Source organism: Paraburkholderia sp. 40, from assembly GCF_050434105.1.
GTDB classification, from domain to species: domain Bacteria; phylum Pseudomonadota; class Gammaproteobacteria; order Burkholderiales; family Burkholderiaceae; genus Paraburkholderia; species Paraburkholderia tuberum.
Map to the genome: position 1 here is coordinate 3892715 of NZ_JBNPVY010000004.1, position 115343 is coordinate 4008057.

Genomic DNA, 115343 nt, shown 5'->3' on the forward strand with positions numbered 1-115343 from the left:
CCGTGCAGGGCGTATTGCGTGAAGCGCTGATCGCCGCGTGCCTGACGGGCCTGATGATTCTGCTGTTCCTCGGCAACTGGCGCGCGACGCTGATCATCGCGGTATCGATTCCGTTGTCGATGATCACATCGATCATCGCGTTGTCCGCGCTCGGTCAGACGATCAACATCATGACGCTCGGCGGGCTCGCGCTCGCGGTCGGGATTCTCGTCGACGATGCGACCGTCGCGATCGAAAACATCAGCCATCAGCTCGAACAGGGCAAGACGCTAGAACAGGCGATTCTCGACGGCGCGCATCAGATCGCGATTCCGACGCTGGTGTCGACGCTGGCGATCTGTATCGTGTTCGTGCCGATGTTTCTGCTCACCGGTGTCGCGCACTATCTGTTCATTCCGCTTGCCGAAGCAGTGGTTTTCGCGATGCTCGCGTCGTACTTCTTCTCGCGTACGCTCGTGCCGACGCTCGCGAAGTATCTGCTGCGCTATCACCACAAGCCCGCGGATTTACATCACACACCGGTGCAAACGCGCAATCCGTTCATGCGCATGCACTACGCGTTCGAGCGCGGCTTCTCGCGTTTGCGCGAGCGCTACCGCGTATTTCTCGAAGCGCGAGTCGCGCGACCGGGACTGTTCGTCACGCTGTTTCTCGCGTGCTGTTGCGCGTCGCTGCTGTTGCTGCCGTTTATCGGCCGCGACTTTTTCCCCGCCGTCGATGCCGGCACGATCGCGCTGCATATGCGCGCGAAAACCGGCATGCGCGTCGAGGAAACCGCGGTGCTGACCGATCGTGTCGATGCGCGCATCCGTCAGCTGATTCCGGCCGGCGAACTGCATTCGATCATAGACAACATCGGTCTGCCGGTGTCGGGCATCAACCTTTCGTACAGCAACACGGGCACGATCGGCACATCCGACTCGGACATCCTGATCACGCTGAGCCCCGATCATCATTCGAGTGCCGGCTATGTGCGCAAATTGCGGCGCACGCTCAGCGACGAATTCCCCGGCGTGCAGTTCGCGTTTCTGCCTGCCGATATCGTCAGTCAGACGCTCAATTTCGGCATGCCGTCGCCGATCGATATCCAGATCGTCGGCCGTGAGGTTGCAGCCAATCGTGCGTTCGCCGCGAACCTGCTGAACCGTCTGCGCACGGTGCCGGGTCTCGCCGATGCGCGCATCCAGCAGCCCGCCGATCTGCCGCGGATCTTCATCGACGTCGATCGCACGCGCGCGCAGCAAGCGGGTTTTTCGCAGCGCGATATCGCGAGCAATCTGTTGATCACGCTGTCGGGCAGCCAACAGACCACGCCGACGTTCTGGCTCAATCCGCGCAATGGCGTCAGCTACAACGTGATCACGGAAGCGCCGCAATACACGATCGATTCGCTGCAATCGCTCGCGAACATTCCGCTCAGCGCCAACGGCCGCAGCAACATTCTCGGCTCGCTCGCGACGATGCGCCGCGAAGCCGGCAACGCGGTGCTGACGCACTACAACGCGCAGACCACGATCGACATCTACGGCACCGCCGACGGCCGCGATCTCGGCGGTGTGTCCGACGACATCCGCAAGATCATCGACGCATCGAAAACCGAGCTGCCGAAGAGCTCGACGATCGAACTGCGCGGCCAGGTGCAAACGATGAACGCGTCATTCTCGGGCCTGCTCGCCGGTCTGCTGTTCGCGGTGCTGCTCGTGTATCTGCTGATCGTCGTCAATTTCCAGTCGTGGCTCGATCCGTTCATCATCATCACGGCGCTGCCGGGTGCGCTCGCGGGCATCGCGTGGATGCTGTTCCTCACGCACACCACGCTGTCGATCCCTGCCCTCACCGGCGCGATCATGTGTATCGGCATCGCGACCGCGAACTCGATTCTGGTGATCAGCTTCGCGCGCGAACAGTTGCTGCTGCACGGCGATGCGACGCGCGCGGCGATCGAAGCGGGCTTCACACGTTTGCGCCCGGTGCTGATGACCGCGCTCGCAATGGTGATCGGCATGGTGCCGATGGCGATCGGGCTCGGCGAAGGCGGCGAGCAGAACGCGCCGCTCGGACGCGCGGTGATCGGCGGGCTCGCGCTCGGCACGCTGGCCACGTTGATCTTCGTACCGGTCGTGTTCTCGATGATCTATCGACGGCTTGCGGCACGGCATCAGCGCGCCGCGGAACATGTGGTGCAGAAACCATGAACCTCCAGCACGCGATGACCGCACAAGCCGGCACGCGCACCGTGCGATGCCACGGCATCAGAGGCAGCATCGACTGCCCATGCAATTTCGAAGGGGAAGTTTGATGGAAGCACAACGTCCCGGCGACTCAGGTTCAGGCTCTGGTTCCGGTGGCCACACCGCGCATGACCCGGCGAAAGCGCGCCGCGCGCGCCTGATCGTGATCGCCGCCGCCGTCGCCGTGCTCGCGCTCGCCGCGCAAGGCATCTGGTCGCGCCACGATGCGCATGCGGCGCTCGAACGCGATGCCGAGCACGCGAGCCAGATGAGCGTCGAAGTCGTGCAGCCGCAGAAGTCGTCGGCCGGACTCGATCTCGTGTTGCCCGGCAATGTGCAGGCCTTTCTCGACACGCCGATCTATGCGCGCACCAACGGCTATCTGAAGAAGTGGTACGCCGACATCGGCGCCCGCGTGAAGAGCGGCCAGCTTCTCGCGGAAATCGACACCCCCGAAGTCGACGACCAGTTGCGCGCCGCCCGCGCCGACCTCGCGAACGCCGAAGCGAACTACGCGCTCGCGAAGAGCACCGCCGATCGCTGGACAGATATGCTCAGCAGCAAGTCGGTGTCGAAGCAGGAGACCGACGAAAAGGTCGGCGACATGCTGGCGAAAAAAGCCACGCTCGACGCCGCGCGTTTCAACGTCGCGCGACTCGAGAAGACGCAGTCGTTCCAGAAGGTCTACGCGCCGTTCGACGGCACCGTGACCGCGCGCAACGTCGACGTCGGCGCGCTGATCGACGCGGGCAGCTCGGGCGGTCCCGCGAAGGAGCTGTTTCATGTCGCCCAGGCGGACCGGCTGCGCGTCTACGTGAACGTGCCGCAGGCATACGCGCAGCAGGTTCGCGCGCAGCAGAGCGCGTTTCTGACGCTGACCGAGACGCCGTCGCGGCACTACCCGGGCACGGTCGCGCGCACCGCCGGCGCGGTCGATCCGCAGCAGCGCACGATGCTCGTCGAAGTCGACGTCGACAATCGCAGCGGCGAGCTGTTGCCGGGCGCGTACGCGCAGGTGCATTTCGCGCTCGGCGCGGGCACGGCGCCGTTCACGCTGCCGGGCAACGCATTGCTGTTCCGCCCCGACGGCGTCAAGGTCGCGACCGTCGATCCGCAGCACAAGGTGAAGCTGCTGCCGGTATCGCTCGGCACGGACTTCGGCACGCGCGTCGCGATCGTGTCGGGTTTGCAGGGCAATGAGCAGGTGATTCTGAATCCGCAGGATTCGATCGTCGATGGCGCGCCGGTGCGGATCGTGCCGCGCAAGGCGGAAAGCGGTGCGGCTTCGGAGGGCGCGGCTGGGGCGGCGGGTGCGACCGGCGCGGCGGCCAGCTCGCCGGCGGCGCAAGGCGGCGCGCGGCCGGCCGCGAGGACGTGATCATGAAGAGGTCGGTTTGGCGGCGCGTGGTTGCGTCATTGGCTGGGTTCGCGGCTGGGTCGGCGAGCGTTTCCGTTCGCGCCTCGGCAGTTGCGCTGAGCCTCGCCGGCGCGCTCGGCGCCTGCACCGTCGGCCCCGACTACGTGAAGCCCGCCGCCGTCACGCCCGCGACCTGGCGCGAACTCGAGGGCACCGGCTGGAAGCCAGCGCAACCGGCCGACACGCTCACGCGCGGCGCGTGGTGGCGCATCTACGGCGACGCATCGCTCGATGCGCTCGAACCGCAGGTCGCGAGCGCGAACCAGGACGTGCAGGCCGCCGAAGCGCGCTTTCGCGCGGCGCGCGCAACCGTCGCGCAATATCGCTCGCAATTCTTCCCGGCGGTCACCGCGGGCGTCCAGTATTCGCGCACGCGGACCTCGGAGAACGTGCTGCATAAATCGACCGCCGGTCTCACGCTGAACGACTATCTGGTGCAGGCCGACGCGTCGTGGGAGCCGGATCTGTGGGGCCGCGTGTCGCGCAGCGCCGAAGGCGCCAAGGCCGGCGCGCAGGCGAGCGCCGCCGACGTCGACGCCGCGCTGCTGTCGATGCAGGCCGAGCTCGCCACCGATTATTTCGAGCTGCGCGGACTCGATCAGGAGCGTCAACTGCTCGACGACACGATCAAGGCCTACCAGCAGGCGCTCGAACTGACGCAGCATCGGTACGCCGGCGGCATCGCGACCGATGCCGATGTCGCGCAGGCACAAGCACAGCTAAAGACGACCCAGGCGCAAGCGCTCGACCTCGGCGTGCAGCGCGCGCAGCTCGAACATGCGATCGCGATCCTGATCGGCCAGCCGCCTTCGACTTTCACTTTGCCGGTCGCGCCGCTCGTCGCGATGCCGGTGGTCGCGGCGACCGGCGTGCCGTCCGGATTGCTCGAACGGCGTCCCGATATCGCGGCGGCGGAGCGGCACGTCGCCGCAATGAACGCGCAGATCGGCGTGGCCACCGCGGCGTTTTTCCCCAACCTCGTGCTGGCCGTGACGGGCGGGCTCGAAGCGACCAATTACAGCCAGTGGCTGCTCGCGCCGAGCCGGCTGTGGTCGCTCGGGCCGACGCTCGCGGGAACGCTGCTCGACTTCGGCGGCCGCGCGGCGGTCAAGGAGCAGGCGCGCGCGCATTACGACGAAAGCGTCGCGCAATATCGGCAGACGGTGCTGAGCGCGTTCGGCCAGGTCGAGGACAATCTCGCCGCGCTGCGCGTGCTCGAACAGGAAGCCGCCGTGCAGGACGACGCGGTCGCAGCCGCGCGGCGCGCGCTCGCGGTCGTGTCTGACCGCTACCGGAACGGCGCGATCACCTATCTCGACGTGGTCGTCGCGCAGACGACCGCGCTGACCAACGAGCGCAACGCGGTCGCGATCGCGCGCCGCCGGATGGCCGCGAGCGTCGCGCTGGTGAAGGCGCTCGGCGGCGGCTGGGATACGTCGATACTGCCGGGCGACGACGCGCTCGTGCATCCGTCGACGGCGACTTCGGGGGCGACGCGGGCGCCGGCGCCGGGCAGTGAAGCCGGGGCGCATGGCTAGCGCCGGGAGATAGGTGGGCGACGTGCTGCGGATGGAGCGCTGCGGGCGCACCATTGGCGCGCCGCGTTGCCCGCGACGCCGGCTTGAAACGCTTTTTCAGCGTATCCTTAACACTTTTGCGCGTTTCCGTGTGACCCAAGGAGTTTTGTTGTGACCCTGCCGCCGCAATCCCAGCGGACTGCATCTGCCGTTCCCTCCCGCGGCGCAGCTTCAGCTGCTTGCGCAAGCACCACCACCGTGTCGGACATCCCTTATCTCGAACGCGGCTCGCGCGCGTACTGGCGTGCCAGCCTCGCGCTGCTGTTCGCCGGCTACGCGACGTTCTCGTTGCTCTACTGCGTGCAGCCGCTGCTGCCGTCGTTCTCCGCAGCGTTCAACGTGACGCCAGCGCAAAGCAGTCTGTCGTTGTCACTATCCACTGCTGCGCTCGCGCTCGCGATCTTCGTCGCCGGTTTCGTCTCCGAGGGCTGGAGCCGGCACAAGCTGATGACGCTGTCGCTGACGGTGTCGTCGGTGCTGACGATTGGCGTATCGGTCGCGCCGCACTGGCAGCAGCTGCTCGTGCTGCGGACGCTCGAAGGGCTCGCGCTCGGCGGCGTGCCGGCGGTCGCGATGGCTTATCTCGCCGAGGAAGTGCATCCCGACGGCCTCGGCCTCGCGATGGGCCTGTACGTCGGCGGCACGGCGATCGGCGGCATGGCCGGGCGGGTCATCACCGGCGTGGTCGCGGATCTGTTTTCGTGGCGCATCGCGATCGGCACGATCGGCGTGCTCGGCCTGCTGTCGATGCTCGCGTTCCGCGCGCTGCTGCCACCGTCGCGCCATTTCGTGCCGCGCCGCGGGCTCGGCTTCGCGCATCACCGCACGCTGCTGTTGCGCCAGTTCACGCGACCGGGTCTGCCGCTGCTGTTCCTGCTCGGCTTCGTGCTGATGGGCAGCTTCGTCACGCTGTACAACTACATCGGCTACCGGCTGCTCGCGCCGCCGTATCGGTTGAATCAGACGGAGATCGGCGCGATTTTCATCGTCTATCTGGTTGGCGTGGTCGCGTCGCCATGGTCCGGGCGCATGGCCGACACGTTCGGCCGCGCGCGCGTGCTGACCGGGAGCCTGCTGCTGATGGTGCTCGGCCTCGCGCTGACGATGCTGCATCCGCTCGCGGCGATCGCGACCGGTATCGCCTGCGTGACGTTCGGGTTCTTTGCCGGGCATTCGGTCGCGAGCGGTTGGGTCGGGCGTCTGGCGAAAGACGCGAAAGGCCAGGCCGCTGCGCTGTATCTGCTCGCGTACTACATCGGCTCGAGCCTGGTCGGTTCGTATGGCGGCCATGTGTGGGCCGGTCATGGCTGGAACGGTGTCGTCGGGCTAGTCGGTGCGCTGCTCGTGATCGGCTTGATCGCGGCGAGCCGCCTGCGCGGGCGCGAATAGCCCGGCGCATCGGTCGCGTTGCGCGGTGCAGGCACCGCGAGCCGGCCGCAATCAGCCAACCCGCATGGATCGGCGGCAAAACGAAAGGCTTGCGTAAGCGAACGTTTGCTATTTTGCGCCGCGTTTTGTTGCGGCGCGCCAATCGCCGCAGGCCGCGCCGCGCCTGGGTTCAGCAGCTTACGAATAAGCGCCGACGCGCCAGCCTGCGCCGTCGCGCCGCTCCATCGGTCTCCTATACTCGATTCGTGCAATGGCGCTGCATGATTTCGAAGCCGCGGCCTCTGCTGGAACGACACAGCAACCATCCCGCATGGGAGGAGACGAAGATGACCTACTTTACGATCGCCGATTTCATCCTGGTCATTCCGATGGCATTGGCGGGCGCGCTATTCGTCGGCGCGCTGCCCTGCAAGACCGAATTGCGACACAACGGGCTGCGTGTGCTGGGCGCGCTGATCGGTGTGATGTGCGCGGTGGCGCTGGTCGAGGGTCTGCCGGCGCTCGTGTAGCAGCGCGGCGAAGTATCTGCAGAAAAGCCGCACGCTGAGCGTGCGGCTTTGTTTTGCCCTTGCGTCCGTCCGCCTGTTGCGCGGACGGCTCCTCACGCGATCAGATCGCCTGATCCGTCGACGGCTTTTCCCACAGATTGATCCCGCCTTCGGTCGCATAGCGATCGATTGCGGCGAGTTCGTCGGCCGAGAAGGCGAGGTTCTTCAGCGCGCCGACGTTCTCGCGCACCTGCTCCGCGCGGCTCGCGCCGATCAGCACCGAGGTCACGCGTGGATCGCGCAACGCCCACGCGAGCGCCATCTGCGCGAGGCTCTGACCACGGCGCTGCGCGATGTCGTTGAGCTTCCGCACGTGCTCGATGTTCTGCGGACTCAGATGCTCGTCTTTCAGCGAACCGCCGCCCGGCTTGTTGACGCGCGCATCGGCCGGCACGCCGTTCAGGTACTTGCCGGTCAACAATCCCTGCGCGAGCGGCGTGAACGCGATCGTGCCCGCGCCGACTTCATCGAGCGTATCGAGCAGGTCGTGTTCGATCCAGCGGTTCAGCATGTTGTACGACGGCTGATGGATCAGCAGCGGCACCTTGTATTCGGCGAGCAGCTTCGCCATTTCGCGCGTCTTCGCCGACGAGTACGACGAGATGCCGATGTACAGCGCCTTGCCCTGCTGCACCGCGCTCGCGAGCGCGCCCGCGGTTTCCTCGAGCGGCGTATGCGCGTCGAAGCGATGCGAATAGAAGATGTCGACGTAATCGAGACCCATGCGCCTCAGGCTCTGATCGAGACTCGCGAGCACATATTTGCGCGAGCCGCCGCCCTGGCCGTACGGACCGGGCCACATATCCCAACCGGCCTTCGACGAAATCAGCAACTCGTCGCGATACGGTTTGAAATCGTCCTTGAACAGACGGCCGAAGTTGGTTTCCGCGCTGCCGTACGGCGGCCCGTAGTTGTTCGCCAGATCGAAGTGCGTGATGCCGAGGTCGAAGGCCGTGCGCAGGATGTCACGCTGCGTCGAGATCGGCGTGGTGTCGCCGAAGTTGTGCCACAGGCCGAGCGACAGCGCCGGCAGTTTGAGACCCGACTTGCCGCAGACGCGGTATTGCATGTCCGAATAGCGTTCTGAAGCTGCTTCGTAAGCCATTGCTAGTGTCCTTGTCGATGAGATCGCCCGAGGATGGCGGGCGTGAGGATTCGCGCGTTGCGGGAGGCGTGCTGCTGGCGAGATTTGTTGTTGTGGTGTCGCCGCGGTGCGGCGAGACCGCTATGTTAGCCAATCGACGCGGCGCTTGCAGCGCAACCAGTATGCGGGATGGACGAGCACGCACGGCTCACCTACACTCTGGCCGGTTCAGGTTGATGGGAGGTGCAGATGACGAAAGCGATTTCGATCGCGCTGATTGTCGGCGGTATCGTGCTGCTGTATTTCGGCGGGCAGGCATTCAATTCGGTGAGCAGCGACATGTCGCGCTTCTTTACCGGCTCGCCGAGCAACAAGGCGATCGTGCTGATCGTCGCGGGCGTGGTGGCGACGCTCGCCGGGCTGACGGGAATCGCGATGTCGGGGCGCAAGCGCTGAGCGTCGGCGCGAGGCCCGCGACCAAAATAATCTAGAACGCGATCTCGGGCTTCGCGGCCGAGCGCGTGCCGGGCAGCGGCACATTGCTTGCGCCGTGATAGGTGAACACCAGCGAGAACTTCACCTCATCGCTGAGATTCTTGCCGGCCGAGTGCAGCGTGTTGCAGTGAAAGAACACCACGTCGCCAGTCTTCAACTCGGGCGACACCGCCGTGCGGATCGCGGCCTCGTTCTCGGCGAGATCCGTGCGGAAAAACTTCGCTTCGTCGAAACGGTCCGATGTGAACGCGGCGCCGTGCGATTGCGGCACGAACCACAGCGCGCCGTTATCGACGGTTTCCGGGCCGACCGCGAGCCACACCGACATCAGATCGTCGCGCTCGAACGACCAGTAGCGCGCGTCGCGATGCCAGCCGGTCAGGCTGCCGTACGCGGGGTGCTTGGTCATCATGCAGTTGTGATGCGCGCGCGACAGACGCGGTTCCTCGCCAAAATACAGCTCCATCCAGCCACGGATTTCGGGCGCGGTCGCCCATTGCGCGAACGCGGGGTGACGACCGTACGCGTCGAGCAGGCGCCGCACCGTATGTCCGCCTGGAGCATCCTTCGATGACGGCGCGCCCGGATACTGCAAATCCGCTTCGAATTCGATCGGCGCCGCCGCTTCCTGCAGTTGCCGCTGCGCGATCCGCTTCAGCTCGTCGCAACGCTCGGGCGACACGAGTCCTGGCACGACGACAAAACCCTGCTCCCGCAACGTTTGAATCTGTTCTTTCTTCGAATGGAGTGACATGGCGTTCCGTTACTGTCGACTAGCTGATGTTCGATTGTAAAACGGGCGCGATCGGGGTGCGTTGGTTCACCGCGAGAGGCTCCTGCGTCCTGCTGATCTTTTGCGCCGGTCGCCTTCGCTTTTCGCGGCGCGCCAATGCACCGGTTTCAGGCGCGCGGCGCCCGCACCGCACATTAGCTGGGCAAACGCGCACGCAAATCGCCCGTAAGCGGTGACAGCAGACTGGCATCCGCGACGATTCGATCCGCGGAGAAATCCGGTCTCGCAGGGTAATAACCGACTTTCTGACGTCATGATTCCCGTGTAGCCTGCTCGCATGTCGCTCGTCGCTCACGCAGTTTTCTGTTGTGCGCAGGCCGTCAGGGCCCGTGCCGTTGGTTTCTCCGCGTTGTACCATCGCTGCGCTGTGCGCCCTGTTTCGCGTCGCAATCTCCCGCGCCACGACCCGCACCGAATCTCCGGCTTTCAGGCCGTTCATCGCTACCCCGTCATTGGCACATATGGTGCTGTTTGTCCGTGCACATCCGGTGCACGCGCCGACGTGCGGTTCATTGCCTAAATGTGAAGCCATGCATACTCTTTTGAGCACCCGTCTTACCCGCGCCGCGCTGAAAGCGGCGCGTCCCGCGCGCCGCCATATGATGCGGGCGCTGCGCCATCATGCCGCGCGCACCCGCGCGCTCGGCGAGCAGTGGCGCGACGCGAAGGCCGTCGACGGCTTTCGGACCTGGTTCCATACGTTCTTCTCGGCGCTACGCCAGCAGAGCGGCACGCGCCGTCTGTCGCTGCGCACGCTGCTGCGCAAACCGACACCGTTGCGCCTCGCGGTCGCGAAACGCGCGCCGGCGGTGCGCACGCCTGCGAGCCGCCGACCGCGTCGCCTGTCGACGAGCAGCGGCGGGTGGTTCGCGTTTGCGTTTGCGTTTGCGAGCCGGTGAGATTGCTGGGCCGGTGAGTTGCAGTTGCGCGTTGAGTGGCTAGACCGCTGATCTGCCGACCGGCTGGCCGTTCACCGCCGGGCTGACTTCGAGCACCGCAAGACTTCGAGCCGAGCGCGCCGCCTCGACGACGTGCTTCGCGCGGCGGCATCGCTACGCCATCGATAGACAAAGAAAAACCCCGCCGGCTCACGCCGGCGGGGTTTGTTTGCTTTCAAGCGGCGATCGGCTCGCCCTTATTCGGCAAGCGCCGCGACCGGCTCAGTGCCTGCCGCTTCAGCGAGTGCGAGCGCCTTGTCGGTGGCTTCCCACGTGAATTCCGGCTCTTCGCGGCCGAAATGACCATACGCCGCGCTCTTCTCGTAGACCGGGCGCAGCAGGTCGAGCATCTGGATGATGCCCTTCGGACGCAGGTCGAAATGCTGACACACGAGTTCCGTGATCGTCGCATCCGACACGCGGCCGGTGCCGAACGTGTTGACCATCACCGAGGTCGGTTGGGCGACGCCGATCGCGTACGACACCTGGATCAGGCAGCGCGACGCGAGGCCCGCGGCCACGATGTTCTTGGCGACGTAACGACCGGCGTACGCTGCCGAGCGGTCCACCTTCGACGGATCCTTGCCCGAGAATGCGCCGCCGCCGTGCGGCGCCGCGCCGCCGTACGTATCGACGATGATCTTGCGGCCCGTCAGACCGCAATCGCCCTGCGGACCGCCGATCACGAAACGACCGGTCGGGTTCACGAGGAACTTGATGTCACCCTTGATCAGCTCGGCCGGCAGCGTCGGCTTGATCACTTCCTCGATCACCGCTTCGCGCAGCGTGTCGAGCTCGATGTCCGGCGAATGCTGGGTGGACAGTACGACGGTGTCGATCGAATGCGGCTTGCCGTCTGCGTAGCGCACGGTGACCTGCGACTTCGCATCCGGACGCAGCCAGGGCAGACGGCCGTCGCGGCGCAGATTCGCCTGACGCTCGACGAGGCGGTGCGACAGGTGGATCGGCAGTGGCATCAGTTCCGGCGTTTCCTCGCACGCGTAACCGAACATCAGGCCCTGGTCGCCCGCGCCTTGATCGAGGTTGTTGTCGTGCGCGCGGTCCACGCCCTGGGCGATGTCCGGCGACTGCTTGTCGTAGGCGACGAGCACCGCGCAGCCGCGGTAGTCGATGCCGTAGTCGGTGTTGTCGTAGCCGATGCGCTTGATCGTGTTGCGCGCGATCTGGATGTAGTCGACGTTCGCGGTGGTGGTGATTTCACCGGCCAGCACGACGAGACCCGTGTTGCACAGCGTTTCGGCCGCGACACGCGAGTACTTGTCTTGAGCGAGGATGGCGTCGAGGATCGCGTCCGAGATCTGGTCCGCGACTTTGTCGGGATGGCCTTCGGAAACGGATTCGGAAGTGAAGAGATAGTCGTTTGCCACGTTGCAGACTCCTGTTAGTGGTTACAGTTGCGTTCCACGTAGCCGACTTCGGGAGTCTGAAGCGGCGACGCTTTAGCGGATTACCTGACCGATGGACGCAAAACCCATGGAAACCCATGGACCGCACCCGCCGGCTTCGCCCCGCAAGTTGTCTATTAACTCGGCGAAGCCCTTATTATAGCGACTTCCTTTGAATGTCACAGAGTCGAAACGAGTGCGGTATCACGTTAATTTTTCCGCTTTCCACAATTTCGCCCCCTGCGGCGCCGCGCGCCTGGAGGCTGCATGCTGAGCCGCTACGGCGCGAAGCTCGCGATCGGGCTGCTCAAACTCTTTGCGCTGTTGCCTTACGGATTCGTCGCCCGTCTCGGTGACGGGATCGGCTGGCTGCTCTACCAGATCCCGAGCCGTCGCAAGCGCATCGTTCATACCAATCTGAAGCTGTGCTTCCCCGACTGGAGCGACGAGCGCCGCGAGGACGTCGCGCAAAAGCACTTCCGCCATGCGATCCGCAGCTATCTCGAGCGCAGCGTGCAGTGGTTCGGCTCGGCGAAGAAGCTCGAAAAGCTGATCCAGCTCGACAGCGCGATCGACCTGACGGACCCGAACCTGCCGCCCACATTGTTTCTCGGCTTTCATTTTGTCGGCATCGAGGCCGGTTCGATCTTTCTGAACTACTCGCTGAAGCGCCAGTGCGGCTCCCTCTATCAGCCAATGTCGAATCAGGAGTTCGAGGAAGCCGCGAAAGCAGCGCGCGCGCGTTTCGGCGCGGACATGGCGAGCCGCGCGGACAGCGCGCGCGTCGTGCTGCGCTGGCTGCGCGAACGCAAACCAGTGATGCTCGGCGCGGACATGGACTACGGCGCGCGCAATTCGACGTTCGTGTCGTTCTTCGGCGTGCCGACCTGCACGCTGACCGCAGTCGGCCGTCTCGCCAAGGTCGGGCACGCGCAGGTCGTACCGTTCATCGGCGAGGTGCTGCCGAACTACAAGGGCTACCGGCTCAAGGTCTTCAAACCTTGGGACGACTATCCGACCGGCGACGATGACGCTGATGCGCGACGCATGAACGAGTTTCTCGAAGAGCAGATTCCGCTGATGCCCGAGCAGTATTACTGGGTGCACAAGCGGTTCAAGACACGCCCGCCGGGAGTGCCGGGGGTGTATTGAAGGTGGGCTGGGCTCCTTGCCTGTCGTACCGTTTCCGATGTGCCAACGTGTATCATCTGCTATTGGCCGAGCATGGCTCCAATGGGTGATTCACCCAACGGCCGGTGAGGCCGGGATTTTCGGCTCCGCCCGCACGCGCGAAGCCCTACGCAGCAACGGATACACGGAAAACGTGAAGCTCAAATTCACCAAAATGCACGGCGCGGGCAACGACTTCGTCGTACTCGACGGCTATACCCAACCGGTTGATCTAACCACGGCGCAGGTGCGCGCGTTGGCGAACCGCCATTTCGGCGTCGGCGCCGACCAGTTGCTGCTGGTCGAAAAGCCGACCGTCGAAGGCGTCGATTTCAGATATCGCATCTTCAATTGCGACGGCGGCGAGGTCGAACACTGCGGCAACGGCGCGCGCTGCTTCGTCAAGTTCGTGCGCGAGCGCGGCCTCACCGACCAGCGCAGCGTGCGCGTGCAGGTCCAGAAAGGCACAATCACGCTGACGATGCAGGACAACGGCGAAGTGATCGTCGACATGGGCACGCCCGTGTTCGATCCCGAACTCGTGCCGTTCGCGACCAAGGGTCTGCAAGGCCGCCGCGAAGGCGAGGATACGCTCTGGCCGCTCGACGTGAACGGCACGACGCGCTGGATGTCGGTCGTGTCGATGGGCAATCCGCACGCCGTGCAGGTCGTCGACGATGCCGAGGTGTTCCCGGTGCTCGTCGAAGGTCCGGCCATCGAGCGGCACACGCGCTTCCCGCAGCGGGTCAACGCGGGCTTCATGCAGATCGTCGACCGCAACGAGATCAGGCTGCGCGTCTACGAACGCGGCGCGGGCGAAACGCTGGCGTGCGGCACCGGCGCGTGCGCGGCGGTCGCGGCCGGCATCCGGCGCGGGCTGCTGGATTCGCCGGTGCTCGTACATACGCACGGCGGCGATCTGACCATCACGTGGGACAGCGCGCACCCAGGCGCGCCGCTGCTGATGGCCGGCCCCGCAGCCACCGTCTTCGAAGGGGAGATCGAGTTGGCCGAAGAGGCGTCGAGCGCCTCGTCGGACTCGACGCAGCACAATCCGTCCAGCCCGGCCGACATGGCGCCCTCCGTCTAACTCATTGACCGACGCGCCGCCGTCAGGCGGCCGTCCCGTAGTCCTCTAGCCGAAACCATGAACGATCGCGAAGTCGCCGAATACCTGCTCGCCAATCCCGAATTCTTCGTCGAACACGCGGAAACGCTCGCGACGATCCGGCTCGCGAACCCGCACGGCAAAGCCGCGGTGTCGCTGCAGGAGCGGCAGATGGAGATGCTGCGCGACAAGAACAAGCATCTGGAGCGGCGTCTTGCCGAACTGCTGCGCTACGGTCACGAGAACGACAGCATCGCGTCGAAATTCAACCGCTGGACCATCCGTGTGATGGCCGAGCGCGATCCATACGCGCTGCCGCGCACGATCGCCGGCGGACTGCGCGACATCTTCGACGTGCCGCAAGCGGCTCTGCGCGTGTGGGACGTCGCCGAGCCGTATGCGCAAGCGGACTTCGCGCGCCACGTCAGCGAGGAAGTGCGCATTTTCGCGGGCAGCCTGAGTACGCCGTATTGCGGCGCGAACACCGGCTTCGAGGCCGCGCAATGGCTCGCGCAAGCTGCGGTCGCGTCCCACGGGACGACCAACCTGGCGGCAAGCGCGACAACGAGCGCGACCGACGACCTCGGCGTCGCGTCGAACGGGACGGCGCAGAGCACCGAATCGATCGCGCTGCTCGCGCTGCGCGACCCCGAAGGCGCCGAAGACGCGCCGACGTTCGGCCTGCTCGTGATGGGCTCATCCGACCCGCGGCGCTTCCACGAAGGCATGGCCACCGATTTCCTCACGCAGATCGGCGCGCTCGCGAGCGCCGCGCTGAGCCGGCTGCTGCCGCGCTGAGCCGCGCCACGCAACGTCACCGCGTACCGTGACCGCCGCCGACCCGATCGCCGCCTACCTGTCGCATCTCGAGCACGAGCGGCGGCTGTCGGCGCACACGCTGCGCGGCTACACGCATGAACTCGCGGAACTGAAGCAGCTCGCCAAAGGCCGAGCGCTCGAAAGCCTCACCGCCGTCGACATCCGCGGCGCCGTCGCGCGCGCGCACGCGGGCGGTCTCACCGCGCGGTCGATCGGCCATCGGCTGTCGGCATGGCGTGCGTTTTATCGCTGGCTCGCGGGCCACGTCGAGTTGCCGGCCAATCCGGTCGCCGCGGTGCGCGCGCCGAAGCAGGCGAAAACGCTGCCGAAGGCGCTTTCCGTCGACGACACCGCGCGCCTGATGGACAGCCCGCCCGCCGACTCGCCCGAAGGCCTGCGCGATCACGCGATGCTCGAGCTGTTCTACTCGTCGGGCCTGCGCCTCGCCGAACTGGTCGGCCTCGACGTGCGTTTCGCCGACGTCGACGGCTATCGCTCGGCCGGCTGGCTGAAACTCGATTCCGGCGAAGTCGAAGTGCTCGGCAAAGGCAATCGGCGTCGCGTCGTGCCGGTGGGCAGCAAGGCGGTCGCGGCGCTGAACGCATGGCTCGCGGTGCGCGAACCGATGGTCCGCCACGATCCGCATCCGCTGTTCCTGTCGGCGCGCGGCAACCGGCTGTCGCCGAACGTCGTGCGCGAGCGCGTGAAGCGCGCGGCGCTCGCCGCCGGCATTCCGGCCAACGTGCATCCGCACGTGCTGCGCCATTCGTTCGCGACGCACGTGCTGCAGTCGAGCGGCGACCTGCGCGCCGTGCAGGAACTGCTCGGCCACGCGAGCATCACCGCGACGCAGGTTTATACGGGCCTCGATTTCCAGCACCTCGCCCACGTCTACGACAGCGCGCATCCTCGCGCAAAGAAACGCAACTGATCACGCGACCGACGCCGCGCGCCACGACGCGCCGCCTTCGCTTGCACTTTACCTACACCTGATGAATACCGTTACGCTCAAACCGTCGAAAGAAAAATCGCTGCTGCGCCGCCATCCGTGGGTTTATGCCAATGCGATCGAGCACGTCGACGGCCGCCCCGCGCCCGGCGCGACCGTGCTCGTGCGCGCGCACGATGGCCGCTTTCTCGCCCGCGCAGCCTACAGCCCGCACTCGCAGATCCGCGCGCGCGTCTGGAGCTTCGACGAAGCCGAGCCGATCGATCACGCGTTCTTCAAGCGCCGCGTGCAGCGCGCGTTCGCGCATCGTCAGGCGATGGTGCGCGACACCGGCGCCGTGCGGCTGATCTTCGGCGAGGCGGACGGTCTGCCGGGCCTGATCGTCGATTACTACGTCGCCGAGGACGCGGATCAGCGCAGCCAGATCGTCTGTCAGTTCATGGCGGCCGGCGTCGAAGCGTGGAAGGACGCGATCGTCGCGGCGCTGGTCGGCGCGACCGGCTGCCCGAACGTCTACGAGCGCTCGGACGTGTCGATCCGTCAGAAGGAAGGGCTCGAGCAGATCACCGGCGTGCTCGCGGGCGAGCCGCCTTCCGAGAAGCTGATCGCGAGCGAAAACGGCGTGCGCTATCACGTCGACGTGCGCAACGGCCACAAGACCGGCTTCTATGTCGACCAGCGCGATAACCGCCTGCTCGTGCAGCAGTTCGCGAAAGATCGCGACGTGCTGAACTGCTTCTGCTACACCGGCGGCTTTTCGCTCGCGGCGCTCAAGGGTGGCGCAAAGCGCGTGGTGTCGGTCGATTCGTCGGGTGAAGCGCTCGCGCTCGCGCAGCAGAACGTCGCGGCCAACGGCTTCGACGCCGACCGCGCGACCTGGCTCGACGCCGACGCGTTCAAGACATTGCGGCGCCTCTACGACGAAGGCGAACGCTTCGACCTGATCGTGCTCGATCCGCCGAAATTCGCGCCATCGCGCGAGCACGTGGACCGCGCCTCGCGCGCGTACAAGGACATCAATCTGACGGGCCTGAAGCTGCTGCGCCCGGGCGGTTTGCTGTTCACGTACTCGTGCTCGGGCGCGATCGATCCCGAGCTGTTTCAGAAGATCGTGTCGGGCGCGGCCGCCGACGCACGCGTCGACGCACGCATCCTGAAGCGCCTTGGCGCGGGCGTCGATCATCCGCTGCTCACTGCGTTCCCCGAAGGCGAGTATCTGAAGGGGCTGCTGTTGCAAATCGCCTGATTGCCCTTATTTTCCCGGTGATTGCGCGTGGCGGCGGCAGCGGCCCGTCTCCGCGCAGGCGGCCATCAGCCGGCCGCAGCGCGGCCGCCCCTGCGCCCGCCTGGCAAATATGTTTCAATGACCGGCTGGACGGGGCCCGCGCCGTCTGGCTGCGGCGGCCCGCCTAACGCATCTGGCTAGCCTTGCGCTAGCGTCCGATCACGCACCGTTTCACGACTTACAGGCGACCCACATGATTCCAGTCACCATCCTGACCGGCTTTCTCGGCAGCGGCAAGACCACCCTGCTCAAGCGCATCCTGAACGAAAAGCACGGCATGAAGATCGCCGTCATCGAGAACGAGTTCGGCGAAGAGAACATCGACAACGAGATCCTCGTGCAGGACACGAGCGAGCAGATCATCCAGATGAGCAACGGCTGCATCTGCTGCACGATTCGCGGCGACCTGTCGCGCGTGCTCAACGATCTGGCCGCGAAGAAGCAGGCGGGCGAAGTGGACTTTGACCGCGTCGTGATCGAAACCACCGGCCTCGCGAATCCGGGCCCGGTCGCGCAAACCTTCTTCATGGACGACCAGATCGCAAGCGAATTCCTGCTCGACGCGATCATCACGCTGGTCGACGCGAAGCACGCGAACCATCAGCTCGACGAGCACGAAGTGGTGCAGCGCCAGGTCGGTTTCGCGGACCGGATGTTCATCACGAAGGCCGATCTCGTCGACGAGCAGCACGTGGGCGATTTGCGCCACCGCCTGCTGCACATGAACCCGAAGGCTACGATCAAGGTCGTTAATTTCGGCGCAGCGGACATCAAGGAAATTTTCGATCTGCGCGGCTTCAACCTGAACTCGAAGCTCGAAATCGATCCGGACTTCCTGAGTGAAGACGAACACGCGCATAGCCACGCGCACGCGCACGACGAGCACGGCCACACGCACGGCGACCATGACGACGATCACGCCAATTGCGATCACGACCATGGCCATTGCGATCACGAAGGCCCGGATCACGGACATCACCATCATGCGCATCACGACGACAAGATCAAGTCGTTCGTGTACCGCAGCGATCGTCCGTTCGATCCGAACAAGCTCGAAGACTTCCTCGGCGGCATCCTGCAGATCTATGGCGAGCACCTGCTGCGCTACAAGGGCGTGCTGTACATGAAGGGCGTCGATCGCAAGGTCGTGTTCCAGGGAGTGCATCAAATGATGGGCAGCGACCTCGCCGCGAAATGGCAACCGGCCGAGAAGAAGACCAACAAGATGGTGTTCATTGGCATCGAACTGCCGCGCGATCTGATCACCGACGGTCTCGACGCCTGCCTCGCCTGAGCGGGCGCAGCGCCGTCGTGCAAGCAAGCCTCGGAGCAAGCCCACGACATGCCGCGCGCAGCGCGGCATGCGCCGTGCTACTTCTAGTGCGGTGAGACGCCCGCCGCCGACTGCGCGGGCGTGAATCCTCTGCTGAAACTGCGCCGCCGCGGCGGCGAGGCCTTTCGAATCCAGGCCATATGAAAAACGCGTGAAAACCCTGCTGTATTAAAGCGTGCGCGACCATCGCTTTTTGGCTTTCTGCGCGTTATATTTTCGGGATATCGCAGCGCCGCAGGCCGGCTTTCAGCAGTTGCGGTGCCGTATTGTGATTCAGTTACAATACGTGCCCACTGGAGAATGACAACGAATTGCCCGGTCGCGCGTATCCCGCGACGGGCCTGAAACGGCGCCGGAAAATCTTGTCCGGAGACACGCCGAAAACGCCGGCGGGCGCGGCCTGAAAGGGCACGCGCTCGTCGGCGAGCGATGCCTCAGGAGCATGTGTGAATCGGTTTCCAGAGGAGTTCGGCCCCGCAGCGGCGTAGCTAGCAACGCCCGGTGTGTGGGCGCCAGGCGCTTCGGCGTCACGACAGTCCAACGTTCGTGGCCACTCTGCGCTGCGCGTCCGCGCGACGCGTTTGCGGGCAATACGAAAGTGCGGGCCCTATGAGTTTTGCCTCACATTGAAGAAGTAAGCCAGATGACGACGAAACGACTCTTGACCGAAGCCGAAATCCTGAAGATGAGCGACAAGGATTACATGAATGCGGATCAGCTCGCCTTCTTCAAGAACAGGCTCGAACAGTTGCAGGCGGACATTCTCCGCAATGCCGGCCAGACGACCGAGAACCTGCGCGAAACGGTCATCGTGCCGGACCCGGCCGATCGCGCCACGATCGAGGAAGAGCATGCACTCGAACTGCGCACGCGCGACCGCGAACGCAAGCTGCTGAAGAAGGTGCAGCAATCGATCGCGCGAATCGAGGCGGGCGACTATGGCTGGTGCGAGGAAACCGGCGAGCCGATCGGCATTCCGCGTCTGCTCGCGCGGCCCACGGCTACGCTGTCGCTCGAAGCCCAGGAGCGCCGCGAACTGCGCCAGAAGCTGTTCGGCGACTGATTATCTGCGGCGCGGCTTCGGCTTAGCGCCCTGAAAACGCTGCTTCGTCGAGAGGCGCACGGTGAACCGTGCGCCTTTTCTTTTTGCGCGACATCCGCGCATGCTCCGCCATCCGTCCCGCCCCGCCATCCCTTCCCGCCTCGTTTCTCAGGCTCCCTGAGCGGATTTTCGGTTTTTCGTCCTATGCGTTCCGGCGGATCTTGATATGACCGCGCGCGCCCTAAAATAGATCGGACATGCGCTCACGAGCGCGCCAGCCGGCGCGCCGTCCGCTGACTGGATTCATGCGGTAGCGCACAGCGCTGCCGCGTCCTACCCGTTTTGCAAAGAGGAACGCATATGGAGCAATTTCACGGCACGACGATCGTTTCCGTGCGCCGCGGCAACAAGGTGGCGCTCGGCGGCGACGGCCAGGTCACGCTCGGCAACATCGTCATGAAAGGCGGCGCGAAGAAGGTCCGGCGCATCTACAACGGCAAGGTGCTGGTCGGTTTCGCCGGCGGCACGGCGGATGCCTTCTCGCTGCTCGACCGCTTCGAGGCGAAGCTGGAAAAACATCAGGGCAATCTGACGCGCGCGGCCGTGGAGCTCGCGAAAGACTGGCGCACCGACCGCATGCTGCGTCGTCTCGAGGCGATGCTGATCGCCGCGGACGCGACCACCACGCTCGTCATCACCGGCAACGGCGACGTGCTCGATCCCGAAGGCGGCATCTGTGCGATCGGCTCGGGCGGTGCGTACGCACAGGCGGCCGCGAAGGCGCTTGCCGACAACACCGAGCTGTCGCCGCGCGACATCGTGGAGAAGTCGCTGGAAATCGCCGGCGACATGTGCATCTACACGAACCATAACCGCGTCATTGAGACGATCGAGTAAGGACCCATCGATGAGCACCATGACCCCCGCCGAGATCGTCTCCGAACTCGACAAACACATCATCGGCCAAGGCCGCGCGAAGAAGGCCGTGGCGGTCGCGCTGCGCAACCGCTGGCGCCGTCAGCAGGTCGACGAACCGCTGCGCCAGGAAATCACGCCGAAGAACATCCTGATGATCGGACCGACCGGCGTCGGCAAGACCGAAATCGCGCGGCGTCTCGCGAAGCTCGCGGACGCGCCGTTCATCAAGATCGAAGCGACCAAATTCACCGAAGTCGGCTACGTGGGCCGCGACGTCGACAGTATCGTGCGCGACCTGATCGAAATTTCGGTCAAGCAGACCCGCGAAACCGAAATGCGCAAAGTGCGGACCAAGGCCGGCGATCTGGCCGAAGACCGCATCCTCGACATCCTGCTGCCAACCGCACGGCCGGTCGGCTTCGGTTCGAGCTCGAGCTCGACCGACACCGCCGATGAAGGCAGCACGACGCGTCAAACGTTCCGCAAGCGCCTGCGCGAAGGCCAGCTCGACGACAAGGAAATCGAGCTCGACGTCGAGCAGCCGCAGGTCGGCATGGACATCATGGGGCCGCCGGGCATGGAAGACATGACCGAGCAGATCCGCTCGATGTTCGCCAACATCGGCGGCGGCAAGAAGATGCGCCGCAAGATGAAGGTCAAGGAAGCGCTGAAGGTGCTCACCGACGAAGAAGCCGGCAAGATGCTGAACGACGAAGAGGTGAAGAGCAAGGCGGTGCAGAACGTCGAGCAGAACGGCATCGTGTTCCTCGACGAAATCGACAAGATCGCGTCGCGCAACGAAGCGGGGGGCGGTGAAGTGTCCCGTCAGGGCGTGCAGCGCGATCTGCTGCCGCTCGTCGAAGGCACGACGATCAACACCAAGTACGGCATGGTGAAGACCGATCACATCCTGTTCATCGCGAGCGGCGCGTTTCATCTCGCGAAGCCGAGCGATCTGATTCCCGAGCTGCAGGGACGCTTCCCGATTCGCGTCGAGCTCGATTCGCTGTCGGTCAACGACTTCGAATCGATCCTCGTGTCGACGGACGCGAGCCTCGTCAAGCAATACCAGGCCCTGCTCGCGACCGAAGACGTGCACCTCGAATTTGCCGACGACGGCATCCGCCGTCTCGCCGAGATCGCGTACTCGGTCAACGAGAAGACCGAGAACATCGGCGCGCGGCGTCTTTATACGGTGATTGAAAAACTGCTCGAAGAAGTGTCGTTCTCGGCCGGCAATCATTCGGGCCGTGCAGTGCAGATCGACGCGGCGTATGTCGATAGCGCGTTGAACGAAATCGCCGAAGACGAGGATCTGTCGCGCTACGTGCTTTGACATGCGCGGTGACAGTGCGAAGCGCTGATGCATGAAAAACGGGCTGCCTTCGCATAGGCAGCCCGTTTTGTTTTGTGCCGCCCTTCCCGCGGCGGCGCCTCGAACAGCCAACGCCGCGCCAGAAGATCGCCGCCTACTGCTTCACCGGCCGCTTCGCCAACTTGCGCTGCAACGTGCGCCGATGCATGTTCAACGCGCGCGCGGTCGCCGAGATATTGCCGTTGTGTTCTGCAAGCACACGCTGGATATGCTCCCATTCGAGCCGCGCCACCGACAGCGGCTGCGGATGCTCGATCGCCTCCTCGGCCTGCAACGCGCTCGCCTCGCTTTGCAGCGCCGACAGGATCGTCTCGACGTTGGCGGGCTTTGCGAGATAGTTGTCGGCGCCGTCCTTGACCGCCTGCACCGCGGTGGCGATGCTCGCGTAGCCGGTCAGCACGAGCATGCGCGCATCGGGCTGCAGATCGCGTAACGGCGCGACGAGCGTCAGGCCGGAGTCGTTGCCGAGATGCAGGTCCACGGTGATCTCGCTGAACTTCTGCTGATTCGCGAGCCGGATCGCCTCGTCCGCGTTGTGTGCTTCGCTCACCGTGTAGCCGCGCCGCGTCAAGCCGCGCGCGAGGATGCCGGAGAACACTTCGTCGTCGTCGATCACCAGAAAATTCTTTTCGCTCATGCCTGTTTCTCCGTGTTGGACGGCGCGGCGCCATGTGGGCTCGCTCCGGAAATCTTGCGCGCGGCGAGTGGTAGTCGCAGCACCGCACGCGTGCCGCGCGGCCGTCCGCCGTTGGCGTCGGTCAGCTCGATCGATCCCTTCAGACGCGCCGCCGCCGAAAACGCCAGATACAGGCCGACGCCGTGACCGCCCTGCGTGCTCTCCACCGGCATCGCGCCGAGCGAGCCGCGCAGCGCGGCCGGAATGCCCGGACCGTGGTCGCACACTTCGAACACGATCTGGTCGCCGCGTGGCGCGAGCACGCAGGACAGTGTCACGTGATCGCGGCTCGCGCGCGCGGCGTTGTCGAGCAGGATCGTCAGTATCTGGCTGACGGCCACCGTGTCGTTGAGACTGACATCGGCGGGCGGTGTGCCAAGCCGCTCGAACTTCACGTGAGGATGGCGCAGGCGCCATTGCTCGGCAAATGATTCGAGCCATTCGTCGACCGGCTGGCGGTTCGTCGTGGTCGTTGCGCGGCTGCGCAACCGCGCGAGCGCCGACGTGCACAGCATCATCTGCTGCTCGAGCAGCTCGAGATCGGCGCGGTAGGGGGCGAGTCCCGCGTCGGTCCGCGCCGCGTCGCGCAATTCTTCGGACAACATCGCGATTGTAGACAGAGGGGTGCCGATTTCGTGGGCCACGGTGGCCGCCTGCACGCCGAGCGCGACCGCCCGTTCGTCGTGGAGCAAGCGCTGCTGCGCTTCTCCAAGCGCTGCGTCACGTAGCCGCAGCGCTCGGGACATGCGCGCGACGAACCACGCAATCAGCCCCACGCTGACCATGAAGTTGACCCACATGCCCGAGCGGTAGTAGTCGAACAGGTTGGCGGGATTCTCGAGATTGAGCGGCACGGAATCGAAACTGAGCATCGCGTAGCAGGCGACCGCGAACGCCGCGAGCCAGGCCATCAGATACCACGGCAGCACGGCCGCCGCGATCGCAAGCGATGGCAGGTACAGCGACACGAACGGGTTGGTGGTGCCGCCGGACAGGAACAGCAGCGCCGACAACGCCCCGAGATCGACCCAGATCTGCCCGAACAGCTCGAGGTTGGACTCGGGACGCTGCTGCGACACGCGCCACCACGTGAGCGCGTTGAACAGCACTTCGAGCCCGATCACGAGCAGCATCGCGGGCAACGGCAGATTGGCGCCGATGAAGATCTGCACGAACGCGATCGTCAGCAGCTGACCGATGATCGCGAGGCTGCGCAGCCAGAACAGATGGCCGAGATTGACGCGGCCGGTGTTGGTTATACGGTGCATGACCCTAGTCTACCCGTTACGCCGCCGCGGCCCGAGCCAGTGGCGCCGCGGCAGACGAAGCCCGTTGCTTCGTCGCCGCGGCCAAACTGCACCCGCTCGACGACGCCCGCCATTATTGCCCCACTCGACCCGGGAAACGCCGTCGCACAATTGCGCGCCGGCTACGCGCTGCAGATGGCCAGCCGGCAGGCCGACGCGATCGCCCCGGATCGGCAGCCGCGGTTCGGCGAATGGGAGCCGGCGCTGGAAGCGATTGCGCGCGATCTGCGGGCGCTGGTGGCGCAGCATCGCCACGCGTCGGCGGTTTCTGATCGGCCCCGGGGCAAACCCGACCATCACGGCCGCTCATGCTCACTCGCCTCGTATGTCGCCTGTGCAATCTCCGCGGCCAAACACTCCGGGCACAGACACCGGCCGCCTGGCTTTAACCGCTCGACCGGTAGCGGCGGCAGCGCGCGGCACCAGCAGTTGGACGGCTCAGTCTGCATGCCGCAGTCGAAAGCATTGCCGCAGCGCGGACAGCGTGCGCTGCGTTCGGAGCGGGGGGAATACGATTTCATCGCAGATCGGCGCTCAGGGCCGGGGACATTCATCAAGCCATGATGCCATGACTGACACGCTCAGGTGCAGTCGTCCGTTCGGCCAATGCACAGCCGTCACGCAAGTGCGTTACGCTTGCTGTTCGCCACCCCCGCGGCCCGTCATGGTGCGGTACGCCAAGCCTGCACCGCCCGTCGCTCGCGCCGCGGCCGAAAACCCTGTTGCAGCGCGCCAGTCCTGTACAATTCGCGCTGTTTTAACTGTTCCGTGCCCGAGCCTGCCGCCATGTCCGAGCTTCCCGACCTCTCGCAGATTGCGCCCACCCTGAAAGCCGAAATTCTGGCCGAGGCGCTGCCTTACATCCGTCAGTATCACGGTAAGACCGTGGTCATCAAATACGGCGGCAACGCCATGACCGAAGAGCGTCTGAAGCAGGGCTTCGCGCGCGACGTGATTCTGCTGAAGCTGGTCGGCATCAACCCGGTTATCGTGCACGGCGGCGGTCCGCAAATCGACCAGGCGCTTAAGAAAATCGGCAAACAGGGCACGTTCATCCAGGGCATGCGCGTCACCGACGAAGAGACGATGGAAGTCGTCGAATGGGTGCTCGGGGGCGAGGTGCAGCAGGACATCGTGATGCTGATCAACCACTTCGGCGGCCACGCGGTCGGCCTGACCGGCAAGGATGGCGGCCTGATCCACGCGCGCAAGATGCTGATGCCGGATCGCGAAACTCCGGGCCAGTACGTCGACATCGGCCAGGTCGGCGAAGTCGAGTCGATCAACCCGGCGGTCGTGAAGGCGTTGCAGGACGACGCGTTCATTCCGGTGATCTCGCCGATCGGCTTCGGCGAAGACGGCCTGTCGTACAACATCAACGCGGATCTCGTCGCGGGCAAGCTGGCGGTCGTGCTGAACGCCGAAAAGCTCGTCATGATGACCAACATCCCCGGCGTGATGGACAAGGAAGGCAATCTGCTGACCGACCTGTCGGCGCGCGAAATCGACGGTCTGTTCGAAGACGGCACGATCTCCGGCGGCATGCTGCCGAAGATCTCCTCCGCGCTCGATGCGGCGAAGAGCGGCGTGCGCTCGGTGCACATCATCGACGGCCGCATCGAGCACTCGGTGCTGCTCGAAATTCTGACCGAACAGCCGTTCGGCACGATGATCCGCTCGCATTGATCGTTGCGGCATCCCCGGCACAGGGGTTGCGTCCGAGCGGCGCGACGCCTGTGCCCCACCTCGCGGCCGGCAGTCCATGCGCGCCCCCGAGCGTTGATGTGGCAATCTCTGTGCATCCGCAGCATGAAACGCCCGTCAGCGGCTGAAGAAATCCACCATGCGCACCCCCACTTCGCGGCGCCGCCGTCCTGACCTCGCAGGCGGCAAGCCCGTCTGGCTGTTCGATCTCGACAACACGCTGCACCGCGCATCACATGCCATTTTCCCCGCGATCAATCGCGGCATGACCCAGTACATCATCGACGCGCTGCAAGTCGACATCGACGAAGCCAACCGTCTGCGCACCGGCTACACGCTGCGCTACGGCGCAGCACTGCTCGGTCTCACGCGCCACCATCCGCTCGACGCGCACGACTTCCTGAAGGTCGTGCACACGTTCCCCGACCTCTGCTCGATGATCCGCCACGAGCGCGGCGTCGCGCGTCTGATCGCGGCGCTGCCGGGCCGCAAGATCGTGCTGACCAACGCGCCCGAAACCTACGCGCGCGCCGTGCTCGCCGAGTTGCGCATCGAGCGGCTATTCGAGCGCGTGATCGCGATCGAGCACATGCGCGATCGCCGCCAATGGCGCGCGAAGCCCGATCACGCGATGCTGCGCCGCGCGATGCGCGACGCGCACGTGTCGCTGAAAGACGCGTTCCTCGTCGAGGACACGCGTTCGCACCTGAAAAACTATCGACGGCTCGGCATCCGCACCGTGTGGATCACCGGGCACCTGCCGCGCAAGCCGCACGCGGACGGTGTACCGACGCGCCTGCCGGGCACCGGCCGGCCGCATTATGTCGACCGCAGCATTCGTTCGCTAAAATCGCTACGACTGGGCACGCGCTCGGTTCGATGGAAGGGACGCAAGCCGGGACAGTAGGGACGAAAGCCGCCAACGACATCAGCCGGGGGACCACAGCCATGCAGCCGATCGACAAGCCTGACGAAACCTCAGCCGCAGCCTCCCCCGCGGCGCCGGCCGCCACACGCTCGCCGCGTCCGAAGCCGGGCGAGCGTCGCGTGCACATCCTGCAGACGCTTGCCAGCATGCTCGAGGCGCCGAAGCGCGAGAAGGTCACCACGGCCGCGCTCGCCGCCCGGCTAGGTGTGTCGGAAGCCGCGCTGTATCGCCATTTCGCCAGCAAGGCGCAGATGTTCGAAGGTCTGATCGAGTTCATCGAGCAGACACTGTTCGGCCTCATCAACCAGATCACCAATCACGAAAACAACGGCGTGCTGCAGGCGCGCGCGATCGCGCTGATGCTGCTCAACTTTCCCGCGAAAAATCCCGGCATGACGCGCGTGCTGACCTGCGAGGCACTGATCGGCGAGCACGAGCGACTCACCGAGCGCGTGAACCAGATGCTCCAACGGATCGAGGCATCGCTGAAGCAGTGCTTGCGGCTCGCGCAGACCGAAGCGCTTGCCCGTGCGAATAACGACGTCACAGGCAACGCCGGCGCGCAGACCGCACCGCAATCCACTGCGTTGCCTGCCGACTACGATCCCGCAATTCGCGCGAGCCTGGTGGTGAGCTATGTGATCGGCCGCTGGCATCGCTATGTGCGCAGCGGTTTCGCGCGGCCGCCCGCCGAACACGCGCACGAGCAACTGCTGCTGATTCTTCAGTAGTCCGCGAGGACTCGCACCCTTCGCGCGGCATCGCCCGTGCCGCTGCCGCGCGGAATTTTCCGCTATACTTTGCGCCTGATGTTGCCGCGGCCTTCCGATGCATAACGGACCGCGCCAAGGCATCCCGAAACACGTTGCACCCGGTTTCACACCCTTTCACGCGCCGATTTGCTGACTCGATTGCGGGCGCGCGAACCCTTGGCCCCAGGCCCGCGGTTCACTATAAATGCGGCTAAAGAGGTCGTCAGCTGCGCACACCGTCCTTCTCTTCGTGCTTCGCCGACGCCGTTTAGCCGCCCTGTTGACTCAATGGCGGAATGAATGGAATCCCTCGGCATCGTCGCTCCCCAAAAAATGCATTTCACCGAGCCGCTGCCATTGCGCAACGGCAGCTCGCTCGCAGGCTACGACCTGATGGTCGAGACCTACGGCACGCTCAATGCCGCGCGCAGCAATGCGGTGCTCGTGTGCCACGCGCTGAACGCATCGCATCACGTGGCGGGCGTGTACGCCGACAATCCGAAGGACATCGGCTGGTGGGACAACATGGTCGGCCCGGGCAAGCCGCTCGATACCGACAAGTTTTTCGTGATCGGCGTGAACAACCTCGGCTCATGCTTCGGCTCGACCGGGCCGATGAGCATCGACCCCGCGACCGGCAAGCCGTATGGCGCGACCTTTCCGGTCGTCACCGTCGAAGACTGGGTCAACGCTCAGGCGCGCGTCGCCGAGGGGTTGGCCATCACGCGCTTCGCCGCCGTGATGGGCGGCAGTCTCGGCGGCATGCAGGCGCTCGCGTGGAGCATGATGTATCCGGAGCGGGTCGCGCATTGCATCGTGGTCGCATCGACGCCGAAACTGTCCGCGCAGAACATCGCGTTCAACGAGGTCGCACGCTCGGCGATCCTGTCAGACCCCGACTTCCACGGCGGCAACTACTACGCGCACGGCGTGAAACCGAAGCGCGGCCTGCGCGTCGCGCGGATGATCGGCCACATCACGTATTTGTCGGACGACGACATGGCCGAAAAATTCGGCCGCTCGCTGCGTCGCGCGGAAGGCGCGCTCGATGACTACAACTTCAGCTTCGACGTCGAATTCGAAGTGGAATCGTATCTGCGCTATCAGGGCGACAAGTTCGCCGACTACTTCGACGCGAACACCTACCTGCTGATCACGCGCGCACTCGACTACTTCGATCCGGCCAAGGCCTTCGACGGCGATCTGACCGCCGCGCTAGCGCACACCACCGCCAAGTATCTGATCGCGAGCTTCTCGACCGACTGGCGTTTCGCGCCGGCACGCTCGCGCGAACTGGTGAAGGCGCTGCTCGACCACAAGCGCACGGTCACCTATGCGGAGATCGACGCGCCGCACGGCCACGATGCCTTCCTGCTCGACGATGCGCGCTATCACAACCTGCTGCGCGCCTACTACGAACGCATTGCAAACGAGGTCAACGCATGAACCAGCGAGCGCTTGATTACCTGGCATTGCGCCCGGACTTCCGCGCGATCGCCCGCTGGGTCGAACCGCGCGCGACCGTGCTCGATCTCGGCTGCGCGGACGGCTCGTTGCTGTCGCTGCTGAACGAAGAACTGGACGTGCAGGGCTACGGCATCGAGATCAACGACGCCGGCGTGCTCGCCGCGACGCAGAAGGGCGTCAACGTGATCCAGCAGAATCTCGAAGACGGCCTGCGCCTGTTCGAAGATGGCAGCTTCGATTTCGCGGTGCTGTCGCAGACGCTGCAGACGATTCATCAGACCGCGGCGATCCTGCGCGAGACGGTGCGCGTCGGCAAGCAATGCATCGTGTCGTTTCCGAATTTCGGCTATTGGGCGCATCGGCTGTCGGTGTTGCAGGGGCGTATGCCGGTGTCGAAGTCGCTGCCTTATCAATGGCACAACACGCCGAACGTGCGTGTGCTGACGATCAAGGACTTCGAAGCGCTCGCGCCCGAAGTCGGCATCGAGATTCTCGATCGCGTCGTGCTGCATGACGGACAGGTGGTGCGTTGGGGCGTGAACTGGCGTGGTAGTCTTGCGGTCTATCGCGTCAAGAAAAGCTAACGTCACTTATCCACATGTCGAACCCGCCGCACGAGGCGCCCGCACTTACCGCTCACGAAGAACATCCCGGCTGGCGCGCGTTTTTGAATACGCGCATGCTGATTTGCGTCTTTCTTGGCTTCACGTCGGGATTGCCGCTGTTTACGCTCGTCTACCTCGTGCAGGCGTGGCTGCGCTCGGAAGGCGTCAATCTGAAGGAAATCGGCCTCTTCGCGCTGATTCAGTTTCCGTACACCTGGAAATTCGTCTGGGCACCGCTGATGGACCGCTACGTACCGCGCGTGCCCGGTTGGCGGCCCGGCAGACGGCGCGGCTGGATGCTCGTCACGCAATTGCTCGTGGCCGGCGCGATGGCGACGCTCGGTTTCGTGTCGCCACGCGAATCGATCTGGACCGTCGCCGCGCTGACCGCTCTGGTCGCGTTCTTCGGCGCGAGCTCCGACATCGTGATCGACGCGTACCGGCGTGAATTGCTCAGCGACACGCAGCAGGGCCTCGGCAACGCGGTGCACGTGAACGCGTACAAGATCGCGGCGCTCGTGCCCGGTTCGCTCGCGCTGATTTTGTCCGATCATCTGCCGTGGAGCACCGTCTTCATCGTGACGGCCGCGTTCATGCTGCCGGGCGTTCTGATGACGCTGGTGGTGCGCGAGCCCGAGGTGCACGGCGAGCCGCCGAAGAACCTGCGCGAGGCGATCGTCGAGCCGTTCAGGGAATTCATTCAGCGCGACGGCTGGCGCGCTGCCCTTTTCGTGCTCGGCTTCATCTTCCTATACAAGCTCGGCGATACGATGGCGACCACGCTGTCCACGTCGTTCTTCCTCGACATCGGCTTTTCGCGCACGCAGATCGGCGTGATCGCCAAGACCACGGCGTTCGGCGCGAGTCTCGCGGGCGGCATCGTCGGCGGGATCTGGCTGATGAAGATCGGCATCGGCCGCGGCTTGTGGATCTTCGGTTTGCTGCAGATGGTGTCGACGCTCGGCTTCGCGTGGCTCGCGCATCTCGGCCCGGATTCGCCCGGACTTGCCGCGATTTACGACATTGCCGTCGCACTGAGCCAGGGGACGACGAAGCTGCTGTCGTTCGTCGGCATCGACTGGAGCGTGCAGCTCGATCCACGCTCGGTCGCGCTCGCGCTCGTGTACGGCTTCGAGACCTTCGCCACCGGTCTCACGATGGCCGCGTTCACCGCGTATATCGCGAGCACCACCGATCCGCGCTACACCGCGACGCAGTTCGCGCTGTTCACGAGCCTCGCGTCGGTGCCGCGCACGCTCGCGTCGGCGGCGAGCGGCTATGTGGTCGCGCGGATGGGCTGGTTCGACTACTTCATCCTCTGCACCGCGCTCGCGGTGCCCGGCATGCTGCTGCTGGTGCGTATCGCGCCGTGGAGGGACCGGTCGTGAAGGTACCGATTCCGACCCGCGCGCGCCGCACCACACTCAGCGCCGTAAGCGTCCTCGGTTGCGCGAGCGTCGCGCTGGCGATGCCGGCGGGCGCCTATGCGGCCGGCACGCCGGCGACTGGCGCCAGCCCGGTGAGCGGCGCGCAAGCGCCCGCGCCGGGCGCCGCCGCCGCGACCACCAGCGGTGCGACGCCCAACCCGGCCCCGATGCCTGCGGCCAGGTCCGCGACCAGCGGCACCAGCGCCGCGGAAAACGCGACTTCGGCTGCAGCCGGCAGCAGCGGCAACAACAGCGCCGGCGGTGCCAATCCTGGCGCGGATAACAGCACCGGTGCCAACGCCGGTGCCCCGAGCACGCCCAGCGCTAGCGGTAGCGCTCCGGGCGCCGCTACTTCCGGCTCCGCGCCGCAGCCCGCGCACCCCCCCGCCACCGCCAAAGCGCCCGCCGCGGCATCGGCCCCCGCGGCCGTCCCGCCGCCCTACTACGTGAGCCCGCAACTGCGCTACGGCGGCTACATGGTGTTCCGCAACCTGATTCCGTCGTCGATGCTCGAGGCGCAGGCCGCCGAGGAGTTCAGCCAGATCGTCTACGGCGCCAGCCACGCGAACCGCCTGTACGGCGAGACGGACGCGCGCGTGACGCGCGTGCGCTCGATCATCGACCGGATGATTCCGTACTCGTTGAAATGGAACGAGCGAGCCAAGCTCTGGAAGTGGGAAGTCGCGGTGGTGCGCTCGAACGACATCCGCATGTACTGCCTGCCGGGCGGCAAGATCGTCGTCTATAGCGGGATTCTCGATCGCGTCCGCCTGAACGACAACGAGGTCGGCATGCTGATCGGCCATGAGATCGCGCACGCGTTGCGCGAGCACGCGCGCATGCGGCTCGGTCAGTTGCAGGCGAGCCAGCTCGATTCGTCCGGCACGATTCCGCAACTGTTCGGCCTCGCCGATCTGGGCATGGCGCCGCTCGGCATCGGTTCGCGTCTGCTGGAAATGAAGTACGAGAGCACCGACGAAACCGAAGCCGACGTGATTGGCAGCGATATCGCGTCGCGCGCCGGCTTCGATCCGCGCGCGGCGGTCACGCTGTGGGATAAGCTCGCGCAGGCGACGCGCGGCAGTCGCGAGCAGGGCTTCATCTACGTGCACCCGTACACGCCGGCGCGCCGCGACGACATCATCAAGCGGCTGCCGGACATGCTGCCGCTGTACGCGAAGGCAATCGGCAAGAGCGTCGACGAGTTGCCCGATTACGCAGGCATCGGTCGGCCGACCCGCAAGCCTGCGCGCGACTGATACCCCGCTTCTACCGACTGCTGGCAAGCCACTGCGCTGCACGCGCCGCTGCCGGCAGGTTTACTCTTCGACCTTATGGTCGTAGTCGACGGTCAGCGGCGCATGGTCGCTGAACTTGATATCGCGGAACACGTCGGTGCGCTTCGCCTTGCTTGCGATGCCCGGCGTCGCGATCTGGTAATCGATCCGCCACCCGACGTTCTTCGCATACGCCTGACCGCGATTGCTCCACCACGTGTACTGCTCGGGCCGCTGGTCGAGCGTGCGGAACACGTCCACATAACCGACTTTGTCGAACAGTTTGTCGAGCCATGCGCGCTCTTCGGGCAGGCAGCCCGAATTCTTCTGGTTGCTCTTCCAGTTCTTGATGTCGATTTCCTTGTGCACGATGTTCACGTCGCCGCACACGATCACCTCGCGCTCCTTCGCCAACTCGGCGAGATGCGGCATGAACTCGTCCATGAAACGGAACTTGGCCTGCTGGCGCTCGTCGCCGCTCGACCCCGACGGCACATACACCGAGACCACCGACAGCTTGCCGAAACGCAGCTCGACGTAGCGCCCTTCCGGGTCGAACTCCTCGCTGCCGAAGCCGATGACCACTTCGTCCGGCTCATGACGCGTATAGACGCCCGCGCCGCTATAACCCTTTTTTACCGCATGCTGGAAATAGCCGGTGAAATCATGCGGCGCCATGAACTCCGGCGTCATGTCATCCTGCGAGCATTTGATTTCCTGCACGCAAAGCACGTCGGCGCCCTGTTCGCCGAACCAGTCGAAAAAGCCCTTCTTGGCCGCCGAGCGGATGCCGTTAAGGTTGGCGGTAATCACACGCAACATGTCTTTCCTCTTTTGTTCGATTCGTTTCTGAAGCCAAGGGGCAAGGCCGCGTTCACTCGACCTTGATGCCCTTCAGCGATTCCTTGGCCGGCGGATATTCGAGCTTCAGCGCGTCGAGCGTGCGCAGCAGCAGTTCGGCGACCATCACGTTGCGATGCGTCTTCGACTCGGCCGGAATCACGTACCACGGCGCGTATTCGGTCGACGTCGCGGCCAGTGTGTCGCGATACGCGGACTGATACGCGTCCCACTGCTTGCGCGCTTCGAGATCCGACACGTCGAATTTCCAGTGCTTCAGCGGATCGTCGATGCGCTCCTGCAAACGCACACGCTGCTCGTCCCTTGAAATGTGCAGCATGCACTTGAGAATCGTCGCGCCGCTGTCGGCGAGCATCTCCTCGAACTGACGGATGTGGCGGCACCGCTGCTGGAACGCCGCGGCGTCGAGCGCGCCCAGCACGGTCGGCACGAGCAGGTCTTCGTAGTGACTGCGGTTGAAGATCGTCAGCTCGCCGGCCGCGGGTGCCTGCGAATGCACGCGCCACAGGAAGTCGTGCGCAAGTTCGACGGGCGTCGGCGCCTTGAACGGCACGATGCGCAAGCCGAGCGGGTCCACTTCGTGAAATACCGCGCGGATCGTGCCGTCCTTGCCGCTCGTGTCCATGCCTTGCAGCACTAGCAGAACGCGGCGCTTGCGCTGCGCGTGCAGCCGCTCCTGCAGGTTGTCGAGCAGCAGGCCTACTTCCGACAGACGCGCGCGGTCAGCGTCTTTCGAGCCGCTCGAAAACGGCTTCGCCTTCGGATCGAAATGGTCGAGCGAGAAGTGGTTTTTTTTCTTGCCGTCGTCGAAATACGGCACGCGGAAATCGTCGAGATCGGGTTGCTTTGTCATGCATACACTCCAAGGTCTACGCTTACCTACGCTCAACCGGCTGAAGCGGGTCCGCAAAATAAAACGGGCCGTTGCCCTGCTTCGATCCGGCAACGGCCCGTGGTGACACGGGCGCGATCACGCCCGGCCGCGGCACTTCAACTCAGGACAACTTCTTCTTGAGCAATTCATTGACCTGAGCAGGGTTGGCCTTACCCTTGGTTGCTTTCATCGCCTGGCCGATCAGCGCGTTGAACGCCTTTTCCTTGCCGGCGCGATATTCGTCGACCGACTTCTGGTTCGCGGCGAGCACTTCGTCGATGATCGCTTCGAGCGCGCCGGTGTCCGAAATCTGCTTCAAGCCTTTCGCCTCGATGATGCGATCGGCAGCGGCTTCGTCGGTGGCCTTCTCTTCCCAGATCGCGAGGAAGATTTCCTTCGCGATCTTGTTCGAGATCGTACCGTCGGCAATACGTTGCAGAACCAGCGCCAGCTGCGCGGCCGAGACCGGGCACGCGGCAATGTCGAGGCCTTCGCGATTGAGCTGCGACGACACTTCACCCATCACCCAGTTCGCCGCGACCTTCGCGTTGGCCGCACCGAACTTGGCGACCACCGCTTCGTAGTAAGCGGCCGTCGCCTTACTCGAGGTCAGCACGTTCGCGTCGTACGGCGTGAGTCCGTACTGCGACACGAAGCGCCGCTGGATCGCTTCCGGCAGTTCCGGCATCTCGCTCTTCACGCGCTCGACCCACGCGGCGTCGATCACGAGCGGCATCAGGTCTGGGTCGGGGAAATAGCGGTAGTCGTGCGCGTCTTCCTTGCTGCGCATCGAACGCGTCTCGCGCTTGTCCGGATCGTACAGACGCGTTTCCTGCACCACCGTGCCGCCGTCTTCGATCAGTTCGATCTGGCGACGCACTTCGTACTGGATCGCTTCCTCGAGGAAGCGGAACGAGTTCAGGTTCTTGGTCTCGGTGCGCGTGCCGAATTCCTTCTGGCCGAGAGGACGCACCGACACGTTCGCGTCGCAGCGAAACGAGCCTTCCTGCATGTTGCCGTCGCAGATGCCAAGCCACACGACGAGCGTGTGCAGCGACTTCGCGTAGGCAACGGCCTCGGCCGCGCTACGCATTTCCGGCTCGGTGACGATTTCGAGCAGCGGCGTGCCGGCGCGATTCAGGTCGATGCCGGTCATGCCCGCGAAGTCTTCGTGCAGCGACTTGCCCGCATCTTCCTCGAGGTGGGCGCGCGTCAGGTTGATGGTTTTCTCGTACGCTTCCTTGCCCGCCTTTTCATTGGCCGGCACCTGGATCGTCACCTGACCGCCCTGCACGACGGGAATTTCGTACTGGCTGATCTGGTAGCCCTTCGGCAGGTCCGGGTAGAAATAATTCTTGCGCGCGAAGATGCTGCGCGTCGCCACCGTTGCACCGATCGCGAGGCCAAACTGAATGGCGCGTTCGACCGCGCCGCGGTTCATCACCGGCAGCGTGCCCGGCAAGGCCAGATCGACGGGGCTGGCCTGCGTGTTCGGCGCGGCGCCGAATTGGGTCGCGGTGCCCGAGAAGATTTTCGAATGCGTCGACAACTGCGTGTGGGTCTCCAGACCAATCACGACTTCCCATTGTTTGGTCATGGTGCTCACACTCCTGCCGGTGCCTGACGGTGCCAGTCGGTCGCGCGCTGGAACGCGTCGGCCACCTGCAGCATCCGGGCTTCATTGAAATAGTTGCCGATGATCTGCAGACCGACCGGACGCTGCGCATTCGCGCCCGCGCCGAAACCGCACGGCACGCTCATGCCAGGCAGGCCGGCGAGGCTCACCGACAGCGTGTAGATGTCGGCCAGATACATCTGCACCGGATCGTCGCCCTTCGCGCCGATGTCCCACGCCACCGACGGCGCGACCGGTCCCATGATCACGTCGCACTGCTTGAACGCTTGCTGGAAGTCCTGCGCGATGATGCGGCGGATCTTCTGCGCCTGCAGGTAGTACGCGTCGTAGTAGCCGTGCGACAGCACGTAGGTGCCGACCAGAATGCGGCGCTTCACTTCCGGGCCGAAGCCTTCGGCGCGCGACTTCTTGTACATGTCGAGCAGATCGCGGTACTCGGCCGCGCGATGGCCAAACCGCACGCCATCGAAACGCGACAGGTTCGACGATGCTTCGGCCGGCGCGATCACGTAGTAGACCGGGATCGACAGTTCGGTCTTCGGCAGCGACACCTCGACGAGCGTCGCGCCGAGCGCTTCGTACTGCTTCAAGGCGGCGTCGATCGACGCGCGCACGTCGTCGGCGAGACCGGGGCCGAAATACTCCTTCGGCAGGCCGATGCGCAGACCAGCGAGCGGCTTGTCCGTGCCGTCGTCCTGCCACGACTTGCCGAGATAGCGCGTGTAGTCCTCGTGCCCGTGCGAGAGGCTCGTCGAGTCGCGCTCGTCGAAGCCGGCCATCGCGTTGAGCAGCGTCGCGCAGTCCGCGGCGCTTTGCGCCATCGGGCCGCCCTGGTCGAGCGACGACGCGAACGCGATCATGCCGTAGCGCGACACCCGGCCGTACGTCGGCTTAATGCCGGTGATACCCGAGAACGACGCTGGCTGGCGGATCGAGCCGCCGGTGTCGGTGCCGGTCGCGGCGGGCGCGAGACGCGCGGCCACGGCGGCCGCGGAGCCGCCCGACGAACCGCCCGGCACGGCCTTGCGGTCCCACGGATTCTGCACGGCGCCGAAGTACGAATTCTCGTTGGACGAGCCCATCGCGAACTCGTCCATGTTGGTCTTGCCCACGCACACCATGCCGGCGTTCTGCAGACGCGCGACCACGGTCGCGTCGAACGGGCTTTCGTAGTTCGCGAGCATCTTCGAGCCGGCCGTGGAACGCCAGCCCTTCGTGACGAACACATCCTTGTGCGCGATCGGCAGGCCGACCAGCGGGCCCGCATGGCCGGTGTGCAGCAGCGCGTCGGCGGCTTTCGCCTGCGCGAGCGTCAGCTCGGGATCGACCTGGATGAACGCGTTCAGGCTATTGGCCGCGTCGATCCGCTTCAGGTACAGCTGCGCCAGTTCGACTGCGGAGCATTCCTTGTCCGCGAGCGCGGCGCGCAGTTCGGTCAGACTTTTTTCATGCATTGCGTTTTATCCTGGAAAGCGCGGCAGCGTGGTCATGCTGCCGTGGAGGCGTTCGGTTGCCCGTCGGCAGACCGGACCGGCAAGGTTCGCGGCGAAGCCGTGCGGCTGCGGCACGGAGGCTCGCGCCGGCGCTAGGCCCTGGGGCCTGCCCGGCAGGTCTTATTCGATCACCTTCGGCACGAGGTACAGGCCGTCCTGCACGGCCGGCGCGGGGCGCTGGAAAGCCTCGCGCTCGACCGTCTCGGTAACGGCGTCGTCACGCAGACGCAGCGCGACGTCTTCGATCTGCTCGATCGGGTGGGCAAGCGGCGCGATGCCGGTGGTATCGACCGCCTGCATCTGCTCGACGAGGCCGAAAAAATCATTGAGCTGGGCACGCGTATGCTCGGCGTCGGCATCGGCCAGTTCGAGCCGCGCGAGATGCGCGATGCGTTTTACATCGGTCAGGGTCAGAGCCATGCAGTCACCGGGAAGGGCGGAATGTCACAAAACTTTAAAAAAGTTGCGTTGTAACAATGGGTTACGACAAGATAGGACAAGACTGGGAAAGGAATGGCGGGGTCAAAAAGTGCCCTCCGTTTCCTGCAAAACATCCAAAATTATAAGGTATCATTACGCGTTCGACCCAAACCCGGACCGACTTACCAAGGCTTTACGGACAATTCCAACAACGTCCGGCGCTTTCCGCCTTGGCTTTGCAACGGCCTCCGGTAGACTCCCCCGCAGCTTCAAGTTCCTGTGGCGCCGCTTCGCCCGGTTGAAGCTGTTATTTATTCCGCTGCCGCCCTACGCATACGGTGCGAGGCCCGGCCCCCAGCGAGACAGGATTTTGAATGTTCGGTTTTTTGCGCAGCTACTTCTCCAACGATCTGGCCATTGACCTCGGCACCGCCAACACGCTTATCTACATGCGTGGCAAGGGCATCGTTCTCGATGAACCGTCGGTCGTGTCGATCCGCCAGGAAGGCGGCCCCAACGGCAAGAAGACCATTCAGGCAGTCGGCAAGGAAGCCAAGCAGATGCTGGGCAAGGTGCCGGGCAACATCGAGGCGATCCGCCCGATGAAAGACGGCGTGATCGCCGACTTCACCGTCACCGAGCAGATGATCAAGCAGTTCATCAAGACTGCCCACGAATCGCGCATGTTCTCGCCGTCGCCGCGCATCATCATTTGCGTGCCGTGCGGTTCGACCCAGGTCGAGCGTCGCGCGATCAAGGAAGCCGCGCACGGCGCGGGCGCCTCGCAGGTGTACCTGATCGAAGAACCGATGGCCGCCGCGATCGGCGCGGGCCTGCCGGTGTCGGAAGCAACGGGTTCGATGGTCGTCGACATCGGCGGCGGCACGACAGAAGTCGGTGTGATCTCGCTCGGCGGCATCGTGTACAAGGGCTCGGTGCGCGTCGGCGGCGACAAGTTCGACGAAGCGATCGTCAACTACATCCGCCGCAACTACGGCATGCTGATCGGCGAGCAGACCGCCGAGGCGATCAAGAAGGAAATCGGCTCCGCGTTCCCGGGCTCCGAAGTCAAGGAAATGGAAGTGAAGGGCCGCAATCTGTCGGAAGGCATTCCGCGCAGCTTCACGATCTCCAGCAACGAAATCCTCGAAGCGCTGACCGATCCGCTGAACCAGATCGTGTCGTCGGTGAAGATCGCACTAGAACAGACACCGCCGGAACTCGGCGCGGACATCGCGGAGCGCGGCATGATGCTGACCGGCGGTGGCGCGCTGCTGCGCGACCTCGATCGCCTGCTCGCCGAAGAAACCGGCCTGCCGGTGCTCGTCGCCGAAGACCCGCTGACCTGCGTCGTGCGCGGCTCGGGCATGGCGCTCGAACGCATGGACAAGCTCGGCAGCATCTTCTCGTACGAGTAAGCGAGCCTTCCTCCCATGTCAGTAGCGCGGATCTGGCACACGGCCCCTTGCGGGCCGCTTTGTCATTGGCTGGGCCGACCAGCCTCCGCGCGCTGACCGCGCGCGCCTTGCGCGTCGCCGTCTCACCCAACCGCTCACGCCCCCGGCGCCGACCATGGAATACAGTCCGCCGCCCCTGTTCAAGCAAGGCCCCTCCGCTCTGGCCCGACTGGTGTTCTTCGTCGTGCTGGCGCTCGCCCTGCTGATCTCCGATGCCCGCTTCCAGACGCTCGAAATCGTCCGCGGCGTGCTCGGCGCGGGTCTTTATCCTTTGCAGCGCGCAGCGCTCGTGCCGCGCGACATCTTCATGGGCGCCGCCGACCTCGCCGTGACGAGCGCCACGCTACGCGACGAGAACGCGAAGCTGCGCGCGAAGGATCTGCGGCTGGCGCAGCAGGCCAATCTGGCCGCGTCGCTCGCCGCCGAAAATGGCCATCTGCGCGCGCTGATGCAACTGTCGCAGAGCCTCACCACGCAATCGCTGCCCGCCGAAATCCAGTACGACACGCGCGATCCGTTCACGCAGAAGGTCGTGATCGGACGCGGCGCGCAGCAAGGCATCCAGAACGGCTCGCCGGTCGTCGACGAAGATGGCGTGATCGGCCAGGTCACACGGGTGTTCCCGCTGCAGGCCGAAGTCACGCTGCTGACGGACAAGGACCAGGCGGTGCCGGTCGAAATTCTACGCACCGGCTTGCGCAGCGTGATCTACGGTACGCCGAAGGGCGACACGCTCGATCTGCGCTTCGTGCCGATCAGCGCCGACGTCCAGACCGGCGACGAGCTCGTCACGAGCGGCCTCGACGGCGTGTATCCGCCGGGGCTGCCGGTCGCGAAGGTCGTGCGCGTCGACAAGCAAGCCGACACCGCGTTTGCGCGCGTAGTCAGTCTGCCGGTCGCCGCGGTGCGTGGTGCGCGTCAGGTGCTCGTGCTGCACGTCCAGAACAACGCGCCGCCGCGCCCGGCGGACGAATCCGATGCGGCAACCGTCGCGAAGGAAGCGAAAGCGAAGAAGGGCGCCAAAGCAGCGGACGGCAAGGGCGCGGCGGACAAATCCGCCGCCAAGCCAGCCGACAGGAACGCCGCCGACAAAGCGGCGACCGAAAAGCCCGCAGCCAAATCCGTGGAAAAGGCGCCGGGCAAAGCTGCGGCCGACAAGAAGTCCGAAAAACCCGCAGCCGACAGGAAAGCCGAAAAGCCGGCCGCCGCGAAGAACGTGAAGCCGCAAGCCGAGCCGGGGGCTCAGCCATGAATCGCCCGCAATACATCCTGCAGCCGGTCAACCCGTACTTCATCGCGTTCAGCCTCGCTTCCGCGTTCCTGCTGAACCTGATGCCGTGGGGGCGTCTCGCCGGCGTGCCCGATTTCGTCGCACTCGTGCTGCTGTTCTGGAATGTCCATCAGCCGCGCAAGGTGGGCATGGGCATCGCGTTTCTGCTCGGTCTGCTGATGGACGTGCACAACGCGAGCCTGCTCGGCGAGCACGCGCTCGCCTACACGCTGCTGTCGTACGGCGCGATCACGATTCACCGCCGCGTGCTGTGGATGTCGCTCGGCGTGCAAACGTTCGCGGTGATGCCGCTGCTCGTCGTCGCGCAACTGGTGCCGTTCGTGATCCGGTTGTTGACCGGCGCGGCGTTTCCGGGCTGGAGTTATCTGATCGACGGTTTCGTCGAAGCTGCGCTGTGGCCGGTCGCCAGCATCTTGCTGCTGATGCCGCAGCGCCGCCCCGCCGACCCGGACGATACGCGCCCCATTTGATCCCGCATCGGGCCCAGCGGCCGCGGCCAGTTTGGGCGCACACTCTTGATGGCCGCCTGCCGGCCTTTTGCAGAATCGCATGACCGAATTCAAGGACACTCAACAGCAGCTCACGAAATTCCGCCTGCGCGTCGCGGCGGCGGGCCTGTTCGTGTTTGTCTGCTTCGGGCTGATCGGCTTCCGGTTCCTGTTCCTGCAGGTCTGGCACTACAGTAAGTACTCGCTGCAAGCCGATGAAAACCGCATCTCCGTCGCGCCGATCGTGCCGAACCGCGGCATCATCACCGACCGGAACGGCGTCGTGCTCGCGAAGAACTACTCGGCCTATACGCTCGAAGTCACGCCGTCGAAGCTGAACGACACGCTCGATAACGTGATCGACAACCTCGCCACCGTCGTGTCGATCGATGCGCGCGACCGTCGCCGCTTCAAGAAGCTGCAGGAAGACTCGAAGAACTTCGAAAGTCTGCCGATCCGCACGCGCCTGACCGACGACGAAGTAGCGCGCTTCACCGCGCAGCGCTTCCGCTTCCCTGGCGTCGAAGTGCGCGCGAGGCTGTTCCGCCAGTACCCGCTCGGGCCGACCGCCGCACACGTGATCGGCTACATCGGACGGATTTCGCAACGCGACCAGGACCGCATCGACGACGCCAGCGATCAGAACGCCAGCGATCCGGACCACTACGATCCGCGTCTTGACGCGAACAACTACAAGGGCACCGATTACATCGGCAAGATCGGCGTCGAGCAGAGCTACGAGACCGAGCTGCACGGCCAGACCGGTTTCGAGGAAGTCGAGGTGACGGCGGGCGGCCGCCCGGTACGTACGCTGTCGCGCACCCAGGCGACGCCGGGCAACAACCTCGTGCTGTCGCTCGACATCGGCCTTCAGCAGGTCGCCGAGCAGGCGTTCGCCGGACACCGCGGCGCGCTCGTCGCGATCGAGCCGTCCACCGGCGACGTGCTCGCGTTCGTGTCGGCACCGAGCTTCGATCCGAATTCCTTCGTCGACGGCATCGACCAGCAGACCTGGGACGAGCTGAACAACTCGCCCGACCATCCTCTCCTGAACCGGCCGCTGCACGGCACCTATCCGCCGGGCTCGACCTACAAGCCGTTCATGGCGCTCGCCGCGCTGACGCTGCACAAGCGCACGCCGAGCTGGGGCTTCCAGGACCCCGGTTACTACACGTTCGGCGGCCACACGTTCCGCAACGACGTGCGCTCGGGCCAAGGCTGGATCGACATGAACCGCGCGATCGTCGTGTCGAACGACACGTACTTCTACATGCTCGCGCACGATCTCGGCGTCAACAACATCGCGAACTTCATGAAGCCGTGGGGCTTCGGGCAGATCACCGGCATCGACATCGCCGGCGAAGCGAAGGGCATCCTGCCGTCGACCGACTGGAAGCGCCACGCGTACCGCCGCCCCGAGCAGCAGAAGTGGTACGAAGGCGAAACGGTCAGCCTCGGCATCGGCCAGGGCTACAACTCGTTCACGATCCTGCAGCTCGCCCATGCCACCGCAACGCTCGCGAACAACGGCGTCGTGATGAAGCCGCACCTCGTGCGCGACATCGAGAATCCGATCACCAAGGACACGCGGCCGGTGGTGCGCGATCCGAGCGACAAGATCGCGGTCAAGCAGCAGGACATCGACTTCATCAAGCGCGCGATGGAAGGCGTGGTCACGAACGGCACGGCGGCCAAAGTGTTCGCGGGCGCGCCGTACCAGGCGGCCGGCAAGACCGGTACCGCGCAGGTGTACTCGCTGCAAGGCGCGAACTACAAAGGTCACGCGGTCGCCGAGAATTTGCGCGATCACGCGCTGTTCATCGCCTTCGCGCCGGCCGATCAACCGAAGATCGCACTCGCGCTGATCGTCGAAAACGGCGGCTGGGGCGCGGAGTCGGCCGGTCCGATCGCGCGCAGGGTGCTCGACTATTACCTGGTCGGCAAGAACAAGCCCGGCGCGGAAGAAGCGGCCGTCGCGGTAGCGGCATCGACCACGCTCGAAGCATCCGCGCCGCAGGTCGGCGATACGCCGGCCTCGCATGAGGGCGCTCACTCGCTCAAGATTGCGGCGGGCTTTACGGCACTGCCGATGCCGGGGGCGGCGGCTGCCGCAGCGGCCTCGGGTGCGTCGACGGCCGTTGCGGCTTCGGGCGCGAATGGCGCGTCTGCGCCGGTGGCGGCGTCGGCTGGCGCGGCGGCAACGGTGCCGGCGGCCAGCGCGCCGGCAGCGGCTTCGGCCACCGCGGCGCGCGCGGCCTCGGCGGCGAAGCCGGCATCGGCTTCGTCCGCGGCAAAGAAATCCGCGTCGCGTACGTCCGGCGCCCCGCACCAACCCCGTCCGGCAAGCGAGCCGGCGCCGAGCGTCGCGGCACCATCGCGCGAGGACAGCTTCCAGGGCGCGTCGCCGCGCCAGCCGGCCGCCGGCGGCATCGACGAATAAGGAGAAAGGCATGCAATTCGACAAGCGCGCCTGGCTCGAGCGCATCAAGCGGATGTTCGTAGGCTTCGACCGTCCGCTCGCACTGATCGTGTTTCTGCTGCTGTGCGTCGGCATCGTCACGCTGTACAGCGCGACGCTCGACATGCCGGGCCGCGTCGAAGACCAGTTGCGCAACATCCTGCTCACCTTCGTGCTGATGTGGGGGCTCGCCAATGTGCCGCCCAATACGCTGATGCGCTTCGCGGTCCCGCTCTACGCGTTCGGGATCGCGCTACTGGTCGCGGTCGCGATGTTCGGCCTTACGCGCAAGGGCGCGAAGCGCTGGATCAACGTCGGCGTGGTGATCCAGCCATCGGAAATCCTGAAGATCGCGACACCGCTGATGCTCGCCTGGTACTACCAGCGCCGCGAAGGCGTGATGCGCTGGTACGACTACCTGGTCGGGTTCGTGATCCTCATCGTGCCGGTCGGCCTGATCGCGAAGCAGCCCGACCTCGGCACGGCCGTGCTCGTGTTCGCGGCCGGCCTGTTCGTGATTTACTTCGCGGGGCTGAGCTTCAAGCTGATCGTGCCGGTGCTGATCGCGGCCGTGATTGCGGTTGCGTCGATCGCGGCGTTCCAGGACAAGATATGTCAGCCCGAAGTGCAGTGGCCGCTGATGCACGACTACCAGAAGCACCGCATCTGCACGCTGCTCGATCCGACCTCGGACCCGCTCGGCAAAGGCTTCCACACGATTCAAGCGGTGATCGCGATCGGCTCGGGCGGCCCGCTCGGCAAGGGTTGGCTGAAGGGTACGCAGGCGCATCTGGAGTTCATCCCCGAGAAGCACACCGACTTCATCTTCGCGGTGTTTTCGGAAGAGTTCGGTTTGGCAGGCGGAATCGTGCTGCTCACGCTGTACATGCTATTGATCGCGCGCGGGCTCTACATCGCGGCAAACGGCGCGACATTGTTCGGGCGATTATTGGCCGGCTCGTTGACGATGGCGTTCTTCACGTACGCGTTCGTCAATATCGGCATGGTGAGCGGGATTTTGCCGGTGGTCGGCGTGCCGTTGCCGTTCATGAGTTACGGTGGCACCGCGCTGACTACATTGGGCGTCGCGATCGGGCTGATCATGAGCGTCGCGCGACAGAAGCGGTTGATGCAGAGCTAACCCGTAGCTAGCGGTACGCTAGCAAACGACAATGCAAAAAAGGGCGCTCGCTGCGAGCGCCCTTTTGCTTTCTTGCTGCTTCATTACTGCGGCTTCACTTCCTTCTGATCGCGCAGCTGCGCGCTCAACTGCTGATACTTCAGGCGCGCGGCCGGATCGCCCTGCGCCGCCGCGGCCGCGTAATACGCGCGCGCCACATTCAGATTCCGGTCGACGCCATCGCCGCCACGCTCGTAGAACGAGCCGGTCACATACTGCGCGGTCATGTCGCCGCCCTGCGCCGCTTTCTTGTACCAGACGAACGCCTGCTTGTTGTCACGCTCGGTACCGCGTCCGTCGAGGAACTGATTCGCGAGTGCGAGCTCCGCCTGCACATGGCCCTGCGCGGCCGCCTTCATGAACCAGCGATGCGCCTCCACCGGATCGCGCTCGACGAACTCGCCATCGTCGTACATCTTGCCGTACACGTATTGCGCGTGCGACATGTTCGCGTCGGCGGCCTTGCGCAGCCACTTCTTGCCTTCGTCGACGTTGACCGGCGTGCCTTCGCCGTTGAGCAGCATCATCGCGTAATTGAACTGGGCGAGCCGGCTGCCGCGCTCGGCGGCCTGGCGGAATTCGGTCAGCGCCGCGCCGAGATTGCCGGCGTTGTAGTCGGCCACCGCGGATTGCGTCTGCGGATCGTTCGCTTTGGCGACGTCATCCTGTGCATACGCGGCGTTCCACGCCCCAGTCGCGAGCAGCGCCACCGCCATGGTCACTTGCGCGGTCACTCGCGTGATCATCCGCCCGGCGCCCCCCAGCACTCTGCCGTTCATGACCTCACCTCCTGTAATGCCTGGCGCGTCGCGCGCAACATCCAGATCACGTCGGCGGCTAGCGCGACGAAGCGAAAACCGGCGTCGCGATGCTGCCGCGCGCTCGCCACGTCCATCGCGAAGATGCCGGCGGCAATGCCGGCCTTGTCCGCCGCGCTGACTATACGCGCCATCGCGACCTGCACGTCCGCGTGTTTCGCGTCGCCGAGATGACCAAGGCTCGCGGCCAGATCGGCCGGACCGACGAACAGGCAATCGACGCCCGGCGTCGCCGCGATCTGCTCGACCTCCCGCAAGCCGCGCGCCGATTCGATCTGCACAATCGTCGCGATCTGTGCGTTGGCCGTCTGCACGTAATCACGCCGCATGCCGTAACCGGCCGCGCGCACGACGCCCGCGACGCCGCGCAGGCCGTCGAGCGCCTCGGCGGTCGGATATTGGGTGAGCCGCACGGCGCGTGCCGCGTCTTCAGCGGATTCGATGTTCGGGAACATCAGCGTTCGCGCGCCGGCGTCGAGCACGCGCTTGACGAGCCACGGCTCGCTCGCGGGCACCCGCACCACCGGCTCGCTCGGCAGATGGGCGGCGGCAATCGCGCGCAATTGCGACTCGACGCCGCCGCTATCGTTGGGCGCGTGCTCCATGTCGATCAGCAGCCAATCGAAGCCGGCGTGCGCGAGTGCTTCCGCGGCGGCCTCGCTGCCGAGCGACAACCACAGCCCGATCAGCGGCGCGTTGTCCTTCAGACGTTGTTTGAGGGAGTTGGTGAAGGTGCTCATCGGCTGGCCTCGCGCAGGTTTGCAGCGCGAAGCGGGGCCAGATAGCGAATCAGGCAGGCACCGGGGCGCTGACGGCCTCGTTGCCTGCTGCGACGCAATGCGGTGACCGGCATGTCTCGCTCCGTGTGTTGGTCGGAACGATCATACCGTGACAATAACGCGAGAGTTCGTTCGCGCGGCGGGGCGTGGATTCAGGTGTGAAGCGAGTCGCGGACCACCTCGGCCCAGCAATTCGGCGTCTCGTACAGACGCACTTTGTGCAGGCGCAGGTTCACGCCGTAGTGCGCGTCGTAGACGTTTGCGAGAATGTCGAACGCAATCGCGGCGAGGTTTTCGACGGTCGGAATGCGATCGATCACGACCGTCTTGTGACCCGCCATGCTGTCGAGGAAGTCACGCACCTGCGTGTCGCCTTCGTAGACGAGAAACGCGTGGTCCCACTTGTCGACCAGGTGCTCGTTGGCGAGCGACTTCACGTCAGCAAAGTCCATCACCATGCCGCGATCGGGCGCGCCTTCGGTGTCGACCAGATCGCCTAGCAGCGTGATTTCGAGCACGTAGCGATGGCCATGCAGATTACGGCACTGGCTGCGGTGATCGGGAATGCGGTGGCCCGCGTCGAATTCGAGTTTTCGGGTAATCGTCAGCACGGCAAATCAGGGAATGTTCAGATACTTGTGAGTCTGCATCGACAGGCGCCACTGCGGATGACGTTTGCACCAGTCGATCGCGAGCTTCGTGTTGATGTCGCGCGACGGGCCGTCCATCGGTTGGACGAGGAAATACTCGAAGTCGAGCTTGGCGTAGTCGGCGAGGCGCTGGTTGTCCTGCGGGATCACGACCTTCAGTTCGTTGCCCTTCGTCACGACGAGCGGCGCGTCGGCCTTCGGGCTCACGCAGATCCAGTCGATCGTGTCGAGCACCGGCAGCGAGCCGTTGGTCTCGATCGCGATCTCGAAGCCGGCCGCGTGCAGCGCGTCGACGAGCGGCTGATCTATCTGCAGCATCGGCTCACCGCCGGTGCACACGACGAAGCGTTCGCCCTCGCCTTGCGGCCATTGCGACGCGATCATCGCGACCAGTTCGTCAGGTGTGCGGTACTTGCCGCCGTTCTCGCCGTCGGTGCCCACGAAATCGGTGTCGCAGAACCGGCAGACGGCTTCCGCGCGATCCTCTTCGCGGCCCGACCACAGATTGCAGCCCGCGAAACGGCAGAACACGGCCGGCCGCCCGGCATTCGCGCCCTCGCCCTGCAACGTGTAGAAAATTTCCTTGACCGCGTACGTCATGCTGCTTTCTGTCCTGTGTTCCTGAATCAATGATGGGCGCTCTCGCGCGAGCCGTCAGACCGGCTCGGTGACTTTTTCGCCGGCGAGGTAGGCCTCATAGCCACGTTTGCGCAACCGGCATGCCGGGCATTCGCCGCAGCCGAAGCCCCATGAGTGCAACTCGGCCCGTTCGCCGACGTAGCAGGTATGCGTCTCGACGCGCACCAGTTCCACCAATGCGTCGCCGCCGAGCGCGCGCGCGAGGCGCCACGTGTCGGCCTTGTCGAGCCACATCAGCGGCGTCTCCAGCGCGAAGCGCGTGTCCATGCCGAGATTCAGCGCGACCTGCAGCGCCTTCATCGTGTCGTCGCGGCAATCGGGGTAGCCCGAGAAGTCCGTTTCGCACATCCCGCCGACCAGCACCTGCAAACCGCGCCGATACGCGATGGCCGCGGCGATCGTCATGAACATCAGATTGCGGCCCGGCACGAACGTGTTCGGCAACCCATTGGCCGTGGCTTCGATTTCGATCTCGCGCGTCATCGCGGTGTCGCTGATCGCGCCGAGCAGCGACAGGTCGATCGTGTGATCGTCGCCGAGACGATCGGCCCACGCCGGAAACGCACGCACGACGGCCTGACGGAATCCTTCGCGGCATTCGAGTTCGACACGATGACGCTGACCATAATCGAAGCCGACCGTTTCGACCGTGTCGTAACGGTCGAGCGCCCACGCGAGACACGTGGCGGAATCCTGGCCGCCGGAAAACAGCACGAGCGCGCTACGCTTAGCGTCTTTGCGGATCACCGTGATACTCCGTGAATGAGAGTGCCACGTCGCGCTGCGCGAGGTGCGCCATGCAAGCAACGCGGCGCGACGTGTGCCGGCACTGTGCCGGCCCAAAGCAGTATAGGTCGCGCGTTGCGCGGGAACGTGGCTGGGCGCTTATACCGCCGATCGTCGGGCGAAGGATTGGGTACTTCGGTGCGACATGCTCGGCACTGCATTCGCGCGGTGCACGACCGCGTGCGACGCCTGCATGCAAGTCCTTGAACTGGCGCGATTTTATCACGCGACACCGAATGTCGCCGACGCCAGCTGTCCCACGCGCGCGGCTTCAACTGCATGGCAAGCCGAAGTGACGACTTGTCCGCCAAACGGAAAAGCCCCAGGGAATCTTGCGATTTCCTGGGGCTGAATCCTGGTGGCCTGGGGCGGAATCGAACCACCGACACGCGGATTTTCAATCCGCTGCTCTACCAACTGAGCTACCGGGCCAACGAAGAGCGAAACTATATCAAGCGATCCGCACTTCAGCAAGCCCTTTCATAAATAATTTGCCGGGCCGCGTTCGCATGCAACACGTGGCGCTCACTCCCCTTTGTTCTTGCCGAGATCGACGCCGAGTTGCTTCAGCTTGCGATAAAGATGCGTGCGCTCGAGACCTGTCTTCTCCGCGACACGCGTCATGCTGCCGTTCTCGCGCGCGAGGTGATATTCGAAGTACGCGCGCTCGAACGCATCGCGCGCATCGCGCAGCGGAATGTCGAACGAGATCGACGCGGTTTGCGCGGCGAGCGCGCCGCCGCCGACGCCATCGGACGACAGTATCGGCAACGCGGCCGCCGACGCGACTGACGATGCGCTGACCGGCAACGCCGGCTTCGCAGCCACGCCGCCAGGCACGGCCGCCGCGTTACCACGCGCGAGTCCCTGCTCGACCGCCTTTAGTAGCTTCTGCAACGCGATCGGCTTTTCGAGGAAGTTGAGCGCGCCGATCTTGGTGGCCTCGACCGCGGTGTCGATCGTCGCGTGACCGGACATCATGATGACGGGCATCGTCAATTGACCTTGCGCGGCCCATTCCTTGAGCAGCGTCACGCCGTCGGTGTCCGGCATCCAGATGTCGAGCAGCACGAGATCCGGCGCCTGACGCAGACGGAACTCGCGCGCCTCCTGCGCGTTTTCAGCGGCCTCCACGACGTGTCCCTCGTCGCTGAGGATCTCCGAGAGCAGTTCCCGGATGCCCATTTCATCATCTACCACCAGGATGGTTGCCATTTACGCTGCCCTTGTCTGCACTGTTGCTTTTGTGGTTCCCTGCGACGCGCCGCCGTGCGCCGGATGCGCAACCGAACCAGGTGCACCCGGCTGCGCGGGGTCGTCCGCCAGTTGAAGGAAGAGAATCGAAATCTGCGCGCCTTCGATCACGTCGCCGGCCTTCATGCGATTGCGAATGTCGATGCGCGCGCCATGTTCGTCGACGATCTTCTTGACCATCGCAAGTCCCAGACCCGTACCCTTGGCCTTGGTCGTCACGTACGGCTCGAACGCGCGCGTGAGGATACGCGCGGGGAAGCCTGGCCCGTTGTCCGACACTGTCAGACGGACCGCGACGCGTGCCTTGCCTTGCGCGTCGGGGTCTCCGTATTCTACTGTCCTCGTCTCGAGCAAAACACGCGGATGCGCGACTTCGGCGACCGCGTCCTGCGCGTTCTGCAGCAGGTTGTGGATCACCTGACGCAACTGCGTTGCGTCGCCGCGTATCGCGGGCAAGGCCGCGAGTTCGACCTGGATCGCGCCCTTGCCTTCTTCGATACCGTACAGCGTGAGCACCTCGCTGACCAGACCATTCAATTGCAGATGCGCGAGTACCGCGGGCGGTGTGCGCGCGTAGTCGCGGAAATCGTCGACCATCCGCTTCATCGCGGCGACCTGATTGACGATCGTCGTCGCGCCGCGCTTCAGCACGTCCGCATCCGACGGCGCGAGCTTGTCGGCGAGTTTCATCTGCAAACGCTCGGCCGACAGTTGAATCGGCGTGAGCGGATTCTTGATCTCGTGCGCGAGGCGCCGCGCGACTTCGCCCCATGCGATCGAACGCTGCGCGGAGATCACGTCGGAGATGTCGTCGAACACGATCACGTAGCCCGCGGTCTGCATATCTTCAGCGTCGCGCTCGTTCGCCGCGACAAGGCGCGCGCCGCGCACGAGCAGCGTGAGCGGCTCGGTTTCGCCGGGCAGCGGCACCGAGAACTGTTGCTGCCAATGGCCGTTGTGGTCATGGCCGTCTTCACTCGCCGCTTCGCGATCGGCGAATGCCTTGCGCACCATCGCGCCGAATTCGCCGAGCACGCCGATCTGATCGAGCGAGGAACCGAGCACCGTCTGGAACGGCTGACGGAAAATCCGCTCGGCGCCTCGATTCGCGGTGGTCAGCCGGAATTGCCGGTCGAACACGAACACACCCGCGGTCAGGTTCGCGAGGATGCTCTCGAGATACGCCTTCGAATGCTCGAGCGCGATACGATTTTTCTCGACCGCCCCGCGCGCTTCCGACAACTGCCGCGTCATTGCATTGAACGACTGCGTGAGGAAACCGAGTTCGTCGCGCGACTTGATCTCGCGCTTTGGCGTGTAGTCGCCCTCGGTGATTTCCTTCGTGCCCTGCGCGAGCAGGAATAGCGGCCGCGCGAGCTGATTGCCGAGCGCCAGCGCGAGCATCATCGCGATGAAAGTCGCGAGAAACAGCGACAGGGTCAGCGTGCCGATGTACATCTTGCGCAAGCCGGTGCGGCCGAGCGCCTTCTCCTGATACTCGCGATACGCGCGCTGCACTGAATCGGCATTGCGCGCAAGTGTCGTCGAGACCGGCTGCGTCAGTTGCAGGAAGCGCTCGGCGGGCTGCAACAGCGACGCGTTCGCATCGGGAATACGCTGCACCACGCGCAGACGTAGCGCTCCCTTGCCGCCGTGCGCATTCGGATCGCCGTCCACTTCGCCTTCGATCGCCGCATAGCCGTGGCCACGCGCCTGCTCGATCATCAGCGGTGTCGGCAGATCGTTCGGCAGGAGCATCGCGTAGTTGCCGGACGCCTGCGCGACCACGTGCATGTCCGGCGTCGCGCCAGACATGCTGCGGGTCGGCTCGACGATCGTCGCGTCCTGCACACCGAACTGGTCGCGCAAACGCAGCAGCGTCAACGTGGTGCCGGCCGCATCCGCGCTCGCGAGCTGCTCGGACATCAGACGCGCCTTCGTCTGCAGATCGGACAGCGACGCGTCGAGCATGCCGCGCCCGAGGTTGAGGCCGGACGCGAGCGCGGTTTCGACGTTCACGTCGAACCACGACTCGATGCTGCGCGACACGAACTGATAGGACACGATATAGATAATGCCGCCCGGCACCACGCCGACCAGCGCCATGAAGAACGCGAGCTTCGCGAGCAGCCGTGTGCCGAATTTGCCCGTGCGTAATCGCACGATGATGATGACGACGAGCGTCGCCACCACCAGCAGAAAGATCAACGCGACCGCGACGTTGGCCGCATACAGCCACTGGTAATAGCGGTCGAAGAATTCGGTGTTCGCGCTGGCGGCGGCCAGCAACACGAGCAGCAACACGGCCGTCACCGCGACCGTCGACACGAGCACGCGCACGACGATGCTGCTGACACTGGTGGAAGATGAGCGCACTTTATTTAGCACGATCGGCGGCCGTGAAAGTGAAGCGCTTCCAATCGGAGGCGAGGTTCCAGTCGCGGTTGTTCACCGCGTCGATCTGGAACGGCTTGGGCATCAGCCCGATGTCGAGTTGCATGCGCACGGACGCGTTATAGGTTTCGCCGACCCGCACCTGATTGCGGTCGATCACGTGCCACGACGTCACGTGCTTGATCACCGCGAGCGCATCGTTGAGCGTGGAAAAGCCGAGCTGCAAGCCGCCCGACTGCACGCTCGACACGCGATATTCGCGCGTGAGTGGCTGAAACGACAGCCGCAAACTTTGCGACACGCTGACCGGCTGCTCGTCAAACCAGTACCAGCGCGGCCGGCTCAGTTCGAAATCGGTCGTGAAATAAAGCGGAATGCCTTTGTTGACCGCGTCTTCGAGATTGCTGTTCAGCTCGAATTCGAAATGCGCGTCGAGACTCCAGCCGCCATTGTCGGCCTGCAGCGACGCCCGCTGCACCGCGATCGAGTCAGCGTGCGCCGCGCCCGGCGCTGCAAGCCAGACGGCCAGCGCGATCCAGAGCACGGCAGCGAGCCGAAGCGGGAAGAAGCGTTTTATGGTCACCGTTTCTGAAAGCGCGCGTAGAAAAATCCGTCGTGGTCTGAGTTCGTGCCGGCGCTGAATTCAGCGGGTCGTTCAGCATGAGAACCGGCCGATGGGTCGGCGGGCGCGCGGGCAACTGAGGGTAAAAGCTGCCCCGGCGCGTCCAATCGTACCGCATCCTGGTGCTGGTTTCCAAACCACTGTGCCTGCAACTCGCCCTCCTCGGGGAAGATCGAACAGGTAACGTAAAGCAACTCGCCGCCCGGTTTCACGAGCGGCCACAGCGCGTCGAGAATGCGGCGCTGTTCGGCGACGAGCGCGGCGATATCGGACTGACGACGCAGCCAGCGAATATCCGGATGACGCCGCACGATGCCCGACGCCGAGCACGGCACGTCGGCGAGGATGCGGTCGAACGGCTGGTCGAGGTCGTCGTGCCATTGCGCGGGGTTGCCCGCGTCGCCGATGCGCACTTCCGCTTCGAGCTTCAGACGCCGCAGGTTATCGCCGATGCGGCGCGCGCGAGACGCATCGCTTTCGAGCGCGACCAGTTGAATGTTGGCGAGTTCGAGCAGATGGCCGGTCTTGCCGCCAGGGGCCGCGCATGCGTCGAGCACGCGCATGCCGTCACGCACGCCAAGTAATTGCGCCGCGAGTTGCGCAGCTGCGTCCTGCACGGACACGACACCTTCGCTGAAGCCCGGAATGCGCTCGACCGGCATTGGCATCGCGAGCGTGACCGCGTGCTCGCCAGCCTTGCTTGCGGCGATCTGCTGGCGTTGCAGCACTTGCAGATAGGCGTCGACCGTCGAATGGCGCGCGTTCACGCGCAACGTCATCGGACCCTGCGTGTTGCCGGCGGCCAGCACCGATTGCCACGCCTCGGGCCATGCGCGCTTCACCGCGTCGATCCACCAGGCCGGATAGTTCCAGCGCGCTACTTCATCGGCTTGCACGGAGGCGAGCAACGTGTCGCGCTCGCGCAAGAAGTTGCGCAGCACCGCGTTGACGAGCCCCTTCGCGAACGCGAACTCGCGACGCGCGCCAATCACCCTGACCGCCTGGTCGACGACCGTGAACGGCGTGTAGGCGGCGCTCGCTTCGTCGTCGACGAGCAGCGCGAGCGCGCACGCGAGCACATGCGCGACGTGCGGCGGAGGCGCCTTCTTCACCAGCTTCGCGATCAGCCACTCGGCGGTCGCGAGACGGCGCATCGTGCGATAGGCGATATCCTGCACCGCGCCGCGCGCTGCTGCGGCGCTGTCCTCGGGCACCGCCACGAAAACGCTTTGCAGCGCCGCGGGCAAGGCCGCGCCGAGACGCACGGCGCCGACGGCCTGGGCCGCGCAATCGAGTGCGAACCCGAGCGATTCGGGCGACAGTTGCAGCGTCGACAAACGGGATTCGCGCGAACGCGCCGACGAGGAAGCAGAACGCGAAGAAGGCTTTGAAGTCATGAAGGGAGCAAGGGCAAGCCGCACGGTGCGCGCGGCGCAATCAGCGCACATTGTAGCGTGGCGCCGGTGGGGCGCCGCCATGCGTGGGTGTTCGCCGTAGACGCTGTCGCGCAGTGGCGACGAACGGTGCGAAAAAAAGCGGGCCTCGCGGGCCCGCTCTTCAGTAATTCAGGCTCGACGCGCCGAGCGACGCGGCGCCTCAGTCGAAGCGCCCGGTGCGCGCCATTTCCATCAAACGCGCGATGCGTTCCTCGGTCGCAGGGTGCGTCGAGAACAGACTCGCGATACCGCCGCCCGACAGCGGATTCATGATCATCATCTGCGCGGTGGCCGGATGCGCCTCGGCCGTCGGGAACGGAATGCCGCTCGCATAGCGATGGATCTTGTCGAGCGCCGACGCCAGTGCCTGCGGGTCGCCCGAAATCTGCGCGCCGCCCCGGTCGGCTTCGAATTCGCGCGCACGCGAAATCGCCATCTGGATCAACGCCCCCGCAATCGGCGCGAGCAGCGCAACCGCGATGCTCGCGATCGGGTTCGCGGGACGGCCGTTTTCGTCGCGGCCGCCGAAGAACATCGCGAAGTTCGCCAACGCGGAAATCGCGCCGGCCATGGTCGCCGAAATCGTCGAGATCAGAATGTCGCGATGCTTCACGTGCGCGAGTTCGTGCGCCATTACGCCGCGCATTTCGCGCTCGGACAGTACGCGCAGAATGCCGGTGGTCGCCGCGACTGCCGCGTGCTCCGGGTTGCGGCCGGTGGCGAACGCGTTCGGCGCGTCTTCGTTGATCAGGTAGACGCGCGGCATCGGCAGGTTCGCGCGCGTGGCGAGATCGCGCACCATCCGATAGAACTGCGGCGCGCTGTTTTCGTCGACTTCCTGCGCGTTGTACATGCGCAGGACCATCTTGTCGGAGAACCAGTACGAGAAGAAATTCATCCCAAGGGCGATCACGAGCGCGACCATCATGCCGCGCGACCCGCCGATCATCCCGCCGATCACGATGAAAAGGGCCGTAATCGCGGCCATCAACATCGCGGTTTTCACCCAGTTAAACATGTCTGCAACTCCTTGCCCCGAGCGTGGCCTTCATCTCCGTGCCGCGCGATTGCGGCGCCAGATTGTAAGCGAAATGTTAGATATGGGCGATGCGGGAAAATTCAATCATCGCGAGGCGGTCGCGAGTTTGATGCCCAGGCCGACGAACGCGCTGCCGACGCCGCGATCGAGCAAGCGCTTGACCGCCGGTTTGCCCGAGAAACGCTGCGTGACGCTTCCCGCGATCCACGCGACGAAGCTGTTCCAGACCATGCTCATCAGCACGAAGACCGCGCCGAGCGTGAGAAACGCGAAGGTCTTATGTTTGCTGCCCGTCGTGACGAATTGCGGGAAGAACGACACGAAGAACAGCACGACCTTCGGATTCAGCACGTTGGTCCAGAAGCCCTGCAAGAACAGCTGCCGCAGCGACTTCGGCGTGGACGGCGCGCGCGCGTCGCCGACCGGCGCATCAGCGGCCGGCTTCGCGAAGATCAGGCGCACCCCCAGATAGATCAGATAAATCGCGCCGACGAATTTGACGATGGTGAACGCCGTGGCCGACGCGGCCAGCAGCGCGGTCAGCCCAAACGCGCAGGCAAGCGAGTGAATGCAGCAGCCCGCCGAAATGCCGAGCGCCGACATCAGCCCCGCGCCGCGACCTTGGGCGACGCTGCGCCCGACGATATATGCGGTATCCGGCCCCGGCGTGATGTTCAGGAGAAAAACCGCGACGATGAAAAACCCGAAATGGACGATGCCGAACATGTGATGCACCCTCGAAAACCTGGTCTGCTGCATGGAGGATTCTAACGCGCGTCGCGCTCGCGGCGGGCGCGGAGAACACCGGCCGAATGGACGATGCTCCGGCGTGCGAGACGCGCTTATTGCGTCTCGGGAAGCTGGAAGCGCTGGCCTGCGGCGAGCGACGAGCCAGCAAGGAATTCGCGCACCGGCAGGCGCTTGCCGCCGGGCTTCTGCAATTGCGTCAGACGCAGTGCACCTTCGCCGCAAGCGACCAGCACGCCGTCGGGCGCAACCTCGACGATGGTGCCCGGCGCCTTGTTGCTGCCCGACGCCGGCGAGGCCACGGCGGTGGTGGCCCAGATCTTGACGGTGCTGCCGTCGTCGAGCGTGCCGGCGCCGCCGGGGAACGGGTCGAACGCGCGCACCTGACGCGCAAGCGCCTCGGCCGGCCGGCGCCAGTCGAGCGCCGCTTCGTGCTTGGCGATTTTCTCGGCGTAGGTCACGCCGTCGGCCGGTTGCGGGATCGACGTCAGCTTGCCGCTGCGCTCGAGCTCGATCAGTGCGTCGACGATCAGTTGCGCGCCGTCGCCGGCGAGGCGGTCGTGCAGCGTGGCGGTGGTGTCGTCGGCGGAGATGGGGGTGCGTACTTCGGAAATCATCGCGCCGGTGTCGAGTCCAGCGTCCATCTGCATCAGCGTGATGCCGGTTTGCGCGTCGCCCGCCTCGATCGCGCGATGAATCGGCGCCGCGCCCCGCCAGCGTGGCAGCAGCGACGCGTGGATGTTGATGCAGCCGAAGCGCGGAATGTCGAGCACTTCCTGCGGCAGGATCAGCCCGTAGGCGGCGACAACCATCACGTTGTGCGGCGTCGCGCGCAGTTGCTCGATGCCGGCGGCGGCTTCCTGTGGATATTTGCCAGCGCGGCGCAGCGACGTGGGCTGCGCAACCGCGAGACCGTGCTCCTGCGCGTAGCGCTTGACCGGACTCGCCTGCAGCTTCATGCCGCGACCCGCCGGCCGGTCCGGCTGCGTCAAGACGAGCGGCACGGCAAACCCGGCGCAATGAATCGCGGCCAGCGCGGCCGCGGCGAATTCCGGTGTACCGGCAAAGATAACGCGCAACGAATGACTCATGAATGGGGCGGTAGGCAAGTTGAAAGCGCGTTACATCGCGTGGGCGAGTTTCTTCATCTTGCTCTTGATGCGCGTTTGCTTCAGCGGCGACAGATATTCGACGAACACGCGGCCCATCAGGTGATCCATCTCGTGCTGGATGCACACGGCGAGCAGCCCCTCGCAATCGAGCTCGAACGTTTCGCCCTTCTCGTTGAGCGCACGCACGCGCACTTTCTCGGCACGCTCGACGTTGTCGTAGATCCCGGGCACCGACAGGCAGCCCTCTTCCGACAACTTCCTCTCATCGCTCGACCAGACGATTTCCGGATTGATGAACGCGAGCAGTTCGTCGTGCGTTTCCGACACGTCGATCACGATCACGCGTTCGTGCACGTCCACCTGGGTGGCGGCGAGGCCGACGCCGGGCGCCGCGTACATCGTTTCGGCCATGTCCGCGACGAGACGGCGGATACGGTCGTTGACCTCCGGGACTGGCTTCGCCACCTTATGCAGCCGTTTGTCCGGGTAATTGAGGATGCTCAGTAAAGCCATGATTTCGAGTGTGATTTGAGACGCCGCCAACCGTTGGAGGCTCGCGTTGGCCATTTGGCCAGGTTGTGAGCCCGTCGCAATACGCAGAGGATAGATGGTGTCGAACCAGTTCGATTCAACGCGCCTCGTGCGCCCGACGACGAACCCGCGCCGGTAAGCGCGGCGCCGCGATTATTCGCGGCTCATTGCCGTTTTATTTCCGCGTTTTTATTTCGGATGATGAAAATTTTAGCATGGCGCCCGCCTGCCCGCAGGCCCCGCCAGAGGAGCGACCCGCATGCAGACCTTGCCCGCGACCCGTATCGAACTTGCCGCCTGGCTGCGGTTGTCACTTGCGCCGGGCCTCAAACCCGCGGCGTTGCGCCTGTTGCTGGGCGCATTCGGGCTGCCGCAGGCGCTGTTGGCGCAGTCGCCGGAGACGCTCGCGGAGGTCGCCGGTGACGCCGCGGCGCGCGCGGTGCTGGCGCCGCCGGGTCCAGCGTTCGACGGCCAGCTCGATGCAGTGCTCGCATGGCGCGAGCAGCCGGGCAACCAGATCGTCACACTCGACGATCCCGCCTATCCGCCCGCGCTGCTGACGACGCCCGATCCGCCACCGCTCCTATATATAAAGGGCCGGCTTGATTTGCTGCATACGCGCGCGGTCGCTCTGGTAGGCAGCCGCAGCGCGACGCCGCAGGGCATCGAGGATGCGCGGCGGTTCGCGCGAGAACTGTCGGCGGCGGGCGTGACGGTCGTATCGGGGCTCGCACTCGGCATCGACGGCGCCGCGCATCGGGGCGGGTTGGAAGGTGTCGGCGGAACGGTCGCGGTGGTCGGCACCGGCGCGGACCTCGTATATCCCGCCGCGCATCAAGCACTCGCGCGGCAGATCGCGGCGCAGGGTGCGATTCTCTCGGAGTGGCCGCTCGGCACGCCGGCACGCGCCGCCAACTTCCCACAGCGCAACCGGTTGATCGCTGGGCTGGTCAGCGGAGTCGTGATCGTCGAGGCGGCTATGCGTTCCGGTTCGCTGATTACCGCGCGGCTTGCCAATGAGATGGGGCGCGACGTGTTCGCGTTGCCAGGATCGATTTACGCGCCGTTGTCGCGCGGCTGTCATCGGATGATCAAGCAGGGAGCGCGGCTCGTGGAAACGCCTGACGAGGTGCTGGAGGAGCTCGGTTTTGCCCGGCGGCCGGCGGGCGATGCGAGACGCTCGGCGAAGCGGGCCGTGCCGCTGGAGCATGCGGGTTTGCACGTTTCGTCGGGTGGGACCGCTTTGCCCGCTACGACCGCAGCCTTCGCCGACTCACCGTCGTCCGGGCCGGCCCCGCAGCCGGCGCTCGCCCCTGACGCACAGCGTCTGCTGGCCGCGCTCGGCCATTCGCCGACCACGCTTGAAATTCTCGCCGCCCGTACCGAAATGGAGAACGCCGCCCTGCACGCCGCCTTGCTCCGGCTCGAACTCGCCGGCGAGGTCACGCTGCTGCCCGGCGGCCGCTTCATGCGAGCCCATCATGACTGAGCCGAGACTGACCGGCGTCAACGCAGATTGGCAACTTTTCGCGACCGGCCATGCTACATTCGCGCCAAAGCACCCGACAAAGCACACAAGGAAATCACTTCATGCCCGCGCTGAACCTCGACACCGACCAGGACCGGATCGCCGAGCGCGTCAACGAACCCGACACACTGTTCGTTGCATGCCTGTGCGCGGAGTGGTGCGGAACGTGTCGCGAGTACCGGGACGCCTTCAACCAACTGGCCGAGCGGCACCCGGAAGTCTGTTTCGCATGGATCGACATCGAAACTCATGCGGATCGGTTCGACGATCTGGACGTCGAGAATTTCCCGACCGTCCTGATCGAAGACTCGGTGACGACACGGTTTTTCGGTACGGTTTTGCCACAGGTGTCGATCGTCGAGCGGATGCTGTCGGATCTGACCGCGCTGCCCGGCGTAACCGGTGCGCCGAAGCTGCGGCCGGCGCTGGCGGTCGCCTGAAGGCGGCCTCGCGCGCCGCCCGGTCAAACGGAAAGCCTCGCGACGCGCGGCTTGCGGCACAGGCCCCCGTCGATCATTTGGGACAGCATCGCGGCTGGCATCGCTGTCCGCACGCGGCGTTTGCCGCAGTTGATCAACCGCTGGACGCGCAATTATGATGACGCGCTTTTATGGCACTTGACCCGTTGGGTTCGCACCGTGTGCTATAAAGCGGTCGTTATTGGGTCGAAAGAGGTCTCAAGCGAGCGTCGCGCGCCATGTTGGCCCTCAAGGCCACCAATCCGGATCTACCAACCTCACATCGAGTCATGTCCAAAGCACTGATCATCGCCGAAAAGCCTTCTGTCGCGAACGACATCGCGCGCGCTTTGGGCGGCTTTACCAAGCATGACGAGTACTACGAAAGCGACGACTACGTCCTTTCGTCGGCAGTGGGCCACCTGCTGGAAATCGCCGCGCCCGACGACTACGAAGTCAAGCGCGGCAAGTGGAGCTTTGCCAATCTGCCCGTCATTCCTCCGCATTTCGATCTGAATCCGATCGCGAAGAGCGAGTCGCGCCTGAAGGTGCTGACCAGGCTGATGAAGCGCAAGGACATCGACCGTCTGATCAACGCATGCGACGCGGGGCGCGAGGGCGAACTGATTTTCCGCCTGATCGCGCAGCACGCGAAAGCCAAACAGCCGGTGCAAAGGCTGTGGCTGCAGTCGATGACGGCCGGCTCGATCCGCGACGGTTTCGCGCGTCTGCGCAGCGACGAAGAGATGCAGCCGCTCGCCGACGCGGCGCGCTGCCGCTCGGAGGCGGACTGGCTCGTCGGCATCAACGGCACGCGCGCGATGACCGCGTTCAACAGCAAGGGCGGCGGCTTTTTCCTGACCACGGTCGGGCGCGTGCAGACGCCGACGCTATCGATCGTCGTCGAGCGCGAAGAGAAGATTCGACGCTTCGTGCCGCGCGACTACTGGGAAGTGAAGGCGGAGTTCGTCTGCGCGGCCGGCTTCTACGAAGGCCGCTGGTTCGACCCGAAATTCAAGCGCGACGAGTTCGACCCGGAAAAGCGCGATTCGCGCCTCTGGTCGTTGCCCGCCGCCGAGACGATCGTCGCGGCCTGTCGCGGCCAGCTGGGTGTGGTGACCGAGGAGTCGAAGCCCTCGACGCAGCTGTCGCCCGCCCTCTTCGACCTGACCAGTCTGCAGCGGGAAGCCAACGGCCGTTTCGGCTTTTCTGCGAAGAACACGCTGGGCCTCGCTCAGGCGCTGTACGAAAAGCACAAGGTGCTGACCTATCCGCGAACCGACGCGCGCGCGCTGCCGGAAGACTATCTGGACACGGTCAAGCAGACGCTCGGCATGCTCAAGGAGGGCAACAACTACCTGCCGTTCGCGAAACAGGTGCTCGACAAGGGCTGGGTCAAGCCGAACAAGCGCATCTTCGACAACTCGAAGATCAGCGACCACTTCGCAATCATCCCGACGCTGCAGGCGCCGAAGAGTCTGTCCGAGCCGGAACAGAAGCTCTACGACCTCGTCGTGAAGCGCTTCCTCGCGGTGTTCTTCCCCGCCGCCGAATACCGTGTGACGACGCGTATCACCGAGGTGGTCGGCCATCACTTCAAGACCGAGGGCAAGGTGCTGGTCGAGCCGGGTTGGCTGCAGATCTACGGCCGTGAAACCAGCGGCGATGACGCGAACCTCGTGCCGGTGCAGAAGGACGAAAAGGTCAAGACCGACAAGATCGCCGCGCAGCAACTGGTCACGAAGCCGCCCGCACGCTACAACGAAGCGACGCTGCTGTCGGCGATGGAAGGTGCGGGCAAGCTGGTCGAAGACGACGAATTGCGCGAAGCGATGGCGGCCAAGGGTCTCGGCACGCCGGCGACGCGCGCGGCGATCATCGAAGGTCTGCTCACCGAAAAGTATCTGATCCGCGAAGGCCGCGATCTGATTCCGACGGCCAAGGCCTTCCAGTTGATGACGCTGCTGCGCGGCCTCGGCGTGAAAGAGCTGACCGCGCCGGAACTGACCGGCGAGTGGGAATATAAGCTGTCGCAGATGGAACGCGGCAACCTGCCGCGCGACGCGTTCATGCAGGAAATCGCGCGCATGACGCAGACCATCGTCAAGCGCGCGAAGGAATACGATTCCGACACGATCCCGGGCGATTACGCGACATTGCAGACACCTTGCCCGAATTGCGGTGGCCAGGTGAAGGAGAACTACCGGCGTTTCGCGTGCTCGAAGTGCGAGTTCTCGATCTCGAAGATTCCGGGCGGTCGTCAGTTCGAGATCCCCGAAGTCGAAGAACTGCTGCAGAACAAGACGATCGGGCCGCTGTCAGGTTTCCGCAGCAAGATGGGGCGGCCGTTCTCGGCGATCCTGAAACTGTCGCTCGACGACGAGATCAAGAATTACAAGCTCGAGTTCGACTTCGGCCAGGACGCGGCCGGCGAAGATGGCGAGCCGCCCGACTTCTCCGATCAGCAGCCGGTCGGCGCGTGTCCGAAGTGCCAAGGCCGCGTTTTCGAGCACGGCATGAGCTACGTCTGCGAAAACTCGGTGGCGAATCCGAAGTCGTGCGACTTCCGTTCCGGCAAGGTGATCCTGCAGCAGGAAATCGCCCGCGAGCAGATGGCCAAGCTGCTCGAGGAGGGTCGCACCGATCTGCTGACGAACTTCAAGTCGTCGCGTACCGGCCGTAACTTCAAAGCTTTCCTCGTCAAGCAGAACGACGGCAAGATCGGCTTCGAATTCGAGAAGAAGGAGCCGGCGGCGGCGAAGACCGCAGCGGCGAAGACGTCGGGCGCTCGTTCTGCGGCCAAGGCGATGCCGGAAGCGGACGAAGGTGATACCGCGGTGGCCGTGAAGGCCGAGCCGGCGGAAAAGAAGGTGGCGGCGAAGAAGGCGCCCGCCGCCAAGACCGCGGCGGCCAGGAAGGCACCGGCGAAAAAGACCGCGGCGCGAAAAACCGGCTAGTAGGGCGAGATTCGGATCGGCGGCTCGCGGTGGTAGCAGGAATAGCTACATTAGCCACCGCAGTCGGCGATCCGTGCACAGCCCGCGGTGTAGTCCGCATCTGTCCATTAGAAATGCGCAGTCACTTGAGGTGACTGCGCATTTTTAATGCCGGCCCGCATCGCTGCGGGCTTCGACATTCAGAGATTTACAGCGGCGACAACGCCGTCGGGCGTGGACTGCGATTCGACGACTTCGCCATCGGCTTCGGCACGGCCGGCGACAGCTCGCTATCGAGAAGCCTCGACAGCGGCTCGGCGCCATCGAACGCTTCCGGTGCGCGCGACTCGGCAGTCTCGAACGCGGCCGACGTCGCCGGACGCTCCAGACCGTCCTTGATCCACTGCTCGCCGAGCACGCTGTTCGGCGTCTGGTTGAAGTGCTCGACCAGATGGTCGATGAACGTGCGCACCTTGGCCGGCAGGTGACGGCGGCTTGGGTACGCAATATTGATTTCGACCTGCGGCAAACGGTAATCGCCGAGCAAACGCACGAGCCGGCCGCGCGTCATGTCGCGACCGATGAGATAGCTCGGCAGAATCGCGGTGCCCATGCCGAGCAGCGCAAACTGTCTCAGCATCTCCGTGTTGTTCGCGACGATCACGTTCGACGGCCGCACGCGCACTTCGCCTTCCGGCCCCGTAAACACGCGTTCATCACCCCAGTATTCGGATGGCAGGCTCAGGCACGGGTGCTCGAGCAGATGTTCGGGACGCGTCGGCATGCCATGTTTTTCCAGATAAGCCGGCGTCGCGCAGACGGTCATGCAGCCCGTGGTCAGACGCCGCGTAACGATACTCGCGCTGCGCATTTGCCGCGCGATCACGACGCCGACGTCGAAGCCCTCCTCGACGAGGTCCACCTGACGATCGACCAGCGTGACGTCGGGAATGACTTTCGGATAGCGCTCCGCGTACGTTTGCAGCACGGGCGCGAGATTATGCAGCCCGAACACGACGGGCGCGACGATGCGTAGCGTGCCGACGGGTTCGTGATTGCGAGCGACCACCATCTGTTCGACGTCTTCCAGTTCGTCGAGAATCTGACGGGCGCGCTCGAGGTAGACCTGACCGGATTCGGTCAGCGACAAGCTGCGGGTCGTGCGATTGAGCAGCCGCGTACCAAGACGGCCCTCGAGGTCGGCAACGTGACGGGTGGCGACCGCGTTGGAAATATCCATCGCGCTCGCGGCGCGGGCGAAACTGCCGAGATCCGCCACCTTGACGAAAACTCGCATCGACTGCAAATGATCCATAGGACAACTCCCTGCCTGGTTACTGCTTCCTGACAATTGGTGAAAACCAGTGAAGCGAACTTGGAATTCTCCTACGACTCGCAAAATCGTGCAGAAGTTGCCCGCAAAATAGGAAATATTGTCAATTTTGGTACGACTGTGTCGATAAAACCGGGGTCCGACCAGTGATTATTCCCAAATCAAAAACAATCTGCTGCGCTGCAGCTTGCTCTGTCTTTTTTGTTCGAACAGACGCAACGGTCGTTCGGCCATTGCGGAATTCGAAGAGACGGAAAAAACCGGGCACCCAACGAAAAAAACCGCCCGACGGCGGCTTTTTATGCTGAGTGAGGACTCACTTAATCAAGCTGTGAGTTTTTCCTCGAGCGCGCGCTTCGCCTCAGTCAATGCCGGCGGCAGACCGTGTTGCAGCGTGTCAAACAGCTTCGTGTGCAACACGAGCTCGTCGCGCCATGCAGCGTCATCGACGGAAATCACCTGCTCGAACTGCTCGCGGCTGAAGTTCAGCCCGCTCCAGTCGATGTCCTCATAGTGCGGCGAAATGCCGAACGCATGCTCTTCGCCCTGCGCGGTGCCTTCGATGCGGCCGACCATCCAGCTCAGCACGCGCATGTTCTCGCCGAAGCCAGGCCACACGAACTTGCCGTCCGCGCCCTTGCGGAACCAGTTCACGCAGAAGATTCTCGGCAGCTTCGCGCTCAACTGCTGCAGACGCTCGCCGGTCTTCAGCCAATGGCTGAAATAATCGCTCATGTTGTAGCCGCAGAACGGCAGCATCGCGAACGGATCGCGGCGCACCACGCCCTGCTGTCCAGCCGCCGCGGCGGTGGTTTCAGAGCCCATCGTCGCCGCCATGTAGACGCCCTCGACCCAGTTGCGCGCTTCGGTGACGAGCGGCACGGTGGTCGAGCGGCGGCCACCGAAGATGAATGCGTCGATTGCGACACCGGCCGGGTTTTCCCAGTCCGCATCGATCGACGGGCACTGCGAAGCCGGCGCCGTGAAGCGCGCGTTCGGATGCGCCGCCTTGCGGCCGGTTTCCTTCGCCTCGGCTGGCGTCCAGTCCTTGCCCTGCCAGTCGATCAGATGCGCCGGCGGCTCGTCGGTCATGCCTTCCCACCAGACGTCGCCGTCGTCGGTCAACGCGACATTCGTGAAGATCACGTTTTCCTTCAACGTGGCGAGCGCGTTGTAGTTGGTCTTTTCGCTCGTGCCGGGCGCGACGCCGAAGTAGCCGGCTTCCGGATTGATCGCGTACAGGCGGCCGTCCTTGCCCGGTTTGATCCACGCGATGTCGTCGCCGATCGTCGAGATTTTCCAGCCGTTCAGGCCCGCAGGCGGGATCAGCATCGCAAAGTTGGTCTTGCCGCACGCCGACGGAAACGCCGCCGCCACGTGATGCTTGCGCCCGTCCGGCGAGGTGACGCCGAGAATCAGCATGTGTTCGGCGAGCCAGCCCTCGTCGCGGCCCATCGTCGATGCGATGCGCAGCGCGAAGCACTTCTTGCCGAGCAGCGCATTGCCGCCATAGCCCGAACCAAAGCTCCAGATTTCGCGCGATTCGGGGAAATGCACGATGTACTTGGTCTTGTTGCAAGGCCACGACACGTCCTGCTCGCCCGCCGCGAGCGGCGCGCCGACCGAATGCACGCACGGCACGAACTCGCCGTCCTCGCCGAGCACGTCATACACCTTGCGGCCCATGCGCGTCATGATGCGCATATTGGTCGCGACATACGGGCTGTCGCTCAACTCGACGCCGATATGCGCGATCGGCGAGCCGAGCGGGCCCATCGAGAACGGCACCACGTACATCGTGCGGCCGCGCATCGCGCCATCGAACAGGCCGTCGAGCGTCGAGCGCATTTCGGCCGGGGCGATCCAGTTGTTGGTGGGGCCGGCGTCCTCGGCGCGCTGCGAGCAGATGAAGGTGCGATCCTCGACGCGCGCGACGTCGGACGGATCGGACCAGGCGAGATAGGAATTGGGACGCTTGGCGGAGTTGAGTTTCTTTAGCGTTCCGGCTTCGACCATCTGCGCGCACAGGCGGTCATATTCTTCCTGCGAGCCGTCGCACCAGATCACTTTTTCAGGCTTGGTCAGCGCGGCGATGCGCTGGACCCAGTCGATCAGCTTGCGGTGTTTGACCCATGTGGGCGCCTCGATAGTGGGCTGCCCTTCGAACGAGGGATGATTCATCGACTTGTCTCCGTTTGAAGCAATAGAAAAACGATACAAGCCCGGGGACGCTGCATGCGAGAGGCATTGAATTCATCGCGCCGACGTGTCAATTTTCCACTGGCGGCGCATGATTGCGCAGATCGTCCTGGGCCACACAGCTTGCCAGGCGGAGGCGCGCTTCCTGCAAGGCTTCTGCAACCTTGTGTAAAGCGGCTTGCCTCAACACGCAACAAACTGCTAAAAACGTTCTCAATCTGTCCTCATGTAGCGTTGCCGTTCGTTTGTGTGCGACAGCTTCTACGGTAGGACATCTAGCCAGACCAACGTGTGCCCTAAGTCACATGATGGGACAGTCAGCATAACATTCCGTTCGCACCAACGAGGTGCGCCGCAAATTACATACCATGAAGATTGCCATCCTCGACGATTACCAGGACGCCGTTCGCAAGCTCGACTGCTTTCAATTGCTGGCCGACCAGGAAGTCAAAGTATTCAACAATACCGTGCGCGGTCTCGGACAACTTGCGAGCCGTCTTGCGGAAGTCGACGCCCTCGTTCTGATTCGCGAACGTACCCGCATCACGTCGCAACTACTCGACAAGCTGCCGCGTTTGCGCATGATCAGTCAGACTGGCAAAGTGTCGAGCCACATCGATCTGGCGGCCTGTACCGAGCGCGGCATTGCCGTGCTCGAGGGCAGCGGTTCGCCGGTCGCGCCGGCCGAGCTGACGTGGGCACTCATCATGGCCGCCCAACGGCGTATTCCGCAATACGTGGCAAACCTTAAACAGGGCGCCTGGCAGCAGTCGGGGCTGAAGACGTCGGCGCTGCCGCCGAACTTCGGTTTGGGGCAAGTGCTGCGCGGACAGACGCTAGGGGTCTGGGGCTACGGCAAGATCGGCCGACTGCTCGCTGGCTACGGCAAGGCGTTCGGCATGAACGTGCTGATCTGGGGCCGCGAGCACTCGCGCGAAGCCGCTCGAGCCGATGGCTATGGCGTCGCGGCGAGTCGTGAGGACCTGTTCGAGACCAGCGATGTGCTGTCCCTGCATCTTCGTCTGCACGACGACACGCGTGGCATCGTCAAGCAGGACGATTTGATGCGCATGAAACCGACCGCGCTGCTCGTGAACACGAGCCGCGCCGAGCTGCTCGAAGAGAGTGCGCTGGTGAACGCGCTGTCGCACAACCGTCCGGGGATGGTCGCGATCGACGTCTACGAAAGCGAGCCGATCCTGCAAGGCTACAGCCTGCTGCGCATGGAGAACGTGATCTGCACGCCGCACATCGGCTACGTGGAGCGCGAGAGCTACGAGCTGTATTTTTCGGCGGCGTTCAATAACATCCTCGCGTTCGATGCCGGCGATACCGCCAGTGTCGCGAATCCGGAGGCGTTGCAGGGCGGGCGTCGGCGGTGATTGGCGGGCGAGGCGGCCGGCGGATCAGATGTGTGCCCGCCCGCCCCGCCGCGTCGCTCATCGCGCTTCGTGCGCTCCCGCCTCCATCAATGCAGGGATGCGTTCAAGGAAGACCTCACCGTCGGCACGGCCAAGGTTATAGGCGTGCACCATCTGCGACGGACTCGTGTAATCCCAACTCGAAATCGGCACCTTGCGCGACGGTTGCACGTAAAGCCGCTGCTGGACGCCGTGTGGCACGACGAACATCTGCGGCCGCGGATAAAGACGCGTGACCATCACGAGCACGTTGCCCGGCGCGTCGGCATCTAGCGCGCCGACCGGCACGTTGTCGACCATGCCGCCGTCCAGCACCGGCCGGCCGTTGCGCCGCAGAACCGGCGTGAACGGCGGTGTACTCGACGATTGCAGGATCAGGTCGGCCAACTCGTCGACGCTCGCGCAATCCTGCGCGCGCACGAATTCCGGATGAAAGCCAAGCGTCCGACCGAGCGTCGGATGCAGCGTCTTGCGTACGTATTTTTCGATGTTGTACGCGACCAGCCCTGCCGCGACCGCACTTCTCGCGCCGAGCCAGCGCGGCAGATGCGACACGCCGATGCGGATTTCCGGCGCCTGCGCGAGCCTGGAAAACTTGTCGCCATAGATATCGAGCAGCGCCTGACGGTAGATCCGGTAATGCGGGAACACCGACTCGCCGCGCAGCAGATTGCCCCAGTAGGCGTTGCGCGTGTTATGGCGCAGTGCGTCTTCGTAATAGCGCATAACCCAGTCGGAGTCGCCGCGCGTGTAAATCATGCACGCGGTCGCGGCGCCGGCCGAAATGCCGGTGATCACGCGCGGACGGATGTCGAGTTGTGGCTGCACGACGTCCCAGAAACCCGCCTGCCACCAGCAGCGGTTGCCGCCGCCGGCGAATACGACCTGATCGAACATGCTGCTTTTCCTTGCTTTCCTTTGCTCTTGCTGCGCGCAGATTGTGTTGGCGGCCCCCTCGGGTCCGACGCGCATTCACTCGAGCAGCGCGTAAGTCGTAGTGGCTTGAACCGCCATGTTGCCGCCTTCGTCGAACAGTTCGACTTCGCCAAACACGAGATTGCGGCCCATGCGCAGCACGCGCGCCTTGATCAGCACATCGCCCTTGCGGACCGCGCGCATGAAGTTGATGTTCAGCGACACCGTGCTCATCGGCTTGAAGCCGCCGAGCGCGGCGGTGATGGCGACGACCATCGCCGTATCCGCGGCCGCCATGAATACCTGGCCGCTGATCATGCCGCCCGAGTGTCGCCACTCGCCAGAGAACGGCAGACGCAGCGTGGCACTTTCCTCGTCGACCTTGATCGGCGTCAACGTGAGCGCCCGGACCCAGGGGGCGAGAACTCGGTCGAGTAGCTCGGTAATCTCTTTGTCATCCATGGGAATCCCCGGGCGAAAGCCGCGATGCTGCGTGCGGGAGGTGTCCGCGACATGATACCGGCAGCGTTGGACGCGTCGATGTTTTCGGGATGGCGGCTTTGTCGAGGGAACGCTCAAGTTCGGGCGATGCGATCTTTTTAATAAAACTGCGAAAAGGGCTTGGCAATCTCGAAAAGATCCTGCATAATCTCGCTTCTATTGGGGCGTTAGCTCAGTTGGTAGAGCAGCGGACTCTTAATCCGTAGGTCGAGTGTTCGAGTCACTCACGCCCCACCAAGAAATTCAAGCACTTAGCCCAGTCATCGCGACTGGGCTTTTTGCATTCTGACGCCCATGTAACCGCTGTGTAACCAGCTTTCGAGGCTGCGGGTGCGCTCCCATGTCGCCATAGATGCTCAATGCCGCGGCGTCCCTCCACGGGGACGAACTGTTCTTCAATATAACAACCGCGGTCAGCCCATGCTCGGCATTTTGCGAACTTTCACTGTCTCTTTCCGATCGCCGCTTTCGCGCTGAGCAACCAACCGCGCAGTCTCTATCGTCCGGGCACCAACAATCAGGAAAACCATGGGTTTGCTGTTTCGAGATCGGCGGTTTGAGCACCCCACAGCCTACCGGCGCGCGGCACCTTATCGGCCGTGTCTCCGCGCAGGGCTCACGACGACACCCAACCTGATCGTTGGTCGACTGCCGCCTTCGAAGAACTGACGGCGTTATCAGCGCGCTTTTAAATCCACGCCTTACGCAACTCGCGATACGTAAACCAAGCTACACAGGGCAAATCCGGATCAAACCGGGACGCCATCAGTGCAATTTAGCTGCAGTGCCTTTAGTTGCGCGTCCGCTCAGACGCGATTGAGCGTTCCGTTAGCACTCGACGATTCCGCGGAAAGGTCGCGGACGCGGTACTCCGGCAACAACGGTCCACATAGGACGACCTGACAGTAGGCATTCTTGAATAGGCTCATGCGCTGGAACACCGTCTGCTCGTGCATCGGCCAGAAGAAGGGCCGCGTGCCTATGCCTTTCCCGCCTAGGAGCTTCATCGCTCTGGGCCATGAAGTCCGTATCTTTCACTCTGGTCTCGAAATTCTTGTCACGATGACGATCCGCGGGCGGCTGTGCCGCTCGCCGTATATGCGCAACGATCGAGTCGATCATCGTCGACCTGATGCATAGTAGGCACGGCCCAGATAGCGAGACTCGATGTGGGCGCGATCGAAGCCGTCCCATTCGCAGATCGCGGTATAGCCGAGTTCGTTCATGAGGCGCTCGAAGTTTTGCATCGAGAAAAACCGGTGGGGATAGGAAGCCTTGTGTATGGAAGCGCGTTGGACGGTGATTCGGTCTTGCGCTGTGTCGATGAAGGGCGTGCGGTCGATAATGATCCATTTCGACATACGCGCCGCTTCCTGAAGATGGACGAACGGATCTTCGACACATTGGAGCGACCCGGAGAACAAGGTAATGTCGATGGCGCTTCTCGTTGCCGCGTCTCCAAGCGAGAGATAGAACTTCAGGATGTCGTCCTCGAAATCCCGTCTTCCCACTTTGACGTAGTTGCTCTGCTCGACGATAGACCACTGCAGGACTTCGATCCGCTGCAGAAACTTCTTGTGTTGATAGTAGAAGCTGCCGAGCGACCCGCCGAAATCGACCACATGAAGATTGCGCGGCTTCATGATTGCAGCGTGAAGCAGACAACCGAGCAGCGGCCAGCGGAATGCCTCCTGCTCGAAGCAGACAGAATCACGTTCGAACGCAGCCTCGCCCTGTTTGACCCTCAAGGCCGATGCGTGCACCTTTTGGAGTATGGCCGGGTCATCGTAACCGTCGGCCGCCGCGAGTGCGGCTGACCAGGACGGGTAGCGGCCAATGAACTCGGCGGTCCAGCGAGACCGCCAGAATGCCGGCGAGAGAAGATGACTCAGCGTTCGCATGTTTTGCATTCTCCGCATCGTTACGGTCTGCGTTGCACGGCCGGATCGGTCTTTCGGTACATGCGGCCCAAATAGCGACATGTGTTGTCTGCGCGATCAAAGCCATTCCATTCGCAAAAGGAGGCGTAACCGAGGTTCGTCATGAAACGATCGAACTTCTCCTTCGCGAAAAAGCGGTGAGGATAAGACGCCTTGTAAATCGAAGCGCGAGCGCGCTGGACGGCGATACGGTCCTGGCTCTCGTCGATGAACGGAGTGCGGTCGATCATGATGCAGTCCGCCAAGGCGGCCGCCTGCATGATCTGATCGAATGGGTCATCGAGATACTGCAGTGATCCGGAGAACAGCGTAACGTCGATGGCGCTTCTCGTCGCTGTGTCTGCGAGCGTTGGAAAGAACTTCAGGGTCTCATCCTCGAAATCCTGGCGCCCGACTCTGACGTAGTCGCTTTGCTCGATAACCGACCATTGCAGGCTTTGGATCTGATGCAGAAACTTCCGGTGTTGAAAATAAAAACTGCCTAGTGATCCCCCGAAGTCGGCAACCTGCAAGCTATCCCGATTCATTATTGCGGCGTGGAGCAGGACACTGAGCAACGGCCAACGGAATTCTTCCTTCTGGAAGCAGACCGAATCTCGTTCAAAGGTGGCCTCACCTCGTTTGACCTTCAAGGCTGACGCGTGCACCGTTTCGAGTATGCGCTGGTCATCGTATCCGTCGGCCGCTGCGAGAGCAGCCGACCAGGACGGATAGCGTCCTATGAACTCAGCGGTGAAATGAGACCGCCAATGCGCTGGCGAGAGAAGATGACTTAGCGTTGGCATTTTCGAACCGTCCGGTTGCCGCTCATCGGATTGCCGCGAGCGCTCCGTGAGCCTTCGACTTCCCACTCGTAGCCCGACAGTCGTGCGTCGCCACTGTCGACTCTCCATGCACTCGTTCCTATTGGATCGAGGGATTCATTGAAAGATAATATAGCCGAAGGTAATTCGCCAGGCGACCGGTGGCGGAAGAACGCATGACAATGGCCGGATAATGGGTAAGCGAGCGATTATCAACGCCCTACCAAGGATTCTCAAGAGAGTCGAGTTTTCGCCCAAATTTCTCGGCTTGAACCTACCGTTCGTAGGTGTCTATCCACATTTGCTTGAGTCTATTCAGTTCGTCTATCTGTTGCTCGGTGTAGATATCTGGCGGTATGACTTGCACGAGCCAGTCGATCACATTGCTTTCGATCAGGTCCTTTGGAAATGCGGGGTGCTGCTCGTGGATTCATTTGACGGACAGGTTGATCGACAGCTTTTGCCCGTCCGGCCAGATGATATTTCGCTTTCTCGCATTTAGCGTCGCCTTGTCCAACATATCCCACACCATGTCCATAACTTGATCGGACAGAGGATCTTCGGGTATGTCGGACCAGCCGATTGAGTCATCGACCCGGAAGCGATCCAGCCAGTGCTGTTGGAGTCGTTTGAACATGGCGAAAGCATATCACTTGGGCGCATCGTCCTGGCGCGCGAGCTTGATTTTCAGGCGGCTGTGTTCGATGCCCAGGTCGACCCACTCGGTCGTCGGTTCCTTGAAGCGCTTGTAGTTCTCTATCTGGCGACGAATGTCGCGTACGTCACCACCGGCAACGTATTCCGTTCGACTTCTCATCGCACGCGTGTAGCTGAGCTGGTAGTAGGCCCTTTCTTGTTCTCGGGGTCCTTGTACTGGCGCGTGAGCGAGCCAGGTCGCATTTCATCGATTGTGGCGAGCTTCACCTTGATAATGAGAGTGACGTTTAGGTATAGTTTCTTCCCGTCAAGTCGGTACTCGGCCATGCCAAACGGGGCCGCTACCGCTACGGGCCGAATCTTGCCAATACCCTGCCCACTACGCTCAGCATATTTACAGCACGAGACGCAGACCGACAGCCACATCGTCGACGCGGGACTGAACCCCGGCCTGCCCCAGTACCCACGCCTCGATCTTGTCGTGCCACATGCGAAGCAGATCCAGCGGACGGCGGCGGTAATGCTTTTCGGCAATCGCGCTCGGCTTGTGGCCCTGAATCTGAGCAACAACGCCGACTGGGCACTCCACCCATTCACTCAGCGTCCCGAAACTGCGACGCAGCCCGTGAAGGCTGACGTGCGGCAGGCCAGCGGCTTCCAGAGCCTGTGTGTGCGCAATACGCGGCTCGGCAATCTTGCCATCGGCGGACGTCCTGCTGGCGAAGACCCATGGCGGCGGCGCCCAAGTCTCGCCTTGGCGCTCAAGCCTCACAGGGGGCGGCGTGTCGTTGATGCGCTTCAGATCGAGCAGCAAGGAATGCAGATACGGCGTGAGCGGGATGACACGGCCTCCGGCCTCGACCTTGTCAGCAATGGCCAGGCTGCGCCACTGGAAATCCACGTCGGCCCATCTGAGCGCAGCCAGTTCCTCAAGCCTCGCGCCGGCCAGCAGGAGTGCCTGCAGGTAAACCGAGATGACCGGGTTCCGGATCTTGCGGACCGCGTCGAACTACGCCGGCAACTGCTCACGTTGCAGCACATCGCCCTCTTTTGCGTTCACCCTCGGCACCGCCTCTTTCACGCTGCGCCCCTGGTACGCTTCAACGGGGATGACGCCACAATAGGCGGGCGTGTCGGTGGTCCACCGGATAAAGCCGCGCAACAGGCGAAACGACAGCGCCATCATGGTTGGGCGTTTTGCCGACTGTGATTCCAGCCATGCCGCGATGTACTCGCTGGTCAGCTCGGAGAGTTTAAGTGGGCGTATGAAATTGAACAAACTTGCGCTTACAGCAGTTCTTCTGGCTACGGCCGGCACCACCAGCTTGCTGACCGGCTGTGCGGCGACCCAGATTGCGATCAGCAAGCACGACCTCGAGGTCCAGACAAAGATGTCGGACACGATCTTCCTGGACCCGGTCGCCGATTCGAAAAAGACTGTTTTCGTGCAGATTCGCAATACCTCCGACAAGCCTGATTTCGACATCGCGGCTGACGTGAAAGCGGCCGTCTCGGGCAAGGGATACCGCATCGTCGGAGACCCCGACCATGCGCAATATATTCTTCAGGCAAACATCCTGCAGGTAGGCAAGGTCGCTCCGTCGGTGGCCCAGGAAGCATTCGGCGGATATGGCGCCCCTCTTGGCGGTGCCTTTCTTGGCGCGGCCGCCGCGGCATCGTTTGGTAGCACGCATGCCGCGCCGATCGCTGGCGCGGCCCTCGCTGGCGGCCTGATTGAACTGGTCGCCAACGCTGCAGTTAAAGACGTGTACTACACCGCCATTACCGACGTGCAAATCAAGGAGCGCCAGCACAGTGGCGTAGCGAGCCACGAAAACTCCACACACAACCTGCACCAAGGCAACAGTGGCGGCACAACCGTGACCTACAGCGAAGATACGAACTATCGTACGTATCAGACCCGCATCTTGAGCGTCGCCAACAAGGTGAATCTCGAGTTCGCTGAAGCAGCGCCGCCGCTGCGCAGTGGGCTGGTGCGCGTTATCGCTGGCTCGTTCTAATCCAAGCATCGACAACCAGCGCGAGGTAGCACATCGCGGAAATCAGAAAGGGTTGCACGCGGAAGCGTCGCAACCCTTCTTCATTTCCGGTGCAGAAAAATCAGGAGCGACCGGTCACCCAACTCCCATCTGCGCGACCCTATTCCTGCCACCGGCCTTCGCCGTATACAACGCCTCATCGGCAGCCCGAACGACGACGCTGACATCCGTCACCCGATCCGACCGCGACGTGGTCGCGCCGATGCTGACCGTCACGCGACCGAACTCGCAGCCCTGGTGCGCGATGCCCAACTCGCCGATCGCCACGCGGATGTTCTCGCCGACCACCCCGGCACCGGCGGCGTCGGTATCCGGCAGCACCACGACGAACTCCTCGCCGCCGTATCGACCGACGCAATCGCCCGGTCGCTGGATCACCCTGCGGATGCAGCACGCGACCGCGGTCAGCGCGAAGTCGCCGGCCTGGTGACCGTATGTATCGTTATAGGCTTTGAAGTGATCGATATCGACGAACAGCAGCGACAACACGCTGCCCGTGCGGCGTGCGCGCAGCCATTCGCGCTCGAGCGTTTCACACAGCGCGCGGCGATTGGGCAGGCCGGTCAGTCCGTCCGTGCCGGCAAGCCGTTCGAGCTCGTGCTCCACCCGCTGTCGACGCCGCAACTCGGCGCCGAGCCACGCCGCCAACACGATCACGCCGATCCCGAAGATCACCATCAGCGAACCGATCGTCAGCGCGCGCCCCCACCAGCCCGCATAGATATCGTCGGTCGCCTCGGCGACCAGCACGATCAGCGGCAATTGCGGAATCCGTCTGAACGAGTAAAGCCGTTCGGCGCCGTCGAGCGGCGAAGACGCGATAAAGCTGCCCTCGTCTTTCGCGAGCAGGTGCTGGAAGAACGCCGTCTTGCTGATGTCGCTGCCCGTCACGTGTCGATCGTCGGGCCGTCGCACGATGATCGTGCCGTCCGTTCTGACGATCGACACCGAGCCATGCTGCCCGATCCGCAGATCCGCGAACAGGCTCGTGAAATACTCCTGATCGATACCGAGCGCGACGATTCCCGCAAACGATCCGTCAGGGCGGGACAGTCGCCGGCTCAGCGCGATGCTGCGCGAACCGGGTCTGAGTCTGGAGATGTACGGCGCGCTGACATCGAGCCCGAGATCCGGATCTTCACGATGAATCCTGAAGTACGGACGGTCCGAGAGGTTTCCCCCGCGCGGCACGTCGCTATCCGAATCGATCACGACGTTGCCCAGTGCGTCGATCACCACCATCGCGCCGACGTATTGCCCGGTCGCCGCGCGATCGAACAGGATCTCGCGCCGCAAACGCGGCGAATCGAGCACGCCCGGACGCCCGAGGCCATCGGCGACGGCCTGCAGCGACAGCGCGTACAGCTCGAAATTGCGCGCGATGTCGCGCTCGGTGATCGTCGCGACATCGCGCGTCGAATCGAGTGCGCGCGCAATCGCATCCTCGCGGCTCTGATACAGCGCGTAGCCACACAGCGCGAGCATTGCGAGCACCACGCCGCATCCAGCGTAGATGACGCCATCGCGTGGCATCCGCCATCGGCGCGCCCGTGCGATCAGGACGTGAAACCGGGCCTTTCTTTGGTGGATCATGTGCTCTGCGTTTCCAACGGCGGGACTCAGTTTGTCGAAGTGCTCACTACGCTTCCGGTTTGTTGGGACAGAGCACCCAGCAGATAGCGAATCCATACGCAAGTGGAATCACGCATTTGCGCTCCTACCAGCCGCCGAATAACGCGAGACACAGCTCGTTCGTTTCGTCCGCAGTTTTCTGCCTGCTCACATGGAGACCCAGATGCACTCCCTTTCACTGCGCGTCTCCAGCAGATACGGACCGGTCTATCGATACTGATGCAAAGCATTCACCACGTGCCGAATCCATCGCTTTTTTGCGCGAAAGCCGTTAAGCCCTGTATCGCTGGTTTTTCGAGGCTTCGGACTGTTTATCGGGCCGAATAATCGCCCGCTGCATAGGGGCATATCATAAGTTTCGATTAGTAGAATTTACCTGATAATTCAAAAATTGTTTTCCTCGGTAACGTTTGCGCGTATTTATTTTTAAATTCAAACGCGCGTTTGTTATCGAATTAACGCGTCGTCGCATTATGTTTTTGTGATCCGTTGAAGCCGCATGCGGATTTACCAGCTTTTCGACTGGGCAATTTCCTTCAATACATACCCTCGCCGTCTCGTTACCGTTTAGCGTCGCAATCCATTCGCACACTCACGTTCCGAGGCATCCGATGACCGCATTACTCTCGATGGCCGCGTTCGCGCTCGCCAGTTCCATTTCTCCCGGCCCGGTCAACGTCGTCGCGCTGAGCGCCGGCGCGCAGCACGGGCTCGCCGCGAGTCTGCGGCACGTCACTGGCGCGACGGTCGGCTTCACGTTGCTGCTTCTGTTGATCGGCCTCGGCCTGCACGAATTGCTCGCGCGCTTTCCCAATCTGATCGAGATCGTCAAATGGGCGGGCGTGGGCTTTCTGCTCTCCATGGCCTACAAGCTCACCATCGATGACGGCCAGCTCGGCGCGGACAAACCGGCGCGCGGGCCGTCGTTCGCGCACGGCGCGGCCATGCAATGGCTCAATCCGAAGGCGTGGCTCGCGTCGCTGGCCGGCATGGGCGCGTATGCGCCAGGCGGCGACGGCGGGCTCGTCTGGCAATTCACGGCGCTGTACTTCGTGATCTGCTATCTATCGATCGCGAGCTGGGCGTATGCCGGCACGTTTTTGCGCAGGCATCTGCGTGAAGCGAAGCGGGTCCGGGCGTTCAATCGCGTGATGGCGGCGCTGCTCGCGCTCAGTGCGATGTATCTGCTCGTGGAGTGACGCGAGCCGCGACTGCTTCCTGACGCGGCTTCATGCCGCGTCACGCTCCGCTGCGATATTGGCCCGGCGTCGCCGCCACCAGCCGCTTGAAGGTGCGCTGCAAATGCGCCTGATCGGCGAAGCCGGCATCGAGCGCGACATCGGCGATCAGTGCCCCGCGCCGCAGTTGCGCGCGACTGTACTGGATGCGTCGGTTGATCAGATACGCGTGGGGCGTCATGCCGTAGCGCAGCTTGAACGCGCGTATCAGGTGCGACGCGGACAGCCCGGCGGCTTCGCACACATCGTCGAGTTTCAGCGCGCGCGTGCAGTTTTCGGCGATGTACTCCGCGGCGCGCGCGAGTTGGCCGCTCACGGCACGCTCGGGCAGGCTCGCCGGATTGAGCGTTTGCTGCACGCTGGAGAAGAAGGTGATGGCCGCGCTTTCCTTGCGCAGCGTGTCGTTGTCGTCGTCGTTACTGGCGAGAATCGCGCACAGCCGGTTCAGGCCGTCGAACAGCGCGGCGTCGAGCGTCATGATCTGCGAAAACGCGCGGAACGCATGGTTCTCGTTGAAGCCCAGCTCGTGCTGCAGTTTCGTGAACCACGCAACGTCGACGTGCAGCATCCGATACGACCACCGCTCGCCGGCAAGCGGGTTGCACGCGTGCACATCGTCGGGGTTCATCATCACGACGGCGCCCGCGCCGACCCATTCCCTCGCGTGGCGATTCAGATACACGCTACGGCCTCCCGTCACCGCGCCGATCGAAAACGTTTCGTGCGAATGTTTGGCGTAGCAGACCTTGCGGCCATCGTCGATGGAACGCGCCTCGATGAACGGCAGCGCCGCGCTGCGCCAGAAGCGCGGCGCGTCTGCGCCTTTTGCGCGTGCGGTGTTCGCAGCGCGTGCCGCTTCGATCGTCTCGCTCATGCGCGCTCTCCGGTTGATCCGCCGACTTCGCCGTTGTCTCCGACTTCGCGAAGCCTACGTATCGTAGCCGTCAAACGCATGGCCAACAAGCGAACGCGCGGCGTCGCTCGCAAACCGCGCCGCCGACCGAACGCGACGCGATTACTTTGCGCTGACGTCGATATTGCCGAGATATTTCGCGGCGAGCGTCTTCACCGTGCCATCGGCTTGCACCTTCGCGATCGCGGCGTTCAACTGATCGCGCAGCGCGGTATCGCCCTTGCGAATGCCGTATGCGATGCCGCTGCCGAGAATCTTGTCGTCACGCACAGGCTGACCGACGAATGCGTAGCCCTTACCTTCGGGCTTCGAGAGAAAGCCCGTTTGTCCGGCCGGTGCGAGCACGAGCGTGCCGTCGAGACGGCCAGCCGTCAGATCGGCATAGACCTGGTTCTGATCCTGATAGGGCAGCACGATCACGCCGGCCGGTTCCCAATGCGCCTTAGCGAAGGTCTCCTGAATCGAGCCTTGCAGTACGCCGATGCGCTTGCCCTTCAGCGACCCAGGCGTCGGCTGCAAACCGCTGTCGCGTCGCGCGATCAGCTGCGTCGGCACGCGATAGACCACCGTCGTGAAATCGATCGCCTGGCGGCGCTGCTCGGTCGCGTTCATCGCTGAATTGATCGCGTCGAACTTGCGGCCTTGCAGCGCCGGAATCAGGCCGTCGAACGAGGTTTCGACCCACTTGCACGTCATGTGCGCGGCCGCGCAGACCGCGTTGCCCACGTCGATATCGAGCCCTTGCAGTTCGCCGTTCGGTCCTTTCGACTCGAACGGCGGGTACTGCGCTTCGAGGCCGAAACGCAGCGTCGCGGTATCGGCGGCGCTTGCGGCCGACGATGTTGCGAGCGACGCGCCGGCACAGGCCAGCGCCAACAAGCACTTGAGCAACTTCATAACATCTCCCTTCATTCTTCGAATACTTTGATGACTTCGATACTTCGAGTGTGCTCTCGCGCGCTCAGATTTCACACAAACGCCGCGCGCCTTCGAGCAGCGTCGCGTCGTCCTTCGAGAAACTCAGGCGAATCAGCCCCGAATCCGTGCCGTCGGTGTAGAACGCCGACAACGGAATCGTCGCGACGCGCGCATCGCGGATCAGGCGCAGCACGAAATCGCTGTCGCTTTCATCGGAGAAGCCGCGGAACCGGGCGAGCATAAAGAAACTGCCTTCGCTCGGCAACAGCTCGAAGCGCGATTCGCGCAGCGCATGCGCGAGCAGATCGCGTTTCTTCTGATAGAAGTCGGACAGGCCGAGATAGCTGTCACGATTGGCGAGCGCGTCGACGAACGCGTGTTGCATCGGCGTGTCGGCGGAGAACACCATGAACTGATGGACCTTGCGGATCTCGTCCATCAGCGCGGCGGGCCCGAGGCAGTAGCCGACGCGCCAGCCGGTCACGTGGTACGACTTGCCGAACGACGACACGATCACGCTGCGCTCGGCGAGTTCCTGATGGCACGCCATGCTCTGATGCTTCGCGCCGTCGAACACGACGTGTTCGTAGACCTCGTCGGACAGAATCACGATGTCGGTGTTGCGCGTGAGCGCCTTCAGCCGCTCGATATCGGCATCGCTAAAAATCGTGGCGGTCGGATTGTGCGGCGTGTTTACGATGATCATGCGCGTCTTCGGCGTGATCGCGGCGGCGACTTCGTCCCAGTTCACGCGGAAGTGGTCGAGCGACAGCTTGATCGCGACCGGCTTCGCGCCCTGCAGGCGTACGATCGGACCGTAGCTATCGAACGAAGGCTCGAAATAGATCACTTCGTCGCCCGGATGCACGAGCGCGCTGATCGTCGAATAGAGCCCTTCGCTCGCGCTCGCGAGCACGGTGACTTCGCTGGCCGGATCGTAGCGCACGCCATACAGCGTTTCGACCTTCGCCGCGAGCGCTTCGCGCAGCGCACCGATGCCGGCCATCGGCGCGTACTGGTTGTGGCCAGCGCGCATCGCTTGCGCGACCCCGTCGACGAGCTTCGCGTCCGGCGCGAAATTTGGCGCCCCCTGTGACAGATTCAATGCATCGTGTTGCGCGGCCAACTGGCCGATCACGGTAAAAATGGTGGTGCCGACGTCCGGCAGTTTCGAGCGGGCTTGCGTGGCGCTCTGCATAAGACTTTCTCCCTTTCTTCAGCCGCCGGCGGCCGAGCCAACGGCGGCGGCGGTGCGCGTTCCTTCCGGTGAGGTGATTAGGCATCAGCCAAACAACGCTCACAATCGAAACTTTGTCATGCGCGGCATGCGTTTTCGTCATGGCTCGCGCGCAGCCGCTGTACGCCGGGCGAAGCCGGCGGGATCACGGTTTGCGGGGACGCGGTGCGGAGATCGGGGAATGCGGGAAACCGCGTAGGTATGAAGGAATGTGATGCTGAGCGGCCCGCTTGCGGAAACGGCCGCGAATGCGGCCGTTCTTCGAGTTATCGGACCTTCAAGGAAAGCCGGAGCTTCGGGTGAATCAGGATTCGTCCATCAAACGAACCTTGACCTTGCGCCCCTTCAGCTTGCCCGCGCTGAGCCGGCGCACCGCCTCGCGCGCGATGCTGCGCTCCACCGCGACATAGGTCGACATGTCGGTCACGTTGATCTTGCCGATCTGCGAGCCCGCGAAGCCGGCATCGCCGGTCAGCGCGCCGAGCACGTCGCCGGGACGGATCTTGTCCTTGCGGCCGCCGAGGATTTGCAGTGTTTCCATCGGCGGCAGCAGCGGTTCGTTGTTGCCCGCCTTCAGCTCGGCCAGCTTGTGCCATTCGACGTCGCGCTTGTGCGCCTGCTCGATCCCTCCGACGCGCCCCATCTCGTCCATGCTCGCGAGACTCAGCGCCCAGCCTTCCTGGTCGGCGCGGCCCGTGCGGCCGATGCGATGCGTGTGCACTTCCGGGTCCGGCGTCACGTCGACGTTGATCACCGCTTCGAGTTGCGCGATGTCGAGGCCGCGCGCGGCGACGTCGGTCGCGACGAGCACCGAGCAGCTGCGGTTCGCGAACTGGATCAGCACCTGATCGCGCTCGCGCTGATCGAGTTCGCCGTGCAGCGCAAGCGCATGGAAGCCCTGCGCGCGCAGCACGTCGAGCAGATCGCGGCACTGCTGCTTCGTGTTGCAGAACGCGATCGTGCTGACCGGACGATAGTGATTCAACAGCAGACCGACCGCGTGCAGACGCTCGTCTTCGGTCACTTCGTAGAAGCGCTGACGGATCTTGCTGTCGTCGTGCCGCTCGGCGAGTTTGACTTCCTTCGGGTTTCGCAGGAATTGCTGGCTCAGCTTCGCGATGCCCTCGGGGTACGTCGCCGAAAACAGCAGCGTTTGGCGCTCTTTCGGGCATTGCCTGGCGACCTTCGCGATGTCGTCGAAGAAACCCATGTCGAGCATGCGGTCGGCTTCGTCCAGCACGAGCGTGTTCAGCGATTGCAGATCGAGGCTGCCGCGTTCGAGGTGATCCATGATGCGGCCCGGCGTGCCGACCACGACGTGCGTGCCGTGCTCGAGGCTCGCCGTCTGCGGACGCATCGGCGTGCCGCCGCACAAGGTCAGCACCTTGATGTTTTCTTCCGCGCGCGCGAGACGGCGGATTTCCTGCGTGACCTGATCGGCGAGTTCGCGCGTCGGGCACAGCACCATTGCCTGCGTGCCGAATTTGCGTACATCGAGGCGCGCGAGCAGCGCCAGCGAAAACGCCGCGGTCTTGCCGCTGCCAGTTTTCGCCTGAGCGATCAGATCTTGACCGGCGAGCGCGATCGGCAGGCTCGCGGCCTGGATCGGCGTCATCTCGACGTAGCCGAGCCGCGTCAGGTTCGCGAGCGTGGCGGGCGGTAGCGGCAGCTCGCTGAATGCGGCGCCGGCGGGGGTGGGACTGTTCATAGGATCGTCTGTAGGAATCGCGATTACTGGGCCATCGGGCCCTGATCGGGGCGGCCCGGCAACTGCTCGTACAGCACCTCGCCGTCGTCGCCGTCGAAACGCTCGACGTAATTGCGCGCGCCGCACAGCGGGCAGCGGAACAGCAGCCCCTGGCCTTCGTTCTTGATGACGACGTCGGATTGCTCCCACTGCGCGCCGCAGGACTGATTTCTACAGGTGAACACGTTGATTCTCCAACTGGATTCGATGATCGATTGGCAAGGTCGCACATGCGGCCTTGCCGTGTATGGGGTTGCCGCGCCGGCGCTGCGTCGTGACGCGATAGCGCTCGACGGCAAGCATGGCGTCAGCCGAGATGCGTATGCCGCGGACGCGGCACGGCCACATCCATGTCGGTCAGGCCGTGCACGATGCCGCAGTCTTCGACCGGATGCTCGCCGTGGCATTGGTCGCGCAGCGTTGTCAGTTGCGCCTTCAGCTGCTGCAGTTCTTCGATACGCGTGTCGATGTGCGCGATGTGCTCGTCGACCAGCGTATGCATGCCGCCGCAGCCGTTCGCCGGCGCGTCGGTCAGACGCAGCAATGCGCGGATTTCGTCGTGAGTCATGTCGAGCGCGCGGCAATTGCGGATGAAGCGCAGGCGCTCGACATGCTTTGCCGTGTAACTGCGGTAATTGGCTTCGGTGCGCTCCGCCTCGGGCAGCAGGCGCTCTTTCTCGTAGAAACGGATGGTTTCTGTCGTGCAATGGGCGATTTTCGCCAGTTCGCCGATTTTCATGGACCCTTCCTCCACGCGGCCTTGACCTTGTAGTGGCTTCAGGGTGTTTACTAGACCACAAATCGCACGAGGAAGCCACCAATGCCTGACACCTGCCGTATTGCCACCGATCGTCCGGAACTGGACGAAGCCTGTATGGACGGGGGTTGCGGCGACGTTGATGCGCGGCGCGACCATGCTCACGGCAGGGGCACGGGTGAGGGATGTGGGCATTCGCATGGCGGTGAACATGCTTGTGGCGCCGACGTGGGCGGCGGTGATCGGCATGAAGGGCACGATCATCAGGACGGTCATGATCACGGCCACGCCCATGATCACGCTGCTGTCGCTTGCTGGGCCGCTAGCGCTTTTGCGCCTGCGTCGCTGCGCCTGCCTCCGTCCGAAGCCGTCGGCGACGACCTTCGCACCGCAATCCGCATCCTGCAGATGGACTGCCCGACCGAGGAAGCGCTGATCCGCAAGAAACTCGGCCGTATGCCGGTCGTGCGTAGCATGGACTTCAACCTGATGCAGCGCGTGCTGACTGTCGTCCACGCGCCGGAGGCGCTCGAGTCGGTCCTCGCCGCCCTGCGCTCGCTCGACTTCACGCCCGAGCTGGCAAGCGACGCCGGAAAGGGTGGGAACGCCGACGCGGTGCCCCAAGCAGCCACTGACGCAATGCGCAAGCCGTGGTGGCCCCTGATCCTCGCCGGTATCGTCGCGGGAGCCTCAGAGGCCGCTAGCTGGCTCGGCGCGCCGGCCTGGGTGGTGGCGGGTATGGCGGTCGTCGCGATTGCCTCCTGTGGCCTGACGACATATCGCAAGGGCTGGGTCGCCCTGCGCAACGGCAACCTGAACATGAACGCGCTGATGAGCATCGCCGTGACCGGCGCGGCGCTGCTCGGCCAGTGGCCCGAAGCGGCAATGGTGATGGTGCTCTTCACGATCGCCGAGCTGATCGAGGTGCGCTCGCTCGACCGCGCGCGCAACGCGATCGAAGGGCTCATGCGGCTCACGCCCGAACAGGCCAGCGTGCAGCGGCCCGATGGAGCGTGGCAGCCCGTCCGCGTCGACGCGATCGTGCCCGGGACGCTCGTGCGCGTGAAGCCGGGCGAGCGGATCGCGCTCGATGGCGAAATCGTCGCGGGCCGCTCGAGCGTCGATCAGGCGCCGATCACCGGCGAGAGCCTGCCCGTCGACAAGGCGATCGGCGACGCCGTATTCGCCGGCACGATCAACCAAGCGGGCTCGTTCGATTATCAAGTGACGGCGGCCGCGGGCAACACGACGCTCGCGCGGATCATCCACGCGGTCGAGGAGGCGCAGGGCACGAAGGCGCCGACGCAGCGCTTCGTCGATGAATTCGCGCGCGTTTATACGCCGATCGTGTTCGCGATTGCGCTCGCCGTCGCTCTGGTCCCACCACTCGTGTTCGGTGGAGCGTGGCACGCGTGGGTGTACAAGGCGCTGGTGCTGCTCGTGATCGCGTGTCCGTGCGCGCTCGTGATTTCGACGCCGGTGACGATCGTCAGCGGGCTCGCGGCCGCGGCGCGCAAGGGGATTTTGATCAAGGGTGGCGTTTATCTCGAACAGGGTCGCAAGCTGACCCGGTTGGCGCTCGATAAGACCGGGACGATTACGCACGGGAAGCCGGTGCAGACGGAGTTTGAGGTGGTTGGTGACGCGGGTGAAACGTTCCGATACCGCACGCTCGCGGCAAGTCTCGCGGGCCGCTCCGACCACCCTGTTTCGATAGCGGTTGCTGCTGCCGCCAATGACGACGGCGTCGAACACCTGCACGTCGATGCGTTCCAAGCGATCGCTGGACGTGGCGTGCGCGGCGATATCGACGGTATCGGGTACTGGCTCGGCAATCATCGCTTGGTCGAGGAACTGGGCCGCTGCTCGCCGCAACTCGAAGCGCGTCTCGACGCGCTCGAACAGCACGGCAAAACCGTCGTGATGCTCGCCGATGCGCAGCGCGTGCTCGCGCTGTTTGCGGTCGCTGACACGGTGAAGGAAACGAGCCGCGCCGCCGTCGCCGAATTACGGCGGCTCGGCGTCGGCACCACGATGCTGACCGGCGACAACCGTCATACCGCCGAGGCGATCGCGCAGCAGGTCGGCGTCGATGAAGCGCGCGGCGATCAGTTGCCCGAGGACAAGCTCGACGCGGTCACGCAATGGTCGAGCGATGGCGCGACGGTCGGCATGGTCGGCGACGGCATCAACGATGCGCCCGCGCTCGCGCGCGCTGACATCGGCTTCGCGATGGGTGCGATGGGTACCGACACCGCGATCGAAACCGCCGACGTCGCGTTGATGGACGACGATCTGCGGAAGATTCCGACGTTTATCCGGTTGTCAAAGGCGACGTACGGGGTGCTGGTGCAGAACATCGCGCTCGCGCTTGGCATCAAGAGCGTGTTCCTCGTGCTGACGTTGATGGGCTTCGGCACGATGTGGATGGCGGTGTGCGCAGATGTCGGTGCGAGTCTGCTGGTAGTGGCCAATGGGTTGAGGTTGTTGCGCAAGTGAGTGGGCGTGCTAGGTTTACGCTCGTTGCTTCCTACGCTGAACCGTCGTTCACGGCAGGATGCGTCGGAGCGCTGGCTAGCAGCTCATCGCTGTCGTCTTTCAAGCCCACCCCTGTCAGTCGCAGCTTCCTCGCCTGCGTGAGCAGATAGTGCAGCTTGTGCGCGGCCTGCGGATAGTCGAGGCCTTGCGGGCGCACGTTGGAAATGCAGTTGCGTTGGGCGTCGCTGCACCCCGTTTTCGGCGCGTACGTGACGTAGATGCCGAGGCTATCCGGCGAACTCAAACCCGGTCGCTCGCCGATCAGCATCACGACGATCTTCGCGTCGAGCAATTCGCCGATCTCGTCGCCGAGTGCGACGCGTGCCTGACGCGCGACCACTACGGGACCGATGGTCCAACCCGCGAGCTTTGGATGTATAGCTTGCAGCAACGGTACAGCCTGCTTCGATACGGCGAACGCCGATAGACCGTCGCCGATCACAAACAGCACATCGCTTGATTGCGATGGCAGTCGGGCAAGCGTCGCGCGACTCTCCTCCGACAGACGCCGCCCAAGATCAGGGCGCCTCAAATAATGCTCGCGATCCGGCGCGGCGCTATGCACGTCGAGCGTGTTGAAACCTTGCGCGCGCAGTTGTGCGTGCAGCGGGTCCACGTCGAGCGGATGGTGCACGGCGTCGCGCGCCTGCGCATGCGCGAGATTGAACGCGAGCAATGGTGCGGTCGGCAGGCTGTTGCCCGCTCGGCCCAACGCGATGCGTGCCTGCGTAAACCGACGCAGTGCGCTCCACGGGTCCTTGTCGAGTGCGTCGTTCTCGCTCATGCGATCCCCATCCAGTCGCGCGCGCCTTCGAGCAGCGGTTGCCGCGCCGATGCGCCGATCAACGCGCCGCGTGCGTCGATGATCTGCATCGACTCCAGCCATTCCTCGAATTCCGGCGCGCGGCGCAAACCGAGCACGTCGCGCACGTACAGCGCGTCGTGAAAGGACGTGCTCTGATAGTTGAGCATTACGTCGTCCGCGCCAGGTACGCCCATGATGAAATTGATGCCCGCTACGCCGAGCAGCGTCAGCAGATTGTCCATGTCGTCCTGGTCCGCTTCGGCGTGGTTCGTGTAGCAGATGTCGCAACCCATCGGCACGCCGAGCAGCTTGCCGCAGAAGTGATCCTCGAGACCCGCGCGCGTGATCTGCTTGCCATCGTACAAATACTCGGGGCCGATGAAACCGACTACCGTGTTCACCAGAAACGGCTTGAACTTGCGCGCGACCGCATAGGCGCGCGCCTCGCAGGTCTGCTGGTCAACGCCGAAATGCGCATCCGCCGACAACGCGCTGCCCTGCCCCGTTTCGAAGTACATCAGATTGCTGCCGACGGTGCCGCGCTGGAGCGACAGCCCCGCCTCGTACGCTTCCTGCAGCAGCGCGAGCGAAATGCCGAAGCTCGCGTTCGCTTTTTCGGTACCGGCGATCGACTGGAATACGAGATCGACCGGCGCGCCTTTTTCCATCGCGGCGATCGTGCTCGTCACGTGCGTGAGTACGCATGACTGCGTCGGTACCTGATAGCGCTGGCGGAAGTCGTCGATCATCTGCAGCAGCTTCGTGATCGCGGCGAGGTTGTCGCTCGCGGGGTTGATGCCGATCAGCGCGTCGCCGCAGCCGTACATCAGGCCGTCGAGCATCGAGGCGGCGATGCCTTTGACGTCGTCGGTTGGGTGGTTCGGTTGCAGGCGTACGGACATGCGGCCCGGTAAACCGACCGTGTTGCGAAAGCGGGTGATGACCGGGCGTTTACGGGCGGCGGTGATCAGGTCCTGGTTGCGCATCAGCTTTGAGACTGCGGCGACCATTTCTGGCGTGAGACCTTGGGTGATGCGGGTGAGTGCGTCGGTGTCGGTTGTGGTGCTGAGTAGCCAATTGCGGAAGTCGCCTACCGTCAGATGCGAGATTTCGGCGAAGTCTGCTGGCGAGTGATCGTCGATGATCAGGCGGGTGACTTCGTCGGTTTCGTAGGGGATCAGCGGTTCGTTCAGGAACGTGCGTAGCGGCACCTCGGCGAGCGCCATTTTGGCGGCGACCCGCTCTTCTTCGCTCGCTGCCGCGATGCTTGCGAGCTGGTCGCCCGAGCGTTGCGGGCTCGCTTTCGCGAGCAGGGTCTTCAGGTCGGCGAAGCGGTACGTGCGACCGCCGATCGACTCGGTGTAGCTCATGTTTGCGGCTCCATCGCCTCGCGCGAACGCGGGTAGGAATGGGAACGGCGATTGTATGCTGCAGATTGCTTGCTGCTGGTGCTGGTGCTGCTCGCTACACGATAGCGCCAAACGGCGGCACCGTCACGTTACGGAAATTGGGGCTGTTTGCCGATGCTGTGTTTGGCGCTCCTGCTCCCGCTCGCGTGCACGTGGCGCGGTCAAGAGGCGCTTAATCCGCTTCGTGCGCACCGCTTGAAATCCGCAGGATTTGGTAAACGACCGACACTCGCTGACGTGATACTTTGTTCGCATCCTCTCGCGCCAATTTTCTGCGGTCCAGTCATGAACGAATCAGACCATCGGGCTCGATACGAGACGCGACTCGCACGCGTGCTCGACCATATCTACGATCACCTCGACGAACCGCTCGATATAGGACGGCTTGCGGAGATTGCTTGTTTGTCACCGAATCACTGGCACCGGATTTATCAAGCGATGTATGGCGAGACGGTCGCGACGACCGTGCGGCGTTTACGGTTGCATCGCGCAGCGGGTTTTCTTGCGAGTAGTTCGATGCCGATTGCTCAGATTGCCAAGCGTTCGGGGTATAGCAGTTTGCAGTCTTTTTCGCGGACGTTTCGCGCGGTGTTTAGTGTGCCGCCGGCGCGGTATCGCAGGCAAGGCACGCATAGCCGGTTTCGGCCGGCGCTTTCAGGAGACGATCAGATGACGATGATTCGTGAGGTCGTGATTCGTTATGTGGAGCCGATGGAGATTTTGTCGGTCGATCATGTCGGACCTTATATGCAGATCGGAAAGGCTTTTGATGCTTTGTTGGGGTGACTTGCGAAACATAATCTGCTGGAGGCGCAGATGCGGATGATCGGGGTTTACTTCGATGATCCGGGAGTGGTCGAGGAGAAGGCGTTGCGGTCGAAGGCGGGGGTGTTATTGCCGGGGCCTGTGATGGCTGAAGTGGCTTCGGCTGTTGGGACGGGTGGGGCGGTTTCTGCCACGCGTGTACGCGGTGGGGAATATGCGGTGCTGCGGCATGTTGGGCCGTATAGCGATATGCGAGCGGCTTATGAGTGGTTGTACGGGACCTGGCTCGTGCAGTCTGGGAGGGACGCAGCGGATGCGCCGGTGTTTGAGGAGTATTTGAATAGTCCCAAGGAGACTGCGCCTGCGGAGTTGGTTACGGAGATTTGTTTGCCGCTGGGGTGAGGTGTGGGTGGCTGGGTTGGTGCTCGCTGGTTCTGCGTCCTGCCATGTTGCTGTTGTTATGTGCGTATACGTTGCCCGTGTTTCGGCGTGCTTCTCCGGTTTTTATAGTCTTTGTATATGTATACGTAGTAATAGTTAACAAGTGGGGCGTTCGGCTGTGGATAACTTGGAAGTTCGTTTACGGATCAACGCGCTACGGAATCGATAACCCTTGGGAGCGCGGGCGGACAGGTTAACGGAGCCAGGGAGAAGTTTTAGCCGACCGGTTAACGCCGCGCATTTATCAAGGTTTCGCCCACAATGTGTTCGGCTGTTTTTACAAAAGTTGTCCAAGGGAGGATGTGGATAAGTGGCCTCGAGTGAAAGGCCATTTTTTGAAGATCTCGTTAGCGACAACTGAATAGTGGCGACCCGTTCGCGCAGAAAGCAAATCTCCGCGCGTTTTGCGTAACAGCCCAAAGCAATGCTGATCCCGCCAGTCTCAACGGAATTACGGGGCACGTGTCGGTGTCGGCTTAAGCGCAGTGGTAACCAGGTTGGCTATTGCCTTCTTCGTTTGCTCCGTCGCGCTCTCGTCGTACCCGATTGCCACGCCCCGTTCGACACAGGGGTCCGCATATGAGAACGGCAGGTTGCTTTTGACGTTAAGCAATTGTCCCGCGCTGCGTTCTTCCCATGCACAATTGCGCACTGTTTGCGCTTTGGGCAGGGGGATTGGATGTGCGAAGGCGCGCGCATCGAAAATATGATTAACTCCGGCAAACTCGGTCAGCTCTACGTCCGCCCCCTTTGCCTTCAGCCGTTCCACATAGGCCTTGCAAGGCGCGACCGGGTCATAGTTGTCTGCGCTTCCATGGAATATGCGAATAGGAGCCTTGGATACATTGTCGTCATCGAGGTAGTGGGCACTGCAGTCTGGGTAAAGCGGAACATAGGCTGCAAATCCTGGAGTCGACGCATCGGCATGCGCTTTCTGGAAGCGCACCATGCTCGCGTAGAGCGTGTCTTGCCCTCCACGGGAAAAGCCCATTAGCATCACGCGGCTCGCGTCGACATGAGGGTTTTTGGAAATAAGGCTGAGCGCGCGATACGCGTCTTCTGTCTGGGCGAGTCTGCCAAGCTGACTCTGGTCGTTGATTGTGTTTTCTATGCCTCGGCTCGTGAAACTGTCGACAACGAAAGTGGCAACGCCCAACGACAGGAACCACTGCTCGCAGTCCGCTATCTGGCCGCCGATACCCCCAGACGGGTGCAGCAGTATGACGGCGGGCAGCCTGTCGGTCCCGGGTCGAGGCAGCCGCAATTCACCGGCTATCGTCACGCGCTTGCCGTCTTCGCTTCCGGCCAGAAATTGCTCGTCTGTTAGCGTCATCGACTCGAATGGAATGACTTCCATTCGCGCCACCTGCGCGTAGGGGACGCGTGGAATGCAAAGGAGCACAAGGATTAGCAAAAGGAACGGCAAGCCTCTCACACTTGCGAACATGGCCGTCTCCCTTGAGTACGGACAGAGCTATTTATGCAGCGTTATAGGCGGTCCGGGCAGGAATGCAATGCAAATGACAGAATTGTCGTGATACGACAGACGGTGACGGCAGACGGCAGACGGCAGACGGCAGGCACTTTATCGATTTGCCGGGTCGCGCAGGTCCAGAACGTCGAGGATTCGAGTCGCTTTTAGACGTCCGGAATCGCCGAGCGCGGTCGGCGCGCGAGCGTAGCGCCGATTTCACTTCGCCGCCCCCAGGTTGATTCCTGAGCGGGAGAGGAGCAAAAACTCGAAGAAAGCCACCAACAGCTGTTGGGTCTGAATGTCGACTCCGCGAGCAGGAAGAAAAGCTCAAGCAGTATCAGCACGTCGACGTATTGTTCATCAGCCTGACTATTAATAAAAAGACCCATAAATTTCTCAACTTATGGGCCCGTTTTTCTGAGGTTATGCGTCTACCTACATACACCCTCAAACATCGATATTCCCCGCCCTCAACGCATTCGACTCAATAAAAGCCCTGCGCGGCTCCACATCATCCCCCATGAGCGTAGTAAAGATGCCATCAGCAGCAATAGCATCCTCAATCTGCACCCGAAGAAGACGCCGCACCGCAGGATCCATAGTCGTCTCCCAAAGCTGCCCCGGATTCATCTCCCCGAGGCCTTTATAGCGCTGCTTGGACATATTCCTCTCAGCATCAGCCAGCAGCCACTTCATCGCACTCTTAAAGTCGGTGACAGCCATACTCCGCTCCCCACGCTTGATCACAGCGCCAGAGCCAATCAACCCCTTGAACGTATTAGCGGTCGTCACAAGCTGCTGATAATCCGCAGTCAACTGAAACTCTTCATCGATCACAGAAATCTTCTGATTCCCATGATGCGTCCGCGCGACGCGCAGCGAGCGCAGTTCCCGCACAGGGTCATACATCGTGGTCACGGTCACCTCAGGCTTCAACGCATCATCCCGCAGCTTCGCTTCGAGCGCGTGCGCCGAAGCCTCGGCCGCCTGCTCACTGGACAGATCGATAGCAACCCCATCCATCACGGCCTCGAGCGCACCCGCGTCATACAGCCGGCTCAACCGATCAACCACTGCCTGCGCCAACAGATAAGCCCGAGCCAACTCACCCAACGCATCCCCAGTAATCGGAGTCGCACCTTCAGAAGCCACCAATTCCGACCCTTGCAACGCGAGCCGAAGAATATGAGCGTTAACTTCCGACTCATCCTTCAGATACCGCTCATCCTTCCCCGCCTTGATCTTGTAAAGCGGCGGCTGCGCGATATAGATATACCCGCGCTCGATCATCTCCGGCATCTGCCGATAGAAGAACGTCAACAACAGCGTCCGGATGTGCGCGCCATCGACGTCAGCATCGGTCATGATGATGATGCGGTGATAGCGCAGCTTGTCGAGGTTGTAATCTTCCTTGCCGATCCCGCAGCCAAGCGCGGTAATCAGCGTAACGATCTGCTCGGAAGAAAGCAGCTTGTCGTACCGCGCCTTCTCGACGTTCAGCACCTTGCCGCGCAGCGGCAAGATAGCCTGAAACTTCCGATCACGCCCCTGCTTCGCCGACCCACCCGCCGAGTCACCCTCGACGATATAAATCTCCGACTTCGCCGGATCCTTCTCCTGGCAATCGGCGAGCTTGCCGGGCAAACCGACGCCATCGAGCACGCCCTTACGGCGCGTCATCTCACGCGCCTTGCGCGCCGCGTCGCGCGCACGCGCCGCATCGACGATCTTGCCGCAGATGATCTTCGCGTCGCCCGGCGTCTCGAGCAGGAATTCCTCGAGCGCCTTTGCGACCACTTCTTCCACCGGCGCGCGCACTTCCGACGACACCAGCTTGTCCTTCGTCTGCGAGCTGAACTTCGGCTCCGGCACCTTCACGGACAGCACGCACGACAGCCCTTCACGCATATCGTCGCCCGACGTTTCGACTTTCGCCTTCTTCGCGACTTCGTGATCGGCGATGTATTTGTTCAGCACGCGCGTCATCGCCGCACGCAGACCGGTAAGGTGCGTGCCGCCATCGCGCTGCGGAATGTTGTTCGTGAAGCACAGCACGTTTTCGTTGTAGCTGTCGTTCCACTGCATCGCCACTTCGACTCCCACACCATCCTTCTCGCCCATGATGTGGAAGATGTTCGGGTGCAGCACGGATTTGTTCTTGTTGATGTACTCGACAAAACCCTTCACGCCGCCGACGAACGCGAAATCCTCTTCCTTACCCGAGCGCTGATCCACCAATCGAATCCGCACGCCGTTATTGAGGAACGAAAGCTCACGAATCCGCTTCGCGAGAATGTCGTAGTGGTATTCAACATTGCCGAAAATCTTTTCATCGGCCATGAAATGCACTTCGGTGCCGCGGTTTTCGGTGTCGCCGATCACCTGTATCGGCGACGTGGTCACGCCGTCGATCTCTTCGAGCACGCGGTTCTGCGGCACACCACGGTGGAATTCCATGAAGTGCTTCTTGCCGTCGCGGCGCACGGTGAGGCGCAACCATGCCGACAGCGCGTTCACGCACGACACGCCCACGCCGTGCAGGCCGCCCGACACCTTGTAGCTGTTCTGGTCGAACTTGCCGCCGGCGTGCAGCTCGGTCATCACGATTTCGGCGGCGCTGCGCTTCGGATCGTGCTTGTCGTCCATCTTGAGGCCGGTCGGCACGCCGCGGCCGTTGTCGGTGATCGACACGGAGTTGTCCGCGTGGATGATCACCTGGATGTCGTTGCAATGGCCGGCGAGCGCTTCGTCGATCGAGTTGTCGAGCACTTCGAACACGAGGTGGTGCAAACCGGTGCCATCCGATGTATCCCCGATGTACATCCCAGGTCGCTTGCGCACGGCTTCCAGACCTTCAAGGATCTGGATGGACGAGGCGCCGTAGCTGTTATCGGGCTGCGTATTGTTCGTTTCAGTCATGGATTTTTTCCGGTTCTGCGTTACTGCAAGGTTGCTGCTCTGGACTTTTCAAAACGCCATAAAAACGCCAAAGGGGCGCTGCGCCCCTTGGTGTTCTTCTTGATGTTGGACGCGTCAGATGCGCATCGGCATCACCACGTACTTGAATTCGTCGTTCTCGGGAATCGTGATCAACGCGCTGGAGCTGGCATCACCCAGGCTCACCTGCAGCATGTCGACCTTCAAATTCGCGAGCACGTCGAGCAGATACGTGACGTTGAACCCGATATCGACGCTGTCGCCGTCGTATGCGATTTCCAGTTCTTCCTGCGCCTCTTCCTGATCGGCGTTGGTCGACATGATCTTCAACTGGCCAGGCTCGACGATGCAGCGCACGCCCTTGAACTTATCCGACGTCAGAATCGCCGCGCGTTGCAGCGAACGCTGCAGTTCTTCGCGGCCAATCTGGAATTTGTTCTTGTGCGACTTCGGAATCACGCGCTGGAAGTCGGGGAACTTGCCTTCCACGAGCTTCGACACGAGTTCAACCTGACCGAACGTGAACTTGACCTGCGTCTGCGCGATGTCAATCTTCAGCGTGTCGTCGATGTCTTCGAGCAGGCGCTGCAGTTCGAGAATCGTCTTGCGCGGAATGATCACTTCGTGGCGCGCGAAGGAGCCCTCGATCTTCATCGACGAGAACGCGAGACGGTGACCGTCGGTCGCGACCGCCATCAGCTGATCGCCGTCCACCACCAGCAGCATGCCGTTCAGGTAGTAGCGGATGTCCTGCTGGGCCATCGAGAAATGGACCATGCCGAGCAGCTGGCGGAACGTCTTTTGAGGAACCACCAGGCTCGCGCCGTAGTCTTTGGCCTGAGCGACTGTCGGGAATTCGTCCGCGGCGAGCGTCTGCAGCGCAAAGCGGCTCTTGCCGGATTGCACGGTCAGACGCTTGTCGTTCAGCGTCAGCGTGACCTGGCCGTCAGGCATCGCGCGCAGAATGTCGAGGAGCTTGCGCGCCGCCACCGTGGTCGCGACCGAATCGCCGCCCACGCCGAAATCGGCGCGCGTGGTGATCTGCAACTCCAGGTCGGTCGACAGGAACGATACGTCAGGACCGTTCTTGGTGATCAGCAAATTGGCGAGGATCGGCAACGTATGGCGGCGTTCGACGATGCCGCTCACGGTTTGCAGCGGCCTGAGGAGGTTGTCGCGTTCGGTCTTGACCAGTTGCATAGGGTTCCTTCGTTGATATAACGGCCTGCACGCCTTACGGGACAAGCTTTTCAGCGCGCAGCCACGGCTCCCCGCCGGCGCCCTGAAAAGCGCCCGACACGGCGTGAAATCCGCCCGTCGCCGCCGGGCGGTTAAACCTGTATTGTGCCTGAAAACGGGACCGCCTCACTAAAATGGGGGCGAGTTCGGGAATAAACAGGTCGATTTTGTAGGGCGTGGTCCGGGCTGCCGCCGACTTGTCGCGCCGCTGCGCGCCGCTACCGGTTCGCAGGCTCGTTTTTCCGCCACTTCTGGCCGGTTGCGCCGCAAATTCGTCACGGGTTTGCCGCGCTTTTTACGTCGCTTCTGCCCGCTTACCGTCGCATTCCGTTCGCACCCGACAGCGCCGCCGGGTTGTGGGGTCCCCTGCCCGTTTCTCGATTTACAGCGTTTTCGCGGCCTCATTCAAACCACTGCGTAGCCGCTTCCAGCGTTTCCTGCCGCCGACGTCCGTTTCACGGTCGCGCGCGGCCAGGCCGTTTAGCCCTTCAGCGTCTGCTCCAGCACGTGCAGTTCGTGATTCAGCTGCGCGTCCTTGCTGCGCTCGTCGGCGATCTTGCGCACCGCGTGCAGCACCGTCGTGTGGTCGCGCCCGCCGAAAAGCTCGCCGATTTCCGGCAGACTCTTCTGCGTCAATTCCTTCGCCAGATACATCGCGATCTGCCGCGGCCGCGCGATGTTCGCCGGACGCTTCTTCGAATACATGTCCGCGACCTTGATGCTGTAGAAGTCGGCGACCGTTTTCTGGATGTTTTCCACCGAAATCTGCCGGTTCTGCACCGTCAGCAGGTCTTTCAGCGCTTCCTTGGTCAGTTCGATCGTGATTTCGCGGCCGTGGAACTTCGAATACGCGAGGATCTTGCGCAGCGCGCCCTCGAGCTCGCGCACGTTCGAGCGGAGATGCTTCGCGACGAAGAACGCGACGTCCTCATTCAGGCTCACGAACTCCGATTGCGCCTTGCGCATCAGAATCGCGACGCGCATTTCGAGTTCGGGCGGCTCGATCGCCACCGTCAGTCCGGAGTCGAAGCGCGAGATCAGGCGATCGTCGATACCCGAGATTTCCTTCGGATACGTATCGCTCGTGATGATCACTTGCGCCTTGTTGGCGACCAGCGCCTCAAAAGCGTAGAAGAATTCCTCCTGCGTGCGCGACTTGCCCGAAAAGAACTGAATATCGTCGATCAGCAGCAGGTCGAGCGAGTGGTAGTAGCGCTTGAAGTCGTCGAACGCCTTGCGCTGGTACGCCTTCACGACATCGGACACGTACTGTTCCGCGTGGATGTAGCGAATCCGCGCGCCGGGTTTGTCCATCAGCAACTGATTTCCGATAGCGTGGATCAGGTGTGTCTTGCCGAGGCCCACGCCACCGTACAGGAACAGCGGGTTATACGAAATGCCGGGGTTGTCGGCGACCTGGATCGCCGCGGCGCGCGCGAGCTGATTCGCCTTACCGGTCACGAAATTGTCGAAGGTCAGCACGGGGTTCAGCTTCGAGCGCTCGTACATCGAGTCGCTCTCGCCGGATGCCGTCGCGCCCACGCCTTGGCCTGGGCGCCACGTGCGACGTCCGGCGGCGGCTTCGTTCGCGTCCAGGCTCGGCAGATCAAGGTCTGCGACGTCTTCGGCGGCGCTGCGCGAATTCGCGTTTTGCGCTGCGAGCGCCGCAGCCGCGGCTGCGGGATTCGCGCGCGCGGCATGCGCGGCGTGCACGGCGCCGACAGCCGCATCGACGGCCGCGACGCCGCCGGCATTACCGCCCTGCGGCGCGGCCGAAGCCGGGCGTGCCGACGACGGAGCCGGCGCCGCGGCCGTTGGGCTACGCATGCCGGCCTTCGGATCCAATACGAATTGCACGTCCACCGGCGCATGCCAGAAATCGCGGGCCATATCCGCGATGCGGCCGGAGAACTGGCTCTTGACCCAGTCGAGCTTGAAACGGTTCGGCGCGGCAATACTCAACGTGTTCGCATCGGCGTCGAAGGCGACCGGGGCCAAGGGTTTGATCCACGTCACGTACTGCTGGGGCGTAAGCTCACGCTCCAGCAATGCGGAACAGTGTTGCCAGAATTCGTTCATCAAGTTGCTATCGTTATGGTGTGCACGGCGGTCGCCGCTGCCCCTGTCGCGCACGCGCAACAAGGCCCTGAGCAGCCAGGCGTAACGGCCCCAGGCGCCTGTGCCACAAGGGTCTGCGGGACAAGCGTGCCGGAGCGGCGTGCAACATTTTTGGGAAGTAAGGCGAGATTCTAACGCCAAAACGAACCCGAAAGTGAGTTATCCACAGGGACCGATCGCTTGGCCCGGCAACCCCCGGCGGCGCCAGACGACGGCTAAACTATTGACGGCCAACGGAAAACCAGTTTAAATAGCGGGTTCCGCGAAAACCAATTTCAGTAAACCACCGGCCATTGCGCTTTCAGCGATGATCGCGCGGTTTTTTTCGATCAAGTGAGAGCAACATGAAACGTACTTACCAACCTTCCGTTACCCGTCGCAAGCGCACCCATGGCTTCCGCGTTCGCATGAAGACCGCTGGCGGCCGCAAGGTCATCAACGCACGTCGCGCGAAGGGCCGCAAGCGCCTCGCGATCTAAGGCAAGCGGATTGCGCGCTGTGACCGAAACCCGCGACGAAGCGGGAGCGGCCGGGGCGCAGCAACCGGGCTCGGTTCCGTTGCGAGCGCAAGCCGCCTTCCCCAAAGCCGCAAGGCTGCTAAAAACGGATGAATTTTCATCCGTTTTTCGTTTGCGGCCGTGGCGCCGTACCGCGCACTTCGTCGTGTACGGCCGGCCCACCGGCAATGAGGCGCGTCTTGGCCTCGTGATCGGTAAGAAGTATGCGCCGCGCGCGGCCACGCGGAATCTGGTGCGCCGGATCGCGCGCGAAGCCTTCCGGCTGCGTCGCGCGGAATTCGGCGGTTGGGATGTGCTGCTGCGTCTACACACGCGTTTCGACAAAAAAGCTTTGCCGAGCGCGTCGTCGTCGCCGTTGAAGGCGCTGTGCCGCAGCGAAATCGAGGCGCTGCTCGACAAGGCAGCGCGCGAAATTAGCCGTCGTCAGGCGCCGCCCGCGGAGGCGCCCAGGACGGAATGACGCAGTGACCGCCTGCACCACGGTCGCCGCAACGGGCGTTGCGCCGGCAGCTTCAGGGCGCGGGCGTCGTCCTGTACTTCACGTTGCGCGGCGCCGTACGACCGCACCTGCCATGCAAACGGTACTCTTCGCTTTATTGCGCTTTTACAAGCTTGCCGTGAGCCCCATGCTCGGCAACCGGTGCCGTTTTTACCCTTCCTGCTCTGATTACGCGCGCGAGGCAATCCAGTATCATGGCGCCGCGCGCGGGACTTATCTCGCCGTGAGGCGTGTTTGCCGCTGCCACCCGTTTTCCGCCGGCGGCATCGATCTCGTCCCGCCACCCACTTCTGAAAAGCGCTGACGCGCCGTTCCATCGACACTGAGACAACGCATGGATATCAAACGCACCGTCCTATGGGTCATCTTTTTCATGTCAGCTGTCATGCTGTTCGACAACTGGCAACGCGACCACGGACGCCCGTCGATGTTCTTCCCGAGCACGACGCCGACCCAGACCGCCGGCAGCGCCGCGCCGGGCACCACGACACCGGGCACCCAGCCGGCCGATCTGCCGGCCACCAACGCGGCCGCGCCGGGCAACGCGCCAGCGGCCGAGCAATCGCAGCTCGTGAAGTTCGGCACCGACGTCTATAGCGGCGAAATCGACACCCGCGGTGGCACATTGTCGCGCCTGTCGCTCGTCAAGCAGGGCGACGGCAAGCAGCCGGATCTCGTGATCACGCTGTTCGACAAAACGAACAATCACACGTATCTGGCGCGCACTGGCCTGCTTGGCGGTGACTTCCCGAATCACAACGACATCTTTACGCTGATGCCGAATCAGCCGACCCAGCTGGCCGACGGCCAGAACTCGTTCCAGATGAGCTTCGAGTCGCCGGAAAAGGGCGGCCTCCGGGTCATCAAGACGTATACGTTCACGCGCGGCAGCTACGTGATCGGCGTCGAGACGAAGGTCCAGAACGTCGGCACCACGCCGGTGACGCCGCAGGTCTATATGGAACTCGTGCGCGACGACCAGCCGGTCGAAACGCCGCGCTTCTCGCACACGTTCATCGGACCGGCTGTCTACACGAACGAGCATCACTTCCAGAAGATGACGTTCAGCGATCTCGACAAGAACAAGCAAGACTTCGCGACGTCGGCCAACGACGGCTGGGTCGCGATGGTCCAGCACTACTTCGCGTCGGCCTGGATTCCGCAGGAAGGCGTGAAGCGCGAGTTCTACGCCGAGAAGATCGATCCGTCGCTGTATCGCGTCGGCATAAAGCAGGCGATGCCGACCATCCAGCCGGGCCAGACCGTCAGCGTGTCCGCGCGTCTGTTCGCCGGTCCGGAAGAAGAAAAGATGCTCGCAGGTATCGCGCCGGGTCTCGATCTGGTGAAGGACTACGGCTGGGTCACGATCATCGCGAAGCCGCTGTTCTGGCTGCTGTCGAAGATCCACAGCTATGTCGGCAACTGGGGCTGGTCGATCGTGCTGCTCACGGTGCTGATCAAGGCGGTGTTCTTCCCGCTGTCGGCCGCGAGCTACAAGTCGATGGCGCGCATGAAGGCGATCACGCCGCGCATGCAGGCGCTGCGCGAGCGTTTCAAGGGCGATCCGCAGAAGATGAACGCGGCGCTGATGGAGCTGTACAAGACCGAGAAGGTCAATCCGTTCGGCGGCTGTCTGCCGGTCGTGATCCAGATCCCGGTGTTCATCTCGCTGTACTGGGTGTTGCTGTCGTCGGTGGAAATGCGCGGCGCGCCGTGGATTCTATGGATTCAGGATCTGTCGCAGCAGGACCCGTATTTCATCCTGCCGGTCCTGATGGCCGTGTCGATGTTCCTGCAGACCCGCTTGAACCCGACGCCGCCCGACCCAGTCCAGGCGAAGATGATGATGTTCATGCCGATCGCGTTCTCGGTGATGTTCTTCTTCTTCCCCGCAGGTCTCGTGTTGTACTACGTCGTGAACAACGTGCTGTCGATCGCGCAGCAGTACTACATCACGCGGATGATGGGCAGTTCGAAGGCGAAGCCGGCCTGATGTTCCGTCCGGCGGCGGCCCCCAGGGCCGCCGTGACGCAAGCTGAAAACAAAAAGCCGCCCCGTGCGAACCGGGCGGCTTTTTTTATGGTGCGGTTGAAGAAAATGCCGCGGGCGGCTGCGCTTGAGTTTCGTCGTTCACTCTTCGTCGGAATCTTCGCCGTAAAAACGCACGATCATTTCCTCGACCAGATTCCGGTCCTTCGGGGTCAACGATGCGATCTTCGAAGCGAGTTCGATCGTTTCGGGTGTCGGCGGATACTTTTCGCCACGTGCCATCGGTCGTGCGCTGGCGCCGGGCGGTGGTCCGTAATGGAGCCAGTGCTCCTTGACGTTCAACCATTCGGCGAGGGTCCGCAACTTGTCCGGCTTCGGAATCGTCGTGCCCGTCAGCCATTTGTGTGCGGTCTGGGGCGTCACGGGCCGCTCGCCGTAATAGCGAAGATTGAATTGCTCGGCGAGTTTGGTCCCGCCGCGGATTTTCAGCGGCTCGAGCAGATCCTTCAGCCTCTTGGCGAAGGCGGCTTTTTCTTTGTCGGTCGGCATGGGCCAGATTGTGCAATTCAGAGTTCAGCCAGTTGACAACCGATCAAGCTTTGCTTTCTCTTATTTGAGATAGTTTTAGCTTGCAGCGCGCGCCCCATAACGCGTTGCACGAATTTGATTTTTTTCATCTCTCGATTGCCAGGCTTGGCTTTGCCTGAACTGCAGTTCCTGCCGAGTCTCAAATATTCCTAAGTAGTGCGGTAATGATCCTAGCTTAATTGGGATAAATCTGAGTTGTTCAAACGAAAGGGGCAAACGGGCACGTCATCCACTTCGCGTCCTGGTCGTCAGCCCTTCCGTGCGAGGCGCGCGCGTTACAATGCCTCGCGCCGGCTCGACCGACGCGGCTCTGCCCCTCCCCTCCCGTTTCGCCCGACTTCACATGCTCACGACCGACTCCGATCCCATCGTTGCCATTGCTACCGCGCCCGGCCGGGGAGGCATCGGCGTCGTGCGGATTTCGTTCGGCCGCGCTGGCGCGGCGGCGGCCCAGCCGTTGATGCAGGCCCTCACCAGCCAGACGCTCGCGGCGCGTCACGCGAGCTACGTGCCGTTTCTCGACGCGAGCGGCAATCCGCTCGATCGCGGCATCGCGCTGTACTTTCCGGCGCCGCATTCGTACACCGGCGAGCACGTGCTTGAACTGCAAGGCCATGGCGGCCCGGTCGTGCTGCAATTGGTCCTGCAGCGCTGCATCGACGCCGGCCGCGCGTTCGGTCTACGGCTCGCCGAGCCCGGCGAATTCACGCGTCGCGCGTTTCTGAACGACAAGCTCGACCTCGCGCAGGCCGAGGCCGTCGCCGATCTGATCGAGGCGAGCACCGAGGCCGCCGCGCGTTCGGCCGGCCGCTCGCTCGACGGCGCGTTCTCGCGCGACATCCACGCGCTGGTCGAAGAGGTGATCACGCTGCGGATGCTGGTCGAAGCGACGCTCGACTTCCCGGAAGAGGAAATCGACTTCCTCGAAGCCGCCGACGCCCGCGGCAAGCTCGTGCGCATACGCGAGCGTCTGGCGCACGTGCTGAGCGAGGCGCGCCAGGGCGCGTTGCTGCGCGAGGGTTTGTCGGTCGTGCTGGCGGGGCAACCGAACGTCGGCAAGTCGTCGCTGCTGAACGCGCTCGCCGGCGCCGAACTCGCGATCGTCACGCCGATCGCCGGCACGACGCGCGACAAGGTCGCGCAGACGATCCAGATCGAAGGCATCCCGCTGCACGTGATCGACACGGCCGGCCTGCGCGAGACCGAGGACGAGGTCGAGAAGATCGGCATCGAGCGCACGTGGGGCGAGATCGAGCGCGCGGACGTGGTGTTGCATCTGCTCGACGCGCGCGCCGGAATGACGGCCGACGACGAAACGATCGCCGGACGCTTTCCGCGCGGCGTGCCCGTCGTCCGCGTGCTGAACAAAACCGACCTGACAGGGCTCGCGCCCGCGACGCAGGCGCTCGACGCCGACCTCGAACTTAGCGAGGTGCGGCTGTCGGCGAAGAAAGGTGACGGCGTCGCGCTGCTGCGCGACGAACTGCTGCGGATTGCCGGCTGGCAGGCGGGCGCGGAGAGCGTCTATCTCGCGCGCGAGCGGCACCTGATCGCGTTGCGCGCGGCCGACGAGCATCTGGCGACCGCCGCCGCGCATGCGGAGCAGAACGCGCAGGCGCTCGATCTGTTCGCCGAGGAATTGCGGCTCGCGCAGGATCAACTGAACTCGATCACCGGTGAGTTCAGTTCGGACGATCTGCTCGGCGTGATTTTCAGCCGATTCTGTATCGGCAAGTAACGCCGACCTTGTGCGTCGCCGCAATCCGGCCGTCATATAGCCTCTCGTGGCCGAATCGGCGCCGCTGCCGCACACGCGAAAATCGCACTCCGTCGACCAAAAGCCCACCGGGTTTTTGGTACACAACCGGGCAAAGGTTTAGAATCCAGCTGTCCGAGCCTAAACGTACAGCGTCCCCAAAGCATGCCCCGCCTCGCCACCCCGCTCACCGAATCCGAGATCCGCGCGCTCGAACCGCGCGCGACCCGCTACTGCGTCGCCGACGGCAACGGCCTCGTGATCGAGGTCATGACGACCGGCACCAAGGTCTGGCGCTTCCGCTATACGTTGAACGGCAAGCGTCAGCCGCTCGCGACCATCGGCGATTACCGGATGATTTCGCTGCGCGTCGCGCGCGCGAAGGCGCACAGGTACGCGGCGCTCGTCGCGCAGGGCATCTCGCCGGTCGCAACCGCGCGGCGCGATCGCGGTGCCGAGAGCAAGGCCGACGTGCTGCGCGAAGCGGCCGAGCTTTATCTCGCGACGGCGCTGGCCGGCAAGTCGGATGAATATCGCCGCACCACGCGGCGCGCGCTCGACAAGGACGTGCTGCCCGCGATCGGCAACAAGCCGATCGGCGCGGTCACCGCTGACGACGTCGTCGCGATCTGCGAGCGCATCAAAAGCCGCGGCTCGCCGAAAATGGCGCTGCACACGCGCAACGTCGTGAAGCGCCTGTACTCATATCTGATCGCGCGCCAGCTCGCGACCAGCAATCCCGCGGAAGTCGTACCGGCGCGCTCGATCGCGACCTTCGACAGCCGCACCCGCGTGCTGTCCGGCGCCGAGATCGGTGTCATGCTGCGCACGATCGACACATCCAATATCCGCCGTCCGCTGAAGCTCGCGCTGCATCTGCTGGTGCTGACGATGGCACGCAAATCGGACCTCGTCGAATCGACATGGGTCGAGTTCGATCTCGACAACGCGCTGTGGACGATCCCCGCCGCGCGCCTGAACGCGCGCGAGGACCGCGTCGTCCGTCTGCCGCGCCAGGCGGTTGCGCTGCTGCGCGAGCTGCGGCGCGGGCGCACCAGCGAGACGTTCGTGTTCCCGAGCGTCAGGGGCGACGATCGGCCAATCGCGAAAAGCACGCTGAACCAGGCAGTCAAGGCATTGGGGCTCGACGTGGAGCATTTCGTGCTGCATGACTTTCGTCGCACCGCGTCGTCGCATCTGCGCGACATGGAACATCATTCAGCTGCGGAGGGCGACTTCGCGAAGCGTGAAGCAACCTACGAAGCGGCGTGGCAGGGTCGCATGCTTCAGAGTTGGGCGGACTTTGTCGATAGCCAGATGGAAGTCGCGCGGCAGACGGCGAACGGGACGGCTTGACGGCATTGTCATGGCTTTTGGCGCCATGTGACGCTTGCCGTCAAGCCGGTAACAGGATGGTACACAGGCTAATGCGACCTCGCCCAGACGCTAAGCAAATAAAAGAAAAATCATCAAAAAACAGGTTTCCAAACCGGGCGCAAATGCGCCTTTTTTCGCTTCTCTGGACCGTTTGACATCGTCGTTCTTTCCCCGCTTCCTTCGCCTACACTGAGAGATGGATGCAAGCCGATACGGAGGTTCCGATGCCTGAATCAATGCTCGCCTATCTGATGGGGCCCGCCGTCATGCTGGTGGTCGGCTTTGCCATCTGGATGATGTCGCGTCACCGCGACCCGTCCAGGCCGCCCAGGCTCGAGCGCTGGCTCGACACGCATTACGCGGAGTGGCTGCATCACAAGCATTAAGCCGCGCCTCAAATGGAAAAGGCCGTCGCATTGGGCGACGGCCTTTTTGTCTGCGCGTCGTTCGGCTGAATCATCCGCGCATCAGAGCCTTGCCGCGCTCACCACTGCGGCTCGGGTTGCGGTTGCGCATAGCCGTACTGTCCGGGCGGCGGTGCGCCGCACGCGACATAGGCGCGCTGATACTGGTCGTAGCAATATCCGGGAGGCGGTGCCACGTAAGCCGGCGCGGGCTGGTACGCGGGCTCGGCATAGACCGGCTGCGGATACGCGACCACCGGCGTCGGCGTCAACGCCGAGGTGACCACCGCGCCCAGCACCGCGCCGCCAATCAGCGCACCCACCACATCACCGCCGTGTCCGTGCGCGGACGCCTGGCCCGCCACCGTCAAACTACCCGTCATTACCAACGCCACTGCGATCTTTTTCATATTGAGCTCCCGCCGTTCAGGCATGGACGAATTGTCGCCGGCGCGCGCGGAAATAGATGCTGCAGTTGGTAACCGGACATTAACTCTGTAACAGGTGCATAACGTCGGACGCGCTAACCCACGCATGGCATTGCGCTGCATTTCATCCAGGCAACGCGGGGAAGATTGCCGCGCTGGCCTTGATGCGGGCGCCGACTATTATCTGACCAATGGCAGTGGTCAACGAGCGCCTCGCCTTCCCGCAAGCTGACGTGCCCTTCCTGAACTTCATTCTGGCTGAACCACATGGACACCTCTAAACCGCCCCAGAACGCCGCAACGCTGCATCCCGCAGACGACGCGAACGCGCAGGTGCACGCGCTCGTCGCTGAGGATGCGCCCAGTCTCGCCAGCGACGACGCGCTCGCGCGCATGCTCGCCGACCCGCCGGCGGCCGAGTGCCCGATCATGGTGCTGCTGGTCGGCGACCAGGCGGTCATCGCCGAGGGGTGCGCGAGGCGCTCGCCGACGAGCCGGGCATCGACTTTCGCTACTGCGCGTCATGGGAAGACGCGGTGCGCTGCGCCGAGGAAACGCGCGCGACGGTGATCCTGCAAGATCTCGGGATGCCGGGCACCGACGGTCTGACGCTGGTGCGGCAATACCGGCTGAATGCCGCCACTCGCGACATCCCGATCGTCGTGCTGTCGACCAACGAAGAGCCGCTCGTCAAAAGCGCGGCGTTCGCCGCCGGTTCGAGCGACTACCTCGTGAAGCGGCCCGACCGCATCGAGCTGATAGCGCGCATCCGCTATCACTCGCGCTCGTATCTACACCTGCTGCAACGCGACGAGGCGTACCGCGCGCTGCGGCAATCTCAGCGGCAACTGCTGGCGACGAATCTGGAGTTGCAGCGGCTCACGCATTCGGACGGTCTGACCGGGCTGTCGAACCGCCGCTACCTCGACCAGTATCTGGCCACCGAATGGCACCGCGGCACCCGCGACAAGACCGGCGTGTTGCCTCACGAAGGAATGTTACCCGACGGATTGTTGTCGTTTCGGTTTCTTTCTTCTTTTCTTTCGGGGGTTTGCCGGGCGCGAAGCGCCCGGCCCCCGCCGGCTTTCAACTTTTCCGCAGCTCACACTTGAGCGGGCGTCTCGGCGGACTTGTGCAGGCAGCCCAGGACCATTTCTTTCACGCGCTCGGCGCGCCATGCCTTGACCCGGCGCTGTAGCGTTCGAAGCTGTGCCTTGCTCGCATAGGCGTCCGGAACCATCGTCGCCAACCGGTCCATCAATTCATTCGCCGACACAGCGGGTTCGGCGATCAGCCACCCTTCGATAACCGGCCACGCGTCGGCGAAAGGATCCACCCGGGTTTTCCACCAGTGCTTTGCCTTGGGTTGCTTTCGGTGCGTTGGACGTGCTTCCCCTTCCTTCCACGCCGAAGAGAGGCTCGCGAGGAAGACGGCAACGTCTGATTCGTCTGCTGGCGCTGCGTCAGCGCGCACGCCGTGGGCCGCGAACTCGCTCAATGTCTGCTGAGCCGTTCGCATCTCCTGCAGCAGGCGCACAGGATCGAGGCTGTTGAACTGCGCCTTCAGCTTTTCCTTGATAGCTGGTTCGACGCTGTCGTGTGCCAGAAGCCGATCGCACGGCGTCGCCGGCGCAAAGTAGACCTTATGCACGCGCGCGCCATCGCGCGTCTTGGACTTCAGCTTGAACGAAGGCTGGAAGAAGTTGATGTATAGCCGCGATGACGCGTACAGCTGCGCCAGCGCGTTCCTCGCATCGGCGCCGCTCAGGCGGCCATAACCGACCAGTCGCCGAACGACGGAGCCGTTCTTCTGCTCCACCCAGGCCTGATCGTTCTTCTTGTGGGCCCGCGAGCGGGTCTGCTCAAGACCATGTTCCTTGCAGTAGTCGAAGACGCTCTGGTTCATGAATGCGGTGTCGTTATCCGAGTCCACTCCAAGCATCGCGAATGGCAGATCGGCGGCCACCTTGTCAAACGCCTCTATAACCAGCATCTGGTTGCGTACTCGCATGGCCACGCATTCTGTCCAGCCGCTGGCGATATCGGTCAGCGTCAGCGTGTGGACGAAGTCACCGTCGGTCTTCGGACCGCCACAGTGTTCGACCATGTCGATCTCGAAGAAGCCTGGCGGCGGATCGCGCCAGTCGGCGAAGGTGCGCACCGGGATGCTGCGCCGGATGGCCGAGCCCACACCCGTGCGGCGTTTGCGCTGCCCGTCGATCTGCAAACGTGCATTGGCCAGCATGCGATCGATGGTCGCCGCGCTGACCTCAAGGAGTTTGGCCTTGATGACCGGATCCAGGTCGAGACGGCCGTGCCGCTCCATGGCATCAACCAGCTTCGGGATCAACGCCTTCAGGCGCTTGCCGCAGACCCGGTCGGCCGCTTCCCACAACACCGTCAGCGCTTGGCGTACCGCTTCGTCGTACAGCCGGTTGCGCTCGCGCGTCCCCTTTGCCGCGCCGGGCTGCTCCCGCAGCAGCCGGATGGCGTGCTTGCGGTGATATCCGGTCAGAGCCACGAACTCGTCGAGAATCCTGATCCGGTCACCAAACGCCGCGCTGCTATACCGCAACTGCAATGCTGCCACCAACTCCTTGCGTGTCGTCATGCTGATTTGCCTCGTCACCTCGTGTCGCTCCCGCCGGACAATCCGGCGGGTAGCAAACTACGTGAGGCAACAGGTCAGCGCGAGTTGCATTTCTGATGAGTCAATGCGACCGGCCTCGGCCTCCTGATGATCGACGTCGATCACTTCAAGGCCTACAACGACACCTATGGGCACGTCGCCGGCGACGAAGTGCTGAAGAGCGTCGCGCATACGATCGAAGCGTGCCTCGGCCATTCACTGGATCTCGCCGCGCGCTTCGGCGGCGAGGAGTTCGCGGTGGTCGTGCCGGACACGTCGGCGGGCGGCTTGCGCCTGCTCGCGGAGAAAATCCGCATCGCGGTCGAAGACCGCGCGATCACCCATGCGGGCTCGGCAGAGGGCGTCGTCACGATCAGCATCGGCGCGGCGATGGTGGTGCCGTCGGCCGCCGAACCAGTCACGACGCTGATCGAGGCCGCCGGCGTCGGCCTGTATCGCGCGAAACACGACGGCAAGAATCAGGTGGCCGTGAGCGGCTGAGTCTGGCGCCGCCCTCCTCAACCTTCGGCTTACGCCGCCACGGCGCGCGTATAGCGCTCGGCCGGCGCGCTGCGCGACAGATTCGGCTGCAGATGCAAACGCGCGCTGTTCAGACGCTCCCAGTCGGCGGCATCGGGCAACGACGGGATCGTCACCAGTTCGCCCTGGTCGAGACCGGCAAGCGCCGCGTCGACCATGTCCTCGGCGCTCATCACGATCTGCGAAGGCAGGTTCTCGACCGCGAGACCCGCGCGATCCCAGAACGCGGTGCTCGTCGCGCCCGGCAGCACCGCTTGCAGCCGTACGCCCTTGTCGCCCACCTCGTGATGCAGCGACTGCGTGAGGTTCAACACGTAGGCCTTAGTGCCGCTATAGGTGCCGTTCAACAATTCCGGCGCCAGCGCGACGATCGACGAGATATTGATCACCGTACCGGCGCCGCGCGCGATGAAGCCCGGCAACACCGCCGCCGTCAGGCGCGTGAGCGAGGTCACGTTCAGCTCGATCATCTGCTCGAGTTCATCGATGTCGGAGTCGACCAGCGTCGCGGTCGCGCCGACGCCCGCGTTGTTGACCAGCATCGTGATGCCGCGCTCGGCGCGCAACTGGTTCTCGATGCGGCGCACGTCGGCCTTGTTGGTCAGATCGGCGCTGACGGTGCTCACGCGGCGGCCGGTTTCCTTCGTCAGCCGGTCGGCGAGGCCGCTGAGGCGTGCGCCGTCGCGCGCGATCAGCAGCAGGTCGTAGCCGCGTCGCGCGAGCCGGTCCGCGTAGACCGCGCCGATACCCGACGATGCGCCCGTGACCACCGCCGTACCCTTGCCTTCGTTCGAATTGCCTTGTACGCCCTTGTCTGCCTGCGTTGTCATTGAAGCTCTCCTTGCGGGCTGCGCATGATGCGGCCGCCCTGTCCGGTGAATGGGAACAACCGTGAACTCCCCGCCTGGCGGCTTTTGCGCTGATACGGCGGGGTTGACGAGCTGAGTTTAGGCGCGTACTGTTTTGTCTCAAATGTCATATTTCCCTCGTTTCCGGACATCGCAAATGAAACGCATCGGCGTGGTGGTCTTTCCGGGCTTTCAGATACTCGACATGGTCGCGGTATCGATTTTCGAACTCGCCAATCAGGACACCGGCGAGCCAGCGTACGACGTCGCGGTGATCTCCGAGCACGGCGGCATGGTACGCAGCTCGGCGGGCGTCGAGGTCGCGACGCGCCCGTTCGGCGATCCCGCCTACGACACCGTGATCGTCACCGGCGCGATGGAGATCGCGCCGTCGTCGCCGGGGCTGCTCGCGTTTCTGAACGACGCCCTCGCCGCCTCGCGCCGCACCGCGAGCATCTGCACCGGCGCGTTCGTGCTCGCCGAAGCGGGCATCCTCGACGGCCGCCACGCGACTACGCACTGGGCGCATGCGCGCGATTTGCAACGGCGCTTTCCGCGCGCGCGGGTCGACGAGGACCGCATCTTCATCGTCGACGGCTCGGTGTGGACGTCGGCCGGCATGACCGCGTGTATCGATCTGTGCCTCGCGCTCGTCGAGAACGACCTCGGCGTCGCGGTTTCGCGCGCGATCGCGAAGAAGCTCGTGGTCTATCACCGGCGCACCGGCGGGCAATCGCAGTACTCCGCGATGCTCGATCTCGAACCGAAATCCGATCGGATCCAGAACGCGCTGTCGTATGCGAAGAGCCATCTGCGCGAGCCGCTGACCGTTGAGCAGCTCGCCGACGTCGCGCATCTGAGCCCGCGCCAGTTCAGCCGCGCGTTTCGCGACGAGACGCGCCAGTCGCCGGCCCGCGCGATCGAGGCGCTGCGTGTCGAAGCGGCTCGCACGATGCTCGAAACCGGCCGTCATTCGATCGAAACCGTCGCAGCCGACACTGGCTTCATCGACCCCGAGCGGATGCGGCGCGCGTTTTTGCGCGCGTTCGGCCAGCCACCTCAAGCGATCCGGCGTGCCGCACGCGTGGCGTAAGCGTTCGGGTAGAGAATAGGAAACCCGCGGTGCGAAGCTACGAAAAAAACAGTATCCCGCTCGACCCGTGAATCGAACCCAGCCCAAATGAAAGGAAACGCGATGAGCTACAACGACAGCAACCCGTTCGCCAAAATCTTGCGCGGCGAACTACCGTGCATCAAGGTGGCCGAAAACGACCAGGCGCTGGCTTTCATGGACTTGATGCCGCAAGCCGACGGCCATCTGCTCGTCGTGCCGAAGGAAGCGGTCGCGGAAATTTTCGATCTGTCGGATGCGGCGCTCGTCGCGTCGACGCGCATGGCGCAGAAGCTCGCGATCGCGGTGCGCGCGGCACTGCGCCCTGACGGCGTGTTCATCGGCCAGTTCAACGGCGCGGCGGCGGGACAGACAGTGCCGCACGTCCATTTCCACGTGATTCCGCGCTGGGAAGGCCAACCGCTGAAGCTGCATGCGCGCGAGGTCGCCGATCCGGACACGCTCGAAGCGCTCGCCAAACGGATTCGCGCGCACTGGCGCGCCCATTGAAGCGCGACGCGAAGCCTGCCGACGCAACGTCGCACCCCGCATTACGGTCACGCCCGGTAACAACTGTAAAAGCCGTTGAAACCACCGATCGGCGCGTCGCGACTAGACTGCCATTGCCTTGTGTTCAAGGCATTGAGTGTGGATCTCTTTTTTCAGCCTGCCCCTGTGGCAGGCTTTTTTCTTTGAGGACCCGCTTCGCAATCTCAGAGCCGCTCGCGCGAACGGCGTAGCAGATGCCGCCAGTCGATGCGTCGGCGACGCGCTGGCAACGGCCGTCCGTCGTGCAGGTCTCGATGCTCCTGCCACAGTTCGTCGGAAAAGAGAAACATGACGATCAGCAGCGGTACCACCAGAAAAATCCCGAGTATTACGTGCTCGTTCACGATAGCCTCCGGTGCAGGAGATTCGTTTTCATTGTAGAGCACCGCCTGTGCCCGCATACCGGCTCGACGAAGATCCAAGTGGGATTCAGGCGGCACGCGAAGGGTACCTTGCACTGCGATCGCGCCACCCTCGCCTGTCCACGCGGCTTTGCGCCGCGCGGCTTCTTTTTCGTGCGTTTTCGGCAATGGCGCGTTGCAAGCGTTTCACCAAGGCCCATGAGAGACGGCTGGCACTGTTTATTTTCTGCACTTGCCTCGTTATTGCGCATCGCAGCTTTTGCCTTGGAATGACTTTGTGTGCGACGCACAAACCCATCGATTAAATTGTATTAGATCGCTTAATTGACGCTACGCGTTTACGTGAATACGCGCGCAAAGCTTTACCGGGTAAGCCGTGCGCGGGAGGGGATTTTTAGTTATTCATTTCATTGCCATTCGATCAGGCTTGTGCTCAGGCTTTAACCAGTTTCGACAGCAGGTGCGACAATTCGCCACTGTTGCGACCGCACACAAGAAGTGCTTGTCGTTCTCATCGGTTCTCCTAAAGTGTGAGATGCGGGTCCACCGTTAAAGTTAAATACATAGCTAACCGAGATTTTTTCGGCCCCGCCCCGGAGGAACGAATGAAAACTCGAATTGCCGTTGTTTTCGCCATCGCGGGTTTGGCTGCCGCTAGCGTTCAGGCGCAAGACGTCGTGATCAAGCCGCAGCAAACGATCCAGTTCAAGGCCAATGCCTATGGCTGCGTATCGAAGGACAAGCTCGATGCCGCCGATCACCACGCGCAAGCCGGTGAACAGCAGCAGATGCAGGAATTCTTCTCCGGATATCAATGCGTGTCGACTCCGACCGACTCGAGTTTCCGCGTGGTGCGCGTGGTCGGCCACGACGTCGAGTTCGTGAATTCAGCCAATAGCGATACCGAGGGGCTCTGGGCGAACGACCGATTCATCAAGCAATAAGTACAACACCGGTATTCCGGCAAAAGCCGGAATACGGTCGCATGCGTATCCGCTGCAGCTTTAAAAGTCGCAGGCGTGAACGCGTGAGCTAAAAGAGACGGCTTGAGCATTCAGACGCCAAGCCGTTTTTATTGCTTTTGATACTTGCCAGGCTTCACCTGCGATAAAAAAGCCGATGCGGGTTTGATCGACCCGCATCGGCAGTACGCCTTCTCGCAAAGCGCAGGAAACCGGCCACGAGCAACGGCGCGTCAGTGCACGCGCTTGCTGCGGCGGAACTGGTCGAACAGAACCGCGAGCAGCAGGATGCCGCCGCGAATCAGATACTGATAGAACGTCGGCACGTTCAGCAGGCTCATGGCGTCCTGCACGGAGCCCATGATCAGCACGCCGACCAGCACGCCGGAGATCGTCGCGACACCGCCCGTCAGCGATACACCACCGAGCACGCACGCGGAAATCACGCCGAGCTCGAGCCCGACCGACGTCTTCGGATCGCCGAGGCTCATGCGCGACGCGAGCATCACGCCCGCGAAGCCGGTCACGAGGCCTTGCAGCACGAACACGGTGATCTTGATCCGAGTGACGGGCAGCCCCGCGAGCACAGCCGCTTCGCTATTGCCGCCGACGGCCAGCACGTTCTTGCCGAACACGGTCTTTTTCAGCAGGAAGCCGAACAGAACGAAGCCGACGATGTTGCTCCAGATCGGATAAGAAATGCCGAGGAACGAGCCGCCGCCGAGGTCGAAGAAGCGCTCCTCGGAGATCATCACCGCGTCGCCGTTCGACGTGATGTACGCGAGGCCGCGCACGACCTCCATCATCGCGAGCGTGACGATCAGCGAGTTGATCTTGTAGCGCGCGACCAGCGTGCCGTTGACGAGCCCGACCGCGCCGCCCGCGAGCACGCCGGCCGTGATGCCGACTAACACGCTGTGCGTCGCGGTGATCAGCACGGAAGCCACCACGCCCGAAAACGCGACGATCGACGCCACCGACAGGTCCACCTCGCCGAGTGCGAGCACGAACATCATCGTGACGGAGATCGAGCCGATCAGCGTGACCGACAGCAGCAGGCCCTGGATATTGCGCGTGCTCAGAAAGTCTGGGACCGTGAACGACAGCACCGCGAACAGGACGATGAACACCATCACGATGCCGGATTTGTTGATCAGGTCCCAGGTGCGCGCGGCGCGCGCGGTCAAGCCCACGGAGGCGACGGCGGGGGTCGAGGAATCGGTGGAAGGTGTATTCATGATGTCTGTTCCATTCAATGCCGTTTTCGTTGCGGTATTCGGTAAGAGGTCTGGTGGCGCGATCCGTTGGGCGATCAGCGCGGCAATGCCAGCTTGATCAGCGCATCCGGCGTGGCCTGCGCCTTCGGCAGATCGCCGACGATGCGGCCTTCCTTCATCACGATCACGCGATCGGTCACGCCGATCACCTCGGCGAGATCGCTCGACACGACGATGACCGTGCGGCCCGCCTCGGCGAGCCCATACAGCAGCCCATAGATCTCGCTGCGCGCCCCGACGTCGATGCCGCGCGTCGGCTCGTCCATCAGGAACACGTCGATCTCTTCGGCGAGCCAGCGCGACAGGATCACCTTCTGCTGATTGCCGCCGGACAGCGTGCCGATCGGCGTGTCGCCGTTGCGCGTCTTGATCGCGAGCTTGCCGATGAACTCACGCGTGGTCTGCGCTTCCTTGCGGCCGTTGAGCACGTTGAAGCGGCTGAAGTGACGGCGGCAGCTGATGTTCAGGTTGTCCGACACCGACGCGATCGACACGATGCCTTCCTGCTTGCGATCCTCGGGACACAGCGCGACACCGGCGCGCACCGCGTCGCGCGGCGTGGCGAACTGCACGCGCTTGCCCTTCAGCGCGACCTCGCCGGCGCTCGGCTTGACCGCGCCGTAGATCAGCTTCATCAACTCGGAGCGGCCCGCGCCGACGAGCCCGAAGAAGCCGACGATCTCGCCCTTGCGCGCCGAAAACGATGCCGGTTCGCGCAGGCCCGGTCCCATCAGGCCGTCGACCTGAAGCTGCACGTCGCCGTGCTCGCGCGCGCGATAGCCGTACACATCGGTGATCGAGCGGCCCACCATGCAGCTGATCAGCCGATCGCGATCGAGTCCCGCGCCGGCTTCGAAGGTGTCGATGCGGCGGCCGTCGCGAAACACGGTGACGCGATCGCACAGTTCGTAGACTTCATCCATCCGGTGCGTGACGTAGATGATCGCGCGGCCTTCGGCCTTCAGCGCGCGGATGATGCGGAACAGTTGCGTGGTTTCGCGCGACGACAGCGAGCTGGTCGGTTCGTCGAACGCGATCACGCGCGCGTCGCGCATCAGCGCCTTGCCGATTTCGATCATCTGCCGCTGACCGATCGACAGATGCTTGACCTGCTGCGACGGATCGAGCTTTTCGCCGAGGCGTTCGAGCTCGCGCATCGCACGCGCGACCAAAGCCTTTTCGTCCAGTACGCCGAAGCGATTCGGCAGGGCGCCGAGCATCAGATTCTCGGCGACCGTCAGCTCCGGCACCAGATGCAGTTCCTGATAGATGATCGCGATGCCCGCGGCGATCGCCGCCTTGGTCGTCGCGAACTGCTGCTCGACGCCGTCGAGCGACAACGTGCCCGAGACAGGATGATTGACGCCTGACAGCACCTTCAGCAGCGTCGATTTGCCGGCGCCGTTTTCGCCCATCAGGCCGTGCACCTCGCCGCGGCGCACTTCTAGCGAGACCTGGTCGAGCGCGAGCACGCCCGGAAAGCGCACGGTGATGCCGTCGAGCCGGAGATAGGGGGCGTCGGATGCGGGCGTCGATGCAGGCGAGGGCGAGGGCGCGAGCGCCGCCTCGCTGGCACGAGACCCGGTGAGTAAGGACGTCATCGATAAACCTCGAACGGATGAAACCTGAGCGGGCCGCGCTCGCGCTAAACGCGAGGCACGAGGCGGCCCGCCGTCTGCTGCGAGAACCTCGCTTAAATACCCAGTTCCTTGCGCACGTCCTGCCAGTTGCCGCGCACCATCAGCTTGCCGGTGGTTTGCGTGTCGGCGGGCGGCTGCTTGCCGTCCTTGATCCACTCGATAAGGTTCTCGGTGCTTTCCTTGCCGTGGTTCGTCGAGCTGACCGCGATCGTGCCGTAGAAGCCCGTCGGTTCCTTCTTCTGGAACTCGGCGAACGCCTCGCCCGCGCCGTTGATGCCGACGCCGATCACGTCCGCGGCCGGAATATGCAGCTGTTCGGTCGCGCGCACGCCGCCGAGCACGCTTTCCTCGTTGAGCGCGAAGATCACCCACTTCTTGATGTTCGGATGCTGCGCGAGCACCGGCGACACCGCGTTGAAGCCGCCTTCGTCGTCGGTGGTTTTCTGCGGCGCGTCGAAGACGTTTTCCTTCTTGAAGCCGCCGGCGAGCAGCGACTGCGTCGCGCCGTCGGTGCGCAGCTTCGCGGTCGGCAGCTCATAGTCCGTGATACGCAGCGCGCCGACTTCCTCAGGCTTCCAGCCGCGGCGCTTCATTTCGTCGGTGATCGCCTGGCCCACCTGGTTGCCGATCTTGAAGGCCGACATGCCGAGGTGCGGCACGTTCGCCAGCGGCTTGCCGGTCGAATCGACCAGCTGGTCGTCGACGGTCACGAACTTCATGTTGTAGCGCTTCGCGCGCGCCTGAATCGCCGGTCCGAGACGCACGTCGGGCGCGCAGATCACGAAGCCTTTCGCGCCTTGCGCGCCGAGGTTGTCGATCGCGGCCAGCACTTTTTCGCCGTCGGGCGTGCCGATGTTGACGACCGAGAAGCCGTCCTTCTGGCCGAGCGCGGTCGCGGCTTTCTGTTCGTTGATGAACCACGCCTGTTCGGGCATCTTCACGAGGAAGCCGACTTTGAGCGGCTCATCCGCGCGGGCGGACAGTTGTGCGGCGAACGGGGCGGCGAGGGCGGCGGCGGCCATCGCGGTCAGGGTCAAACGGCGTAGCTTGCTGGTCATCTACTGTCTCCTGAGGGTGAAAAGCTGCATTGATGTCGTGTAGTTGCAGCGGGGTAACGCAGGCGGCGTCAGCCGTCGCGCGAATCGGGGCGGATCTGCGCGCGGCACGCCGGACGGTTCGCGCAAGTCGCGGTGAAAACGGTGGCGCGGCTCATTGCTTCTAGCTCGCCAGGTACGCCGTTTTCACGGCGGTCCAGAACGCGGCATCGCTCGCGCCATAGGCCGACGCCTTGCGCCCGCCGCCGGGTCCGTGATGCTCGACGGCCGTGGTCGGCAGATTGATCGTGACGAGACCGCTCTGCACGTGACGGCGAAAATGCCGCGCGCGTTCGAGCGAGCGCGTGCAGATGCCGGCGCACAGTCCGTAGGCGGTGTCGTTCGCGAGATGTAGCGCGTGTTCGTAATCGTCCGCGCGCAGCACGACCGCGAGCGGCCCGAAAATCTCTTCACGCGCAATGCGATGCTCCGATTCGCCGATAAACAGCGCCGGCTCGAAAAAATAGCCGCGCGTCGCGCGCTCCAGTTGCCGCCCGCCGCGCAGCAACTGCGCGCCTTCCTGCTCGCCGACGCGCACGTAGTCGAGATTGCGTTCGAGCTGCGCGGCGTTCGCCACCGGGCCGATATCGGTGCCGTGCTTCAACGCGTGATCGACGGTGAGTTTCGCGAGCTTTGCCTGCAACGCGTCGACGAACGGCGCGAACACCGTGCGTTCGACGATCAGCCGCGCGGCAGCCGTGCTGCGCTGGCCGGTCGCGCTGAAGGCACCGGTGAGCGCCGCGTCGACCGCGCCGTCGAGATCGGCGTCGGCCAGCACGACGAACGGATTCTTGCCACCCATCTCGAGCTGCACGCGCGCCTGGCGCGTCGCGGCGGCCTGCAGCACGCGCGTGCCGGTGTCGGACGA

101 protein-coding genes, 2 tRNA genes and 4 pseudogenes (2 of these 107 running past the window's edge) are annotated in these 115343 nt (G+C 63.6%); 50 read left to right on the forward strand and 57 right to left on the reverse strand.

Translation table 11 applies throughout. From position 1 onward, the window contains the following. The 5 genes from OKW28_RS39970 to OKW28_RS39990 form a co-directional block, all read left to right on the forward strand. Positions 1-2195 carry the 3' portion of an efflux RND transporter permease subunit gene (locus tag OKW28_RS39970; protein WP_429453611.1) on the forward strand. It extends 988 nt beyond the left edge of the window, so 2195 of the gene's 3183 nt are visible here — the last part of the coding sequence; the start codon falls outside the window, past its left edge; it ends in the stop codon at positions 2193-2195. Between the two features lie 103 nt (positions 2196-2298). Continuing rightward, entirely contained in the window at positions 2299-3609 is a 1311-nt protein-coding gene (locus OKW28_RS39975; RefSeq protein WP_429453613.1) for an efflux RND transporter periplasmic adaptor subunit, read from the forward strand. A gap of 2 nt (positions 3610-3611) precedes the next feature. Continuing rightward, complete coding sequence (locus OKW28_RS39980) at positions 3612-5186, forward strand: efflux transporter outer membrane subunit (RefSeq protein ID WP_429453615.1); 1575 nt, start codon at positions 3612-3614, stop codon at positions 5184-5186. Between the two features lie 237 nt (positions 5187-5423). Next, complete coding sequence (locus tag OKW28_RS39985) at positions 5424-6614, forward strand: MFS transporter (RefSeq protein ID WP_429453616.1); 1191 nt, start codon at positions 5424-5426, stop codon at positions 6612-6614. Between the two features lie 326 nt (positions 6615-6940). Further along, complete coding sequence (locus OKW28_RS39990) at positions 6941-7123, forward strand: hypothetical protein (protein WP_184002864.1); 183 nt, start codon at positions 6941-6943, stop codon at positions 7121-7123. A gap of 100 nt (positions 7124-7223) precedes the next feature. On the opposite strand, the gene mgrA is transcribed toward OKW28_RS39990, so the two are convergent. Beyond that, positions 7224-8267: an L-glyceraldehyde 3-phosphate reductase gene (gene mgrA / locus OKW28_RS39995; protein ID WP_429453619.1), complete on the reverse strand. Its 1044-nt coding sequence runs from the start codon at positions 8265-8267 to the stop codon at positions 7224-7226. A 228-nt stretch (positions 8268-8495) separates the two neighbouring features. Here mgrA and OKW28_RS40000 point away from each other — a divergent pair, with 228 nt between their 5' ends. Beyond that, positions 8496-8702 carry a DUF3185 family protein gene (locus OKW28_RS40000; protein ID WP_429453621.1) on the forward strand — a complete coding sequence of 69 codons (207 nt, stop codon included), beginning with the start codon at positions 8496-8498 and terminating at the stop codon, positions 8700-8702. A gap of 31 nt (positions 8703-8733) precedes the next feature. Here the strand turns inward: OKW28_RS40000 and OKW28_RS40005 are convergent, their stop codons facing one another. Next, the gene (locus OKW28_RS40005) at positions 8734-9495 is read right to left on the reverse strand and encodes a phytanoyl-CoA dioxygenase family protein (RefSeq protein ID WP_429453623.1); all 762 of its coding nucleotides are present in this window, start codon (positions 9493-9495) and stop codon (positions 8734-8736) included. A gap of 569 nt (positions 9496-10064) precedes the next feature. Between OKW28_RS40005 and OKW28_RS40010 the strand changes: the two genes are divergently transcribed. Next, a complete protein-coding gene (locus OKW28_RS40010; RefSeq protein WP_429453625.1) occupies positions 10065-10433 on the forward strand; it encodes a hypothetical protein in 369 nt (122 codons plus the stop codon). 236 nt (positions 10434-10669) lie between these two features. Here OKW28_RS40010 and metK read toward each other — a convergent pair whose 3' ends face one another. Continuing rightward, a complete protein-coding gene (metK, locus tag OKW28_RS40015) occupies positions 10670-11860 on the reverse strand; it encodes a methionine adenosyltransferase (protein WP_429453627.1) in 1191 nt (396 codons plus the stop codon). Positions 11861-12145: 285 nt separating this feature from the next. Between metK and OKW28_RS40020 the strand changes: the two genes are divergently transcribed. The 9 genes from OKW28_RS40020 (at position 12146) to hslU (ending at position 21838) form a co-directional block, all read left to right on the forward strand. Then, a complete protein-coding gene (locus OKW28_RS40020) occupies positions 12146-13030 on the forward strand; it encodes a lipid A biosynthesis lauroyl acyltransferase (RefSeq protein ID WP_429453629.1) in 885 nt (294 codons plus the stop codon). Between the two features lie 172 nt (positions 13031-13202). Further along, entirely contained in the window at positions 13203-14138 is a 936-nt protein-coding gene (dapF, locus tag OKW28_RS40025) for a diaminopimelate epimerase (protein WP_429453631.1), read from the forward strand. Between the two features lie 57 nt (positions 14139-14195). After that, positions 14196-14954 (forward strand): DUF484 family protein, encoded by a 759-nt coding sequence (locus OKW28_RS40030; protein WP_429453633.1) that lies wholly within the window; start codon positions 14196-14198, stop codon positions 14952-14954. Positions 14955-14982: 28 nt separating this feature from the next. Further along, positions 14983-15906 (forward strand): tyrosine recombinase XerC, encoded by a 924-nt coding sequence (xerC, locus tag OKW28_RS40035; protein WP_429453635.1) that lies wholly within the window; start codon positions 14983-14985, stop codon positions 15904-15906. A gap of 61 nt (positions 15907-15967) precedes the next feature. After that, positions 15968-17170: a class I SAM-dependent rRNA methyltransferase gene (locus tag OKW28_RS40040; protein ID WP_429453637.1), complete on the forward strand. Its 1203-nt coding sequence runs from the start codon at positions 15968-15970 to the stop codon at positions 17168-17170. Positions 17171-17402: 232 nt separating this feature from the next. Beyond that, positions 17403-18503, forward strand: a complete 1101-nt coding sequence (locus OKW28_RS40045; RefSeq protein ID WP_429453639.1) for a CobW family GTP-binding protein — start codon at positions 17403-17405, stop codon at positions 18501-18503. 682 nt (positions 18504-19185) lie between these two features. Then, positions 19186-19605: an RNA polymerase-binding protein DksA gene (gene dksA / locus OKW28_RS40050; RefSeq protein WP_090802202.1), complete on the forward strand. Its 420-nt coding sequence runs from the start codon at positions 19186-19188 to the stop codon at positions 19603-19605. A gap of 339 nt (positions 19606-19944) precedes the next feature. After that, positions 19945-20481 carry an ATP-dependent protease subunit HslV gene (hslV, locus tag OKW28_RS40055; RefSeq protein ID WP_184051150.1) on the forward strand — a complete coding sequence of 179 codons (537 nt, stop codon included), beginning with the start codon at positions 19945-19947 and terminating at the stop codon, positions 20479-20481. A gap of 10 nt (positions 20482-20491) precedes the next feature. Further along, positions 20492-21838 (forward strand): ATP-dependent protease ATPase subunit HslU, encoded by a 1347-nt coding sequence (gene hslU / locus OKW28_RS40060; RefSeq protein WP_429453641.1) that lies wholly within the window; start codon positions 20492-20494, stop codon positions 21836-21838. A gap of 133 nt (positions 21839-21971) precedes the next feature. Here hslU and OKW28_RS40065 read toward each other — a convergent pair whose 3' ends face one another. The 3 genes from OKW28_RS40065 to OKW28_RS40075 all read right to left on the reverse strand — a co-directional run bounded on the left by OKW28_RS40065 (position 21972) and on the right by OKW28_RS40075 (position 24381). After that, a complete protein-coding gene (locus OKW28_RS40065; protein WP_018419102.1) occupies positions 21972-22514 on the reverse strand; it encodes a response regulator transcription factor in 543 nt (180 codons plus the stop codon). Continuing rightward, positions 22511-23821 carry an ATP-binding protein gene (locus OKW28_RS40070; protein ID WP_429453644.1) on the reverse strand — a complete coding sequence of 437 codons (1311 nt, stop codon included), beginning with the start codon at positions 23819-23821 and terminating at the stop codon, positions 22511-22513. The genes OKW28_RS40065 and OKW28_RS40070 overlap by 4 nt, the downstream gene beginning before the upstream one ends. 335 nt (positions 23822-24156) lie before the next feature. Further along, positions 24157-24381 (reverse strand): cysteine-rich CWC family protein, encoded by a 225-nt coding sequence (locus OKW28_RS40075; protein ID WP_429453646.1) that lies wholly within the window; start codon positions 24379-24381, stop codon positions 24157-24159. A gap of 265 nt (positions 24382-24646) precedes the next feature. Between OKW28_RS40075 and argB the strand changes: the two genes are divergently transcribed. The 7 genes from argB (at position 24647) to OKW28_RS40110 (ending at position 32002) form a co-directional block, all read left to right on the forward strand. Then, positions 24647-25546 carry an acetylglutamate kinase gene (gene argB / locus OKW28_RS40080; protein WP_018419098.1) on the forward strand — a complete coding sequence of 300 codons (900 nt, stop codon included), beginning with the start codon at positions 24647-24649 and terminating at the stop codon, positions 25544-25546. A gap of 157 nt (positions 25547-25703) precedes the next feature. Beyond that, on the forward strand, positions 25704-26471 hold the full coding sequence (locus tag OKW28_RS40085; protein ID WP_429453648.1) for an HAD-IA family hydrolase: 768 nt from the start codon (positions 25704-25706) through the stop codon (positions 26469-26471). A gap of 41 nt (positions 26472-26512) precedes the next feature. Further along, positions 26513-27223 (forward strand): nucleoid occlusion factor SlmA, encoded by a 711-nt coding sequence (gene slmA / locus OKW28_RS40090; RefSeq protein WP_429453650.1) that lies wholly within the window; start codon positions 26513-26515, stop codon positions 27221-27223. A 321-nt stretch (positions 27224-27544) separates the two neighbouring features. Further along, a complete protein-coding gene (metX, locus tag OKW28_RS40095) occupies positions 27545-28690 on the forward strand; it encodes a homoserine O-succinyltransferase MetX (RefSeq protein WP_429453652.1) in 1146 nt (381 codons plus the stop codon). Next, the gene (gene metW / locus OKW28_RS40100) at positions 28687-29295 is read left to right on the forward strand and encodes a methionine biosynthesis protein MetW (protein ID WP_090802214.1); all 609 of its coding nucleotides are present in this window, start codon (positions 28687-28689) and stop codon (positions 29293-29295) included. Before metX ends, metW begins: the two co-directional genes overlap by 4 nt. A 14-nt stretch (positions 29296-29309) precedes the next feature. Further along, entirely contained in the window at positions 29310-30704 is a 1395-nt protein-coding gene (locus tag OKW28_RS40105; RefSeq protein ID WP_429453654.1) for an AmpG family muropeptide MFS transporter, read from the forward strand. Continuing rightward, on the forward strand, positions 30686-32002 hold the full coding sequence (locus tag OKW28_RS40110; RefSeq protein WP_429453656.1) for a M48 family metalloprotease: 1317 nt from the start codon (positions 30686-30688) through the stop codon (positions 32000-32002). Before OKW28_RS40105 ends, OKW28_RS40110 begins: the two co-directional genes overlap by 19 nt. Positions 32003-32062: 60 nt before the next feature. Here OKW28_RS40110 and OKW28_RS40115 read toward each other — a convergent pair whose 3' ends face one another. The 5 genes from OKW28_RS40115 to gatC form a co-directional block, all read right to left on the reverse strand. After that, positions 32063-32842, reverse strand: coding sequence for an exodeoxyribonuclease III (locus OKW28_RS40115; protein ID WP_429453658.1), 780 nt, complete (start codon positions 32840-32842; stop codon positions 32063-32065). Positions 32843-32894: 52 nt separating this feature from the next. After that, positions 32895-33734: a PPK2 family polyphosphate kinase gene (locus OKW28_RS40120; protein ID WP_429453660.1), complete on the reverse strand. Its 840-nt coding sequence runs from the start codon at positions 33732-33734 to the stop codon at positions 32895-32897. Positions 33735-33876: 142 nt separating this feature from the next. Next, entirely contained in the window at positions 33877-35352 is a 1476-nt protein-coding gene (gene gatB, locus OKW28_RS40125; RefSeq protein ID WP_429453662.1) for an Asp-tRNA(Asn)/Glu-tRNA(Gln) amidotransferase subunit GatB, read from the reverse strand. 5 nt (positions 35353-35357) lie between these two features. Beyond that, complete coding sequence (gene gatA, locus OKW28_RS40130; RefSeq protein WP_429453664.1) at positions 35358-36845, reverse strand: Asp-tRNA(Asn)/Glu-tRNA(Gln) amidotransferase subunit GatA; 1488 nt, start codon at positions 36843-36845, stop codon at positions 35358-35360. 159 nt (positions 36846-37004) lie between these two features. Further along, positions 37005-37304 (reverse strand): Asp-tRNA(Asn)/Glu-tRNA(Gln) amidotransferase subunit GatC, encoded by a 300-nt coding sequence (gatC, locus tag OKW28_RS40135; protein WP_018419087.1) that lies wholly within the window; start codon positions 37302-37304, stop codon positions 37005-37007. Positions 37305-37678: 374 nt separating this feature from the next. Here gatC and OKW28_RS40140 point away from each other — a divergent pair, with 374 nt between their 5' ends. From OKW28_RS40140 to rodA, 5 genes are all read left to right on the forward strand, one after another. Beyond that, positions 37679-38722 (forward strand): rod shape-determining protein, encoded by a 1044-nt coding sequence (locus OKW28_RS40140; protein ID WP_004189550.1) that lies wholly within the window; start codon positions 37679-37681, stop codon positions 38720-38722. Between the two features lie 154 nt (positions 38723-38876). Next, on the forward strand, positions 38877-40013 hold the full coding sequence (gene mreC / locus OKW28_RS40145) for a rod shape-determining protein MreC (protein WP_429453666.1): 1137 nt from the start codon (positions 38877-38879) through the stop codon (positions 40011-40013). After that, positions 40010-40522 (forward strand): rod shape-determining protein MreD, encoded by a 513-nt coding sequence (gene mreD, locus OKW28_RS40150; RefSeq protein ID WP_018419085.1) that lies wholly within the window; start codon positions 40010-40012, stop codon positions 40520-40522. The genes mreC and mreD overlap by 4 nt, the downstream gene beginning before the upstream one ends. A 79-nt stretch (positions 40523-40601) precedes the next feature. Then, a complete protein-coding gene (gene mrdA, locus OKW28_RS40155) occupies positions 40602-42980 on the forward strand; it encodes a penicillin-binding protein 2 (RefSeq protein WP_429453668.1) in 2379 nt (792 codons plus the stop codon). Between the two features lie 10 nt (positions 42981-42990). Then, positions 42991-44139 (forward strand): rod shape-determining protein RodA, encoded by a 1149-nt coding sequence (rodA, locus tag OKW28_RS40160; protein ID WP_429453670.1) that lies wholly within the window; start codon positions 42991-42993, stop codon positions 44137-44139. An 83-nt stretch (positions 44140-44222) separates the two neighbouring features. Here the strand turns inward: rodA and OKW28_RS40165 are convergent, their stop codons facing one another. The 14 genes from OKW28_RS40165 to def all read right to left on the reverse strand — a co-directional run bounded on the left by OKW28_RS40165 (position 44223) and on the right by def (position 56967). After that, positions 44223-44924 (reverse strand): tetratricopeptide repeat protein, encoded by a 702-nt coding sequence (locus OKW28_RS40165; protein WP_429454613.1) that lies wholly within the window; start codon positions 44922-44924, stop codon positions 44223-44225. Between the two features lie 29 nt (positions 44925-44953). Next, positions 44954-45736 carry an HpcH/HpaI aldolase family protein gene (locus OKW28_RS40170; RefSeq protein WP_429294279.1) on the reverse strand — a complete coding sequence of 261 codons (783 nt, stop codon included), beginning with the start codon at positions 45734-45736 and terminating at the stop codon, positions 44954-44956. 191 nt (positions 45737-45927) lie between these two features. After that, a complete protein-coding gene (queD, locus tag OKW28_RS40175; protein ID WP_429454615.1) occupies positions 45928-46383 on the reverse strand; it encodes a 6-carboxytetrahydropterin synthase QueD in 456 nt (151 codons plus the stop codon). Positions 46384-46392: 9 nt separating this feature from the next. Further along, positions 46393-47025: a 7-carboxy-7-deazaguanine synthase gene (queE, locus tag OKW28_RS40180; protein ID WP_013088055.1), complete on the reverse strand. Its 633-nt coding sequence runs from the start codon at positions 47023-47025 to the stop codon at positions 46393-46395. 54 nt (positions 47026-47079) lie between these two features. Continuing rightward, on the reverse strand, positions 47080-47811 hold the full coding sequence (gene queC, locus OKW28_RS40185; protein WP_187615130.1) for a 7-cyano-7-deazaguanine synthase QueC: 732 nt from the start codon (positions 47809-47811) through the stop codon (positions 47080-47082). Between the two features lie 395 nt (positions 47812-48206). Then, positions 48207-48282 (reverse strand) — tRNA-Phe (locus tag OKW28_RS40190). Between the two features lie 93 nt (positions 48283-48375). After that, a complete protein-coding gene (gene esaR / locus OKW28_RS40195) occupies positions 48376-49065 on the reverse strand; it encodes a response regulator transcription factor EsaR (RefSeq protein ID WP_184069010.1) in 690 nt (229 codons plus the stop codon). Beyond that, complete coding sequence (locus OKW28_RS40200; protein ID WP_429453672.1) at positions 49066-51492, reverse strand: ATP-binding protein; 2427 nt, start codon at positions 51490-51492, stop codon at positions 49066-49068. Beyond that, entirely contained in the window at positions 51482-52081 is a 600-nt protein-coding gene (locus OKW28_RS40205; RefSeq protein ID WP_090802240.1) for a DUF4390 domain-containing protein, read from the reverse strand. Before OKW28_RS40205 ends, OKW28_RS40200 begins: the two co-directional genes overlap by 11 nt. Next, positions 52078-53517, reverse strand: a complete 1440-nt coding sequence (gene rsmB / locus OKW28_RS40210; protein WP_429453674.1) for a 16S rRNA (cytosine(967)-C(5))-methyltransferase RsmB — start codon at positions 53515-53517, stop codon at positions 52078-52080. The genes OKW28_RS40205 and rsmB overlap by 4 nt, the downstream gene beginning before the upstream one ends. A 199-nt stretch (positions 53518-53716) precedes the next feature. Continuing rightward, a complete protein-coding gene (gene htpX / locus OKW28_RS40215; protein WP_018418965.1) occupies positions 53717-54574 on the reverse strand; it encodes a zinc metalloprotease HtpX in 858 nt (285 codons plus the stop codon). 105 nt (positions 54575-54679) lie between these two features. Next, positions 54680-55321, reverse strand: a complete 642-nt coding sequence (locus OKW28_RS40220; RefSeq protein WP_429453676.1) for a LysE family translocator — start codon at positions 55319-55321, stop codon at positions 54680-54682. A 116-nt stretch (positions 55322-55437) separates the two neighbouring features. Continuing rightward, a complete protein-coding gene (gene fmt, locus OKW28_RS40225; protein ID WP_429453678.1) occupies positions 55438-56433 on the reverse strand; it encodes a methionyl-tRNA formyltransferase in 996 nt (331 codons plus the stop codon). Positions 56434-56463: 30 nt separating this feature from the next. Then, positions 56464-56967: a peptide deformylase gene (def, locus tag OKW28_RS40230; RefSeq protein ID WP_184051099.1), complete on the reverse strand. Its 504-nt coding sequence runs from the start codon at positions 56965-56967 to the stop codon at positions 56464-56466. A gap of 277 nt (positions 56968-57244) precedes the next feature. On the opposite strand from def, the gene dprA reads away from it, so the two are divergent. The 3 genes from dprA to OKW28_RS40245 all read left to right on the forward strand — a co-directional run bounded on the left by dprA (position 57245) and on the right by OKW28_RS40245 (position 61928). After that, positions 57245-58474 (forward strand): DNA-processing protein DprA, encoded by a 1230-nt coding sequence (gene dprA / locus OKW28_RS40235; protein ID WP_429453681.1) that lies wholly within the window; start codon positions 57245-57247, stop codon positions 58472-58474. Between the two features lie 101 nt (positions 58475-58575). Continuing rightward, complete coding sequence (locus tag OKW28_RS40240) at positions 58576-58953, forward strand: thioredoxin family protein (protein ID WP_013088044.1); 378 nt, start codon at positions 58576-58578, stop codon at positions 58951-58953. Positions 58954-59261: 308 nt separating this feature from the next. Further along, the gene (locus OKW28_RS40245; protein WP_429453683.1) at positions 59262-61928 is read left to right on the forward strand and encodes a DNA topoisomerase III; all 2667 of its coding nucleotides are present in this window, start codon (positions 59262-59264) and stop codon (positions 61926-61928) included. Positions 61929-62115: 187 nt separating this feature from the next. On the opposite strand, the gene OKW28_RS40250 is transcribed toward OKW28_RS40245, so the two are convergent. Together OKW28_RS40250 and OKW28_RS40255 are read right to left on the reverse strand one after the other, a co-directional pair. Then, on the reverse strand, positions 62116-63222 hold the full coding sequence (locus OKW28_RS40250; RefSeq protein ID WP_429453685.1) for a LysR family transcriptional regulator: 1107 nt from the start codon (positions 63220-63222) through the stop codon (positions 62116-62118). 342 nt (positions 63223-63564) lie between these two features. After that, the gene (locus OKW28_RS40255) at positions 63565-65421 is read right to left on the reverse strand and encodes a phosphoenolpyruvate carboxykinase (GTP) (RefSeq protein WP_429453687.1); all 1857 of its coding nucleotides are present in this window, start codon (positions 65419-65421) and stop codon (positions 63565-63567) included. Between the two features lie 386 nt (positions 65422-65807). Between OKW28_RS40255 and OKW28_RS40260 the strand changes: the two genes are divergently transcribed. Continuing rightward, positions 65808-66821 carry a D-2-hydroxyacid dehydrogenase family protein gene (locus OKW28_RS40260; RefSeq protein ID WP_429453688.1) on the forward strand — a complete coding sequence of 338 codons (1014 nt, stop codon included), beginning with the start codon at positions 65808-65810 and terminating at the stop codon, positions 66819-66821. A gap of 57 nt (positions 66822-66878) precedes the next feature. Here the strand turns inward: OKW28_RS40260 and OKW28_RS40265 are convergent, their stop codons facing one another. Beyond that, positions 66879-67757: a patatin-like phospholipase family protein gene (locus tag OKW28_RS40265; RefSeq protein ID WP_184025761.1), complete on the reverse strand. Its 879-nt coding sequence runs from the start codon at positions 67755-67757 to the stop codon at positions 66879-66881. Positions 67758-67832: 75 nt separating this feature from the next. Next, a complete protein-coding gene (locus OKW28_RS40270; protein ID WP_018418954.1) occupies positions 67833-68237 on the reverse strand; it encodes a PaaI family thioesterase in 405 nt (134 codons plus the stop codon). Positions 68238-68437: 200 nt separating this feature from the next. On the opposite strand from OKW28_RS40270, the gene OKW28_RS40275 reads away from it, so the two are divergent. Next, a tRNA-Lys gene (locus OKW28_RS40275) sits at positions 68438-68513 on the forward strand. Between the two features lie 881 nt (positions 68514-69394). Here OKW28_RS40275 and OKW28_RS40280 read toward each other — a convergent pair. The 5 genes and pseudogenes from OKW28_RS40280 to OKW28_RS40300 all read right to left on the reverse strand — a co-directional run. Beyond that, a complete protein-coding gene (locus OKW28_RS40280; protein ID WP_429453690.1) occupies positions 69395-70186 on the reverse strand; it encodes a methyltransferase, TIGR04325 family in 792 nt (263 codons plus the stop codon). An 11-nt stretch (positions 70187-70197) separates the two neighbouring features. After that, positions 70198-71001, reverse strand: coding sequence for a methyltransferase, TIGR04325 family (locus OKW28_RS40285; RefSeq protein WP_429453692.1), 804 nt, complete (start codon positions 70999-71001; stop codon positions 70198-70200). Positions 71002-71449: 448 nt separating this feature from the next. After that, positions 71450-71656: a hypothetical protein gene (locus tag OKW28_RS40290; RefSeq protein ID WP_429453694.1), complete on the reverse strand. Its 207-nt coding sequence runs from the start codon at positions 71654-71656 to the stop codon at positions 71450-71452. A 12-nt stretch (positions 71657-71668) separates the two neighbouring features. Then, a pseudogene (locus OKW28_RS40295) lies at positions 71669-71863 on the reverse strand (DUF6788 family protein); the annotation flags it as partial. 207 nt (positions 71864-72070) lie between these two features. After that, a pseudogene (locus OKW28_RS40300) lies at positions 72071-72943 on the reverse strand (tyrosine-type recombinase/integrase); the annotation flags it as partial. Between OKW28_RS40300 and OKW28_RS40305 the strand changes: the two are divergent. Further along, positions 72942-73697 (forward strand): complement resistance protein TraT, encoded by a 756-nt coding sequence (locus tag OKW28_RS40305; RefSeq protein ID WP_429453695.1) that lies wholly within the window; start codon positions 72942-72944, stop codon positions 73695-73697. The pseudogene OKW28_RS40300 and the gene OKW28_RS40305 sit on opposite strands and share 2 nt — an antisense overlap. Positions 73698-73811: 114 nt before the next feature. Here the strand turns inward: OKW28_RS40305 and OKW28_RS40310 are convergent, their stop codons facing one another. Further along, entirely contained in the window at positions 73812-75329 is a 1518-nt protein-coding gene (locus OKW28_RS40310) for a sensor domain-containing diguanylate cyclase (RefSeq protein ID WP_429453697.1), read from the reverse strand. Between the two features lie 650 nt (positions 75330-75979). Between OKW28_RS40310 and OKW28_RS40315 the strand changes: the two genes are divergently transcribed. Next, the gene (locus OKW28_RS40315; RefSeq protein WP_429453698.1) at positions 75980-76567 is read left to right on the forward strand and encodes a LysE family translocator; all 588 of its coding nucleotides are present in this window, start codon (positions 75980-75982) and stop codon (positions 76565-76567) included. Between the two features lie 40 nt (positions 76568-76607). Here OKW28_RS40315 and OKW28_RS40320 read toward each other — a convergent pair whose 3' ends face one another. From OKW28_RS40320 to cadR, 6 genes are all read right to left on the reverse strand, one after another. After that, positions 76608-77480, reverse strand: coding sequence for an AraC family transcriptional regulator (locus OKW28_RS40320; protein WP_429453700.1), 873 nt, complete (start codon positions 77478-77480; stop codon positions 76608-76610). A gap of 141 nt (positions 77481-77621) precedes the next feature. Further along, positions 77622-78416 (reverse strand): ABC transporter substrate-binding protein, encoded by a 795-nt coding sequence (locus tag OKW28_RS40325; RefSeq protein ID WP_429453702.1) that lies wholly within the window; start codon positions 78414-78416, stop codon positions 77622-77624. A 64-nt stretch (positions 78417-78480) separates the two neighbouring features. After that, on the reverse strand, positions 78481-79635 hold the full coding sequence (locus tag OKW28_RS40330; protein ID WP_429453704.1) for a pyridoxal phosphate-dependent aminotransferase: 1155 nt from the start codon (positions 79633-79635) through the stop codon (positions 78481-78483). Positions 79636-79978: 343 nt separating this feature from the next. Beyond that, a complete protein-coding gene (gene dbpA, locus OKW28_RS40335; RefSeq protein ID WP_429453706.1) occupies positions 79979-81382 on the reverse strand; it encodes an ATP-dependent RNA helicase DbpA in 1404 nt (467 codons plus the stop codon). 23 nt (positions 81383-81405) lie between these two features. After that, positions 81406-81606 carry a hypothetical protein gene (locus OKW28_RS40340; RefSeq protein WP_429453707.1) on the reverse strand — a complete coding sequence of 67 codons (201 nt, stop codon included), beginning with the start codon at positions 81604-81606 and terminating at the stop codon, positions 81406-81408. Positions 81607-81728: 122 nt separating this feature from the next. Further along, positions 81729-82160: a Cd(II)/Pb(II)-responsive transcriptional regulator gene (gene cadR, locus OKW28_RS40345; protein WP_184074348.1), complete on the reverse strand. Its 432-nt coding sequence runs from the start codon at positions 82158-82160 to the stop codon at positions 81729-81731. Between the two features lie 135 nt (positions 82161-82295). On the opposite strand from cadR, the gene OKW28_RS40350 reads away from it, so the two are divergent. Next, positions 82296-84677 (forward strand): heavy metal translocating P-type ATPase, encoded by a 2382-nt coding sequence (locus OKW28_RS40350; RefSeq protein ID WP_429454617.1) that lies wholly within the window; start codon positions 82296-82298, stop codon positions 84675-84677. Between the two features lie 31 nt (positions 84678-84708). Here OKW28_RS40350 and eutC read toward each other — a convergent pair whose 3' ends face one another. Then, positions 84709-85500 carry an ethanolamine ammonia-lyase subunit EutC gene (gene eutC, locus OKW28_RS40355; RefSeq protein WP_429453709.1) on the reverse strand — a complete coding sequence of 264 codons (792 nt, stop codon included), beginning with the start codon at positions 85498-85500 and terminating at the stop codon, positions 84709-84711. Next, a complete protein-coding gene (locus OKW28_RS40360; protein ID WP_429453711.1) occupies positions 85497-86891 on the reverse strand; it encodes an ethanolamine ammonia-lyase subunit EutB in 1395 nt (464 codons plus the stop codon). The genes eutC and OKW28_RS40360 overlap by 4 nt, the downstream gene beginning before the upstream one ends. Before the next feature lie 324 nt (positions 86892-87215). Here OKW28_RS40360 and OKW28_RS40365 point away from each other — a divergent pair, with 324 nt between their 5' ends. Both OKW28_RS40365 and OKW28_RS40370 read left to right on the forward strand, forming a co-directional pair. After that, positions 87216-87716 carry a helix-turn-helix domain-containing protein gene (locus tag OKW28_RS40365; protein ID WP_429453713.1) on the forward strand — a complete coding sequence of 167 codons (501 nt, stop codon included), beginning with the start codon at positions 87216-87218 and terminating at the stop codon, positions 87714-87716. 18 nt (positions 87717-87734) lie between these two features. Continuing rightward, complete coding sequence (locus tag OKW28_RS40370; RefSeq protein WP_429454619.1) at positions 87735-88097, forward strand: AraC family transcriptional regulator; 363 nt, start codon at positions 87735-87737, stop codon at positions 88095-88097. Between the two features lie 490 nt (positions 88098-88587). Here OKW28_RS40370 and OKW28_RS40375 read toward each other — a convergent pair whose 3' ends face one another. From OKW28_RS40375 to dnaA, 4 genes are all read right to left on the reverse strand, one after another. Beyond that, entirely contained in the window at positions 88588-89493 is a 906-nt protein-coding gene (locus OKW28_RS40375; protein ID WP_429453714.1) for a dienelactone hydrolase family protein, read from the reverse strand. Positions 89494-90057: 564 nt separating this feature from the next. After that, entirely contained in the window at positions 90058-92529 is a 2472-nt protein-coding gene (gyrB, locus tag OKW28_RS40380; protein ID WP_429453715.1) for a DNA topoisomerase (ATP-hydrolyzing) subunit B, read from the reverse strand. A gap of 114 nt (positions 92530-92643) precedes the next feature. After that, entirely contained in the window at positions 92644-93747 is a 1104-nt protein-coding gene (gene dnaN / locus OKW28_RS40385) for a DNA polymerase III subunit beta (RefSeq protein WP_090802283.1), read from the reverse strand. 519 nt (positions 93748-94266) lie between these two features. Further along, on the reverse strand, positions 94267-95865 hold the full coding sequence (gene dnaA, locus OKW28_RS40390) for a chromosomal replication initiator protein DnaA (RefSeq protein WP_429453717.1): 1599 nt from the start codon (positions 95863-95865) through the stop codon (positions 94267-94269). Between the two features lie 383 nt (positions 95866-96248). Between dnaA and rpmH the strand changes: the two genes are divergently transcribed. The 4 genes from rpmH (at position 96249) to yidC (ending at position 98914) form a co-directional block, all read left to right on the forward strand. Next, positions 96249-96383: a 50S ribosomal protein L34 gene (rpmH, locus tag OKW28_RS40395; protein ID WP_004198824.1), complete on the forward strand. Its 135-nt coding sequence runs from the start codon at positions 96249-96251 to the stop codon at positions 96381-96383. Positions 96384-96402: 19 nt separating this feature from the next. After that, the gene (rnpA, locus tag OKW28_RS40400; protein ID WP_429453719.1) at positions 96403-96882 is read left to right on the forward strand and encodes a ribonuclease P protein component; all 480 of its coding nucleotides are present in this window, start codon (positions 96403-96405) and stop codon (positions 96880-96882) included. A 112-nt stretch (positions 96883-96994) separates the two neighbouring features. Further along, complete coding sequence (yidD, locus tag OKW28_RS40405; RefSeq protein WP_167050029.1) at positions 96995-97225, forward strand: membrane protein insertion efficiency factor YidD; 231 nt, start codon at positions 96995-96997, stop codon at positions 97223-97225. Positions 97226-97255: 30 nt separating this feature from the next. Then, positions 97256-98914: a membrane protein insertase YidC gene (gene yidC, locus OKW28_RS40410; protein WP_429453720.1), complete on the forward strand. Its 1659-nt coding sequence runs from the start codon at positions 97256-97258 to the stop codon at positions 98912-98914. A 137-nt stretch (positions 98915-99051) separates the two neighbouring features. Here yidC and OKW28_RS40415 read toward each other — a convergent pair whose 3' ends face one another. Beyond that, the gene (locus tag OKW28_RS40415; protein ID WP_018418931.1) at positions 99052-99459 is read right to left on the reverse strand and encodes a helix-turn-helix domain-containing protein; all 408 of its coding nucleotides are present in this window, start codon (positions 99457-99459) and stop codon (positions 99052-99054) included. A gap of 382 nt (positions 99460-99841) precedes the next feature. On the opposite strand from OKW28_RS40415, the gene mnmE reads away from it, so the two are divergent. The 3 genes from mnmE (at position 99842) to OKW28_RS40430 (ending at position 103017) form a co-directional block, all read left to right on the forward strand. Beyond that, positions 99842-101236, forward strand: coding sequence for a tRNA uridine-5-carboxymethylaminomethyl(34) synthesis GTPase MnmE (mnmE, locus tag OKW28_RS40420; protein WP_429453722.1), 1395 nt, complete (start codon positions 99842-99844; stop codon positions 101234-101236). Positions 101237-101419: 183 nt separating this feature from the next. After that, on the forward strand, positions 101420-102610 hold the full coding sequence (locus OKW28_RS40425) for a tyrosine-type recombinase/integrase (protein WP_429453724.1): 1191 nt from the start codon (positions 101420-101422) through the stop codon (positions 102608-102610). Between the two features lie 245 nt (positions 102611-102855). Further along, on the forward strand, positions 102856-103017 hold the full coding sequence (locus OKW28_RS40430) for a hypothetical protein (protein WP_184002982.1): 162 nt from the start codon (positions 102856-102858) through the stop codon (positions 103015-103017). A gap of 98 nt (positions 103018-103115) precedes the next feature. Here OKW28_RS40430 and OKW28_RS40435 read toward each other — a convergent pair whose 3' ends face one another. Next, positions 103116-103445, reverse strand: a complete 330-nt coding sequence (locus tag OKW28_RS40435) for an ecotin precursor (RefSeq protein WP_429453726.1) — start codon at positions 103443-103445, stop codon at positions 103116-103118. Between the two features lie 285 nt (positions 103446-103730). On the opposite strand from OKW28_RS40435, the pseudogene OKW28_RS40440 reads away from it, so the two are divergent. After that, positions 103731-104437: pseudogene (locus OKW28_RS40440) on the forward strand (response regulator); the annotation flags it as partial. A gap of 128 nt (positions 104438-104565) precedes the next feature. On the opposite strand, the gene OKW28_RS40445 reads toward OKW28_RS40440, so the two are convergent. Then, positions 104566-106074 (reverse strand): integrase catalytic domain-containing protein, encoded by a 1509-nt coding sequence (locus OKW28_RS40445; RefSeq protein ID WP_429449210.1) that lies wholly within the window; start codon positions 106072-106074, stop codon positions 104566-104568. Between the two features lie 111 nt (positions 106075-106185). Here OKW28_RS40445 and OKW28_RS40450 point away from each other — a divergent pair. After that, positions 106186-106593 (forward strand): annotated as a pseudogene (locus OKW28_RS40450) (GGDEF domain-containing protein); the annotation flags it as partial. Between the two features lie 29 nt (positions 106594-106622). On the opposite strand, the gene OKW28_RS40455 reads toward OKW28_RS40450, so the two are convergent. After that, complete coding sequence (locus OKW28_RS40455) at positions 106623-107462, reverse strand: SDR family NAD(P)-dependent oxidoreductase (protein WP_429453728.1); 840 nt, start codon at positions 107460-107462, stop codon at positions 106623-106625. A 175-nt stretch (positions 107463-107637) separates the two neighbouring features. On the opposite strand from OKW28_RS40455, the gene OKW28_RS40460 reads away from it, so the two are divergent. Beyond that, positions 107638-108573 (forward strand): GlxA family transcriptional regulator, encoded by a 936-nt coding sequence (locus OKW28_RS40460; RefSeq protein WP_184055347.1) that lies wholly within the window; start codon positions 107638-107640, stop codon positions 108571-108573. Positions 108574-108675: 102 nt separating this feature from the next. Continuing rightward, positions 108676-109101, forward strand: a complete 426-nt coding sequence (locus OKW28_RS40465) for an HIT family protein (RefSeq protein WP_090805510.1) — start codon at positions 108676-108678, stop codon at positions 109099-109101. Positions 109102-109304: 203 nt separating this feature from the next. Here OKW28_RS40465 and OKW28_RS40470 read toward each other — a convergent pair whose 3' ends face one another. After that, positions 109305-109484 carry a hypothetical protein gene (locus tag OKW28_RS40470; protein ID WP_429453730.1) on the reverse strand — a complete coding sequence of 60 codons (180 nt, stop codon included), beginning with the start codon at positions 109482-109484 and terminating at the stop codon, positions 109305-109307. 623 nt (positions 109485-110107) lie between these two features. Between OKW28_RS40470 and sap1 the strand changes: the two genes are divergently transcribed. After that, entirely contained in the window at positions 110108-110446 is a 339-nt protein-coding gene (gene sap1, locus OKW28_RS40475) for a surface attachment protein Sap1 (protein ID WP_018418921.1), read from the forward strand. Between the two features lie 60 nt (positions 110447-110506). On the opposite strand, the gene OKW28_RS40480 is transcribed toward sap1, so the two are convergent. The 5 genes from OKW28_RS40480 to OKW28_RS40500 all read right to left on the reverse strand — a co-directional run. Then, positions 110507-110644 carry a hypothetical protein gene (locus OKW28_RS40480; protein ID WP_429453732.1) on the reverse strand — a complete coding sequence of 46 codons (138 nt, stop codon included), beginning with the start codon at positions 110642-110644 and terminating at the stop codon, positions 110507-110509. A 53-nt stretch (positions 110645-110697) separates the two neighbouring features. Beyond that, a complete protein-coding gene (araH, locus tag OKW28_RS40485; RefSeq protein ID WP_090802302.1) occupies positions 110698-111702 on the reverse strand; it encodes an L-arabinose ABC transporter permease AraH in 1005 nt (334 codons plus the stop codon). Between the two features lie 74 nt (positions 111703-111776). After that, the gene (gene araG / locus OKW28_RS40490; protein ID WP_429453734.1) at positions 111777-113342 is read right to left on the reverse strand and encodes an L-arabinose ABC transporter ATP-binding protein AraG; all 1566 of its coding nucleotides are present in this window, start codon (positions 113340-113342) and stop codon (positions 111777-111779) included. A 92-nt stretch (positions 113343-113434) separates the two neighbouring features. Next, on the reverse strand, positions 113435-114439 hold the full coding sequence (locus OKW28_RS40495; protein ID WP_429453736.1) for an arabinose ABC transporter substrate-binding protein: 1005 nt from the start codon (positions 114437-114439) through the stop codon (positions 113435-113437). Between the two features lie 160 nt (positions 114440-114599). Next, positions 114600-115343, reverse strand: the 3' portion of a protein-coding gene (locus OKW28_RS40500) for an aldehyde dehydrogenase family protein (protein ID WP_429453738.1). 705 nt of this gene lie beyond the right edge of the window; the window shows 744 of its 1449 coding nt (coding positions 706-1449); its start codon lies off the right edge, out of view; the stop codon is at positions 114600-114602.

Coding starts and splice junctions, on each gene's coding strand:
- OKW28_RS39975 (WP_429453613.1), top strand. CDS start 2,299: ATGGAAGCACAACGTCCCGGCGACTCAGGTTCAGGCTCTGGTTCCGGT.
- OKW28_RS39980 (WP_429453615.1), top strand. CDS start 3,612: ATGAAGAGGTCGGTTTGGCGGCGCGTGGTTGCGTCATTGGCTGGGTTC.
- OKW28_RS39990 (WP_184002864.1), top strand. CDS start 6,941: ATGACCTACTTTACGATCGCCGATTTCATCCTGGTCATTCCGATGGCA.
- mgrA (WP_429453619.1), bottom strand. CDS start 8,267: ATGGCTTACGAAGCAGCTTCAGAACGCTATTCGGACATGCAATACCGC.
- OKW28_RS40000 (WP_429453621.1), top strand. CDS start 8,496: ATGACGAAAGCGATTTCGATCGCGCTGATTGTCGGCGGTATCGTGCTG.
- OKW28_RS40005 (WP_429453623.1), bottom strand. CDS start 9,495: ATGTCACTCCATTCGAAGAAAGAACAGATTCAAACGTTGCGGGAGCAG.
- OKW28_RS40010 (WP_429453625.1), top strand. CDS start 10,065: ATGCATACTCTTTTGAGCACCCGTCTTACCCGCGCCGCGCTGAAAGCG.
- OKW28_RS40020 (WP_429453629.1), top strand. CDS start 12,146: ATGCTGAGCCGCTACGGCGCGAAGCTCGCGATCGGGCTGCTCAAACTC.
- OKW28_RS40030 (WP_429453633.1), top strand. CDS start 14,196: ATGAACGATCGCGAAGTCGCCGAATACCTGCTCGCCAATCCCGAATTC.
- OKW28_RS40040 (WP_429453637.1), top strand. CDS start 15,968: ATGAATACCGTTACGCTCAAACCGTCGAAAGAAAAATCGCTGCTGCGC.
- OKW28_RS40045 (WP_429453639.1), top strand. CDS start 17,403: ATGATTCCAGTCACCATCCTGACCGGCTTTCTCGGCAGCGGCAAGACC.
- dksA (WP_090802202.1), top strand. CDS start 19,186: ATGACGACGAAACGACTCTTGACCGAAGCCGAAATCCTGAAGATGAGC.
- hslV (WP_184051150.1), top strand. CDS start 19,945: ATGGAGCAATTTCACGGCACGACGATCGTTTCCGTGCGCCGCGGCAAC.
- hslU (WP_429453641.1), top strand. CDS start 20,492: ATGAGCACCATGACCCCCGCCGAGATCGTCTCCGAACTCGACAAACAC.
- OKW28_RS40065 (WP_018419102.1), bottom strand. CDS start 22,514: ATGAGCGAAAAGAATTTTCTGGTGATCGACGACGACGAAGTGTTCTCC.
- OKW28_RS40070 (WP_429453644.1), bottom strand. CDS start 23,821: ATGCACCGTATAACCAACACCGGCCGCGTCAATCTCGGCCATCTGTTC.
- OKW28_RS40075 (WP_429453646.1), bottom strand. CDS start 24,381: ATGAAATCGTATTCCCCCCGCTCCGAACGCAGCGCACGCTGTCCGCGC.
- argB (WP_018419098.1), top strand. CDS start 24,647: ATGTCCGAGCTTCCCGACCTCTCGCAGATTGCGCCCACCCTGAAAGCC.
- OKW28_RS40085 (WP_429453648.1), top strand. CDS start 25,704: ATGCGCACCCCCACTTCGCGGCGCCGCCGTCCTGACCTCGCAGGCGGC.
- slmA (WP_429453650.1), top strand. CDS start 26,513: ATGCAGCCGATCGACAAGCCTGACGAAACCTCAGCCGCAGCCTCCCCC.
- metX (WP_429453652.1), top strand. CDS start 27,545: ATGGAATCCCTCGGCATCGTCGCTCCCCAAAAAATGCATTTCACCGAG.
- metW (WP_090802214.1), top strand. CDS start 28,687: ATGAACCAGCGAGCGCTTGATTACCTGGCATTGCGCCCGGACTTCCGC.
- OKW28_RS40105 (WP_429453654.1), top strand. CDS start 29,310: ATGTCGAACCCGCCGCACGAGGCGCCCGCACTTACCGCTCACGAAGAA.
- OKW28_RS40115 (WP_429453658.1), bottom strand. CDS start 32,842: ATGTTGCGTGTGATTACCGCCAACCTTAACGGCATCCGCTCGGCGGCC.
- OKW28_RS40120 (WP_429453660.1), bottom strand. CDS start 33,734: ATGACAAAGCAACCCGATCTCGACGATTTCCGCGTGCCGTATTTCGAC.
- gatB (WP_429453662.1), bottom strand. CDS start 35,352: ATGACCAAACAATGGGAAGTCGTGATTGGTCTGGAGACCCACACGCAG.
- gatA (WP_429453664.1), bottom strand. CDS start 36,845: ATGCATGAAAAAAGTCTGACCGAACTGCGCGCCGCGCTCGCGGACAAG.
- gatC (WP_018419087.1), bottom strand. CDS start 37,304: ATGGCTCTGACCCTGACCGATGTAAAACGCATCGCGCATCTCGCGCGG.
- OKW28_RS40140 (WP_004189550.1), top strand. CDS start 37,679: ATGTTCGGTTTTTTGCGCAGCTACTTCTCCAACGATCTGGCCATTGAC.
- mreC (WP_429453666.1), top strand. CDS start 38,877: ATGGAATACAGTCCGCCGCCCCTGTTCAAGCAAGGCCCCTCCGCTCTG.
- mreD (WP_018419085.1), top strand. CDS start 40,010: ATGAATCGCCCGCAATACATCCTGCAGCCGGTCAACCCGTACTTCATC.
- mrdA (WP_429453668.1), top strand. CDS start 40,602: ATGACCGAATTCAAGGACACTCAACAGCAGCTCACGAAATTCCGCCTG.
- rodA (WP_429453670.1), top strand. CDS start 42,991: ATGCAATTCGACAAGCGCGCCTGGCTCGAGCGCATCAAGCGGATGTTC.
- OKW28_RS40165 (WP_429454613.1), bottom strand. CDS start 44,924: ATGATCACGCGAGTGACCGCGCAAGTGACCATGGCGGTGGCGCTGCTC.
- OKW28_RS40170 (WP_429294279.1), bottom strand. CDS start 45,736: ATGAGCACCTTCACCAACTCCCTCAAACAACGTCTGAAGGACAACGCG.
- queE (WP_013088055.1), bottom strand. CDS start 47,025: ATGACGTACGCGGTCAAGGAAATTTTCTACACGTTGCAGGGCGAGGGC.
- esaR (WP_184069010.1), bottom strand. CDS start 49,065: ATGGCAACCATCCTGGTGGTAGATGATGAAATGGGCATCCGGGAACTG.
- rsmB (WP_429453674.1), bottom strand. CDS start 53,517: ATGACTTCAAAGCCTTCTTCGCGTTCTGCTTCCTCGTCGGCGCGTTCG.
- htpX (WP_018418965.1), bottom strand. CDS start 54,574: ATGTTTAACTGGGTGAAAACCGCGATGTTGATGGCCGCGATTACGGCC.
- OKW28_RS40220 (WP_429453676.1), bottom strand. CDS start 55,321: ATGTTCGGCATCGTCCATTTCGGGTTTTTCATCGTCGCGGTTTTTCTC.
- fmt (WP_429453678.1), bottom strand. CDS start 56,433: ATGAGTCATTCGTTGCGCGTTATCTTTGCCGGTACACCGGAATTCGCC.
- def (WP_184051099.1), bottom strand. CDS start 56,967: ATGGCTTTACTGAGCATCCTCAATTACCCGGACAAACGGCTGCATAAG.
- dprA (WP_429453681.1), top strand. CDS start 57,245: ATGCAGACCTTGCCCGCGACCCGTATCGAACTTGCCGCCTGGCTGCGG.
- OKW28_RS40240 (WP_013088044.1), top strand. CDS start 58,576: ATGCCCGCGCTGAACCTCGACACCGACCAGGACCGGATCGCCGAGCGC.
- OKW28_RS40245 (WP_429453683.1), top strand. CDS start 59,262: ATGTCCAAAGCACTGATCATCGCCGAAAAGCCTTCTGTCGCGAACGAC.
- OKW28_RS40250 (WP_429453685.1), bottom strand. CDS start 63,222: ATGGATCATTTGCAGTCGATGCGAGTTTTCGTCAAGGTGGCGGATCTC.
- OKW28_RS40255 (WP_429453687.1), bottom strand. CDS start 65,421: ATGAATCATCCCTCGTTCGAAGGGCAGCCCACTATCGAGGCGCCCACA.
- OKW28_RS40260 (WP_429453688.1), top strand. CDS start 65,808: ATGAAGATTGCCATCCTCGACGATTACCAGGACGCCGTTCGCAAGCTC.
- OKW28_RS40265 (WP_184025761.1), bottom strand. CDS start 67,757: ATGTTCGATCAGGTCGTATTCGCCGGCGGCGGCAACCGCTGCTGGTGG.
- OKW28_RS40270 (WP_018418954.1), bottom strand. CDS start 68,237: ATGGATGACAAAGAGATTACCGAGCTACTCGACCGAGTTCTCGCCCCC.
- OKW28_RS40280 (WP_429453690.1), bottom strand. CDS start 70,186: ATGCAAAACATGCGAACGCTGAGTCATCTTCTCTCGCCGGCATTCTGG.
- OKW28_RS40285 (WP_429453692.1), bottom strand. CDS start 71,001: ATGCCAACGCTAAGTCATCTTCTCTCGCCAGCGCATTGGCGGTCTCAT.
- OKW28_RS40290 (WP_429453694.1), bottom strand. CDS start 71,656: ATGTTCAAACGACTCCAACAGCACTGGCTGGATCGCTTCCGGGTCGAT.
- OKW28_RS40305 (WP_429453695.1), top strand. CDS start 72,942: ATGAAATTGAACAAACTTGCGCTTACAGCAGTTCTTCTGGCTACGGCC.
- OKW28_RS40310 (WP_429453697.1), bottom strand. CDS start 75,329: ATGATCCACCAAAGAAAGGCCCGGTTTCACGTCCTGATCGCACGGGCG.
- OKW28_RS40315 (WP_429453698.1), top strand. CDS start 75,980: ATGACCGCATTACTCTCGATGGCCGCGTTCGCGCTCGCCAGTTCCATT.
- OKW28_RS40320 (WP_429453700.1), bottom strand. CDS start 77,480: ATGAGCGAGACGATCGAAGCGGCACGCGCTGCGAACACCGCACGCGCA.
- OKW28_RS40325 (WP_429453702.1), bottom strand. CDS start 78,416: ATGAAGTTGCTCAAGTGCTTGTTGGCGCTGGCCTGTGCCGGCGCGTCG.
- OKW28_RS40330 (WP_429453704.1), bottom strand. CDS start 79,635: ATGCAGAGCGCCACGCAAGCCCGCTCGAAACTGCCGGACGTCGGCACC.
- dbpA (WP_429453706.1), bottom strand. CDS start 81,382: ATGAACAGTCCCACCCCCGCCGGCGCCGCATTCAGCGAGCTGCCGCTA.
- cadR (WP_184074348.1), bottom strand. CDS start 82,160: ATGAAAATCGGCGAACTGGCGAAAATCGCCCATTGCACGACAGAAACC.
- OKW28_RS40350 (WP_429454617.1), top strand. CDS start 82,296: ATGGACGGGGGTTGCGGCGACGTTGATGCGCGGCGCGACCATGCTCAC.
- eutC (WP_429453709.1), bottom strand. CDS start 85,500: ATGAGCGAGAACGACGCACTCGACAAGGACCCGTGGAGCGCACTGCGT.
- OKW28_RS40360 (WP_429453711.1), bottom strand. CDS start 86,891: ATGAGCTACACCGAGTCGATCGGCGGTCGCACGTACCGCTTCGCCGAC.
- OKW28_RS40365 (WP_429453713.1), top strand. CDS start 87,216: ATGAACGAATCAGACCATCGGGCTCGATACGAGACGCGACTCGCACGC.
- OKW28_RS40375 (WP_429453714.1), bottom strand. CDS start 89,493: ATGGAAGTCATTCCATTCGAGTCGATGACGCTAACAGACGAGCAATTT.
- gyrB (WP_429453715.1), bottom strand. CDS start 92,529: ATGACTGAAACGAACAATACGCAGCCCGATAACAGCTACGGCGCCTCG.
- dnaN (WP_090802283.1), bottom strand. CDS start 93,747: ATGCAACTGGTCAAGACCGAACGCGACAACCTCCTCAGGCCGCTGCAA.
- dnaA (WP_429453717.1), bottom strand. CDS start 95,865: ATGAACGAATTCTGGCAACACTGTTCCGCATTGCTGGAGCGTGAGCTT.
- rpmH (WP_004198824.1), top strand. CDS start 96,249: ATGAAACGTACTTACCAACCTTCCGTTACCCGTCGCAAGCGCACCCAT.
- yidD (WP_167050029.1), top strand. CDS start 96,995: ATGCAAACGGTACTCTTCGCTTTATTGCGCTTTTACAAGCTTGCCGTG.
- yidC (WP_429453720.1), top strand. CDS start 97,256: ATGGATATCAAACGCACCGTCCTATGGGTCATCTTTTTCATGTCAGCT.
- OKW28_RS40415 (WP_018418931.1), bottom strand. CDS start 99,459: ATGCCGACCGACAAAGAAAAAGCCGCCTTCGCCAAGAGGCTGAAGGAT.
- mnmE (WP_429453722.1), top strand. CDS start 99,842: ATGCTCACGACCGACTCCGATCCCATCGTTGCCATTGCTACCGCGCCC.
- OKW28_RS40425 (WP_429453724.1), top strand. CDS start 101,420: ATGCCCCGCCTCGCCACCCCGCTCACCGAATCCGAGATCCGCGCGCTC.
- OKW28_RS40430 (WP_184002982.1), top strand. CDS start 102,856: ATGCCTGAATCAATGCTCGCCTATCTGATGGGGCCCGCCGTCATGCTG.
- OKW28_RS40435 (WP_429453726.1), bottom strand. CDS start 103,445: ATGAAAAAGATCGCAGTGGCGTTGGTAATGACGGGTAGTTTGACGGTG.
- OKW28_RS40445 (WP_429449210.1), bottom strand. CDS start 106,074: ATGACGACACGCAAGGAGTTGGTGGCAGCATTGCAGTTGCGGTATAGC.
- OKW28_RS40455 (WP_429453728.1), bottom strand. CDS start 107,462: ATGACAACGCAGGCAGACAAGGGCGTACAAGGCAATTCGAACGAAGGC.
- OKW28_RS40460 (WP_184055347.1), top strand. CDS start 107,638: ATGAAACGCATCGGCGTGGTGGTCTTTCCGGGCTTTCAGATACTCGAC.
- OKW28_RS40465 (WP_090805510.1), top strand. CDS start 108,676: ATGAGCTACAACGACAGCAACCCGTTCGCCAAAATCTTGCGCGGCGAA.
- sap1 (WP_018418921.1), top strand. CDS start 110,108: ATGAAAACTCGAATTGCCGTTGTTTTCGCCATCGCGGGTTTGGCTGCC.
- OKW28_RS40480 (WP_429453732.1), bottom strand. CDS start 110,644: ATGCGGGTCGATCAAACCCGCATCGGCTTTTTTATCGCAGGTGAAGCC.
- araH (WP_090802302.1), bottom strand. CDS start 111,702: ATGAATACACCTTCCACCGATTCCTCGACCCCCGCCGTCGCCTCCGTG.
- araG (WP_429453734.1), bottom strand. CDS start 113,342: ATGACGTCCTTACTCACCGGGTCTCGTGCCAGCGAGGCGGCGCTCGCG.
- OKW28_RS40495 (WP_429453736.1), bottom strand. CDS start 114,439: ATGACCAGCAAGCTACGCCGTTTGACCCTGACCGCGATGGCCGCCGCC.